Source organism: Nocardioides zhouii (assembly GCF_004137345.1).
GTDB lineage: Bacteria > Actinomycetota > Actinomycetes > Propionibacteriales > Nocardioidaceae > Nocardioides > Nocardioides zhouii.
This window is the reverse complement of sequence record NZ_SDWV01000004.1, coordinates 1-110,167: the sequence shown is the minus strand read 5'-3', so window position 1 is coordinate 110,167 and position 110,167 is coordinate 1. Positions and strand designations below refer to the sequence as shown.

Genomic DNA, 110,167 nt, shown 5'->3' with positions numbered 1-110,167 from the left:
AGCACAAGTACGGCGTCGAGGTCTACGAGGTGTCGTACGCCGAGGAGGCGGGCATCAAGTCCGCCGAGTTCGCGATCCACGCGCCCTACGCCTACGGCACGCTCTCGGTCGAGGCCGGCACCCACCGCCTGGTGCGGATCAGCCCCTTCGACAACCAGGGCCGCCGCCAGACCTCGTTCGCCGCCGTCGAGGTGGTGCCCATGCTCGAGCAGACCGACGAGATCGAGGTCGACGAGAACGAGATCCGCACCGACGTCTTCCGCTCCGGCGGTCCCGGCGGCCAGTCCGTCAACACCACCGACTCGGCGGTCCGGCTGACCCACCTCCCGACCGGCATCGTCGTGTCCTGCCAGAACGAGAAGTCGCAGCTGCAGAACAAGGCGTCCGCGATGGTCGTGCTCAAGGCCAAGCTCCTCGCCCGCAAGAAGGCCGAGGAGGCCGCGCTCAAGAAGGACCTCAAGGGCGACGTGCAGGCCAGCTGGGGCGACCAGATGCGCAACTACGTCCTCAACCCCTACCAGGTCGTCAAGGACCTGCGGACCGGCCACGAGTCCGGTAACCCCAGCGCCGTGTTCGACGGCGACCTCGACGACTTCATGGAGGCCGGCATCCGCTGGCGCCGGGGCGCCGACAAGGTCGACGCCTGACCGGACGTCATGAGAATCCTGGGTTCGAACCGATGATTCTCATGACGTTGGTGCCGGGTCAGTCCCAGGGCAGGCGCAGGATCTCGTAGAGCAGGTCAGCGACGTCCTCGCGGACGTCCATCGGCATCGGCCGGTTGGCCCCGTCGACGGCGATGAGCCCTGCCCGGTCGCCATTGGACGCGAACCAGATGGCGCCCCTGCCGTCCTCGCCACCGACGTCGTACGTCACCACGTGCACGCCGTTGGGCAGGGTCTCGACCTGCATCCCACCCGTCCGGCAGGAGCGGAGCTCATCGAGCATCGCCGCCACTCCTGCCGACGCCGTCGTCTCGCCGTCGTAGCCGGCGACCCGCCACGTGACGCCTCTCGGCGTCCCGCCGGCCGACGCCCTCCCCGTGCCTCCGGCGAGCACCTCGTCGAGGCATGGCACGTTCGGGTCGGGCGAGGCCTCCGCCCGCGACGCGCTCTGCCATCCGGCCAAGGCCCCGTCAAGGTCCACGTCCGGCCAATCCGGCAGCTGTCCCCTAGAAACCGGCTGCGACGTGACCTCTGTCATGCCTGACTGCGTCCAGCCGTCGCGCAGCCCCGCCACGAGCGCCTCGGCCACCTCCTCGGCGGTCGCGTCGTCGGCCACGCCGGTGTCGTTGACCAGCTCGAGCTGGGCACGGTCGGCCCCGATCCGTACGGTCCAGACGTCGCCGAGCCACATGTCGGCGTCCGACACGGGGTCGGGCGGCATCGAGTCGTGGCGCACCTGCACGCCGTCGACGTCGTACGTCGTCGTGGTGGCGCACGTGTTCGGGGCAGGTGTGGAGAGCCCCTCGGCGGACGTGGCGACGCCTGGGTCTGCGTAGCGCGAGAAGACGAGGACGGCCGAGGCTCCGGAGTGGCTGACGAAGCGGGAGTTCCCCCTGCTCGTCGGCTCCGGCACCTGATCCCCGCCCGGTCCACCCAGGTACGAGCACGACGCTGTCGAGAAGCTGCCGCCGCCCCACGGCGAGTAGCGCTCCCACGTCTCCCACTCGCCGATCCACCCGTCGGTGGCCGCGGCGATGGCTGCGGTGTCGAGACGTGCGGAGCGGCCGTTCGACGCCACCCCGTCCTCGGGGGACACGAGCCGCGGCACGGCGAGTCCGCCACCCACGACGACGAGCGCGGCGAGCGCCACGGCACCCACCCGCGTACGTCGTCGCCGGCGGCTGGTCGACATGGCCGCCGCGGCCCCGGGGCCGGGGGAGTGCGCGAGGTCCCGGGTGAGCGCCTCGAAGGCGCGGTCGAGGTTCTGGTCGAGGTCAGACATGGGTGGGAGCTCCGTTCGGCTCGTCGGCGAGGAGGAGGGCCAGGGCGCCGCGACCACGCGACAGGCGGGCCTTGACGGTCCCGACCGGGCAGTGCTCGAGGCGGGCGACCTCGGCGACCGGGAGGTCGGCGAGGTGGTGCAGGACGATCGCCCGGCGCTGCGGCTCGGGGATCTGCTGGAGCGCGCGTACGAGTGCCGTCGTGGTCTCGTCGGGCGGGGGAGCGGTCGACTGCTGGCGGTTGCGGGCGAGCCAGGCCGCCGCGACCCTGCTGCGGCGCCACCTGCTCACCGCGAGCCGGGTGGCCACCTGCCGCACCCACGACGCCGGCTGGTCGTAGGCCGCGACCCGGTCCCAGTGCGACCACGCCTTGACGTACGCCTCCTGGGCGAGCTCCTCGGCCGCGCCGCGGTCACCGGTGAGGGCGTACGTGCAGGCGAGCGTCCGCGGCCAGGTCGCCGTGTAGAACTCGGCGAACTCGTGCTCGGCCCCGTCGGTCATCCACGTCCCCCGTCCCGGTCGGCGCCCCGGAGGCGCCGTCATCCACCCAACACGCACCGGACCGCCCGCGGGTTGCACCGCGGCGCGCGTTTCGAGAACCCGCGCACCCCTCACGTAGCCTCGATGCGTGATTCGCTTCGAGAAGGTGACCAAGGCCTACGCCGGTCACCCGCACCCCGCGCTCGACAACATCTCCGTCGACGTCGAGAAGGGGGAGTTCGTCTTCCTCGTCGGGTCCTCGGGCTCCGGCAAGTCGACCTTCCTGCGCCTCGTGCTGCGCGAGTACCGCCCGACCTCGGGCCGGGTGTACGTCGCCGGCAAGGAGATCAACCGGCTCGCGAGCTGGAAGGTGCCCCGGTTGCGCCGCGACATCGGCACGGTCTTCCAGGACTTCCGGCTGCTCCCCAACAAGACCGTCACGGAGAACGTCGCCTTCGCGCTCCAGGTCATCGGCAAGTCCCGCAAGGAGATCAAGGACCTCGTCCCCGAGACGCTGGAGCTGGTCGGCCTCAGCGGCAAGGGCGACCGGATGCCCGACGAGCTCTCGGGTGGCGAGCAGCAGCGCGTCGCCGTGGCCCGGGCGTTCGTCAACCGGCCGATGATCCTCATCGCCGACGAGCCCACCGGAAACCTCGACCCCACGACGTCGGTCGGCATCATGAAGCTCCTCGACCGGATCAACCGCACCGGGACCACGGTCGTGATGGCGACGCACGACTCGGGCATCGTCGACCAGATGCGCAAGCGCGTCATCGAGCTCGAGAACGGCCACGTCGTACGCGACCAGGCGCAGGGCGTCTACGGCCACCAGGCCTGAGCCCCGCCTCCCCCCACGAACCGACAGATCGAGAGCCTCACCTCCATGCAGCTTCGTTACGTCTACTCCGAGCTCGGCCAGGGCCTGCGACGCAACCTGTCCATGCACCTGGCCGTGGTGCTGACCCTGTTCGTCTCGCTCACGCTCGTCGGCATGGGCGTGCTGTTCCAGCAGCAGGCCACCAAGGCCGCCGAGCAGTGGGGCAACCAGCTCCAGATCACGGTGTTCCTGTGCCGCAACGGCGACAGTAACCCGGTCTGCCCCAGCTCGGTGACCGACGCCCAGAAGACCGAGATCGAGCAGGTCGTCCAGGACAACCCCGAGGTCGCCGACTACCACTTCGAGTCGAGCGAGACGGCCCTCGACAAGGCCAAGGAGCTCTACGGGGAGGAGCTGTTCTCGGGCGACAACCCGGCCATCACGGCCGAGGACATGCCGCAGACGATCTGGATCACGCTCGACGACCCGGAGCAGTTCGAGGGCATCACGAGCGCGGTGAAGGGCCTCGACGGCGTCTCCCGCGTGCAGGACATGCGCAAGGTCATCGCCCCGATCCTGGGCGCGCTCAGCATGCTGCAGTGGGTGGCGCTGGTGACCGCCTCCGTGCTGGTCCTCGCCGCACTGCTGCTGGTGGCCAACACGATCCGGCTCGCGGCGTTCGCGCGGCGCAAGGAGATCGGCATCATGCGGCTGGTCGGCGCGTCCACGCTCTACATCGCGCTGCCCTTCCTCCTCGAGGCGCTGGTGACCGCGGTCATCGGCGTGCTGCTGGCCGGGGGAGCGCTCGCCGCCGTCCAGCAGTTCGGCATCGAGGGCCGGGGCGACGACACGTTGAAGTTCATCCCGTGGATCGGCTGGGACGAGTTCTGGCTCGCTGCCGCAGCGGTCGGGATCCTCGGTCCGCTGCTGACGCTGCTTCCGACACTCGTGCTGACGCGGAAATACCTCAAAGTCTGAGCCGCGGGGGTTACCGTCTGAGCGTTCTCTTCCCCGAACGCTCCATTCACACGAAGGCAATCACGGTGCGTCCCTTCCCCCGTACCGCTCAACGCCGCATGGCCGCAGCACTCGTTGCGGTCCTGGCACTGGGCATGTCCGCCGCGCACGCCGACGACCTCAAGGACCGGCAGCGCGAGGTCGAGCGCCAGATCAAGGGCGCCCACCAGGACCTCGACGAGTCGAGCTCCCAGCTCCGCAAGGCGGCCGCCCGGCTCGCCGCGGCCCACGAGCAGCTGTCGGTCGCCAAGACCCGGCTCGCGACGGCGCGCGGCAAGGTCGAGGTCGCGCAGGAGCGCGACGCCGAGATGCAGGCCGAGCTGGCGCAGGCCGAGCTCGACCTCGCCGAGGCCGAGGCCGAGCTCGCTCGCGGCCAGGTCGACCGCGAGGACCAGCGCGAGCGGGTCGCCAACACCGTCGCCGACATGTACTCCGAGGGCGACCCCGACCTGATCGCCTTCTCCGCGATGCTCGACGCGGTCACGACCGAGGAGCTCACCCGCCGCAACGGCGTACGCGACGTGATCGTGGGCCAGGAGGCGCGGGCGTACGACCAGCTCAAGGCCGCCGAGGTGCTCCTCGAGGTGCAGGAGGACCAGGTTTCCGAGGCGCGCGACGAGGTAGCCGACCAGCGCGAGGCCGCGGCCGAGCACCTCGAGCTGATGCAGGCCCTCGAGACCGAGCAGCAGGACGCCAAGGACTCCGTCGTCGCGCTCGTCGTCGAGCGCCGCGACGCCCGGGTCGACGCCCGCGAGGCCCGCGCGCAGGACCTGGCCAAGCTGCGCAAGCACCAGAAGCAGCAGGACCGCATCGAGGAGATGCTCCGCAAGCGTGCCGCGCGCGCTGTCGCCCGGGCCCGCGCGCTCGCTCGGGCCCAGGCCAGGTCGGCCCCCGGCGGTCCCTCGACCGGACTGCTGGCCATGCCGGTCGACGGCTACGTCACGTCGCCCTTCGGCTACCGATCACACCCCATCTACCACTACTGGGGCCTGCACGACGGCGTCGACTTCGGCGGCGGCTGCGGCACCCCGCTCCGTGCGGCCGCTCCGGGCCGGGTCATCGCGTCGTACTGGAGCGGTGTCTACGGCAACCGGCTGATCGTGGACCACGGAGTCCTCGGCGGCAAGGGCGTCGCCACGATCTACAACCACGCCAGCGGCTACACCGTGGGCGTCGGCGACCAGGTCACCGAAGGACAGGTCCTCGGCTACGAGGGCGACACCGGCTGGTCCACGGGCTGCCACCTCCACTTCACGGTGATGGCCAACGGCCAGGCCGTCGACCCGATGAACTGGTTCTGACGGGCGCACGCATCTCGTTGGACACGCTCTGGGAGAATGAACCCATGGCGAAGGAGCAGGGCCAGAAGATGGTCGCGCAGAACAAGAAGGCGCGCCACGACTACCACATCGAGGACACGTGGGAGGCCGGGCTCGTCCTGGTGGGGACCGAGGTCAAGTCCCTGCGGATGGGCCGTGCGTCGCTGGTCGACGGCTTCGCCGAGATCGACAACGGCGAGGCGTGGCTGCTCGGCGTGCACATCCCGGAGTACAGCCAGGGCACCTGGACCAACCACACCGCGCGCCGGCGCCGCAAGATGCTGCTCAACCGCTCCGAGATCGACAAGATCGAGCGCAAGATCACCGACAAGGGCTACACGATCATCCCGCTTGCGCTCTACTTCAAGGACGGCCGGGCGAAGGTCGAGATCGCCCTCGCCAAGGGCAAGAAGTCCTACGACAAGCGCCACACCCTCGCCGAGCGCGACGCCAACCGCGAGAAGGTCGAGGCGGTGCAGCGCCGGCTCAAGGGGCACCGTGACTGATCCTCGGACCTTCGCCCGAGACCTCGGCCTCCCCGGCCTGCAGGACCTGCACACCCACTTCCTGCCGCCGCGGGTGATGGCCAAGGTGCGCGCCCAGTTCGACTCCGCAGGTCCACTCATCGGTCGCGCGTGGCCGCTGCGCTACCGCGACGAGGACGACGTGCTCGTCGAGACGCTGCGCTCGTTCGGCGTACGCCGCTTCACCGCGCTGCCCTACGCGCACAAGCCCGACATGGCCGAGTTCCTCAACGACTGGGCGGTCGGCTTCGCGGCGCGGGTGCCCGAGGCGGCGGTGTGCGGCACGTTCTTCCCCGAGCCCGGCGTGGCGGCGTACGTCGCCGAGCGATCGGCAACGGTCGAGGTCTGGAAGATCCACGTGCAGGTCGGTGCCTTCACCGTCACCGACCCGCTGCTCGACGAGGCGTGGGGTGTCGTCGCCGACACCGGCACGCCGGTCGTGCTCCACGCGGGCAGCGGCCCGGTCCCCACCGAGCACACCGGCCCGGGACCGGTAGCCGACCTGCTGGCGCGCCACCCGCGGCTGCGGCTGGTGATCGCCCACGCCGGGGCGCCGGAGTACGCCGAGTTCCTCCGGCTCGCCGAGGCCTACGAGCGGGTCGCGCTCGACACGACGATGGCGTTCACGCCCTTCTTCGAGGAGATGGGCGGCGGCGCCTACCCGGCGGAGCTGCTGCCGCGGCTGCGAGACCTCGGGCTGGGCGGCAAGGTGCACCTCGGCAGCGACTTCCCGATTATCCCCTATGCGTACGGCGTCCAGCTCGACGCGCTCGCCGCGTTGGACCTGGGCGACGAGTGGCTGCGCGCGGTGTGCTGGGACAACACGGCCGCCCTGCTCAGTAGCCCGGGAACACCTGACGCAGCTCGTCGAGGGTGACGTTGCCGGTGACGGTGGCGTCGGTCGGCGTGTGGTTCTCGCCGAGTCGGCCACCCACCAGGCGTACGACCGCCTCGAGCGGACCGGCGTACGTCGCCGTCGGGTCGCTCGTGTCGGCCTCGATGGCCACGGAGTCGGTGATTGCGAGCGTGTGCTCGCCGACCGCAAGGCGGGTCGGTGCGTCGACCCGATCGGCCTTGCCGATGAACCCGAGCATGAAGCCCATGCCGTCGGCGTAGTGCTGGAGCAGCAGCTCCGCCGCGGTGCCGGTGAGGGCGGCGTCGGGGTCGGTCGCGACGCGGACGTCCCAGTCGTGCATCACTTGCTCGTTGAGCCGCATGCCCACCGCCGTCGCCACGGGCACCGGGGCCGGCAGGAAGCCGAGGTCGACGCTCGTCCTGGCGCGCTGCTCGGGCGTCAGCGACTCGTAGAGCTCGACCAGGCGCGCGTCGCTCGCGACGAATGCCTCCGCCTGGTCGGCGGGGCTCATCGCGTTCCACCGATCCCACACGGCGGTGTTCTCGGGCCGGTCGGCGTCGTCGCCCAGTGCGGCGACGAGGGTGTGGCGGGCGATCTCCGCGCCGCTGCCCAGGTGCGACAGGACGTCGGCGACCGTCCACTGGTCGGCGCCGCTGGTCGTGGCGAGGTCCTCGGCCGTCAACGTGGCGACGTGCGCCGCGAGCCGGTCGTGGGTGGCGCGGAGCTCGGCGATGGACTGGTCAACGAGGACGGTCATGTCAGTCACAACCGGACCGCGGACCGTTTGTTCCCGCTGCGCTCCCGGAGCCGCGTATGGTGCGCGCTCGATACGTTGTGGCCGTGGAGTCCGGAACCTGGATCGACGTCCTGCTCGTCCTCGCGTTCATCCTCGCCGGTGGTGTCTTCGCCGCGACGGAGATTGCGCTGGTCTCGCTGCGCTCCGGCCAGGTCGAGCGGCTCGACACCCAGGGCGGCCGCGGTCACGCCGTCGCCTCCCTCGCCCGTGACCCCAACCGGTTCCTCTCCGCGGTGCAGATCGGCGTCACGGTCGCCGGCTTCTTCTCCGCAGCATTCGGCGCCTCGACGCTCGCACCGTCCTTCGCGCCGGTCTTCGAGGGCCTCGGCGCTCCGGCGCCCGACACTGTCTCCCTGGTCGTCGTGACCCTGGTGGTCTCGTACCTCTCGCTCGTGCTCGGCGAGCTGGTGCCCAAGCGGCTGGCGCTCCAACGCTCGGTCGGCGTCGCCAAGCTCTTCGCCCCGCCGCTGGGCGGGTTCGCCACTGTGATGAAGCCGGTGATCTGGCTGCTCTCGCTCTCCACCAACCTGCTCGTCCGCCTGCTCGGCGGCAACCCCGACGCCTCCGGCGACGAGGTCGACGAGGAGGAGCTCCGGATGATGATCTCGGGCCACGAGGACATCCCCGCGGGCGAGCGCAAGATCGTCGACGACGTCTTCGAGGCCGGCGACCGCTCGATCAGCGAGGTGATGCGACCCCGCGGCGACGTCGTGTTCCTCAGCGGCGACCTGACCCTCGCGGAGGCCGTCGCCGTCATCGTCGAGCAGCCCTACACTCGCTACCCGGTGACCGGCGAGTCGTTCGACGAGGTGCTCGGCTACCTCCACCTGCGCGACGTCCTCGGCCGCGCCGACGACCACGCGACCACCGTCGCCGCCATCGCCCGCGATCTTCCGGTCCTCCCGCGCACGAACAGGGTGCTGCCCTCGATCGACCAGCTGCGCAGCCTCGGCGCCCACATCGCGCTCGTCGTCGACGAGTACGGCGGCACTGACGGGATCGTCACGCTCGAGGACCTGATGGAGGAGCTCGTCGGCGACATCCACGACGAGTACGACCGCGACGCCGAGATCGCCGCGGCCGCCGACCAGGAGACCGTCGACGCCGGCCTCACCATCGAGGACTTCGGCGAGCGGACCGGCGTCGAGCTCGAGGACGGCCCGTACGAGACGGTCGCCGGTTTCGTGCTGCACCGGCTCGCGCGGATGGCCGACGTCGGCGACAGCGTCCCCGTCGACGACTGGATGCTCGAGGTCGCGGAGGTCGACGGCCACCGCATCACGCGCGTACGACTTCACGCACCGACCCCGGCCGAGGAGCCGGCCGAGCAGTGATGCTGATGGCCGTACGACTGCTGGCACTCGTGCCGCTTGTCGTCGTCTCCGCCTGCGCCGACGGATCGGGCGCAGGGTCGGGTGACGCGCCCGTGCCGCTCACTCCCGACGGCATTGCGGCGGTGGTCGCCGACCACGTCGACCGCGAGCCGAAGCGCGTCGACCCCTGGGACGTGATGACCCGCGAGCTCGAGGTGGACGCGCCCGGCGCGGCCCTGTCGTTCGGCCGCGGTGACTTCCTGGGCGTCGCGGTCGCCCCGACCACCGACAGCCCGCTGGTGTGCGGTGACCGCTCGTTCTTCGACGAGTGCGTCGACGTGGAGCACGACGGGTCCGACCTCGTGCTGGCCTGGCAGGAGCTGGAGCCCGAGGAGGACCCCGGCGTCGTGTACGTCATCGACCGCCGCGACGATGAGGACGTGATCGCCCACTACTCCGGTGCCTCGATCACCGGCGACCCGCGCGAGCTGGACCTCGGTGTGACCGTCGACGAGATGGCCGACATCGTCACCGACGCGCGCCTGACGCTGGGGCGAGCGGAATTAGCGTTCGGCGGATGTCGGTTGTGCTGCGTAGACTGAAGGGCGCAGGCGCTCGACGGTCTGCGTTGAAAATTCAAGAGGGGCTGATCGGTTTCGACTTGGGACGTTAGTTCCAGGGGAAGCGGGTCGAGAAGCCAGCGTCATCTCGTAAACGATCGCTGGAAACCTATAGTTGCCAATTCCAATCGCAACGACTTCGCTCTCGCTGCCTGAGCAGTGATCGAAGGGTCTGACCGGGCGCCCGTCTCCGTCCCGGACCCAGGCCTCATCTAGGAGACTTGCTGATCACTCTCTGTCAGGAGGGGTGATCGGGACTCAATCCTGACTGGGCCTGTCGGCGACGTGTCTGTGCGAGCGCCGGGGCCGAGAAAAGCGACAACACTGACTGCACCCGGAGAAGACCTGGTTCGACGCTCGAGGACCGGGGTTCGATTCCCCGCAGCTCCACGCTCGATCGAGGGCGACGTGTGTCACGGCTTCGCCGTTGACCACGTCGCCTTCGCCATGTGTTGCCTCGCTGCGCTCGGCGGCGGGGGCTTCGCCACCCGCACCCCCTTTGCTCCGATGGTGCGGTCTCTTGAGCTTCGCCACCCGCACCCCTCCGACGGTTGTCAGCCGACCAGTAGCCGGTCGGGCTCGTCGACCTCGAGCTCGGGGCCTTCCTTTTCGTGGCGTCGTCCGGCGAGGTGGAAGATCGCCATCGCGACGGCGGCGACCAGGGCGTACTCGAGACCGAGGAGCACGTTCAGGCGGTCGCGGTCGGCACCGGTGACCATCGAGAAGAAGAAGGCGTTGCCGAACGCGTTGAGCATCGAGTGCCAGACGGCGGCGAGGGTCCACGAACCGCGGCGGTTCCGCAGCAGGAGGAGGACGACCAGCTGGAAGCCGGCGTTGCCCAGGATGCCCACCACCAGTGGCATGTCACCGGTGAGCATGAGCGGGAGGTGCCAGAAGATCCGCAGCGGAGCCAGCACACCGAACGCCCCGAGCAGTCCGAAGCGTCGCAGCAGGACCGGGGCGGCGAACGCCGTCCAGCCGGCCTCCTCGCCGAGCCCGACGAACACCAGCATCGCGAGGAAGGTCACCGGCACCTCGGGCCAGCTGCCGAGCTGTCCGGCTGTCGGCAGCGGCGCTCCCAGCTGGTGGTTCACCAGCACGATCGCGACCTGCAGGAGCGCCGGGGCGCCGAACGCGAGGGCGTACAGCCAGGGTGACGCAGCCCAGCGCCGCAGGGTCCTGCCCCAGGCGAACAGCGCCTCGCGGCCCTGGCAGGACGTGACCAGGAGCGCCGCGATCACCGGACCCAGGGGGAAGTTCTCGGGGTTGGACCCGATGCCCAGGGCGGTGACGATGTACGGCATCCAGCCGAACAGGCAGGCGAGCACGGCGAAGGCGGAGATCGGATGTCTCCGGACGAGCTGGACGGGCGTGGTCATCGGGTCTCCCGGGGTCGTGCGGTTCCGGTCGGAACCAGCAGAGCCACGCTCCCGCGAACCGGGCGCTGCGGGCGTCGGGCTCCGGGCCCGACCTCGAGCGGTACCCGGGTGCCGGCTCCGAGCGCCGTTCTCATCCTCCAGACCGAGGTGGGCCACCGCGGGGCGGACCTAGGGTGACGCTTGTGTCCCTGACCGAGCGCGTCCGCCGAGTCGCTGCCGGTCCGGAGGGGCGTCTCGCGTTCGACGTCCTCCTCGCCGCGGCGTGCCTGGGCGTGGCGCTGGTCGTGAACCTGAGTGGCTCCGAGTCGGTCGCCGCGAACCGCGAGGACGGCCCGCTGACCGTGTCGCTCACCGTGCTGGCGGTCGGCAGCCTGGCGCTGCGCAGGCTCTGGCCGCTGGTGACCCTCCTGCTCACGCTGACGGGTGTTCTCGGTCTGGTGGTCATCGACGGCACCGTCGGAGCGGCGACCCTCGGCCCGATCGTGGCGGCGTACACGGCGACGGCCCACGGCACTGCCCGTACGGGCCAGCGCGCCATGGTGATCGTGGCGGCAGCACTGGTGCTGACGTGGTTCCTCGACCCCGTCGACCTGAGTCCAGAGGGCACTGTCATCAATGCGGCCGCGTTCGGAGCGGTGCTGCTGCTCGGCACCGGGGTCCGGGACCGGCGTGACCGCGCCGTCGTCGACGTCCGCGCCGCCGCGACCCAGGAGCGGCTCCGCATCACCCGCGAGCTGCACGACGTGCTCGGTCACTCGATGAGCGTGATGGTCGTGCAGGCGGGCGCCGCGGGCCGCCTCCTCGACACGGGCGACACCGTCAGGGCCCGCGCCGCCGTGGCCGAGATCGAGCAGACCGGCCGCCGGTCGATGACCGAGATGCGTCACCTGCTGGGCATCCTGAGGGACGAGGAGGAGTCCCCCTCGCCGCGGGCTCCCGCACCGACCCTGTCCGACGTCGAGGCACTGGTCGGCCGGGTCGGCGAGGCCGGACTCCCGGCGGAACTGACGGTGACCGGCGAGCGCGGCGCGGTCTCGCCCGGTATCGACCTCGCGGCGTACCGCATCGTCCAGGAGGCACTCACCAACTGCCTGAAGCACTCGGCGGCCACGCGCGCCGACGTCGGGATCGCCTACGGCGCGGACACGGTCACCGTCGAGGTGACCGACGACGGGCGCGGTCCCGCCCGCGGCGAGACGTCAGGTCACGGTCTTGCCGGGATGCGCGAGCGCGTGGCGATGTACGACGGCGACCTGAGCGTCGGCGCCGGGGCCGAGGGAGGCTTCCGCGTGCACGCGGTGCTGCCGCGCGAGGTCGTCCCGTGATCCGCGTAGTGGTGGCCGACGACCAGGCCCTGGTGCGGTCGGGCTTCGCGATGATCCTCGGCGCCGAGCCCGGCATCGAGGTGGTGGCGGAGGCGTCGGACGGCGCCGGTGCGCTGGCGGCCGCCAGGACGCACCTGCCCGACGTCGTGCTGATGGACATCCGGATGCCGGGGATGGACGGCATCGAGGCGACCCGCCACATCACCTCCAGCCCGATCACCTCGGGCGTGAAGGTGCTGGTGCTGACGACCTTCGCCGCCGACGACTACGTCGTCGCGGCACTCCGCGCAGGAGCCAGCGGCTTCGTCCTGAAGGACACCGAGCCCGACGACCTCGTACGTGCGGTCACGGTCGTGGCCGCAGGCGAGGCGCTGCTGGCTCCCGAAGTGACCCGGCGGATGCTCGACCGGTTCGCGAAGGGGGAGAGGGAAGTGGTCGAGCTGCCTCCGCTCACCCAGCGCGAGCACGAGGTGCTGGTCGCCGTGGCGCTCGGGCTGTCCAACCTCGAGATCGCGGATCGGCTGGTCGTGAGCTATTCGACCGTCAAGACCCACGTGAGCCACCTGCTCACCAAGCTCGACGCGCGCGACCGGGCGCAGCTGGTGATGCTGGCGCACCGGGCGGGGCTGGGCGGCTGAGGCTCGGGTCAGACCGGGATCGCTCGGTCGTCCGGAGTCCCGGTGGGGTGCAGGATCCCGGCCAGCACCTCGACGCCGTCGACCAGCCGCGGGCCCGGACGGGCGAACAGGCCGTCGGCGTCCACGGCCCAGACAGGCACGCCGGGGAAGTGGTGGCGTACGTCCCGGGCGAGCGCCGCGCCGCCCTCGAGGTCGAAGCCGCACGGCGCGCACACGACCACGTCCGGACGCGAGTCGATCGCCTCGTCCCACGTGATCCGGCCCGACTTCGTGCCCGCGACGCCCAGCGACGGCTCGCCGCCGGCCCGGGTGACCATCTCCGGGATCCAGTGCCCCGGCGCGAAGGGCGGGTCGGTCCACTCCAGGACCAGCACCCGCGGCCTCGGTCGACCGGCGACCCGGTCGACGACCGCGGCCAGGCGCGTCTCGAGGGACACGACGACAGCCGCGGCCTCGTCGCCACGGCCCGTCAGCCGCCCGACCTCGACGATCGTGGCCAGCACGTCGTCGAGGGTGTGCGGGTCGAGGGTGGCGACCTCGGCCCGGCAACCGAGGAACGTGAGCGCCTCGTCGACGCTCGCCACGTCCACCGCACACACGGCACACAGGTCCTGGGTGACCACGAGGTCGGCATCGAGCTCGGCCAGCGCGCCCGCGTCGAGGCGGTAGAGGTCCTCGCCCGCAGTCATCGCCGCCGCGACGAAGTCGTCGATCTCCCGCGGCGTGAGCCCCTCGGGCATCGCCGACGTCGACACGACCCGCCGCTCACGTGCGGCGGGCGGATGGTCGCACTCGAAGGTCACGCCCACCACGTCGTCGCCCGCGCCGACGGCGAACAGGACCTCGGTGGCGGACGGGATCAGCGAGACGATGCGCACCCGCGGAGACTAGGCGAACAGGAACCAGCACGTGATGTGAGACTGCCGCGGTGACCCCGATCGACCCTGCCTCCCTCCGCATCGCACCGCTGACCCGCGCGCACGCCGAGGACATGGCGACGTGGTCGTACGACCCGCCGTACGACGTCTACGACATGACGGGTGCCGAGCCCGACGAGCTGCTCGACCCGGCCGCGGGGTTCCACGCGGTCTTCGCCGGCGACGAGCTCGTCGGCTTCCGGTCCTTCGGCCCGGACGGTCGGGTGCCGGGCTGGGACTACGACGACACGGCGCTCGACACGGGCGGCGGCCTGCGCCCCTCGCTCACCGGCCAGGGCCTCGGCCGCGCCGTGATCTCCGCCGGGCTCGAGTTCGGCCGGGCCCGCTTCGCGCCCTCGGCCTTCCGCGTCACGGTCGCCACCTTCAACCTGCGCGCGCTGCGTACGGTCGAGTCCCTCGGGTTCGAGCGGGTCGCGTCCTTCGAGGCAGCCAGGGACGGCAGGCCGTTCGGGGTGCTGGTGCGCCGCGAGGCCGACTGACCCGGTCTCAGTCGGAGAAGACGTTCCAGCAGATCTCGTTGCGGCGGCGTTGGTCCTCCACCACCAGGTCCCGCACCGCCTCGGGCAGACGCTGCCGCTGCCAGTCGCACTCGGCTCCTCGGACAGCGTCCTCCTGACCGGCAGGCGCCGCTGCCACGGCGGCCTTGATGGCGTACGCCGCTGCGCCGAGGTCGTGCTCGGCGACGTGGGCGACCGCGGCCGCCTGACCAGCGGCGTACGCGGCGAACCGGGGCGCTCCCCGGAGGTCGCGGGCAGCCCCCATCGCATGCCCGCCGGTGGCGCGCGCGGCCATCATCGCCAGGTCGCCGCGCACCCAGGCGCGGGCCGCCTCGATCGCCTGGCGCGGTCGAGGGTCGTTCTGGCTCCCGGACTCGAACAGGCCGAGCACGTGGTCGGCGCACTCCGCGGCCCAGAGGGCGAGCAGGTGGTGGTCCTCGACGGTCAGCGATCCGCCGCGGCGAACGGTGACCAGGCGCGGATCGCGCACGCGGGGCAGGATCACGACGGCGAGCCTAGGTGAGAGGCTGCTGGTCATGAGCGCGTGCGTCTTCTGCCAGATCGTCTCCGGCGAGACACCCGGCCACCTCGTGCTCGAGACCGACGACCTCGTCGCGTTCCTCGACACCCGCCCGGTGTTCAAGGGCCACGTCCTGCTGGTGCCGCGCGAGCACGTCGTCACGCTGCCGGACCTCCCGGCCGACCTGGGCGCGCCGTTCATCGAGGCCGCCCAGCGGATCGCGACGGCGGTCGTCGAGGCCCTCGGTGCGCAGGGGTCGTTCGTCGCGATCAACAACACGGTGAGTCAGTCGGTGCCGCACCTGCACCTCCACGTCGTGCCGCGCACCAAGGGCGACGGGCTGCGCGGCTTCTTCTGGCCGCGGACGAAGTACGCCGACGGCGAGGCCGCCGCGTACGCCGAGAAGCTGCGCGAGGCACTGGCCCCCTGACGCAGGGTCAGCCGCGTCCGGTGCCGATCGCGTCGCGCTCGGGGCGGTCCGCGGTGTCGAGGGCGGCGCGGAAGGTCCACGGCTCGTCGCGTCGCCGCAGCGCATTGCCCGTGGCCTTCCCGCCGAGGGCGAACGCCGCGGCTCCGACGGCGATGCCGGCCAGGACGTCGACGGAGAAGTGCCACCCGAGGTAGATCGTCGCGACCATGGTCAGCGCGAGGAACGTCCACGCGGCGACCCGGATCACCACGGGGAGCCGCATCGCCTCGGCGACGAGGCAGATGGTGACCATCACCGCGACGTGCAGCGATGCGAACGCCGCGATGGTCTGGACGGCGTGCGTGTCCCACGGACCGCCGAGGACCTCGATCCGGTCGGCGAGGAGCACGTCGCGCACGGCGCTGTTGGGCGTACGGGGCAGGTCGGTGAACCACTCGGGGGAGGAGTACGTCGGCCCGAGGGACGGCACGGCGTAGTAGAGGGCAGCGCCGAGCAGCCAGTCCAGCGAGATCGCCGTGACGTACCACGCCCCCGCGCTCGAGCGGCGCGTCCACACCAGGGCGATGGCCAGACTGGCCGGGACCAGACCGATCCACACGAGGTAGACCGAGGCCATCGTCCAGTTGGCCCACGTCGTGCCGAGCACGTCGTGCAGCACCTGGGCCGGGTTGTGGCCGAGCCACAGCATCCGGTCGAGGCGCGCGAGCTCCGGGTCGGCCAGCCGGTCGGTGACGAACGGGACGTAGCTCTTGAGGTTGCGGAAGGCGACGTAGGCGACGTACCACGTGACCAGCCCGCTCGCGGTGAACAGGATCTGGTCGCGGTTCCACCGCTCGACCAGCACCGTGCGCAGGGGGACCCGTCCCGCGGCCCCGCTGCGGCGGGCCAGCAGGATCCACCGGGTGACGACGTCGAGCGCGATGGCCGACGCGACGATCACCGGCAGCCGGAACCACGTCGGGAGGGAGGCGCCGTCGGGGTCGCGAAGCGGCAGGTGGTGCGTCCACGCCACCAGTGCCGCCATCATCGCCATCGCAGCCGCCACGAAGGCGGCGGCCCGGAACTCCCCCCGACCCATGCGCACACCGTAGCGACGCTCGGCCCCGGTGGCACCTTCCTGCACGCGACCTCCACCACTGGTCTCGACCGATGCCGGCGTGCCGGCGCAACCAATCGGATCGTCGCCGCGTCTCCTCGATGACGAGGGGACACACCATGCGAGACGCGCTGATCCGACGAACAGTCCGTTGCAGCCTGACCGCTGCGCTCTTGGCCGTCGGGCTCGCGGCCGGGCCGGCGGGTGCCGGGCTCCCGGACGAGGAGGCCCGTACGACGCTGCCGGAGCCGACGACCGCCACGGTCACCGCCGCCCAGCTCGGCCGCGGCTCCACCGTCGCGGTGATCACTACGGCCGGCTTCGACGAACGGCCGAGCGAGCTCACCACGTCGTTGGAGGTGATCACCCCCGACGGCGTCCGGCACCCGGTCTACTCGGTGTCGACCCCCTTCGAGTCCGATGCCTACGTGGGTGACTTCCATCTCGCGGACTGGCGTCCGGAGACGCACACTGCGCTGCTGCGCGTGGTGCGCGGTCACACGGTGCCCGACCGCCTGGTGGCGTACGACGTCACCACCGGCGAGATGCGTACGACCACGATGCCGAGGAGGGGCCTCTCCGCCGGCCTCGACCCCGCCGGCGCGGGCGTCCTGCTCGCGCTCTCCGGTCACGGGCCGCGCGGGCGCCTGGTCGCCCGCGGCTGGGACGGCACCACCACCCGGCTGCCGGGCACCACCGGCGGGGCGCCGATCACCTCGGTCGACGGACGCACCCTCGTGACCGGCGCCGGCGAGCGCCGGACGTGGTGGATCATCGACCTCGCCGGCCGCCGGGGCACCGAGCTGGAGCCGCCCGGAGGGTGCGGCCCGATCCGCTGGCTCGACTCCGACAGCATCGTCGCGAGCTGCTACACCGAGGGTGACGACAGCGGCAACCAGCTGATGGCCGTCCACCTCGACGGGACGTCCACCCGGCTCGGCACCTTCCACCCGTTCGCGCTCACGCGCAGGCTGGACATCCTCGCCGACGGGGACGTGCGCAGGGCCGGAGGGAAGCGGTGGTATGTCACGTGGCGCCGCTGTGGGAGCGGGGTCGTGACCGCGGCGACGAGGTCGGGGGACCGGCGGCGCGTGCCGGGGACGACCGGTCTCGACACCCTCGTGGGCACGCGTGGCGACCGGCTGCTCCTGGCCCGTGGCGGTGACCAGTGCCGTGACGGCCGCGGACCGAAGGTGCTGGAGCTGCTCGACCCGCGCACCGGCACCGCCCAGGTACTGACGCGCCTGGCAGAAGGTGAGTGGTGGCGCTCCGTGATCGGCGCCACCGAGGTGCGGCACTGGGCACCGTGACGACTAGGGTCGACGCCGGACAGATACGCCTGAGCTGAGGAGTCATCGAGATGGGTCGCTTCGACCGCCGCGTCGCCGTCATCACCGGAGCCGCACGCGGCATCGGGTTCGGCATCGCCCGCCGCTTCTCCAGTGAGGGCGCGTCCGTCGCGATCCTCGACCTCGACGAGTCCGCCGCCCAGGAGGCCGCCGGCCGCCTCGAGCTGACCGACGGTGCGCGGGCCATCGGCGTCGGCTGCGACGTCGTGGACTCGGCCGCCGCGGAGGCCGCCGTACAACGCGTCGTGGACGAGCTCGGCGGGATCCACATCCTCGTCAACAACGCCGGCGTCACCCGCGACAACCTGCTCTTCAAGATGACCGAGGAGGACTGGGACATGGTGATGGGCGTCCACCTCAAGGGCGTCTTCAACATGACCAAGTCCGCGCAGTCGCGCTTCGTGGAGCAGAAGTACGGCAAGATCCTCAACCTCTCCAGCGTCTCGGCGCTCGGCAACCGCGGTCAGGCCAACTACTCCGCGGCCAAGATGGGCATCCAGGGCCTCACCCGCACCCTCGGCATCGAGCTCGGTCCCTACGGGATCACCGCCAACGCCATCGCGCCCGGGTTCATCGTCACCGAGATGACCGACGCCACCGCACGCCGGCTCAAGATGGAGCCCGAGGAGCTGCAGCGCCTCAACGCCGAGGCCACGCCCGTACGCCGGGTCGGCCAGCCGGAGGACATCGCGGCCGCAGCGGCCTTCCTGTGCAGCGACGATGCGTCCTTCATCACAGGGCAGACGCTTTACGTTGACGGTGGCCGCAAGCTCGGCTGAGCGTGAAGTCGAGCATTTCGCTCGACTTTGCTGAGATCCACGTCACGCCCCTGACCTGCGGCTTTGCCGTTCAGGGGCGTTGTCGTTTTGCGCGCTCGTGCATCGTCTGCCACGTTGGACGACGGTCGAGAGACCCACAGGACGGTTCGGGCCGGCCTGCTGGTGCGACCGAACAGACACCCGCCCCGGACAACGCCGAGTCCTGCCCGCCCGGAGCGATCCCCCGAGAACATCGAGGGCAGGAGTGGGGGACCCACAGGTTCCACTGCCGGTTCGTGAAGGTCTGCGCGCCGGGTCGACGGCGTTGCCACCATGCGGTGGCGGGGCACTTTCCAGCCCTAGCCCGACAGCTCACCTCACAGGCGTGGGAAAGGAACACCTCCATGCCTGCGACTCCTCGTGGGGCGCGAGCCTGTGCGCTCGCCCTGGCCGGTCTCGGCCTCACTGCATCAACGCTCGCCACCTCGGCACTCGCCGCCCCAGCGGCCACCGCCGCGTCCGGCGACGACGCCCAGCAGATCACCAGCACGACGACCCGGACGGTCGCCCAGCGCGTCAGCGCCCGCGTCCTCAGCGCCAAGGACGTCGCCATGCGCCAGCGCGGCGACGCGTACGCCTATGGTGCCGCTGGCCCCGACCGCTTCGACTGCTCGGGGCTGGTGTTCTACAGCTTCCGCCGCGCAGGCTTCCCGGTGCCGCGTACGTCGGGCGCCCAGGCCGGCTTCACGCGGCGAATCGCGAAGCAGGACATGCGCGCCGGCGACCTGATGTTCTTCTACGGCAGCGGTGGGGTCTACCACGCTGCGATCTTCCTCAAGTGGTCGCACGGCCACGCCGTGATGGTGCACTCGCCGGGCTCCGGCCAGCGCGTCCAGGTCGCCGTGCCGTGGACCTCGAACTGGTCCGGCGGCACGCTGCGCCGGGGGTGAGAGGGCCTGTCTGGTAGGCAGTTCCTGCTGATCTACCCTGTGGCGCGCCTTCCCGGAACAGGGAAGGCGCGCCCCCACACTGCAAGGCAGAATCCCCGCTCGAACGGAGCCCCCGTGCGTCACCGTCGTCACCCCCGCTCGACACACGCAGTCGTCGCCGCGCTCGTCGCGGCCTCGCTCCTCCTCGCCGGTTGCGGCGGCGGGGACGACGAGGAGGCGCCGAGCGAGGCGGCCCCGTCGGAGCCGACCTCGTCCGAGACGAGCGAGCCCCCGGAGCCGACGTACTGGCCCCTGACCGGCCTGGAGCGTACGACCGGCGCACCGAAGCACCCCGTCATCGTGACCAAGGTCGACAACACCTCTTCCAGCTCACCGCAGGTGGGCCTCGGCTCCGCCGACCTGGTCGTGGAGGAGCTCGTCGAGGGCGGCTACACCCGCCTCGCGGCGTTCTACTACTCGAAGGTCCCGGCCAACATCGGCCCGGTGCGGTCGATGCGCGCCAGCGACATCGGCATCGTGCCCGAGGGTGCGACCGTCGTGACCAGCGGTGCGGCCCCGATCACGATCAAGCGCATCAACGGCGCGGGCATCCCGTGGATCACCGAGGGCGCTGCCGGCGTCTACCGCGAGACCTCGCGCTCCGCGCCCTACAACCTCTTCGCCCACCTCGCCGACATCTCCAAGCGGCTCAAGGCCAAGGACGAGCCGCCGGCGTACCTCCCCTGGGGCACCGAGGCCGACCTGCCCAAGGGCGGCAAGGCGAGCACGCTGACGGCCGACTTCGGCGCGCACTCCACGAGCTGGGCGTTCCAGGAGGGCGGCTACGTCAACACCGACTCGTACGCCGCCGAGGGCGACCAGTTCCCCGCCGACTCGGTGCTGGTGCTGCGGGTCGAGATCGGCGATGCGGGCTACCGGGACCCGGCCGGCTACCCCGTGCCGGAGACGAAGTTCGAGGGCAAGGGCTCCGCCCTGCTCTTCCACGGCGGCCGCGTCATCCGCGGCACGTGGACCAAGGACGGGCTCACGGGCGCCATCGAGCTGGCGACCAAGGACGGCGACCTCACCGTGCCCGCCGGGCACGTCTGGGTCGAGCTGGTGCCGGCGGTCAACGGCACGGTCACGTTCGCGAAGTGACGCCGTTCCCGGCCTCGGCGTGGAGCAGCTGACGCAGGCCGTCCATGATGAAGCCGATGGCGGCGTCGACCCGCGCCGCTGCGGCTGCCGGGTCGTCGCTGACGGCCACTGAGCCGCCGGCCGCCGACATGGCGCCGAAGAAGATCCGGGTGAAGGTGTCGAGCATCTCCTCGTCGAGACCCCACTCGTCGCCCGCGAGCACCGAGCGCACGATCTCGTCGACGATGGCGTACGTCGAGCGCTCCTCCTGCTCGCGGAACCGCTCGTGCCCCAGCACGGAGGGCCCGTCCGAGATGACGACCTGGCGGTAGCCCGGCTCCTGGACCGCCTCGAGGAACGCGCGAAGCCCGGCGCGGGCCTTCTCCCACGGGTCGTCGTGGCCCTCGGTCGCGGCCCCGATGCTGGCCGTCGCGCGGGACTCGATCCGTTCGAAGGCGGCCTCGAAGATCGCCTGCTTGCCGCTGAAGTGGTGGTAGAGCGCGCCCTTGGTGACGTCGGCGCCGGCGACGATGGCGTCCAGCGACGTCGCGGAGTAGCCGTGGTCGGTGAAGAGCTTCTCGGCCACGTCGACCAGCGCGCGTTTCGTGGAGTCGGAGTAGCGCTGCCGTCGGGTCTTCACTGGGCCTTCTCCATACCGGGAGCCTAGGCCCGGATCCACCAGGTGACCCGACTCACGGCGAGAGCGTTTGTGCGGGCGGAGGGCGCTGGGCATACTGGAGGTACGTACCTTCGGTATGTCACAGAGGAGACCGCCATGACCTGGAAGTCCCACCACCGCCGCGCCGACGTCCTCCGCGAGGTCGTCCGCACCGTCGACGAGCGCCTCGACGGGCTGCTCCCGCTCGACGTCGACGGCGTCACCGCCACCTTCGGCGACGAGCTCGACCTGATCGGCGCCCTGTCCCTGCGCTGGCACACCCGCCTCGCCGGGCACGTCGAGCGCCGCCTCGCCGACCAGCCGCTCGACCTCGAGGGCGCCGTCGCCCTCGCCTGGCTCGATGCGGCCGAGGACCTGCCCGGGATCCGGGTCGTCCTCGACCACCACGCCGACCAGCCGACGAGCCCGGAGATGGCGAGCGCCCTCACCGTCGCCACCGGCAAGGAGCACGAGATGCTCGCCCTGATGGCGGGCCGCGCCAGCGCTCCGGGCCCCGCCGCCCAGCGGGTCGGCCGGTCGATCGAGCTCGGCGCGCGGGCGTCGTACGTCCCGGGTCGGCGCCGGGCGCGTCCCGGAGACGCGCCGTCGCTGGTCCGTCGCCTGCGGGCCGCGCTGGCGGCCTGATTGCGGGATCGGCCATAGTGGAGGGCATGCAGCTCGCGTCGGGCATGCTGCTGGTGGCGACGCCGGCACTCCAGGACCCCAACTTCGTCGACACCGTCGTGCTGCTGCTCGACGTCAACGACGAGGGCGCGCTGGGGGTCGTGCTCAACCGTCCCTCGCAGGTGCGGGTCGCCGACGTGCTCGAGCCGTGGCGTGAGGTCGTCGCCGAGCCGGAGGTGCTGTTCCGGGGCGGGCCGGTCGGCACGGACGGCGCCCTCGCCGTCGCCCGGCTGCGCGACATCGAGGCGGCGCCCGTCGGCTGGCGGCCGGTCGCCGGGCTGCTCGGCATGGTCGACCTCGACACCCCGATCGAGCTCGTCGACGGTTCGGTCAGCGCGATGCGGGTGTTCGCCGGCTATGCCGGGTGGGGCGCCGACCAGCTCGAGGGCGAGGTCGACGAGGGCAGCTGGTACGTCGTCAGTGCCGAGTCGGGAGACGCGTTCCGGGGCGACACCAGCGGGCTGCGGCGCGACGTGATGCGACGCCAGCCCGGCATGCTCGCCTGGCACGCCACCCGCCCCGTCGATCCCGAGCTGAACTGACTCACGCGTTAGGCTTCCGCGTCATGAGCACCATCGGATTCTCGCCGGGCAGTCAGACGATCGAAGAGCGTCAGACGGTCCCGACCGACGAGGGTGACCACGAGCGGTTCTCCCACTACGTGCCCAAGGACAAGCTCACCGAGGCGATGGTCATGGGCACTCCCGTGATCGCCCTCTGCGGCAAGGTCTGGGTGCCGTCCCGCGCCCCGGAGAAGTTCCCGGTGTGCCCGGACTGCAAGGAAGTCTGGGAGTCCATGAACCCGGGGAAGCCCGGCGGCGGCTCGGACGGCTCGGGTCCCGAGGCGTGACGGGGCGCCCCGACGCGCCCCTGCCTCCCGCGTGGCCCGACCGGGCCGCCTGGGGCACCGCGCCGTCCCTGCGTGCCTGGCAGCAGGCCGCCGTCGACGACTACCGCTCCCGCCAGCCCCGCGACTTCCTCGCGGTGGCGACGCCGGGCGCCGGCAAGACGACGTTCGCCCTGACCGTGGCGGCCGACCTGCTCAGCCGCCGCGTCGTCGACCGGATCACCGTGGTCGCGCCGACCGAGCACCTCAAGACCCAGTGGGCCGAGGCCGCCGCGCGCGCCGGGATCCCGATCGACCCGGCGTACTCCGCAGGCAAGGGCAAGACCTCCGACGACTACGTCGGGATCGCGGTGACCTACGCCGGGGTCGCGGTGAACCCGCTGGCCATGCGGATCCGCACCGAGCGGTTCAAGACGCTGGTCATCCTCGACGAGATCCACCACGCTGGCGACGCGCTGTCGTGGGGCGAGGGCGTGCGCGAGGCGTTCGATCCCGCCACGCGCCGGCTGTCGCTGACGGGCACGCCGTTCCGCTCCGACATCAACCCGATCCCGTTCATCACGTACGCCCCCGGCGAGGACGGCATCCCGACCTCGACGGCCGACTTCACCTACGGCTACGCCCACGCGCTCGCCGACCACGTCGTACGCCCCGTGCTCTTCATGGCCTACTCGGGCGAGATGACCTGGCGCACCCGCGCCGGCGACGAGATCGCCGCGCGGCTGGGTGAGCCGCTCACCAAGGACATGCACGCGCACGCGCTGCGGACCGCCCTCGACCCGCAGGGGGCCTGGATGCCCGCCGTGCTCGAGGCCGCGGACCGGCGCCTCTCGGAGGTACGCCGCCACGTCCCCGACGCCGGCGGCATGGTGATAGCCAGCGACCAGGACACTGCCCGCGCCTATGCCGCGCTGCTCAAGAAGATCAGCGGCGAGGCGCCCACCGTCGTGCTCTCCGACGAGAAGGGCGCGTCGAAGAAGATCGCGACCTTCACCGACTCCGACAAGCGCTGGCTGGTCGCGGTCCGGATGGTGTCCGAGGGCGTCGACGTGCCGCGCCTGGCCGTCGGGGTCTGGGCGACCACCACGTCGACCCCGCTCTTCTTCGCGCAGGCCGTCGGTCGCTTCGTACGCGCACGCTCGCGCGGCGAGACGGCGTCGATCTTCCTGCCGTCGGTGCCGCACCTGCTGGAGTTCGCCTCCGACATGGAGGCCCAGCGCGACCACGTGCTGGGGCGCCGGGTCACCGACGAGGACGACATCTTCGCCGCGGAGAACGACCTGCTCGCGCAGGCCAACGCGGGGGAGGGGGCCGCAGACGAGCTCGAGATGTCGTGGGAGGCGCTGGGCTCGACCGCGTCCTTCGACCACGTGCTCTACGAGGGGGCGCAGTTCGGCCACTCGGGCGAGGTCCTGTCCGGCTCGGACGAGGAGATGGACTTCCTCGGCATCCCCGGCCTGCTCGAGGCCGACCAGGTGCGCGAGCTGCTGCACTCCCGCCAGAGCGAGCGCGCCCGCAAGCAGAAGTCCGCGGGCGGCGGCGACCGCGTCGTCGAGTCGGTCGAGCAGCTCAGCACGCACCAGCAGCTCGGCGTGCTGCGACGCGAGCTCAACGGCCTGGTGGCTGCCTGGCACCACCGCACGGGTCAGGCGCACGGCATCACCCACTCCGCGCTCCGCAAGGAGTGCGGCGGTCCGCCGGCGGCCGTCGCCAACGCCGAGCAGCTCGGCGAGCGGATCACCCGGATCCGCGACTGGGCGATGAAGCAGTCCTCCTGATCTGATGGCACGCCTTGATCTGCGCCGGATCGACCTGACGGACGTGCAGGGCGTCCGATGGGCGCCCGCAGATGCGACGGGTGTGGGTGCGTTGGTGCTCGCCGGCTCGAGCGGGCGAGTCGACTCCGCCCGCGCCGAGCTGCTCGCCCGTCATGGTGTCGTCGCGGAAGCGTTCCGCTGGTTCGGTGGACCGGGCCAGCACGAGGGACCGTGGGAGATACCTCTGGAGTCCTTCGTCCGGCGAATCGACGAGCTGTCTCGGGACTGCGACCGGATCGTGCTGCTGGGCACGTCGTTGGGGTCCGAGGCCGCGCTCCTCACGGGCGCGCTGGATGCTCGGGTGGACACGGTCGTCGCCTTCGCGCCGTCCGACACGGTGTGGGCGGGAGTGCGTAAGGACGGGACCATGACGTCGCACTGGTCCCTCGACGGTGTCCCGCTGCCGTTCGTGCCCTTCGACGACGCGTGGCGCGCGGAGTCCGACCTACCCGCTTTCGAGCTCTACGACGCCAGCCGACGACGCTTCCCGGACCTCGTCCATGCGGCAGCGATTCCGGTGGAGCGGGTCCGGGACGTGGTCCTGGTAGCCGGAGGGGACGACCAGGTGCGGCCGTCGCTGTCCATGGCCGGTCAGATCGTCGACCGGCGCGAGGCCCTGGGGCTCTCGACCACGTTCGTCAGCGACCCTGAGGCAGGACACCGCACGATCCTGCCGGGTGAGCCGGTGGTCGTCGGCGGAGTGCGCATGCGGCGCGGTGGCAACGAGGAAGCCGACAGCCGGCTGGGACGAGCCGCGTGGTCGACGATCGTCGAGATGCTGTAGCCGGGTTGGGGAGCACTTGGGTCCTCCAGTGGCCCTCCCGCCAACCCGACGGTTCCCCAGAGGTGCGAGAAGGACGACCTGACGCGGCTCGTCGCTAGGCTCGTCCCGTGCCTTCGGAGACCTCCCAGACGCTCGACCGCGGTCTCCGCGTGCTGCGGGTGCTCGCCGAGAGCCCCGAGGGGCTGACGGTGACCGAGCTGTCGGGCCGGCTCCAGGTCAACCGCACGGTGGTCCACCGCCTGGTCAGCACCTTGGAACAGCACGGACTCGTGCGGCGCGACGCGCGGTCGCGGCTCTTCGTCGGCCTCGGCGTGCTCCACCTCGCCGGCGCCGTCCAGCCGATCCTGCGCGACCTGGCCATGCCGGTCCTGCGCTCGCTCGCCGAGGCGCTCGGCTCGACCGCGCACCTCACGGTGGCCGACGGCGACGAGGCGCTCGCGCTCGCCGTCGTCGAGCCGACGTGGACCGACTTCCACGTGTCCTACCGGGTCGGTGCCCGGCACCCGTTGACGCAGGGGGCGGCCGGCAAGGCGATCGCGCTGCTCGACGTCGCCGAGCCGGCGTACGCCGTCACGAGCGGGGAGCTGCAGAGCGGCGCGCGTGGCCTGGCCGCGCCCGTACGCGGCGTCGAGGGCCTGCGGGCGAGCGTCGGGATCGTGACGCTCGACGGGGCCATCGACGAGGACGTGGTGGCGCCGCGGGTGATCGCCGCCGCCCGCGAGGTGGGCGAACGCCTCAGGTGAGGACCGCGGCCCTCGCCAGTGGCACGACCCGGTGGGGGATCTGGGTGGCGAGGGCGATGACGGTGGTGGAGCGGTCGATGCCGGGCTCGGTGAGCACCAGGTCGATCACCCGCTGGAGGTCGGCGTTGGAGCGGGCGACGACCCGCGCCCACATGTCGCCGACGCCCGTGATCGTGTACGCCTCGAGCACCTCGGGGATCGCCGCGAGGTGTCGGGCGACGGCGTCGTGGCCGGCCGCGCCGCCGGAGCCCTGCCGGATCTCGAGGGTCAGGAACGCCATCACCGGGAAGCCGATCGCCTCGGGCGACAGGTCGGGACCCCATCCGGTGATGACGCCCGACGTCGCCAGCTTGTCGAGCCGGGCCTGGACGGTGCCCCGGGCGATGCCGAGGCGACGGCTCGCCTCCAGCACGCCGAGCCGCGGCTCGCTGGCGAACAGGTCGATCAGTCTGCTGTCGATTTCGTCCATGCGCGCCTCGATCGCTGTACAAAGTGCTCGATGATTCGTCGTACTGTTGCACACCTTGCCTGCGATTGGGCAGGGTTGGCCCCATGACGACTGACATCGCCTCGACCGGCGGCGCCCTGACCATGGACGAGATGAAGGCCGACCTCTCCCTCGAGCAGCTGCGACAGCTCGTCGGCCTCGTGGAGTACGACGCCGATGCCGACCCGTTCCCGGTGACGGGCTGGGACGCGATCTGCTTCGTCGTCGGCAACGCGACGCAGGCCGCCCACTACTACGCCTCGGCGTGGGGCATGGAGCTCATCGCCTACACCGGCCCCGAGAACGGCACCCGCGACCACAAGTCCTTCGTGCTCAAGTCGGGCTCGATCAAGTTCGTCGTCAGCGGCGCCGTCTCGCCCGACAGCCCGCTGGTCCAGCACCACGCCAGGCACGGCGACGGCGTCGTCGACATCGCCCTCGAGGTGCCCGACGTCGACCAGTGCATCGCCCAGGCCCGCAAGGCCGACGCGACTGTGCTCCGCGAGCCGGAGACCGTCAGCGACGAGCACGGCTCGGTCCGCATCGCCGCCATCGCGACGTACGGCGAGACCCGCCACACGCTCGTGCAGCGCACGGTCGACGGCGTCACCTACGCCGGTCCCTACCTCCCCGGCTACGTCACCGTCCCGCCGCGTTGGGAGAAGCGCGACGGCCAGCCCAAGCGCCTGTTCCAGGCCCTCGACCACATCGTCGGCAACGTCGAGCTCGGCAAGATGGACGAGTGGGTCACCTACTACAACAAGGTGATGGGCTTCGTGAACATGGCCGAGTTCATCGGTGACGACATCGCCACCGACTACTCCGCGCTCATGTCGAAGGTCGTCGCCAACGGCAACCACCGCGTGAAGTTCCCGCTCAACGAGCCGGCGATCGCGAAGAAGAAGTCGCAGATCGACGAGTACCTCGAGTTCTACGACGGCCCCGGCGCCCAGCACCTCGCCGTCGCCACCGGCGACATCCTGGCCAGCGTCGACGCCCTCCGCGCCAACGGCGTCGAGTTCCTCAACACCCCGGACTCCTACTACGAGGACCCGGAGCTGCGCTCCCGCATCGGCGAGGTCCGGGTGCCGATCGAGGAGCTGCAGAAGCGCGGCATCCTCGTCGACCGCGACGAGGACGGCTACCTGCTCCAGATCTTCACCAAGCCCCTCGGCGACCGCCCGACGGTCTTCTTCGAGCTCATCGAGCGCCACGGTTCCCTCGGCTTCGGCAAGGGCAACTTCAAGGCGCTCTTCGAGGCCATCGAGCGCGAGCAGGACGCCCGCGGCAACCTGTGACGAGCAGCGGCGACCGAGGGACGAGGTCGCCGCGTGGGCTCGGCCAGATCGAGTCGCCCCGCGACCGAGCCTGCGAGGTCGCGACCCGGGCGTATCGAGACCCTAGGCTGATCGCATGATGATCCGCCCGGCCGAGCTGGCCGCGATCAAGGCCGGCACCATCGACCTCGCGTTCCGCCGCTGGGCGCGGCCGCGGGTCGTCGTCGGCACCCGGATGCGTACGGCGGTCGGCCTGCTCGAGGTCACCTCGGTCGAGCAGGTCAGCATCGCCGGCCTGCGGGCGGACGACGCTCGACGGGCGGGAGCGCCGTCGCTCACCGCGCTGAAGCAGGCCCTGTCCGCCCGCTCGACCGACCCGGCCTGGCGGATCGGACTGGCGTACGCCGGACCCGACCCCCGCGAGGCGCTGCGCACCGCGGTGCCCGACGCTGACGAGATCGCGACGATCACCGCCCGGCTCGATCGGCTCGACGCGTCGTCGGCGTACGGCCCGTGGACGCGGGAGGCCCTCGACCTGATCGATCTCAACCCGACCGTCCGGGCTCCTGACCTCGCCGCTCAGGTCGGGCGGGAGACCGCGGACTTCAAGAAGGACGTGCGCAAGCTCAAGGAGCTCGGGCTGACCGAGTCGCTGGCGATCGGCTACCTGCTGTCGCCCCGCGGCGAGGCCGTCGTCGACGCCGGTCTGCCGGCGCCGCGCGTACGGGCGCCGCGGGCGACGGGAACCCCGCTCCCGAGGAGCATCGGCGCTCCCGCGACGCGGGCACTGCGTGAGGTCGGGGTCACCACGCTCGAACAGGTGACGGCGTACTCCGCCGCAGGGCTCGCCGCGATCCACGGCGTCGGTCCGATCGCCATCACGCGGCTGCGCGAGGCGATGGCCGAGCAGGGGACCGGCTTCGCCGTCGAGTAGGCCCGGCCCTTGATCAGTGGGCCAGCAGGCCCACGCCGAGCGCGCCCATGATGACGGCGATCGCCGAGTCGAGCACGCGCCAGGCGGCCGGCCGGGCGAAGAGGCCGCGCAGCAGGCGGGCCCCGTAGCCGAGGCCGAAGAACCAGAGCACGCTGGCGATGAGGGTGCCCGCAAGGAACCACCAGCGGTCGGTGCCGAAGCTGTTGGCCACGGTGCCGAGCATGAGGACGGCGTCCAGGTAGAAGTGCGGGTTGAGCCAGGTGAGGGCCAGCGTCAGCAGCACCGCGCGGCCGGTGGTCATGGCTACGCCGTCGCCCGCGTCGAGCTTCGTCGGGCGCCAGGCCCGCATGGCTGCGTGCACGCCGAACGCGATGAGGTAGACCCCGCCGAGCACCTGCGCGACCGGCAGGACCGCCGGCCAGCGCTCGAGGACGACGCCGAGGCCGGCCACGCCGAGGGTGATCGCGACAACGTCCGAGACCAGGCACGTCAGCACGATGGGCAGGACGTGCTCGCCGCGGATCCCCTGACGCAGGAGGAAGGCGTTCTGAGCGCCGACGGCAACGATGAGAGCGAGTCCGGTGAGAAGACCGGTGAGAGCAACCTGGAACATGCTGCCAACGGTAGGACGCGCGCTGCCTACAATCCAGCGAACTATTCTGACGAATCATTAGGATCTCTAACTATGAAAGACATCACTCAGCTGGACCCTGTGGCGCTGCGCACACTGGCGGTCGCGGTGCGGCTCGGCACCTTCGAGGCGGCCGCCCGCGACCTGCACGTGACCCCCTCCGCGGTGAGCCAGCGGATCAAGGCGCTGGAGACGCGGATCGGCCGGGTGCTGCTCCACCGGGTCAAGCCGCTGGAGCCGACCGAGGCCGGCCTGGTGCTCGTACGGCTGGCCACGCAGACCGAGCTCCTGGAGCGCGAGGCGGTCGCCGAGCTGGTGGAGGACGAGGCCGACGCCGGCGGCACGGCGTACACCTCGCTCCCGATCGCGGTGAACGCCGACGCCCTCTACGGCTGGTTCGTCGATGCCCTCGCCGAGGTGCAGAGCCGGCACCGCGTGGTCTTCGAGGTGGTCCGCGAGGACCACACCCGCACGGCCGAGCGGCTCCGCCGCGGCGAGGTGATGGCCGCGATCACGGGCGAGCCCCGGCCGGTGCCCGGCTGTCGCGTCGTCCGGCTGGGTCGGTTGCGGTACGCCGCGGTCGCCACCCGCGACTTCCACGCGCAGCACTTCGCCGACGGGATCGGCTCGGCCACGCTGGCCGAGGCGCCGATCGTGGCGTTCGACCGCAACGACTCCCTCCAGCACGACTTCGTCCGCCGGGTCACGCGGCGCCACCTTGCCCCGCCGGTGACCTACCTGCCGTCCGTACGCGAGTTCGACCGCGCGATCCGCGTCGGGATGGGGTGGGGCCTGCTGCCGGAGTCCGACGTCGCCGCGGAGCTCGAGCGCGGCGAGCTGGTCGAGCTGGTGCCGGGCCGCCGGCCCGAGGTCGCGCTGTACTGGCAGCACTGGCGGCTCGGGTCGTCGCTGGTCGGCGAGCTCACCGACGCCGTCGTGGTGGCGGCCCGGCGCTGGATGGCGACCTGACCAGATCTTCGGTTTGTCTGACAGGTTCCTGCGGGAGTTCTAGGCTGCGAAATCGAGCACCGCGCTCGTCTTGCCCGCACCGATCGAGGACACCCCAGTGACGCGACGTACCAAGGCCGCCCACGCCGCAGCTCTGGCTGCCGGCGCGCTCATGGTCCTGTCCGGATGCGGAGGTTCGGGCACCGCCGCCGAGCCGAAGGCCACGGGAGCCGCGCTCTTGGGGGAGCAGCTGACCGGCATGGTCACCCAGGTCGACAAGATGGGCATCGTCGAGTGGCACGGTCAGATGCTGACCAAGAGCCCCGACAAGGGTGGCAGGCGCATCCTCGACCTCTCCTCCCGCTTCAGCCCGTCCACGGGCTACAGCGAGGTCTCGATGGACACCACGCTCGACGGCAACGCGCAGCAGATCGACTACCTCGTCGTCAACGACCGCACCTACTTCAACAGCGAGGCGTGGGGTCCGGGCTCCAACGACTGCTGGGTCGACATCACCGACGACGAGGACTACAGCTGGGGCCTGCCCCGCGTGCTCGACCCCAAGTGGGCGCTCACCGAGGGTCGTGCGCTCTCCGCCGACGGCGAGGACGTGAACGTGTCCCTCGGCTACAAGGACGTGCTGGCGGGCCTGCCCAAGGGCCTGTTCAAGGTCGTTCCGTCGCTGCCGTACGACACCGAGGCCAAGGCATTCATCGAGCCGCACGGGCACCTGATCGAGGTCGGCGTCGACGTGGCCGGCATGTGGAGCAAGCTCCCCAAGGCCCAGCGCGCATCGCTCGACGCCCGCGTGGGCTGGTGGTCGATGACGATGAAGGAGTCGACCAACGACAAGAGCATCGCCCCGCCGAAGTTCGTCTTCGACCCCAAGGTGACCCCGCCCAGCCAGTGCAGGCGCTAGGCATACTCCTCTAGGTGCCCACCTACGTCGCCTTCCTGCGTGCGATCAACCTCGGTCCGACCCGGAAGTTCCCGAAGGACGCGATCAGGGCCGCGACGGAGGCAGCGGGCGGCCGCGACGTGGAGACCTACATCAACACCGGCAACGTCCGGCTGACACATTCCGCACGGTCCGTCGCCAAGGTGCAGGCGGCGCTGGAGAAGGCGTACGCCGCCGAGGCCGGGTTCGAGGTCCCCACGATCGTCTTCACGACCGGCGACCTGGCCGCGCTCACCGCGCGTGCCGAGGAGCTGCATACCGAGCACGACCCGTCCGGCCAGCACTACGTGACGCTCTACTCGACGGCGCCGACCGCGGCCACCGCGGAGGCCGTCCACGCGCTCGAGCACGCCGGCGAGACGATCGTCGTCGAGGAGTGCGCGGCCTACGTGTTGCTCGACGGCAACATCCACACCTCGAAGGTGCTGGCCTCGAAGCAGTTCAAGGCGCTCGGCGCCGGCACCGCGCGCACCGTCAAGGTGCTGCGTACGGTCACCGAGAAGTGGTGCTGACCCGGCCGGTCAGGCGATCTCGATGCCCGCGCCCGTCATCTCGGTGATGGCGGCCGCAGTCGTGTCCTCGGCGACCCCGGCGCACAACCGGGTGAGCACCCGGGTGGCGAAGCCCTCGCTCGCGCTGTCCAGCGCGGTCGCCCGGACGCAGTGGTCGGTCGCGATGCCGCACACGTCGACGTCCGTGACGTCCCGGGCGCGGAGCCACTCCGCGAGCTGCTCACCCGCCGCCGTACGTCCCTCGAAGCCGGAGTACGCCGCCTCGTGCTCGCCCTTGTAGAACACCTCGTCGAAGGGCTGCGGGTCGAGGTTGGGGTGGAAGCCCGCGCCCTCGGACCCCACCTTGCAGTGCACCGGCCACGACTCGGCGAAGTCGGGCTTGAGCGACCAGTGGTGGCCCGGGTCGACGTGGTGGTCCTTCGTCGCGACCACGACGTCGTACGTCGGCCCGTCCTCGTGGCGTGAGTGCCAGCGGTGCAGCAGCTCCCCGATGTCCGCGGCCACGCGCGCACCGCCGACGACCGGGAGGGACCCGCCCTCGCAGAAGTCGTTCTGGACGTCGACCACGATCAGCGCGCGTGTCATCTGCCGAGGTTAGCGCTCGAAGACGGTCGGGATCACGGGCTCCCCGGCGGACATCATCGTGACGGCGCGCGGCAGCTCGTCGAGCGAGGCGCGGTGGCGGGCGCGGGCCTCCTCGAGCGTGGCCCGGCCGACCGCCTCGCCGGCGCGTACCAGGGGGACGAGGAGGTTCCGATCGTTGCCGTCGTCCGCCGGTTGGTCGCCGATGCCGACGACCTCGGCCTGCGCGGTCCCGGCGGGGGAGCGGCGGCGCAGGGCGTACTTCCGACCGCCGACCGACACCTTGTCCTTCGACCTCTTGGCCACTGACACCAGCTCGCCGTCGCTTCCCTCGCGCGCGACGAGCTTGTAGACGAAGCCGCACGTGGGGTGTCCCGAGCCGGTCACGAGCTGGGTGCCCACGCCGTACGCGTCGACGGGTGCGGCGGCCAGCGCGGCGATGGCGTGCTCGTCGAGGTCGCTGGTGACCACGATCCTGGTCTGCGTGGCGCCGAGCTCGTCGAGCTGGGCCCGCACCTCCCGCGCGACGAGCCCGAGGTCGCCGGAGTCGAGCCGGACGGCGCCCAGCCCGGTGCCGGCGACCTCGACGGCCAGCCGCACCGCCTCGCCGACGTCGTACGTGTCGACCAGCAGCGTGGTGCCGACACCCAGTGTCTGCACCTGGGCCCGGAAGGCGTCGGCCTCGTCGTCGTGGAGCAGCGTGAACGAGTGGGCGGCGGTGCCCGCTGAGGGGACGCCGTACCGCTGGCGCGCCGCGAGGTTGCTGGTCGCGTCGAAGCCGGCGACGTACGCCGCACGTGCGGCGGCCACGGCCGCCTCCTCGTGCGTACGGCGCGAGCCCATCTCGATGCAGGGCCGCTCGCCGGCGGCCAGCGTCATCCGCGACGCCGCCGAGGCGATGGCGGAGTCGTGGTTGTAGATGGAGAGCAGCACGGTCTCCAGCAGGACCGCCTCGGCGAAGGTGCCCTCCACCATCAGCAGCGGCGAGTGCGGGAAGTAGGCCTCGCCCTCGGCGTAGCCCCACACGTCGCCGGTGAAGCGGTAGGAAGCGAGCCAGTCGAGCATGTCGGGGTCGACGACGCCCTCGAGCGATGCGATCGCGGCCGCGTCGAAGCGGAACGACTCGATCGCGTCGAGCGCACGGCCGACGCCGGCCACCACGCCGTACCTGCGACCCTCCGGCAGCCGCCGCGGGAAGAGCTCGAAGACCGACCTGCGGTCCGCCGTGCCGGACTGGCGGGCGGCCTGGACCATGGTGAGCTCGTAGTGGTCGGTCAGGAGCGCGGGTGTGCCGGTCACGACCGACACTGTGCCACGATGGGACCGTGTCAGCCGCCAGTCCCGTTGAGGTCGAGCCGACCCTGACTCCCGACGAGATCACCTTCCTGGCCAAGCCGTGGGTGACGCTCGTGTGGGACGACCCGGTGAACCTCATGTCCTACGTGTCCTACGTCTTCCAGACCTATTTCGGCTACGACAAGAAGAAGGCCGAGAAGCTGATGCTGCAGGTGCACACCGACGGCAAGTCGGCCGTCTCCACCGGCACGCGCGAGGAGATGGAGCGCGACGTGCAGGCCATGCACGAGTACGGCCTGTGGGCGACGATGGAGAAGGCCACCTGAGTGAGCGGCTTCGAGCACCACCGCAAGTCCGGACGCGTCATCGCCACCTTCAGCGGCTTCGAGGCCGACCTCCTGAGGTCGCTGGCCTCGCAGATGATCGAGCTGCTGCGCAACGAGCGCGCGGAGCCGCCGGGTCCGTCAGCCGATCCCTTCGAGGCCCTGATGGTCGAGTTCTCCGGCGCGACGTCGCCGCCGGACGACCCGGTGCTGGCGCGGCTCTTCCCGACGGCGTACCCCGACGACGAGGAGGCGGCCTCGGACTTCCGCCGCTTCACCGAGGGCGGCCTGCGCGACGGCAAGGCGGCGGCGTCGGGGCTGCTCATCGACACCCTCGAGGACGCCGGGCTACCGCCCGAGCTGAACGAGGAGGGGCTGGTGATCGACGTCGAGCTGACCCGCGCGGAGGCGGATTCCTGGATGCGCGCCTTCACCGACATCCGGCTCGCCCTGGCCACCCGGCTCGGGGTCGAGGCAGGCGACGAGGACTACTGGCACTCGCTGCCCGACGACGACCCGCGCGCCCAGGCGCACGACATCTACGAGTGGGTCGGCTACCTCCAGGAGACGGTGATCGAGGCGCTCACCTCGTGAGCCCCGTCCCCGACTTCGTCGTCGCCATCCGGGAGAAGATCGGCAGCGACCACCCGCTCTGGCTGCCCGCCGTCACCGCGGTCGTACGCCGGGGCGACGAGGTGCTGCTCGTGAAGCGGTCGGACAACGGCCGCTGGACGCCGGTCACCGGGATCGTCGACCCGGGGGAGGAGCCAGCTGTCGCTGCGGCGCGCGAGGTGCTCGAGGAGACCGGCGTCCGGGCCCGCGTGGACCGCCTGGCCTCGACGGCCGCCCACCCCGAGATCGTCCACGCCAACGGCGATCGCGCCGCCTACCTCGACCTGACCTTCGCCTGCACCTGGCTCGAGGGCGACGCCCATGTCGCCGACGACGAGTCCAGCGAGGTGCGCTGGTGGCCGCTGGCCTCCCTGCCGCCGATGACCGACCTCATGCTGGGCCGGATCGAGGCGGCGACGAGCGACGAGTGCGAGGCGCGGTTCGTCGCGCCCGAGGGACAGGACGACGTCGCACCGCCGGTCCTGCTCGCGCCGTACGCCCCGGTGCTGGGCGTCGACGCCTGTCCCGCCGGCTGGGTGGGCGTCGTGCTCGACCCTGACCGGCGAGCATCGGTCTTCGTCGCCGCCACCATCACCGAGCTCGTCGGCCTCGTCCGAGAGGCCCATGACATCGCCGTGGTCGCCGTCGACATCCCGATCGGCCTGCCCGACACCAGCGGCCGGCTGGCCGACGCCGAGGCCCGCCGCGTGCTCGTCGGCAAGTCCTCGTCGGTCTTCTCGACCCCCGTACGAGCCGCGCTCGAGGCGCCGTCGTACGAGGCCGGTCGGGCGGCCAACCTGGCCGCGACCGACGGCCGCACCAGCGTCAGCGCCCAGGCGTACGCCTTGCGGGAGAAGGTCCTCCAGGTCGACGACTGGGTGCGCGGCCGGCCCGGCGTCGAGGTGATCGAGGTGCATCCCGAGGTCAGCTTCGCGCGGATGGCCGGCTCCCCGATCCTGGCCCGCAAGAAGGACCCGGACGGCGTACGCGCCCGGCGCGAGGCCCTCGCCGCGCACGGGATCGTGGCGCCGCCGTGGTTCCGCGGAGCCGGGTTCGGCGAGGACGACCTGCTCGACGCCTGCGCGGTCGCCTGGACGGCCGTACGCCACTCGCACGGGGTGTCCGAGTCGTTCCCGGAGGTCCCGGAGGTCTTCTCCGACGGGATCCCCGCGGCGATCTGGGCGTGAGTCGCCGCCGCTCGGCCCAGATGACGCCCGCGCCAGGTGCCGACCAGGCGGTCAGCCCGAGTGGGTGAGCACGCCGTAGCGCTCGCGCGAGGCGAGGGCCCAGCGGGAGGCCGGCACCGAGACGAGCGCGATGGCGAGCATCAGGCCTGCCAGGACCAGCCACCCGGTCTCGCCCATCTGGACGCACAGCAGCGTCACGACCGGTGGCCCGACGACGGCCATCACGCTGAACCCGAGGCCGGCGAAGCCCTGGTACTGCCCCTGGCGTTCGTGAGGGGCGAGGCCCATCTGCAGGCCCCACTGCCCGCCGGAGCCGATCATCTCGCCGACCACGTGGAGCAGGGAGCCGGCGACGAGCACCAGGATGGCGAACGTCGCGTTGCCGCGGTCGGCGAGGGCCACCACGGCGAAGCCGGCGGCGATCCAGATCGCACCACGCACCAGGGCGCGGGCGCCGGCCTCGACCGAGTCGGCGCGCCGTGAGAGGCGGACCTGGAAGAACGCGACGCAGGCCGTGTTGATGATCAGCAGCACGGCGACCATGACCGGGGGAGCGGCCGTGCGCTGGGAGATGTAGAGCGCGAGCCCGAGCTCCATCACGAAGAAGTGGAGCGAGAAGAGACCGGTGATCGCGACGATGACGACGTAGGGCCAGTCGCGCAGCACCGCCATCCGCGGTTCGCCCTCGATGCGGACGTACGCCGGCATGTCGGGTAGCCGCGTGGAGTTCCAGGCGGCGAAGCCGGTGAAGACCGCGTTGATCAGGAAGACGGCGACGTACGCCCAGGACTCGTCGATCACGAGCGCGGCGCCGCCGAAGACCGAGCCGAGGCCGATCGCGGTGTTGGTGACCGCGCGGAGGTACGCCTTGAAGAGCACCCCGCGTCCGCCCGTGGCGAGCTGCGCGATGACGCCCTGCTGCACCGAGCCGGCCGAGCGCTCGAAGAAGGCGAGCAGTGCGAGAAGCAGTGCCAGCTGCCACGGCGTACGCGCGAGCACCGGCAGCGCGCTGGTGAGCGCCGCGCCGACCATGCAGAGCGTCAGCACCCGGCGCGGGCCGCGGGTGTCGCCGAGGTGGCCCGCGGGCACCTGTACGACGATGCCCACGATCGCGGCCACCGACAGTGCGAGGGCGACCTCGGCGGCGGAGAAGCCGACCTGCCGGGTGAAGTAGAGGGCGCTCGTCGTCATGACCGCGCCGGCGCCGAACCGGTTCGCGAAGGACCCCAGCGCGAGGACCTGGAGGTCGCGCTCGAGGGGGATCCCGCGACGCGTGAGCGGCGCCTGCACCTGCGGCAACGACATCGATTCCCCCGTGAACTCTCTCGACGTCAAGGCTATGCGTTGAGACGTGGCCGGGTCACATCGGTTTGCGACCTACGCTTGTCGGCGTGCTGACCCTCGCCCAGGAGACCTACGACGCGATCGTGGCGCACGCCCGGCGTGACCACCCCGACGAGGCGTGCGGTGTCGTCGCCGGCCCCGAGGGCAGCGACCGCGCCGAGCGCTTCATCCCGATGGTCAACGCCGCGGGCAGCCCGACGTTCTACGAGTTCGACTCGACCGAGCTGCTCGCGCTGTACAAGGACATGGACGCCCGCGACGAGGAGCCGGTGGTCGTCTATCACTCCCACACCGCGACCGAGGCCTACCCGAGCCGCACCGATATCGGACTGGCGAGCGAGCCGAACGCCCACTACGTGCTCGTCAGCACGCGCGACGGCGGGAATAGCGACGGCCCGGTGGAGTTCAGGTCCTACAGAATCGTCGACGGCGTCGTGACCGAGGAAGATGTCACGATCACGCCCACCGCAGAGACACCCACGAGAGCGAGCACCGACTGATGGCCATCGAGGTCCGGATCCCCACCATCCTGCGCACCTACACCGGCGGCGCCAAGGCTGTCGAGGCCACGGGCGGCAGCCTGTCCGAGCTCATCGACGACCTCGAGGGCAACCACCCCGGCATCAAGGGTCGCCTCATCGAGAACGGCGACCTGCGCCGCTTCGTCAACGTCTACGTCAACGACGAGGACGTCCGCTTCATCGGCGGCCTCGAGGCTTCGCTGAGCGACGGCGACCAGGTCGTCGTGCTGCCCGCGGTCGCCGGCGGCGCATGACCCGCTACGACAGCCTCCTGGCCTCGGTCGGCGGCACGCCGCTCGTCGGGCTGCCGCGGCTGTCACCGAGCCCGGACGTACGCCTCTGGGCCAAGATGGAGGACCGCAACCCCACCGGCTCGATCAAGGACCGGCCGGCCCTGCGGATGATCGAGCAGGCCGAGAAGGACGGCACGCTGCGTCCCGGCTGCACGATCCTCGAGCCGACCAGCGGCAACACCGGCATCTCGCTGGCCATGGCGGCCAAGCTCAAGGGCTACCGCATCGTGTGCGTGATGCCGGAGAACACCTCGGAGGAGCGCCGTCAGCTGCTGCGGATGTGGGGCGCGGAGATCGTCGCCTCGCCCGCCGCGGGCGGCTCCAACGAGGCCGTACGCGTGGCCAAGCAGATCTCGGTGGAGCACCCCGACTGGGTGATGCTCTACCAGTACGGCAACGAGGCCAACGCCCTCGCGCACCAGGAGACGACCGGCCCCGAGCTGCTCGCCGACCTCCCCTCGATCACGCACTTCGTCGCCGGGCTCGGCACGACCGGCACGCTCATGGGCGTCTCGCGGTTCTTCCGCGAGGCCAAGCCCGACGTACGGATCGTCGCCGCCGAGCCGCGCTACGGCGAGCTCGTGTACGGCCTGCGCAACCTCGACGAGGGCTTCGTGCCCGAACTCTACGACGCCTCGCTCATCGACTCGCGCTTCTCGGTCGGCCCGCGCGACGCCGTACGCCGGGTGCGCGAGCTGCTCGAGCTCGAGGGCATCTTCGCCGGCATCTCCACCGGCGCGATCCTGCACGCCGCCCTCGGGCAGGCGGCGAAGGCAGTCAAGGCGGGGGAGTCGGCCGACATCGCCTTCGTGGTCTGCGACGGCGGCTGGAAGTACCTCTCCACCGGCGCCTACGAGGGCACCGTCGACGAGGCCGAGGACCGGCTCGACGGACAGCTCTGGGCCTAGCCCGAACCTCGCCTGTGGATCGACGCTGCCTGTCGGTGTTGTCGCCTATACTAGAACACATGATCGAGACGCTGGAGCAGGTGGAGGAGAGGGTCGAGGACGACCTCTCGGCCACCGATCTGCTCGCGCTCGCTCGTGACCGTAAGGCCGCCGAGGACCAGGCCGCAGCCGAGCTCCTCGAGGTCGCTGCCCGCTGGGCCGACCTCCACCCGCCCGAGTCGATCCACTCCGCGGCCGCGTTCACCGTTCCCGGCTGCGAGGGCGAGGAGCCGATCGCTGGCGAGGGTTGCCCGCTGGTGGCGGAGTTCTGTGTCGCCGAGCTCGGCGCCGTCCTCGGCATCTCGTCCACGGCGGCGAAGAAGCTCATCGGCCACGCCCTCGAGCTGCGCCACCGCCTGCCGCGGCTGTGGGCCCAGGTGCAGTCCGGCCGGGTCCCGTCGTGGCGGGCCCGACTCGTCGCCGAGACGACCATCCACTCCTCTCCCGCGCTGACGATGGACGCAGCCCGGTGGATCGACGGGCAAGTCGCCGCCGTCGCCGGTCGGATCGGGACCGCCCAGCTCGACCGGCTCGTCGCGGAGACCATCAAGCGGTTCGAGCTCGCTGATCCGGACCCGGCAGCGGATCCGGAGGACGGCTACCTCTCGGTCGATCCGCGCCACGTGACGGTCAACAAGGAGGACGTCCACTACGCCGGGACGCTGCATGTAGAGGCCGACCTCGACATCGCCGACGCCCTCGACCTCGACCAGGCCCTGAGCCACAACGCTGCGGCGCAGAAGGCACTCGGGTCGACCGAGACGTTGGACGTACGCCGCGCGAAGGCTCTCGGCGACCTCGCCCGTACCCAGACGGCACTGGACCTGTTCAGCCAAGGTCACGGAACTGGTCATGGAGAGGACGGTCTGCCGGCCGCCCGGGAGGTCGTCGTCCACGCCCACTTCGATGCATCTGTCGTCGGCGAGCAGACGGTGTTCGGTCCCACCGGCCGGATGGAGAACGGCCAACGCCTGGTCCTCCTCGACCAGGTCACGGGCTGGTGCGGCGACTCCCGGACCAAGGTGACCGTCAAGCCCGTCATCGACCTCAACGTTGAGCTGTCGACACCGGCGTACGAGATCCCCGACCGGATCCGCGAGCAGATCGTTCTCCGCGACCGGACGTGTGTGTTCCCGTGGTGCACCCGACCCGCCCGGCGCTGCGATGTCGACCACGTCGTCGAGTTCGACCACGACGCAGCAGCCGAGGGCAGACCGCAACCCGGCCCGACCGCCACGCACAACCTGGCCGCGCTCTGTCGCTACCACCACCGACTCAAGACCCACTCCGCCTGGACCTACCGCATGGTCGCGCCAGGTGTCTTCGAGTGGACGAGCCCCCACGGCCACCGCTACCGACGCGACCGGACCGGCACCAGTCGGATCGACGAACGCGACCCACCCGAACGACCTTGAACCCGCTCCACCCCCCACCGCACCACCATCGGCGGGGCCACAGGCATGTCACGGCTCGCGCAGCCACGCGCGCCACGGCACGTCCGGACGTTGAAAACTCTGGCGCAGAAGTGCAGGTGGTCGTCAGTGCCGACCATAGGCGCGGAGTGTGCGCAGAGCACGGAGGGTCTCGATCCCACGCCATTCCATGCTGGAGGCGATCCCCGGCGCTGCCCAGGTGATGGGCCAGCCGCCGTCTGCTTGCTGGTCGCGGACTAGGCGATCTAGGTGGCCCTCGATGGCCTTGTCTTCGAACAGTCGCCGCCATGGGCTGTCCGGCGACGGTGCCAGGTGCAGCGGGGTCAGCCCGTAGCCAGGGTCCGCTGGATCGGCCCGGTACCACTCGGAGCGGGTCAGCCAGTCGCGGACGCCTGCGCCAACAGCTTCTGCCCGACCTCGGTCAGGGACGTGGGCGAGGAAGATCAACACCTCGATCAAGGCGTGCGCGTCCTCGTCGAAGCCGGATTCGAGTCGCGCCCAGGTCCAGTCGGTGGCCCGATCCAGCCAAGGATGGGCCACACCCAACTGGTGCAGTCGCCCGCCCAACCCGGCGGTCGGGTTCAACCCGGGGATGTAGGTCCAGTCCGACCAGTGCTCGGCTCGGGGGTAGCGCTCCATGACTGGGAAGGCCAGGGACACCGCCCCATCGGGGGTGGCGACCGTGGCCAACCAGTCGCATGCGTCCCGGACGAGTTCGTCAAGAATGACGCTGCCCCATGCTTCCGCTCCGCCGGCCTGCAGGACCTCTATAAGGATGTCGAGAGCACGCTCGACGTCGATGGGGAGACTTGCTGGGCACCGCTTGTCAGGTTCGAGGCCATGACCGAATCCCCCGTCTGGGTTGCGGTAGGCCCGGACAGCGTCGACTACCCCGGAGAGGTCGTCGCCGTCGAACAACGCTGCGGCGAGGCGGCGCTCGATGAGCCGTCCCTCGCGGTCAAGGAACCCCCGAGCAGCGGCGAGGAGCTCATCGGTCACGGGCGGCAGTCTGGCACGGGCAATCAGCACGTTCGGTCGGACGCTGGGCCGCGCCGGGGCGGGGACGGCCCGGCTCCTACCTCGCCCGCTGCGGGGCACACGAGGCGCGCTGCGCGGTCAGATGCGCTTCTCGCACTCCCGAAGCTTTTCGCCCTGGCACACGTCGAACCCGGCCCAACGCCCCATCACGATGTCCTTGCCCGGGCCGCCGATGAGGCGGTCATTGCCGATGCTCCCGGTGATGGTGTCGTTGCCAGGGCCGCCGTAGATCGTCGCCTTGTAGTTGGCGCACCGCGGCGTGGTCCACGTGCCGAGGCCGCGGTACCGGGAGTCAGCGTAGAGATCGTCTCGGCCCGTCGTGCCCTTGATTGTCGTCCGGCACGCGATGACGCCGATCCTGTTCGCGCGGTTGGTGCCGATGACGTCGGCGCGCTTCGCGGCCACGATGAGGTCATCAAAGCCGCGCACGCGGATCGAATCCGTGACGCCCGCCTGGGTGGCCGTCACCCGGGAACGGCTCAGGTCGGCGCGCACCCGGTCGTGGCTGCCGAGCTCGAGCAGCAGTTGGTTACGCCCGCCGTCGCCCTTGATCCGCGTCGCCCTCCCGCCCAGGGTGTTCGACTCGTAGGAGTCCTTGCCGCCGCCGAGCGCGATGTCGCGGTCGTACGTCGTCGGCGCGTCGACCTTGACGTGCTCGGTGCCACCGGTGCCGCGAAACGTGAACCGCCCACGCTCGGCCGACGTGGTGAAGACGAACCTGTCGAACTGGCCCGTCCAGGTGAGCATCGTGTCAGCCCCGGTCACGGTGCCGCTGGCGTCCATGGTGACGTCGCCGTTGGCGGATCGAACGCCCAGGATGCCGTCCGTACCCACGGACACCGCGCCTGGGGCGGTTTGGATGCCGCTCCAACTGACTTCGCCGAAGGCGAGGTCGATGACGTCGGCGTTGGGCTGGGCTGCCATGCCGGAGGTGACGAGGCCGTAGCCGCTGGAGCGAATGACGTCAGCCTCGGTGTCGGTGCCGTCGACCGTGCCCGCGAAGATCGTGTGCGATCCGCCGTTGGAGGCGGTGAACGTGTCGGCCCCCACGCCGAGGATGGCGACGACGCCGGGAACGGAGGTCACGCCGTCCTGGCCGGTCACGCACACGAGGTCATCGCCGCCGAGCGCGTCGACACGCGTCGCGCCGTTCGTGACGATGACGTCCGCGCCTTCCATGCCGGTGATCTGACCCCCGGGCGTCCCGACGATGGTCGCCGCCCGCCCCTGACACGTCTCGCCCGCTGCAGTGGCCGTGCCCATCGGCGCGAGCAGCGCCGCACCCAGGAGCGCGACGGCGGTCAGTCTGATGTTCCTCATCCATTCCCTTTGATCGCTGGCGAACCCGTATGACGACCCATCGGCCCGAAAGGTTGTCATGACCCGCTGTCGGACGAGGGTTGGCATGCGGCGGCGTCTCGGCCACGCCGTTCCTGACCTCCTGCTCGCAACGCGTCTAGGCTCCCGCCATGCCCCGGGCCGCCCGCGTCCTCGCCCTGTCGGCGGCGTTCGTAGTCACGATGCTGGCGAGCCCCGCGACCGCGGTTCCCGACAACAGCAGCGCACGGAGCGCGGGCCACGAGGCCGAGCGTCACGCCGCCGCCAGGCGCGAGGTTGCGTACTCCGTCATCACCCGCGGCAACGTCACGGCGTCGATGAAGGTGTTCCGGCGCCAGGCTCAGGAGACGTACGACGACCAGCGCGGGTGGCGCGGGGGTGGTGTGGAGTTCCGGCGCGTACGTCGGGGCGGCGACTTCACGCTGGTGCTGGCGTCTGCCCGTGCCGTGCCGACGTTCTCGTCGAGCTGCTCGGCGACCTGGTCGTGCCGGGTCGGTCGGTTCGTGATCATCAACCAGCTGCGCTGGAAGCACGCGTCACCAGCGTGGAACGCCGCCGGGCGGTCGACGCGCGACTACCGGCACCTGGTCGTCAACCACGAGACCGGCCACTGGCTCGGCCTGGACCACGCGGGCTGCGGCGCGCCCGGCGCCAGGGCGCCGGTGATGATGCCGCAGTCCAAGGGCACCGACGGCTGCCGGCTCAACCCCTGGCCGCTGCCCGGCGAGGCCGCCAGGATCAGGAGAGCCGTCAGACCGGGGGAGCGGTGAGACGCAGGTCGAGCGCGACGTCGAACTCGCTGCCCTCGACCGGCGGGAGGTCGAGCAGGTCGAGCGCGAGGTTGGCGATCATCCCGTTGCGCACGGGGGGACGCCTCATCCCGTAGACCGTTCGCCGGGTGCCAGGGTCCTGGTAGGTCGGGTTGATTGCATAGAGGTCGACGCCGCCGTCGACCGCCGCGCCGCGCGACATGAAGACGACGCGGTAGTCGTCCAGCAGGGTCGGGTCGGAGTGGTCGGGGCCGTGCCCGCCGTGATCGCTGGTCAGCAGGATCGTCGTGGTGGCCCGACGGACCGGGTCGGCGTTGACGGCCTTCACGACGCGGCCGACGAGGGCATCGGCCTGGCGCACCGCGCGCAGGTAGGGCCTGGACATCCAGCCGTGGGCGTGCCCGGCGACGTCGGGCGGCGAGAGGTGCAGGAAGCGGAAGTCGCGGTCCCGGGCGAGGTCGGCGATCAGCTTGTCGGCGAGCGCGGAGTTGTCCTCGTCGATCGTGGTGACGTCGATCGCGTCGGGCCACGAGCGCTGCCAGAGGGTGAACTTGGTCTTGGCGGCGAAGAGGGCGGTCGAGCCGCCCGCGGCATCGACGGCGCTGAACACGGACCGTACGTCGCTGCCGGCCGCGGCCTGCACGGTGTTCGGACTCAGGCGGTTGTCGTTCCAGGTGACGCCGTGACCGCCGGTGGCGGCCTCGATGCGGCGCCCGGTGACCATGCCGGTGTGGTTGGGCAGCGTCACGGTCATCTCGCGCTCGGTGCGGGCGTTCATGGTGGAGGCGCCCGACCTCATGAAGCGGTAGAGGTTCGGCAGCTGCGTGCGGCCGAGCTTGCGCACGGCGGCGACGCTCATCCCGTCGATCGAGATCGCGAGGACCGAGTCGGCCTCCCCGCGGATGACCCGACGCTCAGTGCTGTCCGGGGCGTCGCCCGCAGGCACCGCTGCGGGAGCCGGTGCGCCGGCCAGCACGACGCTCGCCGTGGCGATGAGGGAGACGAGGGGGCCGGTCACACGAGATCCACGGAGCACCGGGCGACCCTAACCCGCGCGGGCAGTGTGACCGGGCCGACGCTCCCGATGGCGTGACCGGCGACCGTCCGACGGCCTAGCCTGCTGGTTGTGCCGACCCCCACGCCGCGGATGACCGCCGATGCCCCGATCGGCATCTTCGACTCCGGGTTCGGCGGACTGACGGTTGCCCGGTCGGTCATCGACCAGCTGCCGCACGAGTCGGTGGTCTACCTCGGTGACACGGCGCGCCAGCCCTACGGCCAGAAGCCCATCGGCGAGGTCCGCGAGTACGCCCTCGAGTGCCTGGACCACCTCTACGAGCGAGGCGTCAAGGCGCTGGTCATCGCCTGCAACTCCGCCAGCGCCGCGATGCTGCGCGACGCCCGCGAGCGCTACGACGTCCCCGTCGTCGAGGTGATCCTCCCCGCCGCGCGTCGCGCCGCGGCCGCGACGCGCAACCGGCAGGTCGGCGTCATCTGCACCCGCGCGACCGCCAGCTCGATGGCGTACGAGGACGCGTTCGCCGCTGCCCCCCACCTCGACCTGCACATCCAGGCATGCCCGAGCTTCGTCGACTTCGTGGAGCAGGGGATCACCGGCGGTGACGAGCTGCTCGCCGCGGCCCACGAGTACCTCGACCCGTTGGCGGCCGCAGGCGTCGACACGCTCATCCTCGGCTGCACCCACTACCCGCTGCTCACAGGCGTCATCTCGTACGTCATGGGCGACGAGGTCACCCTGGTCAGCTCGGCGGAGGAGTGCGCCAAGGACGTCTACAAGATGCTCGCCGGCACCGGCCTGATGCGCGAGGGCGGCGAGGCCGACTACACCTTCTCCACCACCGGCAGCCCGGAGGACTTCGCGACGATCGGTCGCCGCTTCCTGGGCTCCGAGCTCCTCGGCGCCAGCCAGTTCGCCGGCGGGCTGAGATGAGGCTCACGATCGTCGGCTGCTCGGGTTCCTACCCGGGCCCCGAGTCCGCCGCCAGCTGCTACCTCCTCGAGGCGGAGCAGGGTGGCCGCACCTGGCGGATCCTGCTCGACCTGGGCAACGGCGCACTGGGCCAGCTCCATCGCTACGCCGACCCGCTCGTCGTGGACGCGGTGTTCCTCAGCCACCTGCACGCCGACCACTGCCTGGACCTCTGCGGCTACTACGTGATGCGCAAGTACCACCCCACCGGCCCGCAGCCGCGGATCCCCGTCTGGGGACCCGACGGCACCGCCGACCGGATGGCGCGTGCCTACGACCTTCCCGTCGACCCGGGCATGCACGAGGAGTTCGACTTCAAGGCCTACGACGGCCGGGTCGAGGTGGGTCCGTTCGTCGTCGAGGCGCGGCAGGTCGTGCACCCGGTCACGGCGTACGCCCTCACGGTGACCGCGGGAGGCCGGACCCTGGTCTACTCCGGTGACACCGGACCCTGTGACGAGCTCGACGAGGTCGCCCAGGGAGCGGACGTACTGCTCGCCGAGGCGTCCTTCCAGACCGTCGACGTCAACCCGCCCGACCTGCACCTCACCGGCGCCGACTGCGGACGTACGGCGGCCCGCGCCGGGGTCGGGCGCCTCGTCCTCACCCACGTGCCGCCGTGGCACGACCCCGCCGTCGCCGAGGCCGAGGCCCGCGGAGAGTGGTCCGGACCGCTCGAGGTGGCCCGCGCCGGGGCGACGTACGAGATCTAGACGAGACCGGCGTCGTGCACGACCATCGCCACTTGCACGCGGTTGTTGCTGTCGAGCTTGGTGAGCAGTCGCGACACGTGTGACTTCACGGTCGGGATCGACAGGTAGAGCTCCGAGGCGATCTCGGAGTTGCTCAGCCCGCGTCCGACGCAGACGGCGACCTCCAGCTCCCGCTCGGTGAGGACCGTCAACCGCTCGGCGGCCGTGGTCGAGCGATCGGTGGAGGCCGAGCTGCGCAGCCGCGAGACGATGCTGCGGGTCGCCGACGGCGACAGCATCGCGTCGCCCGCGGCGACCGTCCGGATGGCCTGGACGATGTCGCCCGGCGGGGTGTCCTTCAGCAGGAAGCCGTCCGCGCCGGCGGCGACCGCCCGCACCACGTGGTCGTCGGCGTCGAAGGTCGTGAGCACGACGACCGACGGGGGAGACGGGCGCTGGTGCAGCGCCACCGTGGCCTCGAGGCCATCCATCACGGGCATCCGGATGTCCATCAGCACGACGTCGGGATCGAGCTCGGTGACGAGGTCGAGGCCGACCTGGCCGTTGGGCGCCTCGCCGACCACGTCGATGTCGCGCTGCCCGCCCAGCATCAGCGCCAGCGCCGACCGCACCAGCGGGTCGTCGTCGACGAGCAGCACCCGGATCACGCTGTCCACGGTAGCCACGCCTCCAGGACGAACGTCGCACCCTCGGTGCGCTGGTCGAGCCGCCCGCCACGCAGCTCGGTGCGCTCGCGCAGTCCCACCAGGCCGAGGCCGGCACCCGGGGCGGCACTCGCGCGCTCGCCGATCGGGTTGGCCAGCACGACCGTGATCCCGGCGCGAGGGCCGCCGGTCGAGCTGATCGCGACCACCGAGCCGGGCGCGTGCTTGCGTACGTTGGTGATGCCCTCCTGGACGATCCGGTAGACGGTGCGGCCGGTGGCGGGAGGCACGGGAGTCGCGGCGTCGACGGTGTCGGACCAGTCGACGTCGAGGCCCAGAGTCCGGGCCTCGTCGACCAGCGCGGCGATGTCTCCGTACGTCGGCTGCGGCCGGGCGGTGGGCGGTCCGGGGTCGTCCTCACGCAGCACGCCCAGCACGTCGCGCAGCTCGTGGAGCGCGTCGTTGGCCTGACCCTGGATCTGGCCCAGGCCCTCACGCAACCGGTCGCCGTCGAGGTCCTCGCGGAACGCGAGCGCCCCTGCCTGCATCGAGACCTGGGTGATGCGGTGGGCCAGCACGTCGTGCATCTCGCGCGCGATGCGCGCCCGTTCGGTGGAGCGGGCCTGCGCCAGCCGCAGGTCCTGCTCCGTCTCGGCGCGCTCGGCGCGGGTCCGGAGGCTCCACATCACCTCGCGCCGGGTGCCGATGTAGAGGCCCCAACCCATCATCCCGGCGTTGACCGCGACGTTGACGAGCGTGGTGACGAGCAGGTCGTTGTCCTCGAAGGGAGCGAGCGTCGTCCAGGTCTGGGCCGCCACGAAGTTCGCGATGCCGACCAGCAGCACCTGGCCTACGTCGCGCCGGGTCGCCACCGACACGGCGGCGAGCGTCGCCGGCCCGGCAGCCAGTCCCGACACCGCGCTCATCGCGGCGATCACCAGCGCGACGCGCACCGGTGCTCGACGGCGGAAGTGGACGAGCACCAGGGCCGCGACGCCGAGCACGACCTCGACGAAGAAGAGGGCCCGGTGCTCGCGCCACTCGACCCCGGCGACCGTCTGCCACACCATCACCGAGAAGGCGACGCAGAGCAGGTCACGCCATGCGTGATCGACCCAGCGCAGCTCTGGCTGGGTCTGCGAGGCGGTGGGGCGGGTCTCCACGCCGGTGAGCCTATCCATCGCGCCTCCTACTTTGGTCTCGCGCGTGGGGACCGATGGACCGATGCGCCGGATGCGCGTGAGCAGCGACGCTGGGATCACCACCACGTGGAGGGAGCTGCGTGGCGTGGGGCTGCGCGCTGGGTCCCGCTTGGGGTAGGGGCCTTCGAGCCGGGTCCGGTAACTCACGGGGGTGACCGGACCCGGCTCTGCCATGTCTGCCGTCGCGTCTAGGGTCGTCCCCATGACTTCTCCCGCCCCGCGTGCCGACGGCCGCGCCGACGACGAGCTCCGCCCGATCACGATCACCCGCCACTGGCTCGACCACGCCGCGGGATCGGTGCTGGTCGAGTTCGGTGGCACCAAGGTGCTCTGCGCCGCGTCCGCCTCGGAGGGCGTGCCGCGCTGGCGCAAGGGCTCCGGCCTCGGCTGGGTGACGGCCGAGTACGCGATGCTCCCGGCCGCCACCAACACCCGCTCGGACCGCGAGTCGGTCAAGGGCCGCATCGGCGGCCGCACGCACGAGATCTCGCGGCTCATCGGCCGCTCGCTGCGAGCGGTCATCGACTACCAGGCGCTCGGCGAGAACACGATCGTCCTCGACTGCGACGTGCTGCAGGCCGACGGCGGCACCCGTACGGCCGCGATCACGGGGGCGTACGTCGCGCTCGCCGACGCGGTCGCGCACCTGCGCGGCAACGGCGCCCTGACCGGCGAGCCGCTGACGGGCTCGGTCGCCGCGGTCAGCGTCGGCATCATCGACGGCATCCCGCGCCTCGACCTGCCCTACGTCGAGGACGTACGCGCCGAGACCGACATGAACGTCGTGATGACCGGCGAGGGGAAGTTCGTCGAGGTGCAGGGCACCGCCGAGGGCGCTGCCTTCGACCGCGCCGAGCTCGATGCACTGCTCGCCCTCGCGGAGAAGGGCTGCGCCGACCTGACGCGCATGCAGCACGAAGCGCTGGCCCGATGAGGATCTTCCTCGCCTCGGCCAACGCCAAGAAGATCGCGGAGATGCAGCGGATCCTCGCCGAGCACGTGCCCGAGATCGAGGTCCTGGGCATCGCTGACGTCGAGGGCTACGTCGAGCCGGTCGAGGACCAGCCGACGTTCGAGGGCAACGCGCTGCTCAAGGCGCGGGCCGGTGTCGCCGCGACCGGGCTGCCGTCGGTCGCCGACGACAGCGGCCTCTGCGTCGACGCGCTCAACGGGATGCCCGGCGTGCTGTCGGCCCGGTGGTCCGGCCGCGAGAAGTCCGATTCCCGCAACAACGAGCTGCTGCTCGAGCAGCTCGACGACGTGCCCGACGAGCGCCGCGGCGCGTACTTCACCTGCGCGATCGCGTGGGTGCGGCCCGACGGGAGCGAGCGCGTGGTCGAGGGCCGGATGGACGGCCGGATCATCCGCGAGCAGCGGGGGAGCGGCGGCTTCGGCTACGACGTGGTCTTCGTCGCCCAGGAGCACGAGGCCGAGGGGCTCACCTCGGCCGAGCTGCCGCCCGGCGAGAAGGACCGGATCTCGCACCGCGGTCGCGCGCTGCGCGAGCTGGCGCCGTACGTCGCCGCCGACCTGTCAGCCGGCTGAGGCGCCCTCACGGGCGGCCACCTGCCGCGAGACCCACATGCCCCACAGTGCCGCGAACAGGAACATGATCAGCGAGTAGACGGCCGCTGGGACGGAGATCTCGACGTCGTCGAGCACCTCGACGGCGACGAAGATCGCCAGCGTGGCGTTGTGCACGCCGACCTCCATCGACGACGCGATGGCTTGCGGGCCCGTGACGCCGAAGGCCTTCGGCACGAAGTAGCCCACGGCCAGGCTGATCGCGCAGAAGAGCGCGGCGATGAGGCCGACGTCGGCGAGGTAGTCGCCGACGTTCTCGAGCTGGTCGAGCAGGATCCCGACCACGAGGATCGCGAGGATCACCGCCGAGCCGATGCGCACCGGCTTGTCCATCCGGCGGGCGAAGTCCGGCGCCCGGTTGTTGACGAGCATCCCGATGCCGACGGGCAGGAGGATCAGGGCGAACACCTTGACGATCTCGACCAGCGGCATCGTCACGTCGTCCTGGCGGTCGTAGTAGGCGATGGCCAGGCCGGTGATCAGCGGCAGCGTGACGACGGCGATCACGGTGTTGATCGCGGTGAGGGTGATGTTGAGCGCCACGTCGCCGCGGAACAGGTGGCTGAACAGGTTGGCCGTCGTCCCACCGGGCGACGCGGCAAGGAGCAGCATGCCGATGCCGAGGAGGGCGGGCAGGTCGAAGAGCACCACGAGCCCGAAGCAGATCGCCGGCAGCAGCACGATCTGGCAGGCGAGCGCGACGGCCACGGCCTTCGGAGTCCGGCCGACTCGCTTGAAGTCGCCGATGGTCAGGTCCAGGCCGAGCCCGAACATGATGATCGCGAGAGCGAGGGGCAGTCCGACAGTCGTCAGCGCGGAGTCCATGCGCGGACCCTAGTGGTGACGGTGGTCACGCAGGAGGGGACTCGCGCGGAAATGTACGTGTACGTGCCGAAGGCGGGAGTCGAACCCGCACGCCCTAGGGCACACGGACCTAAACCGTGCGTGTCTGCCTGTTCCACCACTTCGGCTTCAGCCACGGAGTCTAGAAGAGCAGCGGGCGCGGTATGTCCGAGGTCGAGTACTTGCCTCTGCTGCGCCCCGCGAAGGTGGGCGTCTGGCGGTGACAGCGAGGGCTTGGCGTGCCTCCGTGTTGAACGCGGATCAATCCTCACACGTGTCCGAGACGTTGCCCCTCAGCCCGGGAGCGGAGGGCAACATCGCGGACACGTGTGGCGGACGGCGTACGCCTCAGTCGAGTCCGAGGTCCCGGCGCAGCTTGGCGACGTGGCCGGTGGCCTTCACGTTGTACTGCGCGAGCTCGACCTTCCCGTCCTCGTCGATCACGAAGGTCGAGCGCAGCACGCCCTCGACCTCCTTGCCGTAGAGCTTCTTCGTGCCGTACGCGGCGTACGCCTTGTGCACGGCGAGGTCCTCGTCGGACAGCAGCGTGAGGGTCAGCGAGTCGCGCTCGCGGAACTTCGCGAGCTTGGCGGGCGCGTCCTTGGAGACGCCGAGGACCTCGTAGCCGGCACCGCGCAGCGAGTCGAGCGACTCGGAGAAGTCGCAGGCCTGCGTCGTGCAGCCCGGGGTCATCGCCGCGGGGTAGAAGTAGAGGATCACCTTCTTGCCGCGGAGGCCGGACAGGGTGACCTGCTCGCCGGCATCGTTGGTCAGGCTGAAGTCGGGTGCGGTGTCACCGGGGGTGAGGCGCTCGGTCATGCGATTCCCTTCTCGAACTTCTCCTCGACGCGGCCGAGGTGGTACCACGCCACGCTGGCGGCCCAGACGAGGACGAACAATGCCACGAGGCCGAAGCCGACGTACTCGAGGTCGAGGCTCCCGGCCCAGGCCAGGCCCGGCACCCACTCCGAGGCGAGCTGCACGAGCAGGAGCGCGCCGATCGAGAGGGCCACCGTGACCGACAGGATCGTGACGGTGAAGTTGTAGTAGATCTTCCGGATCGGCTTGAGGAACGCCCACGAGTAGGCCCGTGTCATCAGGATCCCGTCGAGGGAGTCGAACAGGACCATGCCGGCGGCGAACAGCACCGGCAGGGTGAGGATGGCGTACCACGGCAGCGCGAAGGCGGCGGTCCCACCGGCGAGCACCAGCAGCGCGACCTGGGTGGCGGTGTCGAAACCGAGCCCCATCAGCAGGCCGACGGGGTAGAGGTGGCGGGCGCGGGTGACCCGCTGGGTCGTCTTCTTGAAGATCCTCGCCAGGAAGCCGCGGTTGTGCAGGTGGTGCTCGAGGTGCTCCTCGTCGAACGTCCCGGCGCGCAGGTGGCGGTAGGCGTGGAAGATCCCGACGAGCGCGCTGAGGTTCATCAGGCCGATGACGATGAGGAACGTGCCGGCGGTGACCGTGCCCACCGTGCCGAGCGTGCCCTGGAGGGCGGATCCGTCGTCCTGCACCGGGTCGGCAAGGGCGCGTACGCCGATCGCCAGCAGGAGGCTGAGTCCGAACACCACGCTCGAGTGGCCCATCCCGAACCAGAAGCCCGTCGTCGTGGCGGGGGAGCCGTCCCCGACGAGCTTGCGGGTCGTGTTGTCGATCGCCGCGATGTGGTCGGCGTCGAAGGCGTGGCGGGCGCCGAGCAGGAACGCCGCGACGCCCAGGCCGATGCCGAAGACGCCCGCGCTGCCCACGTCGAAGCGCTGCGGGGCCACGACCGCGACGAGCACCCCCCACCCGAGCGCGTTGAGCACGACGACGACCGCCGCCATGCCGGCGATGTGGCGCCGGTCGGTCGCGGAGAAGGAGCGCAGCGGGTTGTTCATGCTCCGATGCTATTGCATGTCGGTTGCAACAAGGACGCCGTCCCGGTCCCGGGGGCGGCGTTGATAGCCTGCGCGGGTGACCCAGGACATGAGCGCGCTCGAGCGCGAGATCGAGGAGACGCGCCAGCGGCTCGCCTCGACCATCGACCAGCTCGCGCACCGCGCCCACCCGAAGACGGTCGTCGGGCGCCAGGTGGCCACGGTGAAGTCGAACTTCGTCGACCTCGACACCGGAGCCCCGCGCACCGACAACATCCTCAAGGTCGCCGGCGCGATCGTCGGGGTCGTCGTCCTGTTCGCGATCGTCCGCAAGGTCGCCGGCTGAGCACCATGACCGGCGGCAGTCCCGAGAAGGCAGCCCCGATCAAGATGCTGCACGACCGGGTCCTGGTCGAGGTCGACCAGGAGTCCGGTGAGCGCCGCTCGAGCGGCGGCATCGTCATCCCGGCGACGGCTGCGATGGGTGCCCGGCGGCTCGCGTGGTCGCGCGTCATCGCGGTCGGCCCGCACGCCCGCGCCGTCGAGGCCGGCGACCGCGTCCTCTTCGACCCCGAGGACAAGGCCGAGGTCGAGGTGCACGGCGAGGTCTACGTCGTCATGCGCGAGCGCGACGTGCACGCCGTTGCCGCCGAGCGCCTCGAGGGCGGCTCCACCGGGCTCTACCTGTGATGCGCCGACCCCCGAAGGAACGTTGATGGCCTACCTCGTCAAGCAGACCGACCGCGCACCCGCCGTCACCGCCGTCGTCCCGGTCGATGAGTCGCTGCCCCGCGCCTGCGTCATCGGCGCCGGCTCGTCGGGCATCGCCGCGGCCAAGGAGCTCTACCTCGCCGGGATCCCGTTCGACTGCTTCGAGCGGGGCCACGACGTCGGCGGCAACTGGGTCTACGCCAACTCCAACGGCCAGTCGGCCTGCTACGAGAGCCTCGAGATCAACACCTCGTGCCCGCGGATGGCGTACTCCGACTTCCCGATGCCCGAGGACTACCCGCCCTACGCCCGGCACGACCAGGTCGCGGCCTACTTCGACGCTACGTCGACCACTTCGGCTTCCGCCACGCCATCACCTTCGACACCACCGTCGAGGAAGTGACCCGCGCGGCCGACGGTCGGTGGGAGGTCCGCGTCACCGGCCCCGACGGCACCGAGACCAGGACGTACGACGCAGTGCTGGTCGCGAACGGCCACCACTGGGACGCCCGCTGGCCGGAGCCGGCCTATCCGGGCGACTTCGCCGGCGAGCTGCTGCACGCCCACGACTACCGCTCCCGCGACCAGCTCGCCGGGCGCGACGTCGTCGTGGTGGGCGCCGGCAACTCCGCGATGGACATCGCCGTCGAGGCGTCCTTCGCGGCCCGTACGACGACGTGGTCGGTGCGCCGCACCGAGTGGGTGCTCCGCAAGTTCTTCCTCGGCAAGCCGAGCGACCAGGTCGCGCTGCCGGGCTGGCTCCCGTGGTGGGTCACCGGCTTCCGCCTGTGGATCGGCGCGACCGCGGCCGGCAGCATGACGAAGTACGGACTGCCCGCGCCCACGCACAAGCCCGGCCAGTCGCACCCCGTGCAGTCCGAGCGGATCCGCGAACGGCTGGAAGCGGGCGCGATGACCGCGCGTCCCGCGATCGAGCGGCTCGACGGCGATCGGGTCGTCTTCGTCGACGGCACCAGTGCGCCGGCGGACCTCATCGTGTGGGCGACGGGCTACCGGATCAGCTTCCCGTTCCTCGACCCCGACCTCGTCTCGGTAGAGGCCAACGACCTGCCGCTCTGGAAGCGCACGGTCCACCCGGACCTGCCCGGTCTCTACTTCCTCGGTCTCCTCCAGCCGATCGGCGCGGTCATGCCGCTCGCCGAGGCGCAGGCGTCGTGGATCGCCGAGACGCTCGCCGGCGGCTACGTGCCGCCGTCCGACGCCGTCGTACGCCGCCAGATGACGGCCGAGCACGAGCGCGACACGAAGCAGTTCTACGCCTCGCCGCGCCACACGCTCGAGGTCGACTTCGACCACTACCTGTGGGACCTCGCGCGTGAGCGCAAGAAAGGACGTGCCCGTGCTGCGTCGTAGAATCGCGAAGGTCGCCCTGCGCGCCGTGCGGTGGCAGGCGGTCGGCGAGGTGCCGCAGCGCAGCGTGCTCGTCGGCGCGCCGCACACCTCCAACTGGGACTGGGTGCTGACACTGCTCCTGGGCTGGACCTACGGCATCGACATCAAGCTCCTGGTCAAGCAGGAGCTCTTCGTCGGACCGCTCGGCTGGCTGCTGCGTCGCACCGGTGCGGTCGAGCTCGACCGCAAGAACCCGGCAGCGACGATCAAGCAGCTGCTCGCCGAGTCCGAGGGCGACGACCCGTGGCTCATCGGCATCGCGGCCGAGGGCACCCGGTCGCGCGGCGAGTACTGGAAGTCGGGCTTCTACCGGATCGCCCAGCAGACCGGCCTGCCGATCACGCTGGCCTTCATCGACGTCCCGTCGCGCAGGGTCGGGTGGGGACCGACGTTCCACCCGACCGGCGACGTCACGGCCGACATGGACGTGGTGCGCGAGTTCTATGCTGACAAGACGGGCTTCAACCCCGAGGACTTCACGCCGCCGCGGCTGCGTGAGGAGGGCCAGGCCCGCCCTCCGTTGGGGTGACCTCGGCTTCCTGCGCCGCTGCGCGAGGGCTAGGTTGACGCCGTCAATCGAAGGGAGCATGACATGGCTTTGCTGCTGTGGATCCTCGCCGTCATCCTCGTGGTGTCCGGCATCGTCTCACTGGTTCGGGGCCAGATGCTGATGGGCATCGTCCTCATCATCGTCGGCCTGCTGGTCGGCCCTGGTGGGGTCAGCCTCTTCACGAAGTAGCACCCAGAGGGAAACACGTACGAGGAGCCGGTCCGGGAGGGCTGGCTCCTCGTCTTCTTCGAGAGGACGACCGCATGGCCGGCGAGGACGTGAGCACCCGCTCCTGCGACGAGGTGAGTGCCCTCCTCGATCGGATGGACGTCGTCGAGCCGCTCGTGAACGCGGTCTGCACCGTCCACCCGGACGCTCTCGAGCAGGCCGACCGGCTCGACCGCGAGGCCGCCGCGGGCCGCGTACGCAGTCCCCTCCACGGGCGGGCCGTGCTCGTGAAGGACAACATCGACACCCACGACCTGGCGACGACGGCGGGCTCGCTCGCCCTCGCGGACGCACCCCCGCCGACCCGGGACGCGACGCTCGTCGCCCGGCTCCGCGAGGCAGGGCTCGTCGTGCTCGGCAAGACCAACCTGTCCGAGTGGGCCAACATCCGTGACGAGAGCTCAGCCTCCGGCTGGAGCGCCCACGGCGGCCTGACCCGCAACCCGTACGCGCTCAACCGCTCGGCCGGCGGCTCGAGCTCCGGCAGCGGTGCGGCAGTCGCAGCGGGACTGGCGGCGTTCGCCGTGGGCACCGAGACCGACGGCTCGATCACCTGCCCGGCCGCCTTCAACGGGTGCGTCGGCATCAAGCCCACCGTCGGCACGGTCCCCACCGAGGGGGTCGTCCCGATCTCCGCCTCCCAGGACTCGCCGGGGCCGATGGCGCGTACGGTCCGCGACGCCGCCGCGCTCCTCACCGTCCTCGCCGCGGACGGACGCGACTACGCCAGGTACGCCGTCGAGGGTCGCCTCGCGGGCAAGCGGATCGGCGTCCCGCGTACGACGTACTGGGGCTACTCGTCGCACGCCGATGCCGCCGCCGATCGGGCGTTGGCGCTCCTCGCCGCCCAGGGTGCCGTCATCGTCGATTCGACCGACCTGCCTCCCCTCGGCGACGAGGTGTGGGAGGACGAGCTGCTCGTCCTCCTGGCCGAGCTCCGTACCGGCCTCGCCGACTACCTCGCCGGTCGTCCCGGCGACGTGCCGCGCACCCTCGAGGACGTGGTCCGGTTCAACCGCGAGCACGCCGGCACCGAGCTCGCCCACTTCGGTCAGTCGCTCTTCGAGAAGGCCCTCGAGGGGCCGATGGCCGGGGACCCGCGCCACCTCGCTGCCCGGGCACGTGGTGTCGCCGCCACCCGGGACGGCGGCATCGAGGCGGTGCTCCGCGAGCACGACCTCGACGCGCTGGTCACGCCGTCCTACGCACCCGCGCACCCCATCGACCTGGTCAACCCCGAGTCGTTTCCCGGCTCCTGCTCCGGGCCGGCGGCCGTCGCGGGCTACCCGCTCGTGACGGTGCCGACCGAGCTGGCGGCTGGACTTCCGGTCGCGGTCTCGTTCTGGGGGACTGCCGGTTCGGAGGGGACGCTCATCGAGATCGCGCACGGCTACGAGGTGGCGCGCGACGCATCGACCGGCCCGCTGCCCGAGCCGACGATGGCGCCGTTCGTCTGACTCAGTGGGACCAGACCCGCACCCAGTCCACCTTCGCGCGCTGGCCCATGGTGGAAGGCGTGAGCTTCTCCAGCTCGTAGTCGGACGTCAGCATGGACAGCAGCAGGTACTCCGGAGCCTGGGAGACGATCTCGGTCTGGCGCCAGAACTCGCGCCCGTCGACGCGGAAGACGTACGCGTCCGCGGTCCACTCGACGCTGAACACGTGGTACGAGCTCGACCACGTCTCGGCCCGCTTCTTCAGCCGGTTGGCGTAGGGGAACTTGCTACCGATCTTGTGGTGCAGGTTGTCCGCGTCGTACCAGTGCAGGAACGCGGCGATGTGCGAGTCCTTCTTCGTGCGACCGAAGAACTCCACCACGTCGATCTCGGTGCCCCGGGACGGGTCGCCGGGCGTGTACCAGTTCGCGGGCTGCAGCCAGAACGAGGCGTGCATGCCCTTGTCGAGGTGCATCTTCATCCGCGCCGCGGCATAGCCGTAGGTGAAGTCGAACTTGTCGCGCGTGGCGAGCTGGGTGTTCAGCATGTACGGGTGCGAGCCTGAGCGTCCGTTGAGGCTCCACGTGCAGGCCGTGCCGGCGCGGGCGGGGTCCGGGGCGACACCCATCTGGAGGACGCCGTCGCTGACGGTGCGTGCGCGGGGCGACAGGCGCGAGCACATCCGCATGTACGCCGGTGCCAGCGTCGGCTGGTCCGACCACTTCGAGAAGTCGATCCTCCTGCCGGAGAACTCGTCCTTGAAGACAGTCGTGAAGGCGCGTCCGCGCACCGCGTCGGTCACCTCGACCACCGCGCCACTGCGCGACAGGGCGGCCGCGCGGTAGAGGCTCGTGGTGTCGGGCAGGGTGAAGATCGTCGAGCCGCTCCGGTGCTGACGGCCGCGCCCCACCGTCTGCCAGCCCGACCCGCTGTCGCGCTGCAGCGTCACCGTCTGTCCGGTCCGGGTGTTCGCGAAGGTGGCCAGTGCCTGGGTCTTCCCGGACGAGGTCGCCGGACGCTTGCTGGGCTGGGAGATGGTCGGGCGCAGGTCGAGCACGCCCGTGGCTGTCGGGTCGGCGGCCTCCGACCACGCCTCTGCGGGAGGGACGGACACGGAGGCTGCCGGCAGCAGCGTCGCCGCGCCCGCGAGGGCGACCACCAGGTGGCGCGTCGGGAATCGCACGGGTGTTACCTCTCGACATGACTTCAGGGAGCCCGAGAGGGCACATCCGTCTGTGCTGCGGTCAGGTTAGTCGACCGGACGGCGCAGAAGAGGCCCTTCCCGGATCTCTCCGCGAAGGGCCTCTGCGACTGTTCTGTACGCCATGAGGGACTTGAACCCCCAACCCGCTGATTAAGAGTCAGCTGCTCTACCAATTGAGCTAATGGCGCCCGGTGAAGCGAGTGGAACTTTATCAGCGGGTGACCGTGCACCGAAAATCGAGGGTCACGCCAGGTCCGCGAGGACCGCCTGCGCGGCGTTGTGGCCACCCAGTCCGGAGACCGCGCCGCCGCGGCGGGCGCCGGATCCGCAGAGCAGGACGACGTCGTGCTCGGTCTGCACGCCCCACTGCTGGGCGGGGGTCTCGAGCCGCGACCGGTTGGGTGCCCACGGCCACTCCAGGTCTCCGTGGAAGATGTGGCCGCCCGGCATCGCGAGGTCCTTCTCGACGTCCTGCGGGATCTTCGCCTCGATGCACAGCCGGCCGTCGGCGTCCCGGGCGATGCAGTCCTCGATCGGCTCGGCCAGCACGGCGTCGAGCGACGCGAGCGCCCGACGGGTGGCGACGTCGCGCGCCTCCGGGTCGGCGTCGAACAGGCCGGCGGGGGTGTGCAGGCCGAAGTAGGTCAGCGTGTGCGCGGAGCCGGCCCGGTCGCCCAGGATCGAGGGGTCGCTGAGGCTGTGGCAGTAGACCTCGCCCGGCATCGGGTCGGGCACCGCCCCGCCGACAGCGGCGTCGTACGCCCTCTCGAGCTGGGTGTAGTCCTCGGCGAGGTGCAGGGTCCCGGCGAAGGCGACGGCAGGGTCGGCGCCGGACCGCAGGGCGGGCAGCCGGTCGAGGAGGAAGTTGATCTTGAGCTGCGAGCCGACCGGCTTGGTCTCTGCGTCCTCGCCCTCGCCGAGGAGGATCCGGAGCACCCACGGCGCGACGCCCGACAGCACCCGGCGACCGGTCGCGGACCGCTGGTGGCCGCCCTCGTGCCAGACCACCTCGGCGCCGTCCGGTCCGGGGTGGATCGCGCTGACGCCCGCGCCGGTGACGATCTCGGCGCCGGCCTCGACCGCGGCCTTGGCGAGCGCGTCGGTGACGGCGCCCATCCCGCCGATCGGCACGCGCCACTCGCCGGTGCCGTTGCCGATCAGGTGGTAGAGGAAGCACCGGTTCTGGATGAGCGACCTGTCGTCCATCGACGCGAACGTGCCGATCAGGGCGTCGGTGGCGACGACCCCGCGGACGGTGTCGTCGGAGAAGCGTGACGTGATGGCCCGACCCAGCGGCTGTGCGACCACGTCGGTCCACGTGCGCTCGTCGACCATCGCCCGGATCTCCCGCTCGAGGGGGAGGGGCTGCATGAGGGTCGGTGCGACGACCTCGGCGACCTTGCCCACCTCGGCGTAGAACTCCTGCCAGGCGGCGTACTCCTCGTCGCCGCCGGTGAGCTCGCGGAACGACGCGCGCGTCGCCTCGCCCTCCGGGCGCTCGACGAGCAGGCCGCCGGAGCGCTCGCCGCGCGTCCAGGGGGTGTACGACGCCGTGGTGCGCGAGGCGAGCCGGACGTCGAGTCCCAGGTCGGCCATCAGCCGCTCCGGCATCAGGCTGACCAGGTAGGAGTAGCGCGAGAGCCGGGCCGCGTGCCCGGAGAAGGGCTCGACGGAGACGGCCGCGCCGCCGGTGTGGTCGAGCCGCTCGAGCACCAGGACGGAGAGGCCCGCGCGGGCGAGGTAGGCGGCGCTGACGAGGCCGTTGTGGCCGCCGCCGACCACGACGACGTCATAGGACTGGGAGCCGGGATTCACCGAGACAACGTAGTCCCTCGCCGAGGACCTTCGCCGCTCCCCACCGGGTCCAAGGACTCTTCGCGGCGGTGCCGCCTCGGCGGACAGTGGACGTACAAGACCAGTGGAGGAGACCGTCATGACCGAGCAGCAGCCCAACGGGCGACCCGTCGTCGTCGGAGTGGGGACGACGGAGGTGGACACTGCCCTCGCGTACGCCGCCGAGGAGGCGGTCCGCGCCGGGTGCGGCCTGCACCTCGTGCACGCCGTCCACATGATGCCCACCGGCCCTCGCGGCACCCTCGTGCCGCAGGAGGACCTGGACCTCTGGGGTCGCGAGACCCTGGACCGCGCCGTCAAGATCGCGGAGGACCTCGTGGCCGGAGCGGTGCCGGTGACCCACGAGCTGTGCCACGGCACGCCCGTTGACGTGCTGACCGACGTGGCCCGCACAGCACGCACGGTCGTGCTCGAGCACCGCCACCTCTCCCGCGTGTCCCGCGTCGTCAACCGGACCGTCGCCGGCGGTGTCGCCGCCCACGTGCGCGTCCCGGTCGTGGCGGTGCCGAGCGGCTGGACCCGGTCCGCGGGTACGCCGGTCGTCGTGGCCGGTGTCGACGTGCCCGAGCGCTCGGAGGAGGTGCTGGCCGCGGCCGTGGCCGAGTCCCGCGCCCGGGCTGCAACCCTCACCGTCGTGCACTCGTGGGCGATGCCCGTCCACTACGACGGTGTCCCCGTGGAGCCTGCCGAGCACGCGCGCTGGACCGACCGGTCGAAGGCCGAGGTGCGCGCGGCGCTCGACCGGCTGGGCGACGAGTCCGTGGCGATCGACGCCGAGGTCGTCGTCCACCCCGGCCGTGCGGTCGAGGCGATCCTGGAGGCGGCGCAGGGCGCGGACCTGCTGGTGATCGGTCGTCACGACCCGCTCGTGCCCTACGGCTCGCACATCGGTCCGGTCGCGCGCGCAGTGCTGCGCGAAGCCACCTGCCCGGTGCTGCTCGCGAGCCCGCACCCGCACCGGGTGGCGTACCGCCCGTAGTGTCGTTCGGATGTGGGAGACCGTGAGGGAGCGGATCGACAGGCGCCTCGGCGACCCGATCTGGTGGAACGACGTGCTGCAGCTCGCCAAGACCGTGCTGGCCGCCGTCGCCGCGTGGGTGATCGCGTCGAGCGTGCTCGACCTGCCGCAGCCGTTCCTGGCGCCGTGGGCGGCGCTGCTGGTGGTGCACGCCACCGTCTACCGGACGTTCTCCAAGGGCACCCAGCAGGTGGCGGCGACCGTGGTCGCGGTGCTGCTGGCCACGGCCGTGGGGGAGACGCTCGGGCTCACCACGCAGGCGATCGCACTGCTGCTGGTGGTCGCCCTCGTGCTGGGGTCGGTCCCGTGGCTGGGCGCCGAGGCGACCACGATCGCCACCACCGGCCTGGTCGTGCTCACGACGGGCTTCGACGACGACGTGATGCTCCTCTCGCGGCTCTACGACACGGCGATCGGCGTCGGAGTCGGCCTGCTGGTCAACGTGATCGTGTGGCCCCCGCTGCGACGGCGTACGGCCGCCAAGGCGCTCGACCGCATCGACGACGGGATCGGCGCGCTGCTGGTCGACATGGCGGCGGGTCTGCGTGACGCGGCTCCCGACGAGGACGTCGCCGCGTGGATCGACCGGACCCGCGACCTCGACGAGGACCTCGACCAGGCATGGGCCCTCGTGCGCCAGGCGCAGGAGAGCGCCCGGATGAACCCGCGCCGGTCGGCGAAGCAGATGAAGGACCCGAAGCAGTGGCACGGGCTCCTGCGACGCTTGGAGCAGGCCGTCGCCGAGACCCGCAGCCTGGCCCGCACCCTCGGCAGCCAGCAGGCGCACCGCAAGACGTGGGGCGAGGCGTTCGCGGTCCCGTGGATCTCGATGCTCGGTGACGCCGGGCAGGGCGCTAGCGACGCCGACCCGGCCGCGCTGCTCGACGTACGCCGCCGCCTCGAGGTCTTCAGCGAGGAGATGCGGGCCACAGAGCGGTCGCCCGAGTGGCCGATCTACGGCGCGCTGATCATCAACCTGCGCAACATCATCGACGCGATGGACGTCGTCGCCGAGGCCAACCCGATCGGGGGCAATCGGCTGCCGCTGCGACTGCCCACGCGCCGCTCCGCTTGACCTTGACCTTGGGGCAGGCCGGATGGTCGGCTCGCCGGCGACAACGGGTCCCGGTCACGAGAGGACGACGATGCTGACGATCGGCGAGTTCGCGCGGGAGACCGGGCTGACGGCGAAGGCCCTGCGGCTGTACGGCGAGCTGGGGCTGCTGGCCCCGGCGGACGTCGACGACCGCACGGGCTACCGCCGCTACGCGCCCGACCAGGTCGACCGCGCCCGTCTCGTCGCGCGCCTGAGGTCGGCTGGGGTCCCGCTGCGCAGGATCACCACGATCGTCGAGCTGGACAGCCGGGAGGCCGCCGCGGCCGAGCTGCTGTCCTACTGGCGCCAGGTCGAGGCCGACACCGCCTCGGCCCGCGACGTCGTCGCCACCCTCGTGTCGCAGATGAGAGGACACGACACCACCATGGAATCGATCGACGACACCACCGCCACGGCCGAGCCCCGCTCGGCCCACCGGGCCGGGCAGGGCGCGCGCTCCACCCAGCTCGACGAGGTCTACCCGCACGTCCACCGCTGGGCCACCCAGATCAGGGGACAGCGCCTGTTCGCGGTCGCGGACGGCGTCGGCGTCGGGGACGACGCGGGCGTCTCGGCGGCCGCGCTCGACGTGCTCGCCGAGCTCGACGACGCCGACCCGTCGCCCGACCCGCTCGAGGCGCTCGACGCGGCCGTGGGCCGGGCAGCGGAGGCCGTGACGTCGCGCGCTTCGGCGAAGGGCGGCACCACCCTGACCGCCCTGCTGCTCGTCGGCGAGCGCGCCCTGATCGCCCACGTCGGCGACTCGCGTGCGTACGCCGTGCGGGACGGCGGCCTGGAACGGCTGACCCGCGACCACACGGTCGTCCAGTCGCTCATCGACGAGGGCCGGCTCACCGACGACGAGGCGCGTACGGACCCCGACCGCAACCTGCTCAACCGCGCCCTCGCCCCGGGAGCGGCCGCCGCCCCCGACCTCGCGGTGCGTCCGGCGCGGCCGGGAGACCGGTTCGTGCTGACCACCGACGGCGTCCACGCCGTGCTCGAGCCGCGCCACCTCGCGGAGCTGCTCGTCGCGCCGGGCGCTCCCGACGACGTCGCCGCTGCGGTCGAGGCCGCCGTGCTGGCCGCCGGCGCGCCCGACAACTACGGCGTGGTCGTGGTCGACGTCTGAGCGACGCAGCCCGGAGATGCCTCGAGGCCCTGACCGTGTCCGGTCAGGGCCTCGAGCGTCTGGGGTGAGTAACGGGACTTGAACCCGCGACATCCGCCACCACAAGGCGGCGCTCTACCAGCTGAGCTATACCCACCATGTCTGCTCGCCCGACATGGTTTCCCAGTGGGCGAGGACGACGTGAAGTGTAGGGCAATCAGGCGCCGGGACTGGAATCTGGGTCCGCAGCGAGCCCGAGGCCGGTCAGCTGCCCGCCGTAGCGGGCCGCGATCTCCTTGGCGGTGGCGCTGTCCGGGCCGGGCTGGGGCACGAAGACGGCTTCGCGGTAGTAGCGCAGCTCCTCGATGCTCTCCTGGATGTCGGCCAGGGCGCGGTGGTTGCCGCGCTTGGTCGGTGCGGCGAAGTAGGCACGGGGGAACCACCGCCGCGACAGCTCCTTGATCGAGGAGACGTCGACGATGCGGTAGTGGAGGAACCCCTCGAGGGCCTGCATGTCGCGGGCGAGGAAGGCGCGGTCGGTGGCCACGGTGTTGCCCGCGAGCGGGGGCCGGCTGCCGTCGGAGCAGTGCTCCTTGATGTAGGCCAGCACCTGCTCCTCGGCGTCCGCGAGCGTCGTACCCGCGTCGAGCTCCTCGAGCAGGCCGGACTTCTCGTGCATGCTCCGCACGAAGTCGACCATCTGGTCGAGCGACTCCTGCGACGGCTTGATGATCACGTCGATGCCCTCGCCGAGGACGTTGAGCTCGAAGTCCGTGACGAGCGCCGCGACCTCGATCAGCGCGTCTGCGCCCAGGTCGAGGCCGGTCATCTCACAGTCGATCCACACCAGTCTGTCGCTCACGATCGGCCACCCTACCCATGCGGTGCGACGCTCTCTCAGGCGCGATTCAGGCTCACCTCCTAACCTTCGGGATGTGAAGGACTGGTTCGGCCTCGTCGCGCGCCTGCTGACCGGTGGCGTGTGGATCGTCGCCGGCGCGCTCAAGCTGCCCCACCCCGCCGACAGCGTGCGCGCCGTGCGGGCGTACGAGCTCCTACCGGAGGCGGTCGTCCCCGCTGTCGGGCACCTGCTGCCCGTCGTCGAGGTCGTGATCGGGCTGTGCCTGGTCCTCGGCGTCCTGGTGCGTGGCACGTCCGTCGTGTCGGCGCTGCTCTTCGTCGCGTTCATCATCGGCATCTCCAGTGCCTGGGCGCGCGGGCTGTCGATCGACTGCGGCTGCTTCGGCGGTGGGGGCCAGATCCCGGATGCTGCCGCGAAGTACCCGGGCGAGATCGCGCGGGATGTGGGCCTGCTGGCGCTCAGCCTCTGGCTGGTCGTACGCCCCCGTTCGCGGCTGGCGCTCGACTCGGTGCTGTTCCCCTCCGACCCGCCCCCTGACCAGTTCGACGACCAGTTCGACGACCATGACGACCGATCCGAAGGAAGCCGCGATGGCGCAGAAGAAGAGCTCGCACAGGACCGCCGAGGAGAAGGCCGCGACGCAGGCCAAGCGTGACGCCCGGCGGTCCCGGACCGAGCGGGCCAAGGCCCAGGCGGAGGAGCGCCGCAAGGCCGCGCAGCGCAAGCAGCAGCTGACCCGCGCCGGACTGGTCGCGGGCGTGCTCGTGCTGATCGTCGGCGGCTACTTCCTCGTCACCAACCTGGGCTCGGACAAGCCCGACACCGCGCCTGCGGGAGCGAGCGGCAACTACGGCCTGGTCATCGGCGACGCCGACGCACCCAAGGAGGTCGTCGTCTACGAGGACTTCCTCTGCCCGTTCTGCGGCCAGCTCGAGCAGACGGTGCGCGACCAGCTCGACGCAGCCGTCGAGGCCGGCGAGGTCAATGTCGAGTACCGGCCCCTGCCGTTCCTCGAGGGCATCGACGACTACTCGCCCGAGTCGGCCAACGCGTTCGCCGTCGTGCTCGACGCGGCCGGTCCCGACGTCGCCAAGACGTTCCACGACCTGCTCTTCGACAACCAGCCGTCGGAGAAGGGCCCGTTCCCCAACAGCGACGACCTGGTCGACCTCGCCGTCGAGGCCGGCGCGACGGAGGGCGACGTACGCCCCGGGATCGAGGACATGGCCTTCGAGGGCTGGGTCGACGCGGCCGCGGATGCGGCGTCCAAGGCCAAGGTGAACTCGACCCCCACCGTCCTCATCAACGGCAAGAAGGCCACCGGCACGACCATCGAAGAGATCGCGGCGCAGATGGTCAGCTGACCGGGATTTGGCCCGCCTCGAGGCTGCCCGCGACACTGCCGGGCGTGAGCCTCCAGTCCTTCATCGCCGGTGTGCCCAAGGCCGAGCTGCACGTGCACCACGTCGGGTCGGCGTCGCCGCGGATCGTCTCAGAGCTCGCGGCGCGCCACCCGGACGCGGGCGTGCCGAGCGACCTCGAGGGGCTCAGGGAGTTCTTCACGTTCCGGGACTTCGCGCACTTCATCGACGTCTACCTCGCCGTCGTCGACCTGATCCGTACGCCCGAGGACATCCGGCTGCTGACCTACGAGGTGGCGCGCGAGATGGCCGAGGCACAGAACCTGCGCTACGCCGAGCTCACCTGCACGCCGTACACATCGGTCCTGCGCGGCATCGCGATCGAGGCCTACACGGAGGCGATCGAGGACGCGTGCGTCGCGGCCGAGCGCGACTTCGGCCTGGTGCTGCGCTGGATCTACGACATCCCCGGTGAGTCCGGGATCCCGGCGGCCGACGCGACCCTGGAGTACGCGCTCCAGCACCGCCCGGACGCCCTCGTCGGGTTCGGGCTGGGAGGGCCGGAGATCGGCGTGCCGCGCGCGCAGTTCGAGCCGCACTTCGACGCGGCTCGCGCCGCCGGGCTGCACTCGGTGCCGCACGCCGGCGAGACGACCGGCCCGGAGACGGTGTGGGACTCGGTGCGGCTGCTCGGCGCCGAGCGCATCGGCCACGGCTGCTCCGCCGCCGAGGACCCTGCGCTCCTCGCCCACCTCGCCGAGACCGGCGTGGTGCTCGAGGTCTGCCCCACCTCCAACATCGCGACCCGGGCCGTGGACCGGATCGAGGACCACCCGCTGCGGGCCTTCGTCGACGCAGGCGTGACCGTGACGATCAACTCCGACGACCCGCCGATGTTCGCCACCACGCTCAACCACGACTACGAGGTGGCCGCCGGCCTGCTCGACCTCGACGAGCGCGGGGTGGCCGACCTGGCCCGTGCTGCGGTCGACGCGTCGTACGCGCCGGAGGAGGTGAAGGCCCGGATCGGGACCGAGATCGACGCCCATCTCGATGCCCATCTCGACTCGTCGCGGCGTGTCGCGGGGGACACGCCGTAGGCAGTCGAATCACCCCCTTTCGGGGGCTTGTGGCACGCGTCACATCCGGGATAGAACTTGTCCTGTCGGAAGGACTTCGGTCCGGAAGACACCGAAACCCCGGCAACTCATACTTGCCGGGGTTTCACCTATTTCGGGCTCGTCGGCGCAGCGACCGCGAAATGTGATTCGGCCCCGCAACCTCATACGTGGCGGGGCCTGCGTCCATCCTGAGGGTTCGCGGGGCGTACGCCCGGGAGGCGGCTCCGCGTGTCGCGGAGCTCGTGGCGCCCCCGGCAGGATTCGAACCTGCGACCTAGAGATTAGAAGGCTCTTGCTCTATCCAGCTGAGCTACGGGGGCCGGCGGCAGCCAGTATCCCAGCGCGCAGGGACGTGTGACGATCCGGCTGTCCGGACGACCGGATCGTCACACGTCGTGCAGAGCTGGTCAGGCGGAGGCCGTCACCGGCTCCTTGCCGGACAGGGTGGTGTCGGTGCCGGGCTCCTCGCGCCACGCCGTCCGCCCGCGCGGAGCGTTGTACGTCGGGAGGTCGAGGATGCCCTCGCGCTTGGCCACGATCGTCGGGATCAGCGCCTGGCCGGCGACGTTGACGGCCGTGCGGCCCATGTCGAGGATCGGGTCGATCGCGAGCAGCAGGCCAACGCCCTCGAGGGGCAGGCCGAGCGTCGAGAGGGTCAGCGTCAGCATCACCGTCGCGCCGGTGACGCCGGCGGTGGCCGCCGAGCCGATCACGGAGACGAAGGCGATCAGCACGTAGTCGGTGACCGAGAGCTCGAGGCCGAAGAACTGCGCGACGAAGATCGCCGAGATCGCCGGGTAGATCGAGGCGCAGCCGTCCATCTTCGTCGTCGCGCCGAGCGGCACGGCGAAGGAGGCGTACGCCCGCGGGACGCCGAGGTTGCGCTCGGTGACCGACTCGGTGACCGGCATCGTGCCGACAGACGAGCGCGAGACGAACGCCAGCGAGATCGCGGGCCAGGCGCCGGAGACGAACTGCTTCACCGACAGGCCGTTGAGCGCGAGGAGCGCCGGGTAGACGCCGAGCAGCACGATCAGCAGGCCGGCGTAGATCGCGATCGTGAAGGTGCCGAGCGAGCTGAGCGCGTCCCAGCCATAGCTGGCGACGGCGTTGCCGAGCAGGCCGACGGTGGCGATCGGGGCGAGCAGGATGATCCACCACAGCACCTTCTGCACGACGGCGAGCGCCGAGCGTACGAAGCCCAGGAACGGGTCCGCCGCCTCGCCGACTTGAGCGTGGCGATGCCGACGGCGATCGCGACGACGAGGATCTGCAGCACGTTGAACGACATGCCGACGGTGCCGTCGCCGTTGTCGTACCCCTCGAGGCCCAGCACGTTGGCGGGGACGAGCCCGGTGAGGAAGTCGAGCCACGAGCCGGTCGAGGACGGGGCCGAGGCCGCGTCGGTGGTGACGCTGGTGTGCTCGCCGGGCTGGAGGACCAGGCCGAGCACGATGCCGATGGACACCGCGATCAGGGCGGTGATCGCGAACCAGGCGAGGGTCTTCCACGCCAGCCGGGCCGCGCCGGTGACGTCGCGCAGGTTGGCGATCGAGGCGACGATCGCGAGGAAGACCAGCGGAGGTACCACGGCGCGCAGCAGCGTCACGAAGGTGCCGCCGACGGTGCTGAGGGTCTCGGTGAGCCAGTTGGGGTCGACCTCGCCGGTCGTGGCATCCACGCCGTCGGCGCCGATGCTGCGGGCGGCGAGGCCGAGGACGACGCCGAGGACGAGTCCGGTCAGGACCTGGACGCCGAACGAGGGGAGCCGGAAGCGGGTGGGCTTCTCGGTCTCGGTAACTGTAGTAACCATAGTGAAAAAATGACCTTTGAGAACGGCGTCGCGTCAAAGCGGCGGCCGGAGGACGGTGGGTCAGTCGACGGCGCGGGAGAGCGGACAGAGCGCGCTCGCGGTGCGGGCCAGGTCGACGGCACGACGCTGGGTCAGCAGGTCGCCGACGGTCGCGGGGACGATCACGGTGGCACTCACGCAGGCTCCAACCGACACACGGTGTCCCCGATTCCGTGCTTCGTCTCACACGTCAGGGGACGCCTGACTAGGGTGCTCCGCATGTCTCGTCGTTTCGGATCGCGCCTCCTGACCGCCGTCGTCCCTGCCGTCCTCCTGCTGCCCACCGCTGCCCACGCGGAGAAGGTGGTCACCGAGGACGCAGAGGGTGACGTGGTGAGACTCGTCGACGTCGATGAGGGCGAGACCGTGCCGGCGCCGGACTATGCCGGTGTCGACCTCGTGCGGACGTCCGTCGCCCACAGTGCCCGTCGGTTGAGCGTCAGCGCACACTTCCGGGGGCTGGAGCGTGACCCCTTCCAGATCACGGTGATCCGGGTGAAGACCCCGCAGAAGAGCTACGAGATCATCGTGGAGCGCCTCGGCGGGAAACCGATCGCCTCCTTCGAAGGCGGCCGCAAGGCTCCCGAGTGCCGGGGGTTGAAGGCCAAGATCGACCTCGGCGCCGATGTGGTGACGGCGGCGCTGCCCACCGCCTGCCTCGGCGCTCCGCGCTGGGTGCAGGTCGGCGTGGGAGCCGTCGGCGGGTCGGAGGACCCGGCATCGCCGGACGGGTTCACGGTCTACGCCGACGACGCGCACCGCGTCGGTGAGATCCGCGACAACATCGCCCTGGGCCCCCGGGTCCGTCGCGGCTGACTCACCGCGCGAGCAGCGCCAGCACCTCGTAGTGCGTCGTGTGCGGGAACATGTCGAGCACCCGCGCCTCGACCGGTCGCAGCGACGGCATGAGGGCCAGGTCGCGGGCGAGCGACTCGGCGTTGCAGGACGAGTAGACGACGTGGCGCACGTCCGACGCCTCGAGCCAGCCCGCGAGATCCGGACCGATCCCGCGCCGCGGTGGGTTCACCACGACGAGGTCGGGAGCGTACGGCTGCTCGCGTGCCCACTCCGTGGCGTCGGCGGCGACGAAGGACGCACCGGCGACCTGCGCGGCGAGTGCTGACCGGATGGCCTCGGCGGACACCTCCACCCCGACCACTTCCCGACCGGGCTCTGCGAGGTGCAGTGCGAAGCCGCCGACGCCGCAGTAGAGGTCCCAGGCGGTCCGTACGTCCGGCAGCGCGTCGACCCAGGTGCGCGCCTGGTCGTACAGCGCCTCGGCGATCGCGGTGTTGGTCTGGAAGAACGACTGCGGGCCCAGACACAGGCTCACCCCGGTCGCCAGCCGCATCGTCATCGTCGACTCGAGGGTGAGCACGATCTCCCGCTCGCCCTCGAGCACCGCCTTGTGCTCGGGCTGGACGTTGATCGTCACCACCCGCAGGTCCGGCACCGCGGTCCTGAGGTCGGGCAGCCGGGACCTGACCCGCGCCTCCAGCGCCGTCGAGCGCATCACGAGCCGCAGCATCAGCTCGCCGTCCGGTGACTCGGTCAGCAGGACGTGCTTGAGCTCGCCGCTCCGCGTCGCGACGTCGTACGGCGTCAGGCCGGCGTCGCGGATCCAGTCGGCGATGCGGCCGAGGGCCGCCGTGATCGCGGGGGAGTGCAGGCCGCAGTCGCGCAGGTCGACGCCGGCGAGGTCCCGGTCGAGGATGCCCAAGGTCGGGGACCCGACCGTCCCGCCGACTGCCATCTTGGCCTTGTTGCGGAAGCCGGACTCGGCCCCGGCGACCGTCGGCAGCCAGACGGGGGAGTCGACGAGGGACCGCGCGTGCGCCTCCTTGTCGGAGAGCTGACGCGCGCGTGGGACCTCGAGCAGGCTGCACGAGCGGCAGCGGAAGGCGTCGTAGTGGTGGCAGTCCAACTCAGCGGTGCCGACCCATCCACTCCTCGACGTCGGCCGACGTACGGGGGAGGGATGCGGAGAGGTTCCGGCTGCCGTCGGCGGTGACGAGGATGTCGTCCTCGATCCGGATGCCGATGCCGCGCAGCTCCTCGGGGACGAGCAGGTCGTCCTCCTGGAAGTAGAGGCCGGGCTCGACGGTCAGCACCATGCCCTCGGCGAGGTCGCCCTTGGGGTAGATGTCGACCGACGTACGTCCGCAGTCGTGGACGTCCATGCCGAGCATGTGCGACGTGCCGTGGAGGGTCCAGCGGGCGTACACCTTCGACTCCGGGTCGAGCGCCTCCTGCGCCGAGACCGGCAGCAGCTTCAGGTCCTCGAGGCCGTGGGCCAGGACCGCCATCGCGGCGTTGTGGGCGGCGAGGAACGCAGCGCCCGGGCGTACGGCCTCGATGCCGGCCTGCTGCGCGGCGAGGACCAGGTCGTAGAGCTCGCGCTGCAGCGGCGTGAAGGTGCCGTCGACCGGCAGCGTCCGCGTGACGTCGGCGGTGTAGAGGTTGTGGCCCTCCACGCCCATGTCGAGCAGCACCAGCTTGCCCGGCTCGATCGACCCGGTGTTGTCGATCCAGTGCAGCGTCGTGGCGTGCGAGCCGCCGGCGCAGATCGAGTCGTAGCCGATGTCGTTGCCCATCGCCCGGGCCCGACGGAAGAACGTGCCCTCGATCCAGCGCTCGCCGAACTCGAGCACGCGGTCCCAGTCGCGCACCGAGTCCTCGAAGCCGAGGGCGGTGATGTCGCACGCCTCCTGCAGCTCGCCGACCTCCCAGTCGTCCTTGATCAGTCGCAGCTCGTCGGCCACCCGGCCGAGGTCCTCGTCAGTCGTCACATCGCGGCTCTTGCGGCCCATCGATGACTCGGAGTCGAAGGACGGCAGGTCCTTCACGTGGCGCACCTCGATGCCGAGGGAGTCGGAGATCTCCTGCGCGGACGGCCGGCGCCCGGCCCACAGCTCGCCGTACTGGCGGTCGCGGAAGAACTCGTCGGTGTCGCGCTCGGACCGGGGGCGGGCGTAGAGCACCGACTCGCCGTCGTCGATGACGAGGACGGCGTCGGAGGTCTGGTTGCCGGAGAAGTAGGTGTGGGCCGTGTCGGGGCGGAACCGGTAGTCGGTGTCGTTGGACCGCACCTTGTATGTGCCCGCCGGGAGCACCAGCCGCTCGCCGGGGAAGGCCTCCGCGAGCCTGGTGCGACGCGCGGCGGCGAGGTCGGCGACCGGGTGCCGCGGCACGTCCAGGGCGCGGTCACCCCAGCCCTCGCGCATGAACGCCGCGTAGGCGGCGGGCACGGCCGGGTCGTGCGACTCGGTCTTCGGCTGGTCGCCACTGGCGGTGCTGGTGGCAGGGTTCTCGGCTGGGTTCTCGGCTGGGATCTCGGCAGTCGGCTCGCTCACGCGGCCACTCTAACCGCCCCGGCTCCGCGCGCGAGGGGGTGCGAGGGGTCGCCCGTTGGGGTGCGGCGAAGCCGGTCGGACGACCCTGCTCCGTTAGGGTCGAGCCATGCATCGAGGTCGTCGCGACAGCGTCGCGTTCACCGTCGTGGTGGGCATCCTCGTCCTGCTCGGCGGCCTCGCGATGGCGCTCGTCATCGGCCTCTCGGGCGCGCCCGGGTCCCTCGCGCTGGCCGCGCTGCTGGCCGCCGTGCCCGTGGGCCCGCTCGTCGGGTGCTTCATGTGGCTGGACCGCTACGAGCCCGAGCCGCGCAACCTGCTCGCCGCCGGCCTGCTGTGGGGGGCGTTCGTCGCCACCGCGGCCGCCCTGGTCTTCCAGGGCATCGGCCTCGTCGGCGGCGCCAGCGAGCGCGACAGCTTGGCCGTCGTCGCCCCGCTGACGGAGGAGGCCACCAAGGGCGCCTTCCTCCTCCTGCTGCTGTGGTGGCGTCGCGCCGAGCTCGACGGCGTCCTCGACGGCATCGTGTACGCCGGCATGGTCGGCATCGGCTTCGCCTTCACCGAGAACATCCTCTACCTCGCGGCGGCGTACAACGGCACGGACGGCCTCGGCCCCGGCGGCACGACCGCCCTCACCGGCACGTTCATCCTGCGCTGCCTGATCAGTCCCTTCGCGCACCCGCTGTTCACGGTGTTCACCGGCATCGGTGTCGGCCTCGCGATCTCCTCGCGCCGCACGTGGATGCGGGTCCTGGCGCCCCTGGCCGGCTTCGCGGTGGCCGCCCTCCTGCACGCACTGTGGAACGCCTCGACCCTCGCCGGGACGGGGCACTTCTTCGTCGTGTACGGCACGTTGATGCTCCCGGCACTCGTGGGCGTCGCGGCCTTCGCGATCTACCGTCGACGCTCCGAGCGACCCCTGCTGGTCGCGGCCCTGCAGGACGCGGCGGACCGGGGGCTGCTGCCCGCCACCGACATCCCGTGGCTGGTCGACCTGCGCGCGCGCCGCCACGCGCGCCGCTGGGCGAAGTCGCAGGGCGGCTCCCAGGCCGAGCGCGGCATGCGTGAGTACCAGGCCACGGCGATCGAGCTCGGCTACCTGCACCACCGCTACCTGCGCGGCACCGCGCCCAGCGACTTCTCGGTGCGCGGCCAGGAGCACGTCGAGGAGCTGCGCCGGGTGCGCCCCTACATCTCCTTCCCCGGACAGGTGGTCCCGACCCGATGACCGAGCACGACGGCGACCGGCCCGAGGCGGCCGACGCACCGGACGCTCCGGACGAGTCCTCGATGCCGATGGTGCACGCCCTCGTGCGGGTGCGTGGTGCCCTCCAGGACACCCGGCTGCCGCTCGAGCTGCCCGGCGCCGAGGAGCAGCGCGCCTCCCGCGCCGAGATGATCGACCAGCTCGAGGACTACGTCATCCCGCGGCTGATGACCCTCGACGCGCCGCTCCTCGCGGTCGTCGGCGGTTCGACCGGCGCCGGCAAGTCGACCCTCGTGAACTCGATCGTCGGCACGCGGGTCACCACGCCCGGCGTGCTCCGGCCGACGACGCGCTCGCCGGTGTTGGTGCACCACCCCGACGACGCGCACTGGTTCGGCCAGGACCGGCTCCTGCCGGACCTCGAGCGCGTCCAGCGGCAGACCAACGACCCGGCGGCCCTCCAGCTGGTGTCCTCGCCCGCGATGACTCCCGGTCTGGCGATCCTCGACGCGCCCGACATCGACTCGGTGGAGGAGCGCAACCGCGTGCTCGCCGCGCAGCTCCTCGCCGCCGCCGACCTGTGGCTCTTCGTCACCTCGGCAGCCAGGTACGCCGACCAGGTGCCGTGGGACTTCCTGCGCAAGGCCGCCGAGCGCTCGGCCGCCGTCGCGATCGTGCTCGACCGGACGCCGCCCGACGCCGTCGACACCATCACGACCCACCTCGCCCGGATGCTCGCCAGCCGCGGCCTCAAGGACTCCCCGCTCTTCACCGTCGAGGAGGGCGAGGTCTCCGAGATGGGGCTGCTGCGCTCCTCCGCCGTGATCGAGATCCGGCAGTGGCTGCAGGCACTGGCCGACGACCAGGAGGCGCGGGCCGCGGTCGTCCAGCAGACCATCGACGGCGCCGTACGCACCCTGGCGCGGCACACCCACATCGTGGCCGACGCGGCCACCGAGCAGGCCGACGCCGTACGCCGGCTGCGCGAGGACGCCAACGCCGCGTACGACCGGGCCGAGGTCGCCGTCGCGGAGGCCTCGGCCGACGGCACGCTGCTGCGCGGCGAGGTGCTGGCGCGGTGGCAGGAGTTCGTCGGCACGGGCGAGCTGCTCAAGTCCCTCGAGACCCGGGTGGGCTGGCTGCGCGACCGCGTCGTCAACGCCGTGAAGGGCAAGCCCCAGCAGGCCGAGCGGGTCACCGTCGCCGTCGAGTCCGGCCTCGAGACGCTCATCCTCGAGCACGCCGAGGCCGCCGCCGAGCGCGCGGAGGCGTCGTGGCGCGGCACCGCGGCCGGCCAGATCCTGCTGCGCGACGCGGGCGAGGACCTCGGTCGCGCCTCGCGCGACTTCCGGCGCCGGGCCGAGCGCGTCGTACGCGACTGGCAGTCCGACGTGCTCGAGATGGTCCGCACCGAGGGCGCCGACAAGCGCTCGACGGCGCGTTTCCTCGCCTTCGGGGTCAACGGCCTGTCGGTCGCTCTGATGGTGGTCGTCTTCGCCCACACCGCCGGAGTCACCGGTGCCGAGGCCGGCATCGCCGGCGGGTCCGCGGTGCTAGGCCAGAAGCTCCTGGAGGCCGTCTTCGGCGACCAGGCCGTCCGCTCGCTGGCCGAGCGTGCCAAGCGTCGCCTCGAGGCCTCGGTCAGCGACCTGCTCGACTCCGAGCGGCGCCGCTACACCGACCTGCTCGACAGCCTGCAGATCTCGCCGGAGGCGCCCGAGCGGCTGCGCAAGGCGGCCCGGAAGGTCGACGACCTGCGCTTCGCTGCGACACGGCCTTCGGCGGTCGCGGAGTCGGTGTCCGAGTCGGGTGACACCGCCCCCTAGGGTTGGTGTGCCACCTGCACCACCGGATCGTGAGGGAGTCATGACGTCGTTGCTCGAAGGGGCCAAGAAGCTGGTCGCCAGGAGCTCTGACATCGGCGCCCGCGTCGACGGACTGGAGCGCGCCGCCGCTGGTGCGCGTGGCCGGGTCGACGATGTCGTCGTCGACCACGCCGCTGCGGTCGCCGCCCGTGCCGCCGGTCGCCTCAAGCTCTCCGCCGACCACACCGTCGTCGCCCTCGCCGGTGCGACGGGCTCCGGGAAGTCCTCCACCTTCAACGCGCTCGCCGGGCTCGAGCTCGCATCCGTCGGCGTACGCCGGCCCACCACGTCGTGGGCCACGGCGTGCGTCTGGGGCAAGGAAGGGGCCGAGGAGCTCCTCGAGTGGCTCGGCATCCCGGCCCGCCACCAGGTCACCCGCGACTCGATGCTCTCGTCGGCCGACGAGGACGTCGAGATGCGCGGCGTCGTGCTGCTCGACCTGCCCGACCACGACTCCACCGAGGTGTCCCACCACCTCGAGGTCGACCGGCTGGTGCAGCTCGCCGACATGCTGATCTGGGTGCTCGACCCGCAGAAGTACGCCGACGCGGCTATCCACGACCGCTTCCTCAAGCCGCTCGCGGGCCACCGCGACGTGATGCTCGTGGTCCTCAACCACATCGACACCGTCCCGGAGAACCGTCGCGCCAGCATGGTGGACGACGTACGCCGCCTGCTGGAGGCCGACGGCCTCGCCGGCGTGCCGGTCCTGCCGATCAGCGCGCGCCACGGCTGGGGCGTCGACGAGCTGCGCGGCCTGGTCGTCAAGCGTGTCGCGGAGAAGAAGGTGACCCGCTCGCGCCTCGCGGCCGACGTGAGGGCCGCCGCCGAGCGCCTCCAGGAAGCGGCCGGCAGCGGGAAGGCACCGACCCTGTCGAAGGAGCGCGTCGCCGCGCTCGACGACGCCTTCGCCGACGCCGCGGGCGTGCCGACCGTCGTCAAGGCGGTCGCCGACTCCACGCGGCTGCGCGCGAACCGCGCCACGGGCTGGCCGGTCACCGCGTGGTTCTCCCGTCTCAAGCCCGACCCGCTCAAGCGGCTGCACCTCAACCTGGGCGCCGCCGGCAAGGAGCTCACCGGGGCGTCGCGCACCTCGGTGCCGAAGGCCACCGGTGTGCAGCGGGCGCGCGTCGACACCGAGGTCCGCGCCCTCGCCGACCAGGTCGGCGAGGGGATGGCGCCGTCATGGGCCCACGCCGTACGAGCCGCGTCGGTGTCCCGGCTGCCCGACCTGGGCGACCGGCTCGACCGGGCCGTGGCGTCCACCGACCTCGGCGCCGACAAGATCCCCGTGTGGGCGGGCCTGGTGAAGATCCTCCAGTACGTCCTCATCCTCTCTGCGCTCGTCGGTGCGGGCTGGCTGGCGCTGCTGGCCTTCGGCTCGTACGCCCGCCTGCCCGAGCCGCCGACGCCCGAGGTGGGGAACTTCCCGCTCCCGACCCTCCTGCTGCTCGGCGGCGTGGGTCTCGGCCTGCTCCTCGCGCTGGTGTGCCGCTGGCTGGTGTCGCTGACCGCGAAGGCCCGCGCCCGCAAGGCCGACAAGCGGCTCCGCGACGCCATCTCGGCGGTCTCCGAGGAGATGGTGGTCGCGCCGATCCAGGCCGAGCTGGTCTCCTACGCCGAGGTCCGCGACGGACTCACCGCCGCGCTGCGCTGACCCGCTCGGGTTCTCCGGCTGGCCACTGGCCGTCCACAGGCACGCCTGATCCGGCGTCGTCCACAGCCCGCGACCGGCGCGGGCTGCTCCTGTCGGTCGCGGTGCCCAGCCTTGGGTGATCGCGGCGGAACCACCGCCGCCGACACAGGAGACATGTCGATGTACGACACCCAGATCACCCTGGCCGGCTGGATCGGCGGCGAGGTCACGCTCCGCGAGGTCGCCGAGGGCCGCGCCGTCGCGTCCTTCCGCGTCGCCTGCACGCCGACCCGCTACCGCGACGGCGAGTGGGTCAAGGGCAGCACGTCCTGGCACACCGTCAAGGTGTGGAACCGACTCGCCCGCCACGTCGCGGCGTCCCTCCAGAGCGGCGACCCGGTGGTGGTCCACGGCCGCCTCGTCGCCGACTCCTGGGAGCGCGACGGCAAGCCGCAGACCTCGTGGGAGGTGGTCGCCACCTCGGTCGGGCACGACCTGGCCCACGGCACGACGGCCTTCAGCAAGCCGGCGCCGGTCGAGGCCGTCCCGGAGATGGCAGGCCCCCAGGCCGCGTGAGGCACTCGCCGGACGTGTGACGATCCGGTCGTCCGGACAACCGGATCGTCACACGTCCCGACGGCCGGGTCGGGCGCGACTGCGATTGTCGGCGAGAGCGCCGTTCACCGTAGGCTCGCCCGCATGGCTGAGTACGTCTTCACACTGCGCAATGTGCGCAAGGCCCACGGTGACAAGGTCGTCCTCGACAACGTCACCCTCTCGTTCCTCCACGGCGCCAAGATCGGCGTCGTCGGACCCAACGGCACGGGCAAGTCCTCGCTCCTCAAGATCATGGCGCAGCTCGACCACGCCAACAACGGCGACGCGATCCTCGACCCCGGCGCCACGGTCGGGATGCTGCAGCAGGAGCCCCCGCTGAGCGAGGGCAAGACGGTCCTCGAGAACGTCGAGGAGGCCGTCGGCGAGATCAAGGGGAAGATGAAGCGCCTCGAGGAGGCGTACATGGAGATGGGCGAGCCCGACGCCGACCAGGACGCGCTCATGGAGGAGACCGGCAACCTCCAGACCGAGCTCGACGACGCCAACGCGTGGGACCTCGACAGCCGCCTCGACCAGGCCATGGACGCGCTGCGGTGCCCGCCGCCCGACGTGCTCGTCGACAACCTCTCCGGTGGTGAGCGCCGCCGGGTCGCGCTGTGCAAGCTGCTCCTCCAGCAGCCCAGCCTGCTGCTCCTCGACGAGCCCACCAACCACCTCGACGCCGAGTCGGTCCAGTGGCTCGAGGGTCACCTCGCCAGCTATCCCGGCGCCGTTCTGGCCGTGACCCACGACCGCTACTTCCTTGACAACGTCGCCCAGTGGATCCTCGAGCTCGACCGTGGCAAGGCCCACCCCTACGAGGGCAACTACACGACCTACCTCGAGACCAAGCAGAGCCGCCTCAAGATCGAGGGCCAGAAGGACGCCAAGCGCGCCAAGGTCCTCGAGCGCGAGCTCGAGTGGGTGCGCTCCAACGCCAAGGCCCGCCAGACCAAGAGCAAGTCGCGCCTCGCGCGCTACGAGGAGATGGCGGCCGAGGCCGACCGGATGCGCAAGATCGACACCTCCGAGATCAACATCCCGGCGGGACCGCGCCTCGGCGACATCGTGCTCGAGGCCGACGGGCTCGGCAAGGGCTTCGAGGGTCGCACCCTCATGCACGACGTCTCCTTCAAGCTGCCCCGCGCGGGCATCGTCGGCGTCATCGGCCCCAACGGCGTCGGCAAGACCACCCTCTTCCGGATGATCACGGGGGAGGAGAAGCCCGACGAGGGCGACCTCAAGGTCGGCCAGACCGTGAAGATCTCCTACGTCGACCAGAGCCGCGGCGGCATCGACCCCAACAAGAACGTCTGGGAGGTCGTCTCGGACGGCCTGGACTTCATCAAGGTCGCCAACTTCGAGATGAACTCGCGCGCCTACGTCGCGTCGTTCGGCTTCAAGGGCCCCGACCAGCAGAAGAAGGCCGGCGTGCTGTCCGGTGGAGAGCGCAACCGGCTCAACCTCGCACTGACGCTCAAGATGGGCGGCAACATGCTGCTCCTCGACGAGCCCACCAACGACCTCGACGTGGAGACGCTCTCCTCCCTCGAGGACGCCCTGCTCGACTTCCCCGGTTGCGCCGTGGTCACCTCGCACGACCGGTGGTTCCTCGACCGCGTCGCGACCCACATCCTCGCCTGGGAGGGCGACGCGGAGGACCCGGCGAACTGGTTCTGGTTCGAGGGCAACTACGCGGCGTACGAGGAGAACAAGATCGAGCGGCTCGGCATCGAGGCCGCGCGTCCCCACCGGGTCACGCACCGCCGCCTGACGCGCGACTGAGACGGGCAGCTAGCGGATCTCGGACTCCGGGTGGCGGGTGACGAGGTGGTCGGCGACCGCGTCGAACACCCGTCCCACGGCCGCGAAGTCGCCCTCGGACACCAGGTCGACGATGTTGCGGCGCACGCTCTCGACGTGGCAGGGCGCGGCCTTCTCGAGGAGCTCGAAGCCCTGCTGCGTCATCGTCGCCACGACGCCGCGACCGTCCTCCGGGGTCGTGCCGCGGGTGATGTAGCCGACGGCTTCCATCCTCGCCACGGTGTGCGTCACCCGGCTGCGTGAGTGGGCCATCGCGTCGGCCAGTTGCGCCATCCGCATCGCTCGGCCCGGGCGCTCGGAGAGCCGCACCAGCACCTCGTACTCGGTGAGCGACATGGCGAACTCACGGCGCAGGTCGTCGTCGAGGCGCTCCATCAGGAGCGTGATGCCCATCATCAGGGCACGCCACGAGTGCTGCTGGGCATCGTCGAGCCAGCGCGCCTCCCCGGTCACGGTCATGGCTCCACCCTAAGGGGCGAGACGGGCGATCCCGCTCAGCCCACGCGCTCCAGGATCATCGCCATGCCCTGGCCGCCGCCGACGCACATCGTGATCAGGCCGGTCGACTTGTCGTGCCAGTCGAGGCTGTTGAGCATCGTGTTCTGCAGCCGCGCGCCGGTCATGCCGAAGGGGTGGCCCACCGCGATCGCCCCACCGTTGACGTTGAGCCGGTCGAGGTCGATGCCGAGGTCCTGGTAGGACGGCACGACCTGCGCGGCGAAGGCCTCGTTGATCTCGACGAGGTCGATGTCGCCGATGCTCATCCCCGCGTGCTTGAGGGCGTTCTTCGTCGCCTCGACAGGACCGAGGCCCATGATCTCGGGGGAGAGGCCCGAGACGCCGGTCGAGACGATCCGGGCGAGCGGCGTGAGGCCGAGCTCGGCGGCCTTGGTGTCGGACATGATCACCACGGCCGCGGCGCCGTCGTTGAGGGCGCAGCAGTTGCCGGCCGTGACGACACCGTCAGGGCGGAACACCGGGTCCAGGCCGGCGAGGGCGTCGTACGTCACTCCCGCCCGCGGGCCGTCGTCGGCGCTGACGACCGTGCCGTCGGGCGTCGTGACGGGGGTGATCTCGCGCGCCCAGAAGCCGTCGGCGATCGCCTTCTCGGCGAGGCTCTGCGAGCGGACCGCGAACTCGTCGAGCTCCTTGCGGTCCAGGCCGCGCAGGCGGGCAACGTTCTCGGCCGTCTGGCCCATCGCGATGTAGATGTCGGGAACGAGGCCGTCCTCGCGGGGGTCGTGCCAGTCCTGGCCACCCTTGGCGTAGTCGTCGGTGCGGGCGCCGGCGTCCTCGAAGAGCGGGTTGCGCGTGCCGGGGATGTGGTCGGAGGTGCCCTTGGCGAAGCGCGACACCGTCTCGACGCCGGCCGAGACGAAGATGTCGCCCTCGCCGGCCTTGATCGCGTGGAAGGCCATGCGGGTCGTCTGCACCGACGACGAGCAGTAGCGGGTGACGGTCGCGCCCGGCACCTCGAGCCCGAGCAGCGTCGTGACCACGCGCGCCATGTTGTTGCCCGACTCGCCGCCCGGGAGGCCGCAGCCGAGGAGCAGGTCCTCGATCGTGGTCGGGTCGAGATCAGGGATCTTGTCCAGCGCGGCCTGTACGACGAGGGCCGTCAGGTCGTCGGGGCGGAAGTCCTTCAGCGAGCCCTTGTTGGCGCGGCCGATGGGGGAGCGCGCTGCGGAAACGATCACTGCCTCGGGCATGGAGAACTCCGGTTACTCGTGGGTCACGGTCTCCCCGCACCCTAGTCCGGGCCTACGGCTCGGGAGGGCCCAGCCCGGCGAGGAGCTGCTCGACGCTCTCGGCGACGAACCTGCGGCGGCGACGGACCGGCAGCATCAGGGACGCGAGCAGCACGCCGTCGAGCGCCGCGACCAGCGTCTCGGCCGACGCACCACCGTCCTTGCCGGCCCCGCTCATCACCGCACGCACCATCGCGACCAGGTCCTCGCGCCACAGGGTGAATCGCGCTGCCAGGCGGGGATCCCGCGTGGCAGCAACCGTCAGCTCCAGTCGCGCGGCCAGCAGGTCCGGCTGGTCGAGCCACCGGGCGAAGAGCCGTGACACCTCCGCTACCGCCCGCTCGTGGTCGCCCGGGCAGTCGGCGAGCCGGGCGCCCAGCGCCTCGACGTCGGCGGCGAGCTGGTCGGCGACGAAGTCGCCCAGGGCGCCCAGCAGTGCATCACGCGTACGGAAGTACGCCGACGAGCTGCCCTCGGACAGGCCCGCCTCCCGGTCGACGGCGCGGTGCGTCAGACCACGGTTGCCCTGCTCGGCCAGCACGGTCGTGGCCGCAGCCAGGATCTCGCGCCGGCGCGGGCTGAGCTCCTCGCTCGCTGGGCTCACGGGCTCCTCCTCGACGGTGACGCAGGACACTACCGGGCGGGCTTGCCTCCACCGCGCTCCGGAGTATTCTTCTACATACGTAAAAGTTCTACACCTGTAGAAAGGAACCCAGTCATGCAGCTCCTCGATCCCACCGCCGTCATCGTCCTCCTGACGGTCGTCGTCCTCGCCGCCGTCGCCGCCATCGCATTGGCCGCCTTCACGGTCCCCGCCGCCCTCCGCGCGACCCGGCGCGACCGCCGGGACCGCCGCGAGTCCATCCCGGCCTACTACGGTCGCCTGCACTTCGCCCACTGACCGTTCGGCTCGCGCCCCGGCGTCGCCCGTCTGCGACGCTCCACGGACTGATCGTCTGCGACGATCGGGGCGTGCGTCATCTCTACAAGTGCCCGCTCCGGTGGGCCGACCTCGACCTTCTCGGCCACGTCAACAACGTCACGTACGTCGACTACCTCCAGGAGGCGCGCGTCGACATGTTCCGCACGCACGCCCCGGACAGTCGCGCCGACGACCTGGCCGAGGGAGTGGTCGTGGTGCGCCACGAGGTCACGTACGTCTCCTCGCTCACCTTCGGCTTCGAGCCGGTGGCCATCGAGTGCTGGGTCACCGAGGTCCGCGCCGCCAGCTTCACCATGGCCTACGAGATCTTCGCCGAGGACGAGGACGGCGAGCGCACCGTCTACCTGCGTGCGCGGACCGTGCTGACGCCGTACGTCTTCGCGACCGAGCGCCCGCGCCGCCTCCACGACGAGGAGAAGACGTCGCTGTCCCGGCTGCTGGAGCCCGACGAGCCCGTCCGCTCCCCGCCCGCCGTCGAGGTCGTCGACGTTCCCGGCGGGCGCTACCCCGTCCAGGTGCGCTTCAGCGACGTCGACGTCTACGGCCACGTCAACAACGTGAAGTACTTCGAGTACTTCCAAGAGGCCCGGATCCAGCTGATGGTCGCCCAGGGTCGCGAGCTCGGCGACGGCTACCACCTCGTCGTGGCTCAGACCGACGTCGACTACAAGCGGCCGATCCTGTTCCGGCCCGAGCCGTACGACTGCCGCACGTGGGTCTCGCGGGTCGGCAGCACGTCCGTGGTCTTCGAGTCCGTCGTGCTCGACGGCGACCAGCTGCTCGCGCGCGCCAGGGTCGTCGGTGTGTGCCTCGACAACGAGACCGGTCGTCCGGCGCCGGTCCCCGACGCGTTCCGGGAGCTCGCCGCGGGCTGAGCCCGACCGATCTACTCGAGCGTGTTGACCATGAACTGCGCGGCGTGGGTGACGTAGTCCCAGAAGCGGGCGTCCTGCTCGGGGGTGAGGTCGGCCGCGTCGAGCCCGGCGCGGAAGTGGGTCAGCCAGTGCTGCGCGGCGCCCGGCGTGACCTCGAAGGGCGCGTGGCGCATCCGCAGGCGCGGGTGCCCACGGGTGTCGCCGTACGTCGTCGGTCCACCCCAGTACTGCATGAGGAACAGCGTGAAGCGCTCCTCGGCGGGACCGAGGTCCTCCTCGGGATACATCGGGCGCAGCACCTCGTCGCCCGCCACGCCCTCGTAGAAGCGGTGGACGATCGTGCGGATCGTCTCCTCGCCGCCGATCTCGTCGTAGAACGTGGTGGTCACGCCACCATTGTCCCGGTCGGGGGGCTACGCCTCCTCGGTGGGCTCGGCAGAGGCCGCCGACGGAGCGCTCTCCTGCCACATGACGCGCTGGGCGACGGCGAGGTCGATGCCGTCGTGCTCGAAGCGCGCCTTGACCCGCTCGCGCATGGCCCGCGCCACGGCCCACTGCTCCATGGGGGCGGTCTTGAGGGTGACGCGTACGACGATCCCGTCGACGCCGAGCGACTCCACGCCCCACACCTCGGGCTCCTCGATGATCAGGCCCGTGAACTCCTCGTCGTCCCACAGGTCGTGGGCGACCTCCTCGAGCGCGCGACGTACGCGCACGAGGTCCTCCTTGTAGCCGACGGTCACGTCGAGCACGGTGCGTGCCCAGTTCTGGCTCATGTTGCCGACGCGGAGGATCTCGCCGTTACGGACGTACCAGACCGTCCCGTTGACGTCCCGCAGCCGCGTGACGCGCAGGCTCACGGCCTCGACGGTGCCGGAGGCCTCGCCGAGGTCGACGACGTCGCCGACGCCGTACTGGTCCTCGAAGATCATGAAGATGCCGGACAGGAAGTCCTTCACCAGGGCCTGGGAGCCGAAGCCGAGCGCCACGCCGATGATGCCCGCACTGGCGATCAGCGGGGCGATGTCGTAGCCGAGCTCGGAGATGGCCATCAGGGCGATGACGGTGATGATGACGCCGCTGACGATGCTCTTGAGCAGGGAACCCATCGTGGCCGCGCGCTGGACGCGGCGGGTGTAGCCCGCGTCCTCGGTCAGGTTGAGCGCGGCGCCCATCCGACCGCCGGTGATGGCGCGGCTGAGCCGGTTGGGCAGAACGCCGACCTCGGCGCGCTTGACGATGCGGTCGATGACGCGGTGGAGCAGCCACCGGACGAGGAGTCCGATGATGATCAGTCCCACGAGGGCGCTCGGCTTGCCGACGATCCAGTCGGTCACCGTGGCCAGCCGGCTGTTGCCGGTCTGCTCGAGGACCCAGGTGCACAGCTGCTCGCTGCTCGAGCAGGTCATGAGGGGGTTGGTCTCTCTCCCGGAGACCTCGGTCACGTTGATGATCGGGGTGGTGAGGGGGTGAGGCATGCCCGCCAGTATGGCGATAGCCTGTGCACCGTGACCACGCACCTCAGCCGTCCACGCTCGACCCGTCGAGGTGTCCGCTCCCTCGTCCTGACCAGTGCTCCCGTGCTGGCCCTCCTCGCCGCTCCGGCCCACGCCGACGTGCCCGAGGGCTGGGGCGACCAGACTGAGCACAACAGCCTGGACGCGCTGCACGCGCTGGGCCTCTACCTCGGCGCACCACTGCTGCTGTTCGTGCTCATCGCCCTCGCGATCTACGTGCCGGTGATGGCCCGCGGCGAGAAGCTCCTCCCCGACCACGCGGGACGCGGTGGCAACGAGCTGCCCGCGGGCCAGTGGATCGGCGGACCCCGTCAGGGCGTCGCCGAGCTCCCGGGCCCGGACGGCGACGACTCCCAGGCCGGTGGCGCACGTGGCAGCTGGTGAGCTGAGCGAGGCCGACCGGCTCTCCCTCGACCGGACCATCCGCCTCGCCGAGCAGTCCTGCCGCTTCGAGTTCTCGGTGTACGTCGGCCCCGCCGACGGCGACGACACGCGAGCCTGGGCCACGCGGCTGCACAAGCGCCTCGTGGTCCCCTCGCGCAGCGTGCTCGTCTTCGTCGATCCCGCCCGGCGGGTCACCGAGGTCGTGACGGGTGGCGACGTACGCCGTCACCTCACCGACGCCGAGGTCGAGCTGGCCGTGCTGGCCATGTCGTCGGAGTTCGGCGCCGGCAACCTGCTTGCCGGCCTGCAGCGGGGCATCGCGATGCTCGCCGACCACGCCCGGCCGCAGAACACCCTCCACGCCTGACCGGGCACTTCCTCGCGCTGAAACGCGCCGACCGGGCACCTCCTCCGCGAGGAAGTGCCCGGTCAGCGTGATGTAGCGCGAGGAAGTGCCCGGTCAGCTCGCGTCGTACGCCCGGGCCTGCAGTGCGCGGGCGATCTCGGCGCGTGCCTCGCCGATGTAGCGCTGGGCCTGCTTGGGCGCGTTGTTGTCGGCGAGCCACTCGTCGACCCGCGCGAGCGTGCCCGCTGAGCCGAGTGCGATCGGGAAGCAGTACTCGAGCACCGTCGAGGCCTTGTGGAACCCGAGGGTGTCCACGAGGGTCTCGGCGGCCGTGAGGAACTTGTCGAGGTAGGGCTCGAGGACGTCCTCCTGACCGAAGCGGAAGATCGCGAACGCGATCTCGCGCGAGGTCTCGTTGGGCGTGGCCGGGTCGACGATCGCGTCCCAGCCGGCCTGCTTGGCCTCGGCGGTCGGCTGTGAAGCCCGGGCCGCGGCGGCCTGCTCCTGCCCGGAGATCGTCTTGTCGACCTCCAGCTCGGCGTCGATCTCGGCGTCACCGAAGCGACCGGCCCTGGCGAGCGCGGTGGTGAGCACCCACCGCATGTCCTGGTCGATCGCGAGGCCGTCGACGGTGAAGGACCCGTCGAGCAGACCGATGAGGTCGTCGAGGTTCGCGTCGTGGTGGGCCGCACCGGCGTACGAGCGGGCGAAGGTGAGCTGGTGGTCGCTGCCCGGCTCCGCGGCGAGGAACAGCTCGCGCATGCCGGACTCCCACGTGGCGCGCAGGTCGGCGCGGTGGGCCGGGTCGGAGTAGAAGTTGACCGCGAGCGCCGTCGACGACGGGAGCCGGGTGACCGCCCAGGCGTCCGTCTCCTCGCCGATGTTGGCCAGCACCAGCTCCGTCCAGTCGCGGGTGCGCATCTCGCCGTCGCGGGTCATGTCCCAGGCTGCGCCCCAGACGAGGGCGCGCGGCAGCGAGTCCTCGAAGGTGGAGAGCGAGGAGATCGCTGTCGCCAGCGACCGCTCGTCGAGCCGGATCTTGGCGTAGGCGTGGTCCTGGTCGTTGAGCAGCAGGAGCGCCGGCTGCTTCACGCCGACCAGTTCGGGAACCAGGGTGCTGGCTCCCTCGACGTCGATCTCGAGGTAGTCCCGCCGCACCAGGTGGCCGTCAGCGTTCTCGTCGTACAGGCCGATCCCGAGGCGGTGGCGACGCAGCGTCGGCCAGTCCTCGTGGGCCGTCTGGGTCACCGCGAACGACGCGTAGCTGCCCTCGTCGTCGAGCTCGAAGGACGGTGCGAGCGTGTTGACGCCCGCGGTCTGGAGCCACTCCTGGGCCCACCCCTCGAGCTCGCGGCCGGAGGATTTCTCGAGGGTGGCGAGCAGGTCCTTGAACTCCGGGTTCCCGTACTCCCACTCCTTGAAGTAGGCGCGCAGGCCCTCGAGGAACGGGTCGATGCCCACCCACGCGACGAGCTGCTTGAGCACCGAGGCGCCCTTGGCGTACGTGATCATGTCGAAGTTGACCTCGACCGCGTGCAGGTCGACGTTGTCGGCAGCGATCGGGTGCGTGGACGGCAGCTGGTCGGCGCGGTAGCCGGTCTGCTTGCGGGCGTTGGCGAAGCCGGTCCAGGCGTCGTCGAACTCGGTGGCGTTGGCCTCGCACCAGTAGCAGGCCCACTCGGCGAACGACTCGTTGAGCCAGAGGTCGTCCCACCACTTCATGGTCACGAGGTCGCCGAACCACATGTGCGCCATCTCGTGGGTGATCACCGAGGCGCGGAACTCGAAGAACGAGCGCGCCTGGCGGCTGCGGGGCAGGTACTCGTCGCGCAGCGTCACGCAGCCGGCGTTCTCCATCGCGCCGGCGTTGTACTCCGGGACGTAGAGCTGGTCGTACTTCCCGAAGGGGTAGGGGTAGTCGAACTGCTCCTCGAACCACGCGAAGCTCTGCTTGGTCAGCTCGACCAGCGCCGCGGTGTCCAGGTGCTCCTTGATCGACTGGCGGCAGTAGTGGCCCAGCGGGATCGTGCCGAACTTGCCCTCGTACGTGTCGAACTCGCCGTGGTACTCACCGGCAACGATCGCGGTGATGTAGGTCGACATCCGCTTCGTGGTCGGGAAGCTCCACACCGAGGAGCCGTCACCTGCCTCGGCCGGCTCGGGGGTCGCGGCGTTGGAGACGACCACCCAGTGCGAGGGGGCGGTGACGATGAAGGTGAAGACCGCCTTGAGGTCGGGCTGCTCGAACGTGGTGAACACGCGGCGCGCGTCGGGCACCTCGAACTGGCTGTAGAGGTAGACCCGGTCGTCGGCGGGGTCGACGAAGCGGTGCAGGCCCTCGCCGGTGTTGGAGTAGGCGCAGTCGGCGGTGACGACGAGCGTGTTGGTCGCCTCGAGGTCGTCGAGCGTGATGCGGCTGTCGGCATACGCCGTCGCGGGGTCGAGGGACCGGCCGTTGAGCGTGATCTCGCGGACGTGCGGCGCGACGAGGTCGGCGAAGGTGCTCGACCCCGGCTCGCGGCAGGTGAACTCGAGGGTGGTGACGGAGCCGAACGTGCCCTGGTCGGGGCTGGTCGCGCTCATCAGGTCGAGGTCGACGGTGTACGACATGACGTCCAGGAGGGAGGCGCGGGTGGCGGCCTCGTCCCGGGTGAGGTTGGTTCCAGGCATGCGCGCATCCTGCCACCGGGTCGATGGAATACCAGAGGCGGAGCGGCACTTGTGCCAGTCATGGCTACTGCTGACTTCTGGTTCGACCCCCTCTGCCCGTTCGCCTGGATCACCTCGCGCTGGATCCGCGAGGTCGAGCAGGTCCGCGACATCGAGGTGCAGTGGCACGTGATGTCGCTGGCGTACCTGAACAAGGACAAGGACATCCCCGACGGCTACCGCGAGATGCTCGCCGGCAAGGAGAAGCCCGTCCGCGTGGCGATCCGGATCGCCGAGGACTTCGACAACGCCCGGCTCGGCGAGTGGTACACCGCGATCGGCACCCGCCGCCACAACAACGGCGAGGAGCTCGACCGCGACATGGTCGCGGCGTCGCTGGCCGACGTGGGCCTGCCGGCCGACATCATCGAGGCGTGGGACGACGCGTCCCTCGACGACGCCGTAGCCAAGAGTCACCACGAGGGCATGGACGCCGTCGGCGACGACGTCGGCACGCCGACCATCCACATCAACGGCTCGGCCTTCTTCGGCCCCGTGATGTCGAAGATCCCGCGCGGCGAAGAGGCCGGCGAGATCTGGGACGGCGCCGTGGCCCTCGCGAAGTTCCCCTACTTCTACGAGCTCAAGCGCTCGCGCACGGGCGATCTCGACTTCAGCTGACTGTACGCCTGAGCCCGGGCGCGACCCGCGGAAATCGGGTCGCGCCGGGTCACTAGGCTCATCCCCATGACTCGTGTCCTGTCCGCCGTCGCCTGGCCGTACGCCAACGGCCCGCGCCACATCGGCCACGTGGCCGGTTTCGGTGTGCCCTCCGACGTGTTCAGCCGCTACATGCGGATGGCGGGCCACGACGTGCTCATGGTGTCCGGCACCGACGAGCACGGCACGCCGATCCTCGTCACCGCCGACCAGCAGGGCGTGAGCGCCAAGGACCTGGCCGACAAGAACAACGCGGTCATCGTCAACGACCTCGCCGACCTCGGCCTGTCGTACGACCTCTTCACCCGCACCACGACGGGCAACCACTATGGCGTGGTGCAGGAGATGTTCCGCACCGTGCTGGCCAACGGCTACATGGTCGAGCAGACCACGCAGGCGGCCATCAGCCCCTCGACGGGACGTACGCTGCCCGACCGCTACATCGAGGGCACCTGCCCGATCTGCGGCTACGGCGACGCGCGCGGCGACCAGTGCGACAACTGCGGCAACCAGCTCGACGCCACCGACCTGATCAACCCCCGGTCGAAGATCAACGGCGAGACGCCGAGCTTCGTCGACACCCAGCACTTCCTGCTCGACCTGCCCGCGCTGGCCGACGCGCTGGGGGAGTGGCTCGACGAACGCGAGTCGAGCGGCACGTGGCGTCCCAACGTCATCAAGTTCAGCCAGAACATCCTCAAGGAGATCCGGCCGCGCGCGATGACCCGCGACATCGACTGGGGCATCCCGATCCCCGGCTGGGAGGACCAGCCGACGAAGCGCCTGTACGTCTGGTTCGACGCCGTCATCGGCTATCTCTCGGCCTCCATCGAGTGGGCCCGGCGCTCCGCCGAGAAGGATGGGGGGAGCGCCGACGCCTGGCGCGCCTGGTGGAACGACCCCGACGCCCTGTCGTACTACTTCATGGGCAAGGACAACATCGTCTTCCACTCCCAGATCTGGCCCGCGGAGCTCCTGGCGTACAACGGCCAGGGCTCGCGCGGCGGGGAGCCGGGGACGTACGGCCTGCTGAACCTGCCCACTGAGGTGGTCTCCTCGGAGTACCTCACGATGGGCGACCAGCAGTTCTCGACGTCGCGCGGCCACGTGCTCTACGTCGGCGACTTCCTCGCCCGCTACGGCCCCGACGCGCTGCGCTACTTCATCTGCGCGGCCGGACCGGAGACGTCCGACGCCGCGTTCACCTGGGCCGACTTCGTGACCCGCAACAACTCCGAGCTGGTGGCCGGCTGGGGCAACCTGGTCAACCGCACAGCGACGATGGTCGCGAAGAGCTTCGGCGAGATCCCGCCCTGCGGCGAGCTCCAGGAGGTCGACGAGGCCGTCCTCGCCGCCGTACGCACCGGGTTCGAGACGGTCGGCGGGATGCTGGGCCACCACCGGCTGCGGGCCGCGACCGCCGAGGCGATGCGCATCGTCGGCGACGTGAACAAGTACCTCACGGTGACCGAGCCCTACAAGATGAAGGACGAGTCGCAGCGCGAGCGCCTCGCGACCGTGCTCCACGTGGCCGTCCAGTGCGTCAGCGACTGCAACACGCTGCTCGCGCCCTTCCTCCCGCACGCCGCCAACAAGGTGCACCTGGTGCTGGGTGGCGAGGGCGAGCTCGTGCCGATGCCGCGCATCGAGCAGGTCGACGAGCTCGACCCCGACAACGGCGCCGGGCTGGTCTCCTACCCGGTCATCACGGGCGACTACTCGACGACGCCGCGGTGGGAGTCGCGGCCGGTGACGGTCGGGGCACAGGTCGAGAAGCCGACGCCGGTCTTCACCAAGCTCGACCCCTCGGTGGTCGACGAGGAGCTGGCCCGCGTCAGCGGCTGACCGACGCGACGGATGGGCGTACGCCGCTGGCTAGGCTGGCGCGCATGCCTGCCGAGAATGCTGCCGAGATGTACCTGCCCCACTTCGTGGTGAAGCAGAAGCTCACCCTGATGATCAACCGATACGAGGTCTCCGAGTCCGATGCGGCCGGCAACCCGACCCGGCTGATGGCCCTGGCCGAGCAGAAGCGGATGGCCTTCAAGGAGCAGGTCACCTTCTACTCCGACGCTGCCAAGACGCGGGCGGTCTTCGGCTTCAAGGCCCGCCGCAAGCTCGACCTCAACGCCGGCTACGACGTCACCGACGAGAGCGGCGGACCGCTCGGGTTCTTCCGCAAGGACTTCGGCGCCTCGCTGCTGCGCTCGACCTTCCACATCGAGGGCCCCGGCTATGCCGGCACCGGCCGTGAGCGCAACCAGGTCGTCGGGTTGCTGCGGCGCTTCACCGACCTGGACTTCATCCCGATCCACTTCGACTTCCTCGACGCGGAGGGCAACGCGCTCTTCTCCGTCGAGCGCAAGATGTCGATCGGCGACCGCTACCGGGTGACCGTCCCGGACGAGCGGGTCGACTTCCGGGTCGCCGCGGCGGTCGCGGTCGCCCTCGACGCGCTCATGTCGCGCTGAGGCGTGCCGTGATGTACCCCGAGGTGCGCGCGGCCGTCGCGGCCGACGCCGGGCCCGACATCACAGCGGCCGGCTTCGACATCGCGGGCCACCGCGAGGAGGTCCGCCTCGCCAACCTGCGGCAGCCGCGGGAGGACGTCGCCTCGGTCACCGAGGTCGATGCGGACGGCGTGCCGTGCCGGCTCTACACGCCCGCGGACGCGCTGCCCGGACTGGTGGTGCACGCCCACGGCGGCGGCTTCGTGCTCAACGACATCGACGTCCACGACGGCATCACCCGTCGCTTCGCCAACCGGGTCAGGCGACCCGTGCTGAGCGTCGAGTACCGCCGACCGCCCGAGCACCCCTTCCCCGCCGCGCCCGACGACCTCGACACGGTCGTCGGCTGGCTGCGCCGCGAGGGCCCGCCCGGACCGTACGCCGCGCACGGCGACTCCGCCGGCGCCAACCTCGCGCTCGTGGCTGCCCTGCGCAACCCGGGGTTCTTCGCCGTGATTGCCCTCGTCTACCCCTTCCTCGACCCCCGCGGCACCTTCCCGTCCTGGCAGCAGGCGGGGGACACGGGCTTCGATCCCGCCGAGGCCCGCTGGTACTGGGAGCAGTACGCCCGCACCGAGGCCGACTTCGACGACCCAGACCTCGCACCCCTCCTGTCCGACCGTTTGCACACCCTGCCGCCCACCTTCGTCGCCACGGCGGAGCACGACCCGCTGCGCGACGAGGGCGAGGAGCTCGCCCGGCTGCTCGCCGAGGCCGGCGTGGAGACCGTCGGCATCCGCTGCCTCGGCCAGGTGCACGGCTTCTGGCGCCACGCCCACTTCACGGCGTCCGAGCCGCTCGTACGCCAGGTCGCGGGCTACCTCGACCAGCACCTGTCCGCGGGCTGACGGCCGATGCGGGCCGGGATCGTCCTGCACTTCCACCCCGGCTTGGCCTGTGTCACGGGCACGGTCCTGGAAGCAATCGTGGCGGAGGGCGCCTACCGCAGCCAGTGGGTGAGGGGCACCTCCAACTGCGGACTGACCGCACACACGGGGGGCCATCGGTGGGTGTGGGAGGCCCGTCTCTTCGGCAGGCGGTACGACGACGCCGATCCCGCGGACCGACCGGTCTACGGCGCGTGGAACCGGCGTCGGGACCCCTACGGCGCCGCACCGCGGTTCGGATGGGCGTACCTGCTGCTGCGTCCCGCTGCAATCGAGCGGTCGACCTTCTGCTGGCCCGACAGCGTGTACGACCCGCACGCGACGGGCAGGCCCGAGCGGCTGCCGGAGCTGTGCGCTCTTGCGGACGCAGGGCTGCTCGACCCGGCACAGCTGCCGGAAACCGCGGCCGGCCTGCCGCTCGACGATCCGTTGAACGACTACGTCGAGGCCCACGTGCACGGCGGCGTCGACCTCGCCCGCGACGTGCAGGCGATCGTGCTGGATCCGAGCAACCTGTCGGACCACCGCGACACCTTGGGTGCGCTCGCCGACCTCGGCGTGGCAGTGGAGACGCATCCGGGCTATCGCGTCACCACAGGTCAGATCGACGAGACGTACCGCAGCAAGGTCCCGGTCGCACTCGCCCGCGAGCTGGGCGGCGAGATCACGCCAGCCGGCCTCGCGGTCGCTCAGCGCACTGGCGCGCACGACCCGCGGGCAGTCAAGTGGTTGTGGCACTGCCTGGCCCGATTCGGCCGGCAGGACATCGACTAGGTAGCGAGGGTGAAGTCACTGGCGACCCGGAGTTCGTAGGGCGAGTACTCGATCGCGCCGGCGGGGCCGCCAGCAAGCGGTGGGGCGGTGGAGCGAAGGATGCGGAGGTGCTCGGTCACTCCGTGGACCTCGTGTCGTGCGTCCGGGGGGAGATCGGGGACCCACGAGGTCCAGCCAGGGCTCTCCTTGGCGTAGTTGCAGCGCTCGCACAGTCCTTGGCCGTTGCCGGCCGTCGTGCGGCCGTGCTCCTTCGCCGGCTGGACGTGGTCGTGGTGCCGGATCAGGGCATTGCACCCCGGAGTGCGGCAGATGCCGCCGTCGCGGAGTTCGATGAACTCGGCCAGAAGCCCGTCGAAGCGGCGGCTGGCCGATTCCATCGCGATCAGGCCTCGGTCGGACGGGGTGACGAACAACCGACGCAGGGTGGCCTTCGCTGCCTGGCTGGCGCGGCGGACCAGGTCGGTGCACAACGCGGCGGGCAGGAACCCGAGGCCGGTGATGAGGCCGGGCTCGGTGCCGTCGCCGAAGAGGGACTCGACGCCGATGACGAGGTTGACCCGCACGGCTGGCGCGTCGGACGCCGGGTCGAGGCCGGTGATGCGGGTGGCGAGGGTGTCCGCGCGGACCTGGCCTCCGGTACGCGGGTCACCCTCGGCGCGGGCCGTCGTTGCCGCGGCGTCGAGGGCCGCGCGGACGGCGGCGAGGACCTCGAGCGGCAGGATGGCGGTGAGCTGGCAGGTGCCGTCGTCGAGCTGACGGCTGGTGACGCGACGGTCGGCGCGGGCGCGACGGTAGCGGCGAGTCTCGGTCTCGGACGCGATCCTGAGGCACGAGCGGCGGACCGTCTCACGCAGGCGTACGTCGCCGAGGCCCGGCAGGCGAGGCTCGACGTCCTCATCGACCTGGCGGCGCTGATCGGGGGTGAGGTGGGCAACCTCGCGGGCGACGGCGTAGGCCCGGTCCTCGGTCAGCTCACCACGCGCAAGGGCGGCCAGGGTGTGCGGCAGGTCGTCGCGCAGGCGGCGTGAGAGCAACACCCGCTGCTCGCCTGTGTGCGGACTGGCCAGCGTCGCGAGCCCGACCTCAGCGCCGATCGACATCGCCCGCGGCGGCGTCCGTCGACCATCAACCCGTGCGTCCTCGGTGTCGGCGGCGTCCGCGAAGGTGGCCGTGACCGCGACCTGCGCCGTCGCAACAGCGGACTTGACCCGCTGCAGGGCCTCGAGCTGGTCGAGGTGGTCACTCGGCAGGCCCGTCGGAGTCAGGCCGGAGAGGAGGTCCGCCAACGCGTGCAGGTCGTCTGCCTGCCACGTGCTGGCTGTCTGCGGCTTCATCCGGACCTCCTTTGTCCGAGTACGAACACATGTTCGAGTATTGCAGGTGAGGACCCCGCCGTCAAGCACGCGAGGAGGACCGGTTGTTCATGATGGCCGCATGACCTGGAGGGCGAGGTCCACGTCGTTGGCGGAGAGACGATCGGCGCCCGACCGCATCGCCCGGCGTACGTCCTCGGCGGAGGCGGCGTCGTTGGCGTGGACCTCGAGACCGAGACCGTGCAGGCGTTGGCTGATGCTCGGGGTCAGGTCGCCCGCATAGACGTGGGCGACGTCGAACCCGGACGTGGCCGCCGTCCCTACGACGTGGTGCTCGAAGACCGGGTCCGGCATCCACTCGGGCTGCCGGGACGAGAACAGCCCGGTGCGGGCCGACGGCTCGAGCCGCTTCAGCCGGGCGAGCAGGGGCAGGTTCCACCCCGTGAACTCCACGCGGTCCAGCGCGTGCGCGGCCCGCACCGCGTGGAGCACGGCCTCGAGGAACGCCACCCCGTATCCCTTCAGCTCGAGCTCGAAGCCGACGCCGTCGAGGGCCAGTACCTCCTCCAGCGTCGGGACCCGCTCGCCGGCGAACCCGGGGGAGAACCAGCCGCCAGCATCGAGACCGGCGATCGTGGCGCCATCGGTCTCGAAGACCGCGCCCGTGCCGTCCGTGGTGCGGTCGAGGGTCGAGTCGTGGACGACCACGAGCTGCCCGTCGGCGGAGGCCTGGACGTCGAACTCGATGGCGTCCGCCCCGGCTTCGATGGCCGCGCGGAACGCCGACAGGGTGTTCTCAGGCGCGACCGCGGACGCACCCCGATGGGCGACGAGCAACATGTGGCCACTCCAGCACAGATGTCGGTGCCCTGCCGTCGGTCCACTCTGGAACACTTTCCCCATGCGCGTTCACCTGGGCTCCGACCACGCCGGACTCGAGCTGAAGGACCACCTCCTCCACTGGCTCGTCGACCACGGCTACGAGGCGGTCGACCACGGCCCGTTCGTCTACGACGCCGTCGACGACTACCCCGTCTTCTGTCTCCGCGCCGGTGAGGCCGTGGCCGCCGAGCAGGCCGACGGTCTCGACTCGCTCGGCGTCGTCATCGGCGGCTCGGGCAACGGCGAGCAGATCGCGGCCAACAAGGTGACCGGCATCCGCTGCGCGCTGGCCTGGTCGGAGGAGACGGCGTCCCTCGCCCGCGAGCACAACGACGCCAACGTCGTCTCGGTCGGCGGCCGGATGCACTCGGTGGACGACATGACCCGCTTCGTGGAGGTCTTCCTCACCACGCCGTTCTCCGGCGACGAGCGCCACGTCCGGCGGATCGGCCAGCTCTCGGTCTACGACGAGACCCGCGAGCTCCCACCGCTGCCCGACTCGGCGTTGCGCGGCCCGGACGCGACCGTCACGGATGCCTGAGGGCCACACCCTCCGCCGACTCGCCGACGACCTGGTCGCGGCGTTCGCCGGGCGCGTCGTCCGCGTCTCCTCGCCCCAGGGACGCTTCGCCACCGAGGCGGCCGAGCTCGACGGCACGACGCTCCTCGGCGCCGACTCGGCCGGCAAGCACCTGTTCGTCGAGCTCGACCACGAGCGCTTCGTCCACGTCCACCTCGGCCTGATCGGGGCGTTCGACGTGCACGCATCGGTGGACCGGGTCGAGCCGCCGCGCGGTGCCGTACGTCTCCGGCTGGTCGCTGCCGACCACCTCGGGACGGCGTACGCCGACCTGCGCGGCGCCATCCTGTGCGACCTGGTCGGCGGGGCCCGACGCGACGAGATCCTGGGCCGGCTCGGTCCCGACCCGCTGCGCCGCGACGCCGATCCCGACCTCGCGTGGCGCCGGATCTCGCGGAGCCCCCGCTCGATCGGCGACCTTCTGATGGACCAGAAGGTGCTGGCCGGGGTCGGCAACGTCTACCGCGCCGAGGTGCTCTTCCGGCACCGCATCCATCCGCTGCGCCCCGGCGACACCCTGCGCGTGGGCCAGTGGCGGGCCATGTGGGCCGATCTGGTCGAGCTCATGTCGGAGGGTGTGCGCACCGGTCGCATCGACACGGTCCGGCCCGAGCACCTGCCCGAGGCGATGGGCCGGGCGCCGCGGACCGACGACCACGGCGGCGAGGTGTACGTCTACCGCCGTACGTCGATGCCGTGCCACGTCTGCGGGGCGACGGTCCGGACCGGGCAGCTGGTCGGACGCAACATCTTCTGGTGTCCGCGATGTCAGCCCGCGTTCCGCTCCCGAGCCGTACAGTCAGCGACCAGGAAGCCTGGCGCATCGGGAGGAGCTCGGGCATGACTGCTCCTTGGCTCGAGGCGAGCCTCAACCGGGTCGTGCCGCGCGGGTCACGGATCCTGGTGGCGCTGGTCGTCGCGACGCTTGCCATCGGTGCGTCGATCTGGCTCTTCCCGGTCGACGCGCCCCTGGTCACGCTCCTCGTGCCGCTGGTCGTCTCGAGCCTGATGCTGAGTCCACGACAGCTGCCGTGGTTCGTCGTGTTCGTGCTCGCCGTGCTCGCCGCCGTCATCCCTGTGCAGGACATCAGTGTCCGCATCGTGCTGACGGTGATCATCATCTTCGGGCTCGGGTTCCTGGTCCTGCTGTCCTCGTTCCGGCGCTCGCGCCTCGGCGTCGCGGGCATCCAGGGCGAGCAGATGTTCGTCGACCTGCGCGACCGGATCCTGCGCCAGGGCGGCATCCCCGCGCTCCCCGACGAGTGGTACGCCGCCGCCGAGCTCCGCTCCGCCGGCGGCACTCCGTTCGCGGGTGACTTCGTCGTCACCTCGCGCGTCGGTCAGCGCCTCGACGTCGCCGTCGTCGACGTCTCGGGCAAGGGCCAGGGCGCCGGCACGCGGGCCCTGCTGCTCTCCGGGGCGATCGGCGGGCTGCTGAGCGCGCTGCCCCCGAGTGAGTTCCTCGCCGGCGCCAACACCTTCCTGCTCCAGCAGGACTGGGACGAGGGCTTTGCCACCGCCATCCACCTGTCCCTCGACCTCAGCACCGGCCGCTACGACCTGCGCAGCGCCGGCCACCCGCCCGCCGCCGTACGCCACGCGGGCTCGGGGAGGTGGGAGGTCGTCGAGACCGAGGGGCCGATCCTCGGCCTCATCGAGGGCGCCACCTTCGAGGCCAGCTCCGGGGTGATGCGGAAGGGCGACGCCCTCCTGCTCTACACCGACGGCATGGTCGAGACCCGCAACCGCGACATCGCCTCGGGGATCGACAAGATGCTCGGGCAGGCCGAACGCCTGCTCCGCGGCGAGTTCGAGGGCGGCGCGACGCGACTGATCGACTCGCTCGGCTCGCGCAACGACGACCGCGCGCTGCTCCTGGTCCACCGCCGCTGAACGCCGGCGCTGAACGCCGGCGCCAAACAACGTGCGCACCTGTGGCACCATGACTCCCGCACAGGCGTCGTACGGGCCCCGTACGAGCAACGTCGGTGACGCGCGGATGTAGCTCAATGGTAGAGCCCCAGTCTTCCAAACTGGCTACGCGGGTTCGATTCCCGTCATCCGCTCCAAGCAGGCCCTCGGGTCGCCGACCAGGCGGCCCACAGGCCGGTTTGGCGGGGCGTAGCGTAGTGGCTAGCGCGCCTGCTTTGGGAGCAGGAGACCGCAGGTTCGAGTCCTGTCGCCCCGACCCCGAGACCGTGATTCGGCCTGCGCCCGCACCGCCGATAGACTCGTGTGGTTTGTGGCCGCGTCTTCCCCTCACGCGCGCGTGCCGCACGCCCAGGACGCAGCACCACCCATACCCGATGCACCAGGAGACATTTGTGAAGAGCGCCGTCGAGAACTTGAGCCCGACCCGGGCCAAGCTGACCGTCGAGGTGCCCTTCGAGGAGCTCAAGCCGAGCCTCGACGCGGCGTACCAGAAGATCGCGAAGCAGATCAACGTCCCGGGGTTCCGCCGGGGCAAGGTCCCGCCGGCGGTCATCGACCGCCAGGTCGGTCGCGGTCCGGTCCTCGACGAGGCCATCAACGCCGTCGTCCCGCAGCAGTACATGGCCGCGCTCCAGGAGCACGACCTGGAGCCGCTGGCCCAGCCCGACATCGAGGTGACGAAGTTCGAGGACAACGAGTCCCTCGAGTTCACCGCCGAGGTCGACATCAAGCCCGTGTTCGAGCTGCCCTCGTACGACGGCCTCGAGGCCAGCGTCGAGGACATCGAGATCAGCGACGCCGACGTCGACGAGCAGGTCGAGGCGCTCCGCGAGCGCTTCGGCACCCTCGTCCCGGTCGAGCGCGCGGCCGCCGACGGCGACTTCGTGACCATCGACCTCCTCGCGGCCGCCGACGGCGAGGCCGTCGAGGGTGGCGAGGTCACCGGCATGTCCTACAAGGTCGGCCGCGGCGGGATGATCGACGGCCTCGACGAGGCCCTGGCCGGTCTGTCCGCCGGCGACGACGCCACCTTCGACTCCGAGCTCGTGGGCGGCGACCTCGTCGGCCAGGCCGTCCAGGTCACCGTCAAGGTGACGGCCGTCCAGGAGCAGCAGCTTCCCGAGTACGACGACGAGTTCGCGCAGCTCGCCTCCGAGTTCGACACCGCGGAGGAGCTCACCACCGACGTGCGCGAGCGCCTCGGCCGGGGCAAGCGCCTCGAGCAGGCCGCCGCCGCGCGCGACGCCGTCCTCGAGGCCCTCCTCGAGAAGGTCGAGATCCCGCTGCCCGAGGTGATGGTGACCGACGAGCTGAACGCCCGTCGCCAGAACGTCGAGCAGCAGCTCGGCTTCGCCGGCATCACCATGGAGAAGTACCTCGAGGACGAGGGCCAGACCGCCGAGGAGTTCGAGGCCGACCTCGAGCGCCGGGTCCGTGACGCCGTCGCCGCGCAGTTCATCCTCGACAAGATCGCCAAGAAGGAGGAGTACGGCATCGACCAGGCCGAGCTCTCCGAGCACCTCGTGCGGCGCGCCCAGCAGTCCGGTCAGGACCCGCAGGAGTTCGCGAACCACATGTTCGAGCACAACCACATCCCCGACCTCGTGCAGGAGATCCTGCGCGGCAAGGCGCTCGCGACGATCGTGGAGTCCGCGACCGTCACGGACGCCTCGGGCAACGTGGTCGAGCTGAAGAACCTGCGTCCCGACGGCACCATCGGTGAGCCCGTCGAGGCCACGGACGAGGCCGACGAGGCAGCGGACGAGGCGACCGACGAGGCGACCGACGAGGACGCCGAGAAGGCCTGATCTCCTCGCTCCTGCGGAACCTGTCGACCGGCGTCCACCCTCGGGTGGGCGCCGGTCGTCGCCGTTCCGGGCCGGTCAGGCCGGGTTGGTGCGGGCGAGCACGTCGAGCGCGTAGCGGGCGATCGCCGCGCGCTGTCGCGACCAGTGGTCCATCGCGGTGCGGCGCTCGTCCGTGAGCTCCCCGGCAGCCGCCAGCTGCTCCGCCTCGGCCAGCAGCTCCAGCGGCAGGCTGGGCAGGCCGTTGAAGAGCATGAGGCTCACGGCGTGCCCGCGGCGCAGCACCGCGTCCGGCACGTCCAGGCCCTCGGCCGCCAGCCCGGCGGCGTACGCCGTCAGGCAGGCCTCGGCGAGCTCGGGCAGGTCGTCGGCGTCACGTCGGCCGATCTGGATATCGCCGACCACGAGCTGGGAGAGGTCGAAGCCGACCGGCTGCAGACGCCAGAAGCCGTAGTCGATGAGGGTGAAGCCCTCGCCGGAGGTGCGACGCAGCAGGTTGTTGGGGCAGGCGTCGCCGTGCGCGGCGCGGTGCGGCATCGCCGCGAACTCCTCCGCCAGGGGGTCGAGGTGGTTCGCGACAGCCGTGAGCTCGGCGCGCATGCTGCTGAAGTGCGGCGCGACCAGCTCGTGCTGCCACGTCGCGTCGTCGAAGAGTCCCGGCAGCACGGTCTGTGCGATCCGACCCTGCACGAAGTACTGGATGTGCCAGGGCAGCGGATCGATGTCGGCCACCTCCGCGACCCGGGCGCCGCCGGACAGCCGACCGAGCAGGCCGGCCGCTTCGACGTACGTCGTCCGGTCCCACGGCTCGGTGCTGTGCTCGACGACCTCCAGCCAGAGCACGGCAGTCTCGTCGGGCCGGTCGTCGACCCTGAGCGCGCGGGGCACGGAGAGGCCGGCCGGCAGCCGGTCGGCGAGGTCGGAGCCGTAGAGCAGGACCTCGGCGCGCCAGGGCACGGCGCTGCGTGCCCAGTCGCCCATCTCGGGTGGCACGAAGGCGAACGCGGGGGAGTGGCGCCAGTGGTGCACCCGCTTGACGAAGAACGTGAAGTCACGCGGGCCGTCGCCCGCATCGGCCCGCCCGCGGACCCAGGTGCGGGCACCGGTGAGGATGGAGGGGATGTCGTAGTCGACGGTCTGGGCGACCGAGTCGAGCAGATCGACCGACGGCACCTCCCACAGGTCGGCCACCATCGCCGCCAGGTCCGCGTCGTCGACGTCGTCGTCACCGAGGAGCGCACGGTCGTGCACCCCGGGGGTCGACGGCGTGAAAGTTGCTTTCATGGTGAGAAAAGGTAAGATGCTTTCATGTCTGACGTCAAGGGCGGCCGGTTGCCGGCAGTCGACCCGCACCTGCCGATGCTGATGGGCCTGATCTTCACCCACCTGCGCGCCCGCCTCGCCGTCGACGCGCCCGAGCTCCGGGCCTCGCAGCTGCGGGTGCTCGAGTGGCTGCCGCCCGAGGGCCTGACGATCAGCGAGCTGGCCGTCTGCGTCGAGATGACCACGCAGGGGTGCGGGCAGTTCGTGCGGCAGCTCGCCGGGCTCGGCATGGTGGAGGTCACGGTCGCCGACCACGACGCCCGGGCGAGGCGCGTACGCATCACGTCTCGCGGGCTCGACGCCGTGGCCCGGGCGAGGCTCGTGCTGGATGCGTGCGACGCGGAGTGGGCCGATCGGGTCGGGGCCGAGCGCTACCGCGTGTTCCGCGAGGTGCTGGCCGAGGTCGCGCTCGGCTGAATCCGCTGTGGGCGAACAGGGCGGGTTGTCGCGTGGAACTGTCCGACCTTCCGGCTAATGTCGCCAGCGTGAACCAGAACTCCAACCCAGTCCTCTCGCCCGAGATGAACGGCGCCGGTGGGATGTATGGCCTCGACGACCACATCTACCAGCGACTCCTCCGCGAGCGCATCGTCTTCCTCGGCTCCGAGGTGCGCGACCAGAACGCCAACGCGATCTGCGCCCAGCTCCTGCTGCTCTCCGCGGAGGACCCGGAGGCCGACATCTTCCTCCACATCAACAGCCCCGGCGGCTCCGTCGACGCCGGCATGGCGATCTACGACACGATGAACTACATCCCCAACGACGTGGCCACGGTCGGCATGGGCCTGGCCGCCTCGATGGGGCAGTTCCTACTCTGCGCCGGCACCAAGGGCAAGCGCTACGCCCTGCCCCACGCGCGCATCATGATGCACCAGCCCTCCTCGGGCATGGGCGGTTCGGCCTCCGACATCAAGATCCAGGCCCAGCAGTCGCTCCACATCAAGAAGGTGCTGCTCGACCTGATCGCCGAGCACACCGGCCAGACCGTCGAGCAGGTCGTCGCCGACGCCGACCGCGACCGGTGGTTCACGGCCGAGCAGGCCGTCGAGTACGGCCTGGTCGACAAGGTCGTCACCAATGCCCGCGAGGCCGCCGACGAGGGTCGCCCGGCCCGCCAATCCAGTTCCACGCAGAAGGACTGAACATGAACTACTACATCCCCCAGTGGGAGGAGCGGACCTCCTACGGGTTCCGCCGCATCGATCCCTTCGCCAAGCTCTTCGAGGACCGCATCATCTACCTCGGCACCCCGATCAGCGATGACGTCGCCAACGCCGTCATCGCCCAGCTCATGTGCCTGGAGACGATGAACCCCGACAGCGACATCAGCATCTACATCAACAGCCCCGGTGGCTCGTTCACGGCGCTGACCGCGATCTACGACACGATGAACTTCATCAAGCCCGACGTGCAGACCGTGTGCATCGGCCAGGCCGCGTCCGCGGCCGCGATCCTGCTGGGGGCCGGCGCGAAGGGCAAGCGGATGGCGCTGCCCAACAGCCGCATCCTGATCCACCAGCCCTACACCGAGGGCACGTTCGGCCAGACCTCCGACATCGAGATCCAGGCCAACGAGATCCTCCGGATGCGCGAGCTCCTCGAGCGGATGATCGCCGACTCGAGCGGCAAGGACATCGAGCAGGTCAGCAAGGACATCGAGCGCGACAAGATCCTGACCGCCGCCCAGGCCGTGGAGTACGGCCTGATCGACGCCGTGATCGAGTCCCGCAAGGCCACGCCCGCGCTCGTCTGAGCGCGATCCGGCCAACGGAAAACATGACCCGCGACATCTCGTGTCCGGCCCCCGCCGGGGGCCGACACGGGGTACCGTCGTCGGGCCCATTGCAAGACAGCACAGCGCAAGGTGTTGATTGCCGGAACCCTTTTCCGGCAAGACTGGAGGACACGACTCGTGGCACGTATCGGTGACGGCGGCGACCTGCTGAAGTGCAACTTCTGTGGCAAGAGCCAGAAGCAGGTCAAGAAGCTCATCGCGGGACCCAACGTCTACATCTGCGACGAGTGCATCGAGCTCTGCAACGAGATCATCGAGGAGGAGCTCGCCGAGGGTTCGGAGGTCAGCCTCGAGGAGCTGCCCAAGCCCAAGGAGATCTTCGAGTTCCTCAACTCCTACGTCATCGGCCAGGAGCACGCGAAGAAGTCCCTCGCCGTGGCGGTCTACAACCACTACAAGCGCGTCCAGGGCGGCCTGCAGCCGGTCAGCGGCAAGGCCAAGGACGACGTCGTCGAGGTCGCCAAGTCCAACATCCTCGTCATCGGCCCGACGGGCTGCGGCAAGACGTACCTCGCCCAGACCCTCGCCCGGATGCTCAACGTCCCCTTCGCGATCGCCGACGCCACGGCGTTGACCGAGGCCGGATACGTCGGCGAGGACGTCGAGAACATCCTCCTCAAGCTGATCCAGGCCGCCGACTACGACGTCAAGAAGGCCGAGACCGGCATCATCTACATCGACGAGATCGACAAGGTGGCCCGCAAGTCGGAGAACCCCTCGATCACGCGCGACGTCTCCGGTGAGGGCGTCCAGCAGGCACTGCTCAAGATGCTGGAGGGCACGACCGCGTCGGTGCCCCCGCAGGGCGGTCGCAAGCACCCGCACCAGGAGTTCATCCAGATCGACACCACCAACATCCTCTTCATCGTGGGTGGCGCCTTCGCCGGTCTCGAGCAGATCGTCGAGCAGCGCGTCGGCAAGAAGTCCCTCGGCTTCACCGCCGAGGTCCGCGGCGCCGCCGAGCGCAACGCCGACGACCTGCTCGCGCAGGTGCGTCCCGAGGACCTCACCAAGTTCGGCCTGATCCCCGAGTTCATCGGCCGCCTGCCCCTCATCGCGAGCGTCAACAAGCTCGACCGCGAGGCCCTCGTCCAGATCCTGACCGAGCCGCGCAACGCGCTGGTCAAGCAGTACCAGAAGCTCTTCGACCTCGACGGCGTCGAGCTCGAGTTCACCGACGAGGCCATCGACTCGATCGCCGACGCGGCTCTCGAGCGCGGCACCGGTGCCCGCGGACTGCGCGCGATCATCGAGGAGGTCCTCCTCTACGTGATGTACGACGTGCCGTCGCGTGGCGACATCGCGAAGGTCATCGTGACCCGCGAGGTCGTCGAGGACGAGGTCGAGCCGACTTTCATCCTGCGCGAGTCCGAGGGCCGGAAGAAGAAGTCTGCCTGAGCCTGATCCGCTCGCCTGGCCCATCGTGACCATGCCGGTCTAGTCATTTCGGACTATTCCGGGCTATCGGCGGTGATCAGGCGTCATGACCCGTCCACACTGACGTCTCGTCTGCATGTGGGAAGGGGACCCCGTGGGGGTTGATCCGAAGCGGCCGCTCGTCGGTTTCGCTCTCGTGGCCGTGCTCTGCGCCGTCCTGATGACCGTGTCGGTCGGCAAGGGCTGGAGCTTCGACTTCCTGCAGCCGGGCAAGCCCATCGCGTCGTCCGTGGGTGGTCATGTCGAGCGGGCGCCTGCCCCGTCGCCCGACGTGGCCGCACCTGTCGAGGTGGGCTTCCCGGTCCAGCTGAGCACCGCGCCGCTCGGGATCACCCCCGCGGCGCCCGCGAAGAAGCAGGCGGCGACGCCTGCCCCCGCATCCTCCGGCGTGACCGAGGACGACTCGTCCGACTCCTCCGACGAGGGCACGAGCAGCACCACCACCCAGGTCGAGCACGAGACCGAGGTCGCGCCCGCGCCCAAGGCCGACCGCAAGGCCGAGAAGTCCGCCGCCCGCGCGGAGCGCAGGCTTGCCCGGCTCGAGGCCAAGGCCCAGCGCCAGCTCCAGAAGGCCGAGAGGCGGGTCGAGAAGGCGGCGGACAAGGCCCAGCGCCACGCCGAGAAGGCCGCGGAGAAGGCGGCTCGCGACGCGGCCAAGGCCGCCGAACGGGCCACCCGCGACGCCGAGAAGGCCCTCCGCGACGCGGAGAAGGACGCCGCGAAGTCACTCCGCGACGCGGAGAAGGCCGCCCGCTAGGTCTCGCCCCCGCCACCGCTCCGAGCGGTGGCCCAGCCACGTTCGCTGGCGCGAAAGGTGGGTGGACCACCGCTCAGACGGTGATCAGTCCTCGGTCGGGGCGAGCTCGGCGCTGACCCGCAGCTCGGTGGCGGAGTCGTCCGCCACGAACTCGAGGTCACCGACGATGGTGCCGACCGCGCGCAGGTCGTTCTCCGCCTGCCGGGCGGCGTTGACGAGTGACTCCGGCCCGGTGATCACCACGCGGGAGAGCGGGGCGCGCATCTTGGCCTTGGCCTGCGACTTGGCGCCCCGGATGCCGGTGAGCGCGGCCGCGACCGCGTCGAGCACCAGCGGCTGGGCGGCGGCGGCGGAGCCGAGGTCGGCGGCGGTCGGCCACGGGGCGTGGTGGATCGAGCCGTCCTGCCACCACGACCAGACCTCCTCGGTGGCGTACGGGAGGAAGGGCGCGAGCAGCCGGAGCTGGACGTGCAGCGCGATCGCGAGCGTGGCGCGGGCCGATTCGGTCGCGGGACCGCCGTCGGAGTCGTACGCACGCTCCTTGACCAGCTCGAGGTAGTCGTCGCAGAACTCCCAGAAGAACTTCTCGGTGACCTCGAGCGCGGTCGTGTAGTCGTAGTCGTCGAACGCCTCCGTGGCCCTGCGGACCACGACCTCGAGCCGGCCCAGCAGGGCGCAGTCGACCGGCGCGCTGACGGCGCTGGGCGTGAGCGCGGTGGCGCCGACGTTGCCGAGGACGAACTTCGAGGCGTTGAGCACCTTCATCGCGAGCCGGCGCCCGACCTTCATCTGCGACTCGTCGAACGGCGAGTCCGCACCGGGGCGGCCGATGGCGGCGCGCCAGCGGACGGCGTCGGCGCCGTACTTGTCGAGGATGTCGGTCGGGACGACGACGTTGCCCTTGGACTTCGACATCTTCTTGCGGTCGGGGTCGACGATGAAGCCCGAGATCATCGCGTGCGACCACGGGACGACCTGGTTCTCGAAGTCGGCGCGGACGACGCGCGAGAACAGCCAGGTGCGGATGATGTCGTGCGCCTGGGTGGCGAGGTCGTAGGGGAAGACCCGCGAGAACAGGTCGTCGTCGACGCCCCACATACCGGCGATGTGCGGCGTCAGCGACGAGGTGGCCCAGGTGTCCATCACGTCGGGGTCGCCGACAAAGCCGCCGGGCTTCCCGCGCTGGTCCTCGGTGTAGCCGTGCGGCGCCTGGGTCGACGGGTCGACCGGCAGCTGGTCCTCGCTCGGCATGAGCGGGTGGTCGTGGTCGGGCTCGCCGTCGCTGGTGACGGGGTACCAGACCGGGAACGGGATGCCGAAGAAGCGCTGCCGCGAGACGAGCCAGTCGCCGTTGAGGCCGCCGACCCAGTTGTCGTAGCGGTGCTTCATGTGGGCGGGGATCCAGGTGATCTCCTCGCCGCGGACCAGCATCTCCTTGCGCAGCGCGGCGTCGCGCCCGCCGTTGGTGATGTACCACTGGCGCGTCGCGACGATCTCGAGCGGCTTGTCGCCCTTCTCGTAGAAGTTCGCCATCCGCTGCGTGGCCTTCGGCTCGCCGTCGAGGTCGCCCGACTCGCGGAGCAGGGCGACCATCGCCTCGCGGGCGCTGAAGGTCGTCTTGCCCGCCATCTCGGCGTACGCCGTCGACGCGGCGTCGCTGCCCAGCCACTCGGGCACCTCGCGGGTGAGGCGGCCGTCGCGGCCGACCACGGTGCGGACCGGGAGGTCGAGCTCGCGCCACCACATCACGTCCGTGAGGTCACCGAACGTGCAGCACATCGCGATGCCGGCGCCCTTGTCGGGCTCGGCGGCGTGGTGGGCCAGGACCGGGATCTCGACACCGAAGACCGGCGAGGAGACCGTGGTCCCGAAAAGGCCCTGGTAGCGCTCGTCGTCGGGGTGCGCGATCAGCGCGACGACGCTCGGGATCAGCTCCGGGCGCGTCGTCTCGATGTGGAGGGGAGAGCCATCGGGGCGGTGGAAGGCGACGCGGTGGTAGTGACCGGGGTAGTCGCGCGCCTCGAGCTCGGCCTGCGCGACGGCCGTCTGGAACGTGACGTCCCAGAGGGTCGGCGCCTCGGAGAGGTAGGCCTCGCCGCGGGCGTAGTTGCGCAGGAACGCGCGCTGGCTGACCGTACGGGAGTGGTCGCCGATCGTGGTGTACGTCGGGTTCCACTGGACCGAGAGGCCGAGCTGGCGCCACAGCGCCTCGAAGGCCTTCTCGTCCTCGACCACCAGCTGCTCGCACAGCTCGATGAAGTTGGGCCGGCTGATCGGGACCTGCTTCTTGGCGTCCGCCCCCTTCAACTGGCTGAGGTCGGGAGGCGTGAAGTCGGGCTCGTACGCCAGGGTCGGGTCGCAGCGGACGCCGAAGTAGTTCTGGACGCGGCGCTCGGTCGGCAGGCCGTTGTCGTCCCAGCCGATCGGGTAGAAGACGGCCTTGCCCTGCATCCGCTGGTAGCGCGCGATCAGGTCGGTGTGGCTGTAGGAGTAGACGTGCCCGACGTGCAGCGACCCGCTGACGGTGGGCGGGGGAGTGTCGATGGAGTAGACGTTCTCGCGCGGCTGGGTGCGGTCGAAGGCGTACGTGTCGTTCTCGGCCCAGGTGCGCGACCACTTCTCCTCGAGCCCCTCCAGCGCCGGACGCTCCGGTACGACGACGGCACGCGGATCGGTGCTCGTCGTCTCCGGGGCATGGGTGCTGGGGTTCTCAGTCATGTCCTGAGTCTATGGACGGGCCTCCTGCCTGCGAAAACGACCAGTGGGAATTGGGTTGGCAAGGTGGCGCGGTGCGCGTCTAGCGTGGCGTGATGGATCTCGAGTTCTTCGACGCCCCGCAGCCCTTCCTCGACGTGGCCGGCGATCTGCTCGCCTCGGACCCCGTCCTGGGCAGCGTGATTTCGAGCGTGACCCAGCGGACCGCTCGCGAGCTGGCCGACGGCCGGGACTCCTGGGCGGAAGCCGACGCCCCGTTCGACCGGTGGTGGCTCGCCGTACGGGACGGGTCGGGCGCCGTGGTGAGCGCGGCGATGCGGACCGCGCCCTTCAAGCCCTACCCGACCTTCGCGATGCCGATGTCCGACGACGCCGCCCGTGCCCTCGCGACCGCGCTGCACGAGCGGGGGGAGTTCCTCGGCGGCGCCAACGGCGCGCTGCCGGGTGCCGAGGTGCTCGCCCGGGCGACCGCCGAGCTGGCCGGCGGGGAGATGGTCTCGGACAAGGCGACCCGACTCTGGGAGGCTACGGCGGTTGACGTCCCGCGCGCCCCCGAGGGCACGCTCCGACCGGCCACCGAGGCCGACGCCGAGCTGGTGCTCGCGTGGTTCACGGCCTTCCACGAGGAGGCCGACGAGCAGGCCGGCCGCGAGCCCGACCCGACGTCGGGCGAGCACAACACGCTCGACAGCATCCTCGTCAGGATCCGCGAGGGGGTCGAGTGGCTCTGGGAGCTGCCGGACGGCACCGTCGCGCACCTCACCGGATCCGGGCTGCCGTCGTACGGCGTCGCGCGGATCGGCCCGGTCTACACGCCTCGGGAGTTCCGCGGCCGCGGCATCGCGTCGTACGTCGTCGGCGAGCTGACCCGGCGCGGCCTCGAGGCGGGCCACCGGATGTGCCTGTTCACCGACCGTGCCAACCCGACGTCGAACAAGATCTACGCCGAGCTCGGCTACGAGCTGGTCGTCGACATGGCCGAGCACCTCGTCACCGTCCCGCCGACGCCCTAGTCTCGGCGGATGCGGCCCCTGTTCCGACGCAGCGTCCTGCTGACCCTGTCCCTCCTCGTCACGGCCGCGGCGCTGCCGGCCGGCGCCGTCCCCGAGGCGGACCGGCGGGCCCCGGTGCACGCCGTCGGCGGGTGCGAGCTGTTCCCGGCCGACAACCCGTGGAACCGGCGCATCGACGATCTCCCCGTGTGGAAGGACTCGCGCGCGGTCGTCGCGAAGCAGGCCGCCGGGCACGACCTCCACCTCGACCTCGGGACCACCGAGGACTACTACGGCATCCCGGTCAACGTCGTCGACGAGGACCAGCCGCTCCTACCGCTGCTGTTCGGTGTCGACGGCGAGGACTACCGCGACGAGAGCGACCGCGGCCCGGTCTTCGTGCCGGCCGGTGCCGCCATCGAGGGCGGCAGCGCGCGGGACCCCGATCCCGCCGAGGGCGACCGTCACGTCCTGGCGGTCCGTCGCGGGACCTGCGACCTCATCGAGCTGTACGCCGCCGAGCGGGTGCGCGACTCGTCCGGCATGGTCGTCGCCTGGCGGGCCGCGGCTGCCGCGCGCTGGGACCTCTCGTCCAACCGGCTGCGGCCGGCGACGTGGACGTCCGCCGACGCGGCCGGCATGCCGATCCTGCCCGGCCTCCTCTCCTACGACGAGGCCGCGTCGGGCCGGATCACCCACGCCCTGCGCTTCACGCTGCCGAGCGCGCGCCACGCGTACACGTGGCCGGCCCGCCACTGCGGCCCGAGCGGCAACACCGCGCGGGACCTGCCGGCGTACGGACTGCGCTTCCGGCTGCGGAAGTCGTTCCCGACGGCGGCCTACACCGGGGCGGCGCGCGCGATCGTCGTCGCGATGAAGCGCTACGGCCTCGTCTACGCCGACCAGGGCTCGTCGATGTACGTCACGGGCACCGCCGACCCGCGCTGGGCCGACGCCCTCGACCAGTTCCGCGAGCACCCCGTCGACGGCACGGCGCTGCAGGTGGTGGAGCCCTGGCGGCGGATCGTCCGCTGCTGACACGGGCCCCTAGACTCGGCGCGAGATGACTGAGCTGCCCCCGGACCCCGCCGAACCCGCACGCCTCGCCCAGACCTTCGCCGAGGTCGAGGACGCCCTGCTCTCCCGCTGGCCGGAGACGAAGCTCGAGCCGAGCCTCGACCGGATCCAGGCCTTCACGGAGCTGCTCGGCGATCCGCAGCGGTCGTTCCGATCGGTGCATGTGACGGGCACCAACGGCAAGACCAGCACGAGCCGGATGATCGAGACGCTGCTGCGCGCGCTGGACCTGCGTACGGGTCGGTTCACCTCGCCGCACCTCGAGAAGATGAGCGAGCGGATCAGCATCGACGGCGAGCCGCTCGACGACGAGGGCTTCGTCCGCGCCTTCAACGACGTCGCGCCCTACACGCACCTGGTCGACGCCGAGCAGGAGCACCCGCTGAGCTTCTTCGAGACGATCGTCGGGATGGCGTACGCCTCCTTCGCCGAGGCCCCGGTCGACGTCGCCGTCGTCGAGGTCGGGATGGGTGGTGCCTGGGACGCGACGAACGTGATCGACGCCGACGTCGCCGTCGTGCTCCCGATCGCGGTCGACCACGAGAAGTACCTCGGCGACGACCCCGCCACGATCGCGGTCGAGAAGGCCGGGATCATCAAGCCCGGCTCCGTCGCCGTGCTGGCCGAGCAGACCCCCGAGGTCGCCGCCGTGCTGATGGCGCGGGTCGCCGAGGTCGGCGCCAGCGTCGCGCGCGAGGGCGTGGAGTTCGGCGTCGCCGCCCGTACGCCCGCGGTCGGCGGGCAGATGCTCTCGCTGCAAGGCGTGCACGCGAGGTACGACGACGTGTTCCTCCCGCTCTACGGCGCCCACCAGGCCCAGAACGCCGCCGTCGCCCTCGCCGCGGTCGAGTCGTTCGGCAGCGGCGCACTCGACGACGACCTGGTCCGAGCGGCGTTCGCCGAGGTGACCTCGCCGGGACGGCTCGAGATCATCCGCCGCAGCCCGACCATCGTGCTCGACGCCGCCCACAACCCGCACGGCGCGGAGGCGCTCGCCGCCGCGCTCGAGGACTCCTTCGCCTTCAGCCCGCTGGTCGGGGTGATGGGCGTGATGTCCGACAAGGACCACGAGGGCCTGCTGAACGTCCTCGAGCCGCACCTCACCTACCTCGTCTGCACCCAGAACTCGAGCTCGCGCTCGATGTCCGCGGCCACCCTCGCCCGTACGGCCACCGAGATCTTCGGGGAGGACCGGGTCAGCGTCGTGCCCGACCTCGCCGAGGCGATCGACCGTGCGGCCACGCTGGCCGAGGCGGGAGAGGCCATCGAGGTGTCGATCGGCGCCGGCGCGGTGCTGGTGACCGGTTCGGTCGTGACCGTCGGCGAGGCCCGGGCGATGCTCAAGGGCCGTCGATGAGTAGCCCTGTGTCAACGTCAGGCGGCCTCGAGGTGGTTGAGGACTGCTTGCAGCGCGTTGTGTTGGGTGGG

General features: G+C 71.1%; 114 protein-coding genes, 6 tRNA genes, 1 other RNA gene and 2 pseudogenes (1 of these 123 cut by a window edge). 81 read left to right on the top strand and 42 right to left on the bottom strand.

Annotated elements, in window-relative coordinates:
• A protein-coding gene (gene prfB, locus EUA94_RS05245; RefSeq protein ID WP_129425410.1) for a peptide chain release factor 2 crosses the window boundary here: on the top strand, positions 1–647 show its 3' portion. It extends 469 nt beyond the left edge of the window; the window shows 647 of its 1,116 coding nt (coding positions 470–1,116); its start codon lies off the left edge, out of view; the stop codon is at positions 645–647.
• Between the two features lie 58 nt (positions 648–705).
• Here prfB and EUA94_RS05240 read toward each other — a convergent pair whose 3' ends face one another.
• Both EUA94_RS05240 and EUA94_RS05235 read right to left on the bottom strand, forming a co-directional pair.
• Positions 706–1,947 carry a hypothetical protein gene (locus EUA94_RS05240; protein WP_129425408.1) on the bottom strand — a complete coding sequence of 414 codons (1,242 nt, stop codon included), beginning with the start codon at positions 1,945–1,947 and terminating at the stop codon, positions 706–708.
• Positions 1,940–2,446: a SigE family RNA polymerase sigma factor gene (locus EUA94_RS05235; RefSeq protein ID WP_129425406.1), complete on the bottom strand. Its 507-nt coding sequence runs from the start codon at positions 2,444–2,446 to the stop codon at positions 1,940–1,942. The genes EUA94_RS05240 and EUA94_RS05235 overlap by 8 nt, the downstream gene beginning before the upstream one ends.
• Before the next feature lie 127 nt (positions 2,447–2,573).
• Here EUA94_RS05235 and ftsE point away from each other — a divergent pair, with 127 nt between their 5' ends.
• The 5 genes from ftsE to EUA94_RS05210 all read left to right on the top strand — a co-directional run bounded on the left by ftsE (position 2,574) and on the right by EUA94_RS05210 (position 6,979).
• Entirely contained in the window at positions 2,574–3,263 is a 690-nt protein-coding gene (gene ftsE, locus EUA94_RS05230; protein ID WP_129425404.1) for a cell division ATP-binding protein FtsE, read from the top strand.
• A gap of 45 nt (positions 3,264–3,308) precedes the next feature.
• Positions 3,309–4,220 carry a permease-like cell division protein FtsX gene (gene ftsX, locus EUA94_RS05225; protein WP_129425402.1) on the top strand — a complete coding sequence of 304 codons (912 nt, stop codon included), beginning with the start codon at positions 3,309–3,311 and terminating at the stop codon, positions 4,218–4,220.
• Between the two features lie 98 nt (positions 4,221–4,318).
• Positions 4,319–5,560, top strand: coding sequence for a peptidoglycan DD-metalloendopeptidase family protein (locus EUA94_RS05220; RefSeq protein WP_129425400.1), 1,242 nt, complete (start codon positions 4,319–4,321; stop codon positions 5,558–5,560).
• A gap of 44 nt (positions 5,561–5,604) precedes the next feature.
• Positions 5,605–6,084 carry an SsrA-binding protein SmpB gene (gene smpB, locus EUA94_RS05215; protein WP_129425398.1) on the top strand — a complete coding sequence of 160 codons (480 nt, stop codon included), beginning with the start codon at positions 5,605–5,607 and terminating at the stop codon, positions 6,082–6,084.
• A complete protein-coding gene (locus tag EUA94_RS05210) occupies positions 6,077–6,979 on the top strand; it encodes an amidohydrolase family protein (protein WP_242494685.1) in 903 nt (300 codons plus the stop codon). Before smpB ends, EUA94_RS05210 begins: the two co-directional genes overlap by 8 nt.
• Here the strand turns inward: EUA94_RS05210 and EUA94_RS05205 are convergent.
• A complete protein-coding gene (locus tag EUA94_RS05205) occupies positions 6,939–7,715 on the bottom strand; it encodes a maleylpyruvate isomerase family mycothiol-dependent enzyme (RefSeq protein WP_129425396.1) in 777 nt (258 codons plus the stop codon). The two genes, EUA94_RS05210 and EUA94_RS05205, sit on opposite strands and share 41 nt — an antisense overlap.
• A gap of 83 nt (positions 7,716–7,798) precedes the next feature.
• Between EUA94_RS05205 and EUA94_RS05200 the strand changes: the two genes are divergently transcribed.
• The 3 genes from EUA94_RS05200 to ssrA all read left to right on the top strand — a co-directional run bounded on the left by EUA94_RS05200 (position 7,799) and on the right by ssrA (position 10,080).
• Positions 7,799–9,088 (top strand): hemolysin family protein, encoded by a 1,290-nt coding sequence (locus EUA94_RS05200; protein ID WP_129425394.1) that lies wholly within the window; start codon positions 7,799–7,801, stop codon positions 9,086–9,088.
• Positions 9,089–9,093: 5 nt separating this feature from the next.
• Positions 9,094–9,669: a hypothetical protein gene (locus EUA94_RS05195; RefSeq protein WP_129425392.1), complete on the top strand. Its 576-nt coding sequence runs from the start codon at positions 9,094–9,096 to the stop codon at positions 9,667–9,669.
• A 40-nt stretch (positions 9,670–9,709) separates the two neighbouring features.
• Positions 9,710–10,080, top strand: a transfer-messenger RNA (tmRNA) gene (gene ssrA / locus EUA94_RS05190).
• Positions 10,081–10,241: 161 nt separating this feature from the next.
• Here the strand turns inward: ssrA and EUA94_RS05185 are convergent.
• Positions 10,242–11,066, bottom strand: a complete 825-nt coding sequence (locus EUA94_RS05185; protein WP_129425390.1) for a CPBP family glutamic-type intramembrane protease — start codon at positions 11,064–11,066, stop codon at positions 10,242–10,244.
• 182 nt (positions 11,067–11,248) lie between these two features.
• Between EUA94_RS05185 and EUA94_RS05180 the strand changes: the two genes are divergently transcribed.
• Both EUA94_RS05180 and EUA94_RS05175 read left to right on the top strand, forming a co-directional pair.
• Positions 11,249–12,391, top strand: coding sequence for a sensor histidine kinase (locus tag EUA94_RS05180; protein ID WP_129425388.1), 1,143 nt, complete (start codon positions 11,249–11,251; stop codon positions 12,389–12,391).
• Complete coding sequence (locus EUA94_RS05175; protein ID WP_129425386.1) at positions 12,388–13,029, top strand: response regulator transcription factor; 642 nt, start codon at positions 12,388–12,390, stop codon at positions 13,027–13,029. The genes EUA94_RS05180 and EUA94_RS05175 overlap by 4 nt, the downstream gene beginning before the upstream one ends.
• 8 nt (positions 13,030–13,037) lie before the next feature.
• On the opposite strand, the gene EUA94_RS05170 is transcribed toward EUA94_RS05175, so the two are convergent.
• Positions 13,038–13,907 (bottom strand): cobalamin-binding protein, encoded by an 870-nt coding sequence (locus EUA94_RS05170; protein ID WP_129425384.1) that lies wholly within the window; start codon positions 13,905–13,907, stop codon positions 13,038–13,040.
• Positions 13,908–13,957: 50 nt separating this feature from the next.
• On the opposite strand from EUA94_RS05170, the gene EUA94_RS05165 reads away from it, so the two are divergent.
• A complete protein-coding gene (locus tag EUA94_RS05165; RefSeq protein WP_129425382.1) occupies positions 13,958–14,446 on the top strand; it encodes a GNAT family N-acetyltransferase in 489 nt (162 codons plus the stop codon).
• Positions 14,447–14,453: 7 nt separating this feature from the next.
• Here the strand turns inward: EUA94_RS05165 and EUA94_RS05160 are convergent, their stop codons facing one another.
• The gene (locus tag EUA94_RS05160) at positions 14,454–14,969 is read right to left on the bottom strand and encodes a putative immunity protein (protein ID WP_129425380.1); all 516 of its coding nucleotides are present in this window, start codon (positions 14,967–14,969) and stop codon (positions 14,454–14,456) included.
• A gap of 31 nt (positions 14,970–15,000) precedes the next feature.
• Between EUA94_RS05160 and EUA94_RS05155 the strand changes: the two genes are divergently transcribed.
• Positions 15,001–15,414, top strand: coding sequence for an HIT family protein (locus EUA94_RS05155; protein ID WP_129425378.1), 414 nt, complete (start codon positions 15,001–15,003; stop codon positions 15,412–15,414).
• Positions 15,415–15,421: 7 nt separating this feature from the next.
• On the opposite strand, the gene EUA94_RS05150 is transcribed toward EUA94_RS05155, so the two are convergent.
• Positions 15,422–16,492 carry a phosphatase PAP2 family protein gene (locus EUA94_RS05150; RefSeq protein WP_129425376.1) on the bottom strand — a complete coding sequence of 357 codons (1,071 nt, stop codon included), beginning with the start codon at positions 16,490–16,492 and terminating at the stop codon, positions 15,422–15,424.
• A 137-nt stretch (positions 16,493–16,629) separates the two neighbouring features.
• Between EUA94_RS05150 and EUA94_RS05145 the strand changes: the two genes are divergently transcribed.
• The 4 genes from EUA94_RS05145 (at position 16,630) to EUA94_RS05130 (ending at position 20,704) form a co-directional block, all read left to right on the top strand.
• Complete coding sequence (locus tag EUA94_RS05145; RefSeq protein ID WP_129425374.1) at positions 16,630–17,820, top strand: hypothetical protein; 1,191 nt, start codon at positions 16,630–16,632, stop codon at positions 17,818–17,820.
• A gap of 50 nt (positions 17,821–17,870) precedes the next feature.
• Positions 17,871–18,638, top strand: coding sequence for an SDR family NAD(P)-dependent oxidoreductase (locus tag EUA94_RS05140; protein WP_129425372.1), 768 nt, complete (start codon positions 17,871–17,873; stop codon positions 18,636–18,638).
• Positions 18,639–19,021: 383 nt separating this feature from the next.
• Entirely contained in the window at positions 19,022–19,567 is a 546-nt protein-coding gene (locus EUA94_RS05135; RefSeq protein WP_129425370.1) for a C40 family peptidase, read from the top strand.
• Positions 19,568–19,681: 114 nt separating this feature from the next.
• Positions 19,682–20,704, top strand: coding sequence for a DUF3048 domain-containing protein (locus EUA94_RS05130; protein WP_129425368.1), 1,023 nt, complete (start codon positions 19,682–19,684; stop codon positions 20,702–20,704).
• Here the strand turns inward: EUA94_RS05130 and EUA94_RS05125 are convergent.
• The gene (locus EUA94_RS05125; RefSeq protein ID WP_242494684.1) at positions 20,688–21,323 is read right to left on the bottom strand and encodes a TetR/AcrR family transcriptional regulator; all 636 of its coding nucleotides are present in this window, start codon (positions 21,321–21,323) and stop codon (positions 20,688–20,690) included. The genes EUA94_RS05130 and EUA94_RS05125 overlap by 17 nt on opposite strands.
• 135 nt (positions 21,324–21,458) lie before the next feature.
• On the opposite strand from EUA94_RS05125, the gene EUA94_RS05120 reads away from it, so the two are divergent.
• From EUA94_RS05120 to EUA94_RS05095, 6 genes are all read left to right on the top strand, one after another.
• On the top strand, positions 21,459–21,986 hold the full coding sequence (locus EUA94_RS05120) for a hypothetical protein (RefSeq protein ID WP_129425364.1): 528 nt from the start codon (positions 21,459–21,461) through the stop codon (positions 21,984–21,986).
• A gap of 26 nt (positions 21,987–22,012) precedes the next feature.
• A complete protein-coding gene (locus tag EUA94_RS05115) occupies positions 22,013–22,567 on the top strand; it encodes a YqgE/AlgH family protein (RefSeq protein WP_129425362.1) in 555 nt (184 codons plus the stop codon).
• Positions 22,568–22,590: 23 nt separating this feature from the next.
• Entirely contained in the window at positions 22,591–22,875 is a 285-nt protein-coding gene (locus tag EUA94_RS05110; RefSeq protein ID WP_129425360.1) for a DUF3039 domain-containing protein, read from the top strand.
• Positions 22,872–24,650, top strand: a complete 1,779-nt coding sequence (locus EUA94_RS05105; protein WP_129425358.1) for a DEAD/DEAH box helicase — start codon at positions 22,872–22,874, stop codon at positions 24,648–24,650. Before EUA94_RS05110 ends, EUA94_RS05105 begins: the two co-directional genes overlap by 4 nt.
• A gap of 4 nt (positions 24,651–24,654) precedes the next feature.
• Complete coding sequence (locus EUA94_RS05100; RefSeq protein ID WP_129425356.1) at positions 24,655–25,473, top strand: acyl-CoA thioester hydrolase/BAAT C-terminal domain-containing protein; 819 nt, start codon at positions 24,655–24,657, stop codon at positions 25,471–25,473.
• Positions 25,474–25,580: 107 nt separating this feature from the next.
• On the top strand, positions 25,581–26,216 hold the full coding sequence (locus tag EUA94_RS05095) for an IclR family transcriptional regulator (RefSeq protein ID WP_129425354.1): 636 nt from the start codon (positions 25,581–25,583) through the stop codon (positions 26,214–26,216).
• Here the strand turns inward: EUA94_RS05095 and EUA94_RS05090 are convergent.
• Entirely contained in the window at positions 26,209–26,685 is a 477-nt protein-coding gene (locus tag EUA94_RS05090; RefSeq protein WP_129425352.1) for an Lrp/AsnC family transcriptional regulator, read from the bottom strand. The genes EUA94_RS05095 and EUA94_RS05090 overlap by 8 nt on opposite strands.
• Before the next feature lie 83 nt (positions 26,686–26,768).
• Between EUA94_RS05090 and hppD the strand changes: the two genes are divergently transcribed.
• The gene (gene hppD / locus EUA94_RS05085) at positions 26,769–28,001 is read left to right on the top strand and encodes a 4-hydroxyphenylpyruvate dioxygenase (protein ID WP_129425350.1); all 1,233 of its coding nucleotides are present in this window, start codon (positions 26,769–26,771) and stop codon (positions 27,999–28,001) included.
• A gap of 115 nt (positions 28,002–28,116) precedes the next feature.
• Complete coding sequence (locus tag EUA94_RS05080) at positions 28,117–28,914, top strand: hypothetical protein (RefSeq protein ID WP_129425348.1); 798 nt, start codon at positions 28,117–28,119, stop codon at positions 28,912–28,914.
• 13 nt (positions 28,915–28,927) lie between these two features.
• On the opposite strand, the gene EUA94_RS05075 is transcribed toward EUA94_RS05080, so the two are convergent.
• Positions 28,928–29,527 carry a LysE/ArgO family amino acid transporter gene (locus EUA94_RS05075; RefSeq protein ID WP_129425346.1) on the bottom strand — a complete coding sequence of 200 codons (600 nt, stop codon included), beginning with the start codon at positions 29,525–29,527 and terminating at the stop codon, positions 28,928–28,930.
• 72 nt (positions 29,528–29,599) lie between these two features.
• Between EUA94_RS05075 and EUA94_RS05070 the strand changes: the two genes are divergently transcribed.
• From EUA94_RS05070 to EUA94_RS05060, 3 genes are all read left to right on the top strand, one after another.
• Positions 29,600–30,514, top strand: coding sequence for a LysR family transcriptional regulator ArgP (locus EUA94_RS05070; protein WP_129425344.1), 915 nt, complete (start codon positions 29,600–29,602; stop codon positions 30,512–30,514).
• Positions 30,515–30,611: 97 nt separating this feature from the next.
• Positions 30,612–31,412, top strand: coding sequence for a hypothetical protein (locus tag EUA94_RS05065; RefSeq protein ID WP_129425342.1), 801 nt, complete (start codon positions 30,612–30,614; stop codon positions 31,410–31,412).
• 14 nt (positions 31,413–31,426) lie between these two features.
• Positions 31,427–31,963 carry a DUF1697 domain-containing protein gene (locus tag EUA94_RS05060; RefSeq protein ID WP_129425340.1) on the top strand — a complete coding sequence of 179 codons (537 nt, stop codon included), beginning with the start codon at positions 31,427–31,429 and terminating at the stop codon, positions 31,961–31,963.
• 9 nt (positions 31,964–31,972) lie between these two features.
• On the opposite strand, the gene EUA94_RS05055 is transcribed toward EUA94_RS05060, so the two are convergent.
• Together EUA94_RS05055 and EUA94_RS05050 are read right to left on the bottom strand one after the other, a co-directional pair.
• A complete protein-coding gene (locus EUA94_RS05055) occupies positions 31,973–32,548 on the bottom strand; it encodes an isochorismatase family protein (RefSeq protein WP_129425338.1) in 576 nt (191 codons plus the stop codon).
• Positions 32,549–32,557: 9 nt separating this feature from the next.
• Complete coding sequence (locus EUA94_RS05050; protein ID WP_207210408.1) at positions 32,558–33,844, bottom strand: nicotinate phosphoribosyltransferase; 1,287 nt, start codon at positions 33,842–33,844, stop codon at positions 32,558–32,560.
• Between the two features lie 26 nt (positions 33,845–33,870).
• On the opposite strand from EUA94_RS05050, the gene clpS reads away from it, so the two are divergent.
• The 3 genes from clpS to EUA94_RS05035 are packed head-to-tail and all read left to right on the top strand — an operon-like array spanning position 33,871 to position 35,963.
• The gene (gene clpS, locus EUA94_RS05045) at positions 33,871–34,167 is read left to right on the top strand and encodes an ATP-dependent Clp protease adapter ClpS (protein WP_129425334.1); all 297 of its coding nucleotides are present in this window, start codon (positions 33,871–33,873) and stop codon (positions 34,165–34,167) included.
• On the top strand, positions 34,168–34,758 hold the full coding sequence (locus EUA94_RS05040; protein WP_129425332.1) for a DUF2017 domain-containing protein: 591 nt from the start codon (positions 34,168–34,170) through the stop codon (positions 34,756–34,758).
• Complete coding sequence (locus tag EUA94_RS05035) at positions 34,755–35,963, top strand: DUF429 domain-containing protein (protein ID WP_129425330.1); 1,209 nt, start codon at positions 34,755–34,757, stop codon at positions 35,961–35,963. Before EUA94_RS05040 ends, EUA94_RS05035 begins: the two co-directional genes overlap by 4 nt.
• A 51-nt stretch (positions 35,964–36,014) precedes the next feature.
• Here EUA94_RS05035 and EUA94_RS05030 read toward each other — a convergent pair whose 3' ends face one another.
• Complete coding sequence (locus EUA94_RS05030; RefSeq protein WP_129425328.1) at positions 36,015–37,268, bottom strand: MFS transporter; 1,254 nt, start codon at positions 37,266–37,268, stop codon at positions 36,015–36,017.
• A gap of 86 nt (positions 37,269–37,354) precedes the next feature.
• Between EUA94_RS05030 and EUA94_RS05025 the strand changes: the two genes are divergently transcribed.
• From EUA94_RS05025 to EUA94_RS05010, 4 genes are read left to right on the top strand one after another with little or no spacing between them, the layout of a single operon-like run.
• Positions 37,355–37,807, top strand: coding sequence for a M67 family metallopeptidase (locus EUA94_RS05025; RefSeq protein WP_129425326.1), 453 nt, complete (start codon positions 37,355–37,357; stop codon positions 37,805–37,807).
• Positions 37,807–38,082, top strand: coding sequence for a MoaD/ThiS family protein (locus EUA94_RS05020; protein ID WP_129425324.1), 276 nt, complete (start codon positions 37,807–37,809; stop codon positions 38,080–38,082). Before EUA94_RS05025 ends, EUA94_RS05020 begins: the two co-directional genes overlap by 1 nt.
• Positions 38,079–39,029 carry a PLP-dependent cysteine synthase family protein gene (locus EUA94_RS05015; RefSeq protein ID WP_129425322.1) on the top strand — a complete coding sequence of 317 codons (951 nt, stop codon included), beginning with the start codon at positions 38,079–38,081 and terminating at the stop codon, positions 39,027–39,029. Before EUA94_RS05020 ends, EUA94_RS05015 begins: the two co-directional genes overlap by 4 nt.
• A gap of 59 nt (positions 39,030–39,088) precedes the next feature.
• Positions 39,089–40,483: an HNH endonuclease signature motif containing protein gene (locus tag EUA94_RS05010; protein ID WP_129425320.1), complete on the top strand. Its 1,395-nt coding sequence runs from the start codon at positions 39,089–39,091 to the stop codon at positions 40,481–40,483.
• A 123-nt stretch (positions 40,484–40,606) separates the two neighbouring features.
• On the opposite strand, the gene EUA94_RS05005 is transcribed toward EUA94_RS05010, so the two are convergent.
• Both EUA94_RS05005 and EUA94_RS05000 read right to left on the bottom strand, forming a co-directional pair.
• Positions 40,607–41,500 carry a hypothetical protein gene (locus EUA94_RS05005; RefSeq protein WP_129425318.1) on the bottom strand — a complete coding sequence of 298 codons (894 nt, stop codon included), beginning with the start codon at positions 41,498–41,500 and terminating at the stop codon, positions 40,607–40,609.
• Between the two features lie 117 nt (positions 41,501–41,617).
• On the bottom strand, positions 41,618–42,859 hold the full coding sequence (locus EUA94_RS05000; protein WP_129425316.1) for a hypothetical protein: 1,242 nt from the start codon (positions 42,857–42,859) through the stop codon (positions 41,618–41,620).
• Positions 42,860–43,008: 149 nt separating this feature from the next.
• Here EUA94_RS05000 and EUA94_RS04995 point away from each other — a divergent pair, with 149 nt between their 5' ends.
• Entirely contained in the window at positions 43,009–43,647 is a 639-nt protein-coding gene (locus tag EUA94_RS04995) for a DUF3152 domain-containing protein (protein WP_129425314.1), read from the top strand.
• Here EUA94_RS04995 and EUA94_RS04990 read toward each other — a convergent pair.
• Positions 43,628–44,665, bottom strand: coding sequence for an alkaline phosphatase family protein (locus tag EUA94_RS04990; protein ID WP_129425312.1), 1,038 nt, complete (start codon positions 44,663–44,665; stop codon positions 43,628–43,630). The two genes, EUA94_RS04995 and EUA94_RS04990, sit on opposite strands and share 20 nt — an antisense overlap.
• Positions 44,666–44,794: 129 nt before the next feature.
• Here EUA94_RS04990 and murI point away from each other — a divergent pair, with 129 nt between their 5' ends.
• Both murI and EUA94_RS04980 read left to right on the top strand, forming a co-directional pair.
• Positions 44,795–45,598: a glutamate racemase gene (gene murI, locus EUA94_RS04985; protein WP_129425688.1), complete on the top strand. Its 804-nt coding sequence runs from the start codon at positions 44,795–44,797 to the stop codon at positions 45,596–45,598.
• Complete coding sequence (locus tag EUA94_RS04980) at positions 45,595–46,350, top strand: MBL fold metallo-hydrolase (protein WP_129425310.1); 756 nt, start codon at positions 45,595–45,597, stop codon at positions 46,348–46,350. Before murI ends, EUA94_RS04980 begins: the two co-directional genes overlap by 4 nt.
• On the opposite strand, the gene EUA94_RS04975 is transcribed toward EUA94_RS04980, so the two are convergent.
• Both EUA94_RS04975 and EUA94_RS04970 read right to left on the bottom strand, forming a co-directional pair.
• Positions 46,347–47,006: a response regulator gene (locus EUA94_RS04975; RefSeq protein WP_129425308.1), complete on the bottom strand. Its 660-nt coding sequence runs from the start codon at positions 47,004–47,006 to the stop codon at positions 46,347–46,349. The two genes, EUA94_RS04980 and EUA94_RS04975, sit on opposite strands and share 4 nt — an antisense overlap.
• Positions 46,994–48,157, bottom strand: a complete 1,164-nt coding sequence (locus EUA94_RS04970) for a sensor histidine kinase (RefSeq protein ID WP_242494683.1) — start codon at positions 48,155–48,157, stop codon at positions 46,994–46,996. The genes EUA94_RS04975 and EUA94_RS04970 overlap by 13 nt, the downstream gene beginning before the upstream one ends.
• A gap of 211 nt (positions 48,158–48,368) precedes the next feature.
• On the opposite strand from EUA94_RS04970, the gene rph reads away from it, so the two are divergent.
• A complete protein-coding gene (gene rph, locus EUA94_RS04965; RefSeq protein ID WP_422879883.1) occupies positions 48,369–49,130 on the top strand; it encodes a ribonuclease PH in 762 nt (253 codons plus the stop codon).
• A complete protein-coding gene (gene rdgB, locus EUA94_RS04960) occupies positions 49,127–49,741 on the top strand; it encodes an RdgB/HAM1 family non-canonical purine NTP pyrophosphatase (RefSeq protein ID WP_129425302.1) in 615 nt (204 codons plus the stop codon). The genes rph and rdgB overlap by 4 nt, the downstream gene beginning before the upstream one ends.
• Here rdgB and EUA94_RS04955 read toward each other — a convergent pair.
• The 4 genes from EUA94_RS04955 to EUA94_RS04940 form a co-directional block, all read right to left on the bottom strand.
• Positions 49,730–50,605, bottom strand: a complete 876-nt coding sequence (locus EUA94_RS04955) for a bile acid:sodium symporter family protein (protein ID WP_129425300.1) — start codon at positions 50,603–50,605, stop codon at positions 49,730–49,732. The two genes, rdgB and EUA94_RS04955, sit on opposite strands and share 12 nt — an antisense overlap.
• Positions 50,606–50,669: 64 nt before the next feature.
• Positions 50,670–50,751, bottom strand: a tRNA-Leu gene (locus EUA94_RS04950).
• Between the two features lie 220 nt (positions 50,752–50,971).
• A complete protein-coding gene (bcp, locus tag EUA94_RS04945) occupies positions 50,972–51,442 on the bottom strand; it encodes a thioredoxin-dependent thiol peroxidase (RefSeq protein ID WP_129425298.1) in 471 nt (156 codons plus the stop codon).
• A complete protein-coding gene (locus tag EUA94_RS04940; RefSeq protein ID WP_207210407.1) occupies positions 51,439–52,503 on the bottom strand; it encodes a HoxN/HupN/NixA family nickel/cobalt transporter in 1,065 nt (354 codons plus the stop codon). Before EUA94_RS04940 ends, bcp begins: the two co-directional genes overlap by 4 nt.
• 76 nt (positions 52,504–52,579) lie before the next feature.
• Between EUA94_RS04940 and EUA94_RS04935 the strand changes: the two genes are divergently transcribed.
• The 6 genes and pseudogenes from EUA94_RS04935 (at position 52,580) to EUA94_RS04915 (ending at position 56,841) form a co-directional block, all read left to right on the top strand.
• Entirely contained in the window at positions 52,580–52,828 is a 249-nt protein-coding gene (locus EUA94_RS04935; protein WP_129425296.1) for a DUF3618 domain-containing protein, read from the top strand.
• A gap of 5 nt (positions 52,829–52,833) precedes the next feature.
• Entirely contained in the window at positions 52,834–53,172 is a 339-nt protein-coding gene (locus tag EUA94_RS04930; protein WP_129425294.1) for a GroES family chaperonin, read from the top strand.
• 25 nt (positions 53,173–53,197) lie between these two features.
• Positions 53,198–54,567: pseudogene (locus EUA94_RS04925) on the top strand (flavin-containing monooxygenase).
• The gene (locus EUA94_RS04920) at positions 54,530–55,135 is read left to right on the top strand and encodes a 1-acyl-sn-glycerol-3-phosphate acyltransferase (protein WP_129425292.1); all 606 of its coding nucleotides are present in this window, start codon (positions 54,530–54,532) and stop codon (positions 55,133–55,135) included. Before EUA94_RS04925 ends, EUA94_RS04920 begins: the two are co-directional and overlap by 38 nt.
• Positions 55,136–55,198: 63 nt before the next feature.
• Positions 55,199–55,345, top strand: a complete 147-nt coding sequence (locus tag EUA94_RS22055; protein ID WP_165356806.1) for a GPGG-motif small membrane protein — start codon at positions 55,199–55,201, stop codon at positions 55,343–55,345.
• Between the two features lie 74 nt (positions 55,346–55,419).
• A complete protein-coding gene (locus EUA94_RS04915; protein WP_129425290.1) occupies positions 55,420–56,841 on the top strand; it encodes an amidase family protein in 1,422 nt (473 codons plus the stop codon).
• 1 nt (position 56,842) lies between these two features.
• On the opposite strand, the gene EUA94_RS04910 is transcribed toward EUA94_RS04915, so the two are convergent.
• The 3 genes from EUA94_RS04910 to EUA94_RS04900 form a co-directional block, all read right to left on the bottom strand.
• Positions 56,843–58,003 carry a glycoside hydrolase family 16 protein gene (locus EUA94_RS04910; protein ID WP_129425288.1) on the bottom strand — a complete coding sequence of 387 codons (1,161 nt, stop codon included), beginning with the start codon at positions 58,001–58,003 and terminating at the stop codon, positions 56,843–56,845.
• Positions 58,004–58,139: 136 nt separating this feature from the next.
• Positions 58,140–58,212, bottom strand: a tRNA-Lys gene (locus EUA94_RS04905).
• A 55-nt stretch (positions 58,213–58,267) separates the two neighbouring features.
• Positions 58,268–59,839 carry a phytoene desaturase family protein gene (locus EUA94_RS04900; protein WP_242494681.1) on the bottom strand — a complete coding sequence of 524 codons (1,572 nt, stop codon included), beginning with the start codon at positions 59,837–59,839 and terminating at the stop codon, positions 58,268–58,270.
• Between the two features lie 118 nt (positions 59,840–59,957).
• Here EUA94_RS04900 and EUA94_RS04895 point away from each other — a divergent pair, with 118 nt between their 5' ends.
• The 3 genes from EUA94_RS04895 (at position 59,958) to EUA94_RS04885 (ending at position 63,124) form a co-directional block, all read left to right on the top strand.
• A complete protein-coding gene (locus EUA94_RS04895) occupies positions 59,958–60,857 on the top strand; it encodes a universal stress protein (protein WP_129425284.1) in 900 nt (299 codons plus the stop codon).
• Positions 60,858–60,867: 10 nt separating this feature from the next.
• Complete coding sequence (locus EUA94_RS04890; protein WP_129425282.1) at positions 60,868–61,971, top strand: FUSC family protein; 1,104 nt, start codon at positions 60,868–60,870, stop codon at positions 61,969–61,971.
• 70 nt (positions 61,972–62,041) lie between these two features.
• Entirely contained in the window at positions 62,042–63,124 is a 1,083-nt protein-coding gene (locus EUA94_RS04885) for a MerR family transcriptional regulator (RefSeq protein WP_129425280.1), read from the top strand.
• Positions 63,125–63,184: 60 nt separating this feature from the next.
• Here EUA94_RS04885 and EUA94_RS04880 read toward each other — a convergent pair.
• Positions 63,185–63,260: transfer RNA gene (locus tag EUA94_RS04880), tRNA-His, on the bottom strand.
• A 60-nt stretch (positions 63,261–63,320) separates the two neighbouring features.
• Complete coding sequence (gene orn / locus EUA94_RS04875; protein WP_129425278.1) at positions 63,321–63,965, bottom strand: oligoribonuclease; 645 nt, start codon at positions 63,963–63,965, stop codon at positions 63,321–63,323.
• A 73-nt stretch (positions 63,966–64,038) separates the two neighbouring features.
• On the opposite strand from orn, the gene EUA94_RS04870 reads away from it, so the two are divergent.
• The 3 genes from EUA94_RS04870 to EUA94_RS04860 are packed head-to-tail and all read left to right on the top strand — an operon-like array spanning position 64,039 to position 66,426.
• The gene (locus tag EUA94_RS04870) at positions 64,039–64,620 is read left to right on the top strand and encodes a MauE/DoxX family redox-associated membrane protein (RefSeq protein ID WP_129425276.1); all 582 of its coding nucleotides are present in this window, start codon (positions 64,039–64,041) and stop codon (positions 64,618–64,620) included.
• The gene (locus tag EUA94_RS04865; RefSeq protein ID WP_129425274.1) at positions 64,556–65,329 is read left to right on the top strand and encodes a DsbA family protein; all 774 of its coding nucleotides are present in this window, start codon (positions 64,556–64,558) and stop codon (positions 65,327–65,329) included. The genes EUA94_RS04870 and EUA94_RS04865 overlap by 65 nt, the downstream gene beginning before the upstream one ends.
• A 44-nt stretch (positions 65,330–65,373) precedes the next feature.
• Positions 65,374–66,426 (top strand): adenosine deaminase, encoded by a 1,053-nt coding sequence (locus EUA94_RS04860; protein WP_129425272.1) that lies wholly within the window; start codon positions 65,374–65,376, stop codon positions 66,424–66,426.
• Positions 66,427–66,690: 264 nt separating this feature from the next.
• On the opposite strand, the gene EUA94_RS04855 is transcribed toward EUA94_RS04860, so the two are convergent.
• The 3 genes and pseudogenes from EUA94_RS04855 to EUA94_RS23040 all read right to left on the bottom strand — a co-directional run bounded on the left by EUA94_RS04855 (position 66,691) and on the right by EUA94_RS23040 (position 68,437).
• Positions 66,691–66,767, bottom strand: a tRNA-Arg gene (locus tag EUA94_RS04855).
• 87 nt (positions 66,768–66,854) lie between these two features.
• Positions 66,855–68,260 (bottom strand): annotated as a pseudogene (locus tag EUA94_RS04850) (dicarboxylate/amino acid:cation symporter).
• Positions 68,261–68,320: 60 nt separating this feature from the next.
• The gene (locus tag EUA94_RS23040; protein WP_340640853.1) at positions 68,321–68,437 is read right to left on the bottom strand and encodes a putative leader peptide; all 117 of its coding nucleotides are present in this window, start codon (positions 68,435–68,437) and stop codon (positions 68,321–68,323) included.
• Between the two features lie 81 nt (positions 68,438–68,518).
• On the opposite strand from EUA94_RS23040, the gene EUA94_RS04845 reads away from it, so the two are divergent.
• The gene (locus EUA94_RS04845) at positions 68,519–69,115 is read left to right on the top strand and encodes a hypothetical protein (RefSeq protein ID WP_129425270.1); all 597 of its coding nucleotides are present in this window, start codon (positions 68,519–68,521) and stop codon (positions 69,113–69,115) included.
• 1 nt (position 69,116) lies between these two features.
• On the opposite strand, the gene rlmC is transcribed toward EUA94_RS04845, so the two are convergent.
• Positions 69,117–70,223, bottom strand: a complete 1,107-nt coding sequence (gene rlmC / locus EUA94_RS04840; RefSeq protein WP_129425268.1) for a 23S rRNA (uracil(747)-C(5))-methyltransferase RlmC — start codon at positions 70,221–70,223, stop codon at positions 69,117–69,119.
• A gap of 1 nt (position 70,224) precedes the next feature.
• Complete coding sequence (locus EUA94_RS04835) at positions 70,225–71,652, bottom strand: aminopeptidase P family protein (protein WP_242494680.1); 1,428 nt, start codon at positions 71,650–71,652, stop codon at positions 70,225–70,227.
• Between the two features lie 106 nt (positions 71,653–71,758).
• On the opposite strand from EUA94_RS04835, the gene EUA94_RS04830 reads away from it, so the two are divergent.
• The 5 genes from EUA94_RS04830 (at position 71,759) to ettA (ending at position 78,739) form a co-directional block, all read left to right on the top strand.
• Positions 71,759–72,877, top strand: a complete 1,119-nt coding sequence (locus EUA94_RS04830; RefSeq protein ID WP_129425266.1) for a PrsW family intramembrane metalloprotease — start codon at positions 71,759–71,761, stop codon at positions 72,875–72,877.
• On the top strand, positions 72,874–74,682 hold the full coding sequence (locus EUA94_RS04825) for a dynamin family protein (RefSeq protein ID WP_242494679.1): 1,809 nt from the start codon (positions 72,874–72,876) through the stop codon (positions 74,680–74,682). Before EUA94_RS04830 ends, EUA94_RS04825 begins: the two co-directional genes overlap by 4 nt.
• A 40-nt stretch (positions 74,683–74,722) precedes the next feature.
• Positions 74,723–76,378 carry a YfjP family GTPase gene (locus EUA94_RS04820; RefSeq protein ID WP_129425264.1) on the top strand — a complete coding sequence of 552 codons (1,656 nt, stop codon included), beginning with the start codon at positions 74,723–74,725 and terminating at the stop codon, positions 76,376–76,378.
• 153 nt (positions 76,379–76,531) lie between these two features.
• Positions 76,532–76,933 carry a single-stranded DNA-binding protein gene (locus tag EUA94_RS04815; RefSeq protein ID WP_129425262.1) on the top strand — a complete coding sequence of 134 codons (402 nt, stop codon included), beginning with the start codon at positions 76,532–76,534 and terminating at the stop codon, positions 76,931–76,933.
• Positions 76,934–77,056: 123 nt separating this feature from the next.
• Positions 77,057–78,739, top strand: a complete 1,683-nt coding sequence (gene ettA / locus EUA94_RS04810) for an energy-dependent translational throttle protein EttA (protein ID WP_129425260.1) — start codon at positions 77,057–77,059, stop codon at positions 78,737–78,739.
• Positions 78,740–78,748: 9 nt separating this feature from the next.
• On the opposite strand, the gene EUA94_RS04805 is transcribed toward ettA, so the two are convergent.
• From EUA94_RS04805 to EUA94_RS04795, 3 genes are read right to left on the bottom strand one after another with little or no spacing between them, the layout of a single operon-like run.
• Positions 78,749–79,237 (bottom strand): MarR family winged helix-turn-helix transcriptional regulator, encoded by a 489-nt coding sequence (locus EUA94_RS04805; protein ID WP_207210405.1) that lies wholly within the window; start codon positions 79,235–79,237, stop codon positions 78,749–78,751.
• Between the two features lie 35 nt (positions 79,238–79,272).
• Positions 79,273–80,487, bottom strand: a complete 1,215-nt coding sequence (locus EUA94_RS04800; RefSeq protein ID WP_129425258.1) for an acetyl-CoA C-acetyltransferase — start codon at positions 80,485–80,487, stop codon at positions 79,273–79,275.
• Between the two features lie 52 nt (positions 80,488–80,539).
• Positions 80,540–81,130: a TetR/AcrR family transcriptional regulator gene (locus EUA94_RS04795; protein ID WP_165356805.1), complete on the bottom strand. Its 591-nt coding sequence runs from the start codon at positions 81,128–81,130 to the stop codon at positions 80,540–80,542.
• A 114-nt stretch (positions 81,131–81,244) separates the two neighbouring features.
• On the opposite strand from EUA94_RS04795, the gene EUA94_RS22050 reads away from it, so the two are divergent.
• Complete coding sequence (locus EUA94_RS22050; protein ID WP_165356804.1) at positions 81,245–81,427, top strand: hypothetical protein; 183 nt, start codon at positions 81,245–81,247, stop codon at positions 81,425–81,427.
• A gap of 71 nt (positions 81,428–81,498) precedes the next feature.
• Positions 81,499–82,344 (top strand): acyl-CoA thioesterase, encoded by an 846-nt coding sequence (locus EUA94_RS04790; protein WP_129425254.1) that lies wholly within the window; start codon positions 81,499–81,501, stop codon positions 82,342–82,344.
• A gap of 11 nt (positions 82,345–82,355) precedes the next feature.
• On the opposite strand, the gene EUA94_RS04785 is transcribed toward EUA94_RS04790, so the two are convergent.
• Positions 82,356–82,733, bottom strand: coding sequence for a globin (locus EUA94_RS04785; RefSeq protein WP_129425252.1), 378 nt, complete (start codon positions 82,731–82,733; stop codon positions 82,356–82,358).
• 24 nt (positions 82,734–82,757) lie between these two features.
• Positions 82,758–83,822 carry a mechanosensitive ion channel family protein gene (locus tag EUA94_RS04780; RefSeq protein WP_242494678.1) on the bottom strand — a complete coding sequence of 355 codons (1,065 nt, stop codon included), beginning with the start codon at positions 83,820–83,822 and terminating at the stop codon, positions 82,758–82,760.
• A gap of 30 nt (positions 83,823–83,852) precedes the next feature.
• Here EUA94_RS04780 and EUA94_RS04775 point away from each other — a divergent pair, with 30 nt between their 5' ends.
• A complete protein-coding gene (locus tag EUA94_RS04775) occupies positions 83,853–84,245 on the top strand; it encodes a hypothetical protein (RefSeq protein ID WP_129425250.1) in 393 nt (130 codons plus the stop codon).
• Positions 84,232–84,612: a DUF5130 family protein gene (locus tag EUA94_RS04770; RefSeq protein WP_165356803.1), complete on the top strand. Its 381-nt coding sequence runs from the start codon at positions 84,232–84,234 to the stop codon at positions 84,610–84,612. The genes EUA94_RS04775 and EUA94_RS04770 overlap by 14 nt, the downstream gene beginning before the upstream one ends.
• 93 nt (positions 84,613–84,705) lie before the next feature.
• Here EUA94_RS04770 and pepN read toward each other — a convergent pair whose 3' ends face one another.
• Positions 84,706–87,261 carry an aminopeptidase N gene (gene pepN, locus EUA94_RS04765; RefSeq protein WP_129425247.1) on the bottom strand — a complete coding sequence of 852 codons (2,556 nt, stop codon included), beginning with the start codon at positions 87,259–87,261 and terminating at the stop codon, positions 84,706–84,708.
• 60 nt (positions 87,262–87,321) lie between these two features.
• Here pepN and EUA94_RS04760 point away from each other — a divergent pair, with 60 nt between their 5' ends.
• The 5 genes from EUA94_RS04760 to EUA94_RS04740 all read left to right on the top strand — a co-directional run bounded on the left by EUA94_RS04760 (position 87,322) and on the right by EUA94_RS04740 (position 92,131).
• On the top strand, positions 87,322–87,921 hold the full coding sequence (locus EUA94_RS04760) for a mycothiol-dependent nitroreductase Rv2466c family protein (RefSeq protein WP_129425245.1): 600 nt from the start codon (positions 87,322–87,324) through the stop codon (positions 87,919–87,921).
• A gap of 66 nt (positions 87,922–87,987) precedes the next feature.
• Positions 87,988–89,805, top strand: a complete 1,818-nt coding sequence (gene metG, locus EUA94_RS04755) for a methionine--tRNA ligase (protein ID WP_129425243.1) — start codon at positions 87,988–87,990, stop codon at positions 89,803–89,805.
• A 44-nt stretch (positions 89,806–89,849) separates the two neighbouring features.
• Positions 89,850–90,431 carry an LURP-one-related family protein gene (locus tag EUA94_RS04750; RefSeq protein ID WP_242494677.1) on the top strand — a complete coding sequence of 194 codons (582 nt, stop codon included), beginning with the start codon at positions 89,850–89,852 and terminating at the stop codon, positions 90,429–90,431.
• 11 nt (positions 90,432–90,442) lie between these two features.
• Entirely contained in the window at positions 90,443–91,318 is an 876-nt protein-coding gene (locus EUA94_RS04745) for an alpha/beta hydrolase (RefSeq protein ID WP_165356802.1), read from the top strand.
• 6 nt (positions 91,319–91,324) lie between these two features.
• On the top strand, positions 91,325–92,131 hold the full coding sequence (locus tag EUA94_RS04740) for a DUF3626 domain-containing protein (protein WP_129425239.1): 807 nt from the start codon (positions 91,325–91,327) through the stop codon (positions 92,129–92,131).
• Here the strand turns inward: EUA94_RS04740 and EUA94_RS04735 are convergent.
• Both EUA94_RS04735 and EUA94_RS04730 read right to left on the bottom strand, forming a co-directional pair.
• On the bottom strand, positions 92,128–93,465 hold the full coding sequence (locus EUA94_RS04735) for an HNH endonuclease (protein WP_129425237.1): 1,338 nt from the start codon (positions 93,463–93,465) through the stop codon (positions 92,128–92,130). The genes EUA94_RS04740 and EUA94_RS04735 overlap by 4 nt on opposite strands.
• Before the next feature lie 87 nt (positions 93,466–93,552).
• Positions 93,553–94,284, bottom strand: a complete 732-nt coding sequence (locus tag EUA94_RS04730; RefSeq protein WP_165356801.1) for a glycerophosphodiester phosphodiesterase — start codon at positions 94,282–94,284, stop codon at positions 93,553–93,555.
• A 61-nt stretch (positions 94,285–94,345) separates the two neighbouring features.
• Here EUA94_RS04730 and EUA94_RS04725 point away from each other — a divergent pair, with 61 nt between their 5' ends.
• From EUA94_RS04725 to tig, 6 genes are all read left to right on the top strand, one after another.
• Complete coding sequence (locus EUA94_RS04725; protein WP_129425233.1) at positions 94,346–94,867, top strand: ribose-5-phosphate isomerase; 522 nt, start codon at positions 94,346–94,348, stop codon at positions 94,865–94,867.
• Positions 94,860–95,750 carry an Fpg/Nei family DNA glycosylase gene (locus EUA94_RS04720; protein WP_129425231.1) on the top strand — a complete coding sequence of 297 codons (891 nt, stop codon included), beginning with the start codon at positions 94,860–94,862 and terminating at the stop codon, positions 95,748–95,750. The genes EUA94_RS04725 and EUA94_RS04720 overlap by 8 nt, the downstream gene beginning before the upstream one ends.
• A complete protein-coding gene (locus tag EUA94_RS04715) occupies positions 95,747–96,799 on the top strand; it encodes a PP2C family protein-serine/threonine phosphatase (protein ID WP_129425229.1) in 1,053 nt (350 codons plus the stop codon). Before EUA94_RS04720 ends, EUA94_RS04715 begins: the two co-directional genes overlap by 4 nt.
• 102 nt (positions 96,800–96,901) lie before the next feature.
• Positions 96,902–96,975: transfer RNA gene (locus EUA94_RS04710), tRNA-Gly, on the top strand.
• A gap of 46 nt (positions 96,976–97,021) precedes the next feature.
• Positions 97,022–97,094 (top strand) — tRNA-Pro (locus EUA94_RS04705).
• 136 nt (positions 97,095–97,230) lie between these two features.
• Positions 97,231–98,646 carry a trigger factor gene (gene tig, locus EUA94_RS04700; RefSeq protein ID WP_165356800.1) on the top strand — a complete coding sequence of 472 codons (1,416 nt, stop codon included), beginning with the start codon at positions 97,231–97,233 and terminating at the stop codon, positions 98,644–98,646.
• Between the two features lie 75 nt (positions 98,647–98,721).
• On the opposite strand, the gene EUA94_RS04695 is transcribed toward tig, so the two are convergent.
• Positions 98,722–99,927 carry a phosphotransferase gene (locus tag EUA94_RS04695; RefSeq protein ID WP_129425225.1) on the bottom strand — a complete coding sequence of 402 codons (1,206 nt, stop codon included), beginning with the start codon at positions 99,925–99,927 and terminating at the stop codon, positions 98,722–98,724.
• 24 nt (positions 99,928–99,951) lie between these two features.
• Between EUA94_RS04695 and EUA94_RS04690 the strand changes: the two genes are divergently transcribed.
• The 5 genes from EUA94_RS04690 to EUA94_RS04670 all read left to right on the top strand — a co-directional run bounded on the left by EUA94_RS04690 (position 99,952) and on the right by EUA94_RS04670 (position 103,955).
• Entirely contained in the window at positions 99,952–100,383 is a 432-nt protein-coding gene (locus tag EUA94_RS04690; RefSeq protein ID WP_129425223.1) for a MarR family winged helix-turn-helix transcriptional regulator, read from the top strand.
• 104 nt (positions 100,384–100,487) lie between these two features.
• The gene (locus EUA94_RS04685) at positions 100,488–101,108 is read left to right on the top strand and encodes an ATP-dependent Clp protease proteolytic subunit (protein ID WP_129425675.1); all 621 of its coding nucleotides are present in this window, start codon (positions 100,488–100,490) and stop codon (positions 101,106–101,108) included.
• Positions 101,109–101,110: 2 nt separating this feature from the next.
• A complete protein-coding gene (locus EUA94_RS04680; RefSeq protein WP_091196598.1) occupies positions 101,111–101,719 on the top strand; it encodes an ATP-dependent Clp protease proteolytic subunit in 609 nt (202 codons plus the stop codon).
• A gap of 159 nt (positions 101,720–101,878) precedes the next feature.
• Entirely contained in the window at positions 101,879–103,159 is a 1,281-nt protein-coding gene (gene clpX / locus EUA94_RS04675; protein WP_129425221.1) for an ATP-dependent Clp protease ATP-binding subunit ClpX, read from the top strand.
• A gap of 133 nt (positions 103,160–103,292) precedes the next feature.
• On the top strand, positions 103,293–103,955 hold the full coding sequence (locus EUA94_RS04670; RefSeq protein ID WP_129425219.1) for a hypothetical protein: 663 nt from the start codon (positions 103,293–103,295) through the stop codon (positions 103,953–103,955).
• Positions 103,956–104,039: 84 nt separating this feature from the next.
• Here EUA94_RS04670 and valS read toward each other — a convergent pair whose 3' ends face one another.
• On the bottom strand, positions 104,040–106,673 hold the full coding sequence (valS, locus tag EUA94_RS04665; RefSeq protein ID WP_129425217.1) for a valine--tRNA ligase: 2,634 nt from the start codon (positions 106,671–106,673) through the stop codon (positions 104,040–104,042).
• Between the two features lie 92 nt (positions 106,674–106,765).
• Between valS and EUA94_RS04660 the strand changes: the two genes are divergently transcribed.
• Genes EUA94_RS04660 through EUA94_RS04650 form a run of 3 tightly spaced genes read left to right on the top strand, consistent with a single transcriptional unit; the run spans position 106,766 to position 110,096 of the window.
• Positions 106,766–107,683 (top strand): GNAT family N-acetyltransferase, encoded by a 918-nt coding sequence (locus EUA94_RS04660; protein ID WP_129425216.1) that lies wholly within the window; start codon positions 106,766–106,768, stop codon positions 107,681–107,683.
• Between the two features lie 9 nt (positions 107,684–107,692).
• The gene (locus EUA94_RS04655) at positions 107,693–108,700 is read left to right on the top strand and encodes a hypothetical protein (RefSeq protein WP_129425214.1); all 1,008 of its coding nucleotides are present in this window, start codon (positions 107,693–107,695) and stop codon (positions 108,698–108,700) included.
• A gap of 25 nt (positions 108,701–108,725) precedes the next feature.
• Entirely contained in the window at positions 108,726–110,096 is a 1,371-nt protein-coding gene (locus tag EUA94_RS04650) for a bifunctional folylpolyglutamate synthase/dihydrofolate synthase (RefSeq protein WP_129425212.1), read from the top strand.
• Positions 110,097–110,167: the final 71 nt, after the last annotated feature.

Excerpts from the sequence above, each read along its gene's own strand:
- EUA94_RS04955 (WP_129425300.1), bottom strand. The coding sequence starts at position 50,605 with ATGGACTCCGCGCTGACGACTGTCGGACTGCCCCTCGCTCTCGCGATC.
- EUA94_RS04690 (WP_129425223.1), top strand. The coding sequence starts at position 99,952 with ATGTCTGACGTCAAGGGCGGCCGGTTGCCGGCAGTCGACCCGCACCTG.
- EUA94_RS04825 (WP_242494679.1), top strand. The coding sequence starts at position 72,874 with ATGACCGAGCACGACGGCGACCGGCCCGAGGCGGCCGACGCACCGGAC.
- EUA94_RS05195 (WP_129425392.1), top strand. The coding sequence starts at position 9,094 with ATGGCCGTACGACTGCTGGCACTCGTGCCGCTTGTCGTCGTCTCCGCC.
- EUA94_RS04740 (WP_129425239.1), top strand. The coding sequence starts at position 91,325 with ATGCGGGCCGGGATCGTCCTGCACTTCCACCCCGGCTTGGCCTGTGTC.
- EUA94_RS04730 (WP_165356801.1), bottom strand. The coding sequence starts at position 94,284 with ATGTTGCTCGTCGCCCATCGGGGTGCGTCCGCGGTCGCGCCTGAGAAC.
- EUA94_RS05015 (WP_129425322.1), top strand. The coding sequence starts at position 38,079 with ATGACCCGCTACGACAGCCTCCTGGCCTCGGTCGGCGGCACGCCGCTC.
- EUA94_RS04820 (WP_129425264.1), top strand. The coding sequence starts at position 74,723 with ATGACGTCGTTGCTCGAAGGGGCCAAGAAGCTGGTCGCCAGGAGCTCT.
- EUA94_RS04660 (WP_129425216.1), top strand. The coding sequence starts at position 106,766 with ATGGATCTCGAGTTCTTCGACGCCCCGCAGCCCTTCCTCGACGTGGCC.
- metG (WP_129425243.1), top strand. The coding sequence starts at position 87,988 with ATGACTCGTGTCCTGTCCGCCGTCGCCTGGCCGTACGCCAACGGCCCG.
- smpB (WP_129425398.1), top strand. The coding sequence starts at position 5,605 with ATGGCGAAGGAGCAGGGCCAGAAGATGGTCGCGCAGAACAAGAAGGCG.
- EUA94_RS04750 (WP_242494677.1), top strand. The coding sequence starts at position 89,850 with ATGCCTGCCGAGAATGCTGCCGAGATGTACCTGCCCCACTTCGTGGTG.
- EUA94_RS04780 (WP_242494678.1), bottom strand. The coding sequence starts at position 83,822 with ATGCCTCACCCCCTCACCACCCCGATCATCAACGTGACCGAGGTCTCC.
- EUA94_RS04715 (WP_129425229.1), top strand. The coding sequence starts at position 95,747 with ATGACTGCTCCTTGGCTCGAGGCGAGCCTCAACCGGGTCGTGCCGCGC.
- pepN (WP_129425247.1), bottom strand. The coding sequence starts at position 87,261 with ATGCCTGGAACCAACCTCACCCGGGACGAGGCCGCCACCCGCGCCTCC.
- EUA94_RS05120 (WP_129425364.1), top strand. The coding sequence starts at position 21,459 with ATGACCTGGAAGTCCCACCACCGCCGCGCCGACGTCCTCCGCGAGGTC.
- EUA94_RS04890 (WP_129425282.1), top strand. The coding sequence starts at position 60,868 with ATGTGGGAGACCGTGAGGGAGCGGATCGACAGGCGCCTCGGCGACCCG.
- EUA94_RS05150 (WP_129425376.1), bottom strand. The coding sequence starts at position 16,492 with ATGGGTCGGGGGGAGTTCCGGGCCGCCGCCTTCGTGGCGGCTGCGATG.
- EUA94_RS04735 (WP_129425237.1), bottom strand. The coding sequence starts at position 93,465 with ATGAAGCCGCAGACAGCCAGCACGTGGCAGGCAGACGACCTGCACGCG.
- EUA94_RS04995 (WP_129425314.1), top strand. The coding sequence starts at position 43,009 with ATGCCCCGGGCCGCCCGCGTCCTCGCCCTGTCGGCGGCGTTCGTAGTC.
- EUA94_RS05140 (WP_129425372.1), top strand. The coding sequence starts at position 17,871 with ATGGGTCGCTTCGACCGCCGCGTCGCCGTCATCACCGGAGCCGCACGC.
- EUA94_RS05080 (WP_129425348.1), top strand. The coding sequence starts at position 28,117 with ATGATGATCCGCCCGGCCGAGCTGGCCGCGATCAAGGCCGGCACCATC.
- EUA94_RS05010 (WP_129425320.1), top strand. The coding sequence starts at position 39,089 with ATGATCGAGACGCTGGAGCAGGTGGAGGAGAGGGTCGAGGACGACCTC.
- bcp (WP_129425298.1), bottom strand. The coding sequence starts at position 51,442 with ATGACCGAGCGCCTCACCCCCGGTGACACCGCACCCGACTTCAGCCTG.
- EUA94_RS05090 (WP_129425352.1), bottom strand. The coding sequence starts at position 26,685 with ATGGACGAAATCGACAGCAGACTGATCGACCTGTTCGCCAGCGAGCCG.
- EUA94_RS04885 (WP_129425280.1), top strand. The coding sequence starts at position 62,042 with ATGCTGACGATCGGCGAGTTCGCGCGGGAGACCGGGCTGACGGCGAAG.
- EUA94_RS04650 (WP_129425212.1), top strand. The coding sequence starts at position 108,726 with ATGACTGAGCTGCCCCCGGACCCCGCCGAACCCGCACGCCTCGCCCAG.
- EUA94_RS05240 (WP_129425408.1), bottom strand. The coding sequence starts at position 1,947 with ATGTCTGACCTCGACCAGAACCTCGACCGCGCCTTCGAGGCGCTCACC.
- EUA94_RS05100 (WP_129425356.1), top strand. The coding sequence starts at position 24,655 with ATGGCACGCCTTGATCTGCGCCGGATCGACCTGACGGACGTGCAGGGC.
- EUA94_RS05110 (WP_129425360.1), top strand. The coding sequence starts at position 22,591 with ATGAGCACCATCGGATTCTCGCCGGGCAGTCAGACGATCGAAGAGCGT.
- ftsX (WP_129425402.1), top strand. The coding sequence starts at position 3,309 with ATGCAGCTTCGTTACGTCTACTCCGAGCTCGGCCAGGGCCTGCGACGC.
- EUA94_RS05030 (WP_129425328.1), bottom strand. The coding sequence starts at position 37,268 with ATGTCGTTGCCGCAGGTGCAGGCGCCGCTCACGCGTCGCGGGATCCCC.
- EUA94_RS04845 (WP_129425270.1), top strand. The coding sequence starts at position 68,519 with ATGTCTCGTCGTTTCGGATCGCGCCTCCTGACCGCCGTCGTCCCTGCC.
- EUA94_RS04930 (WP_129425294.1), top strand. The coding sequence starts at position 52,834 with ATGACCGGCGGCAGTCCCGAGAAGGCAGCCCCGATCAAGATGCTGCAC.
- EUA94_RS05020 (WP_129425324.1), top strand. The coding sequence starts at position 37,807 with ATGGCCATCGAGGTCCGGATCCCCACCATCCTGCGCACCTACACCGGC.
- EUA94_RS04760 (WP_129425245.1), top strand. The coding sequence starts at position 87,322 with ATGGCTACTGCTGACTTCTGGTTCGACCCCCTCTGCCCGTTCGCCTGG.
- EUA94_RS05220 (WP_129425400.1), top strand. The coding sequence starts at position 4,319 with ATGGCCGCAGCACTCGTTGCGGTCCTGGCACTGGGCATGTCCGCCGCG.
- EUA94_RS05075 (WP_129425346.1), bottom strand. The coding sequence starts at position 29,527 with ATGTTCCAGGTTGCTCTCACCGGTCTTCTCACCGGACTCGCTCTCATC.
- EUA94_RS04745 (WP_165356802.1), top strand. The coding sequence starts at position 90,443 with ATGTACCCCGAGGTGCGCGCGGCCGTCGCGGCCGACGCCGGGCCCGAC.
- EUA94_RS04915 (WP_129425290.1), top strand. The coding sequence starts at position 55,420 with ATGGCCGGCGAGGACGTGAGCACCCGCTCCTGCGACGAGGTGAGTGCC.
- EUA94_RS04940 (WP_207210407.1), bottom strand. The coding sequence starts at position 52,503 with ATGAACAACCCGCTGCGCTCCTTCTCCGCGACCGACCGGCGCCACATC.
- EUA94_RS04895 (WP_129425284.1), top strand. The coding sequence starts at position 59,958 with ATGACCGAGCAGCAGCCCAACGGGCGACCCGTCGTCGTCGGAGTGGGG.
- EUA94_RS05000 (WP_129425316.1), bottom strand. The coding sequence starts at position 42,859 with ATGAGGAACATCAGACTGACCGCCGTCGCGCTCCTGGGTGCGGCGCTG.
- EUA94_RS04805 (WP_207210405.1), bottom strand. The coding sequence starts at position 79,237 with ATGACCGTGACCGGGGAGGCGCGCTGGCTCGACGATGCCCAGCAGCAC.
- EUA94_RS04720 (WP_129425231.1), top strand. The coding sequence starts at position 94,860 with ATGCCTGAGGGCCACACCCTCCGCCGACTCGCCGACGACCTGGTCGCG.
- EUA94_RS04815 (WP_129425262.1), top strand. The coding sequence starts at position 76,532 with ATGTCGATGTACGACACCCAGATCACCCTGGCCGGCTGGATCGGCGGC.
- EUA94_RS05185 (WP_129425390.1), bottom strand. The coding sequence starts at position 11,066 with ATGACCACGCCCGTCCAGCTCGTCCGGAGACATCCGATCTCCGCCTTC.
- EUA94_RS05145 (WP_129425374.1), top strand. The coding sequence starts at position 16,630 with ATGCGAGACGCGCTGATCCGACGAACAGTCCGTTGCAGCCTGACCGCT.
- EUA94_RS05055 (WP_129425338.1), bottom strand. The coding sequence starts at position 32,548 with ATGACACGCGCGCTGATCGTGGTCGACGTCCAGAACGACTTCTGCGAG.
- EUA94_RS05205 (WP_129425396.1), bottom strand. The coding sequence starts at position 7,715 with ATGACCGTCCTCGTTGACCAGTCCATCGCCGAGCTCCGCGCCACCCAC.
- EUA94_RS04980 (WP_129425310.1), top strand. The coding sequence starts at position 45,595 with ATGAGGCTCACGATCGTCGGCTGCTCGGGTTCCTACCCGGGCCCCGAG.
- EUA94_RS04655 (WP_129425214.1), top strand. The coding sequence starts at position 107,693 with ATGCGGCCCCTGTTCCGACGCAGCGTCCTGCTGACCCTGTCCCTCCTC.
- rdgB (WP_129425302.1), top strand. The coding sequence starts at position 49,127 with ATGAGGATCTTCCTCGCCTCGGCCAACGCCAAGAAGATCGCGGAGATG.
- hppD (WP_129425350.1), top strand. The coding sequence starts at position 26,769 with ATGACGACTGACATCGCCTCGACCGGCGGCGCCCTGACCATGGACGAG.
- EUA94_RS05235 (WP_129425406.1), bottom strand. The coding sequence starts at position 2,446 with ATGACCGACGGGGCCGAGCACGAGTTCGCCGAGTTCTACACGGCGACC.
- EUA94_RS05070 (WP_129425344.1), top strand. The coding sequence starts at position 29,600 with ATGAAAGACATCACTCAGCTGGACCCTGTGGCGCTGCGCACACTGGCG.
- EUA94_RS22050 (WP_165356804.1), top strand. The coding sequence starts at position 81,245 with ATGCAGCTCCTCGATCCCACCGCCGTCATCGTCCTCCTGACGGTCGTC.
- EUA94_RS04685 (WP_129425675.1), top strand. The coding sequence starts at position 100,488 with ATGAACGGCGCCGGTGGGATGTATGGCCTCGACGACCACATCTACCAG.
- EUA94_RS04865 (WP_129425274.1), top strand. The coding sequence starts at position 64,556 with ATGGCGCAGAAGAAGAGCTCGCACAGGACCGCCGAGGAGAAGGCCGCG.
- murI (WP_129425688.1), top strand. The coding sequence starts at position 44,795 with ATGACCGCCGATGCCCCGATCGGCATCTTCGACTCCGGGTTCGGCGGA.
- EUA94_RS22055 (WP_165356806.1), top strand. The coding sequence starts at position 55,199 with ATGGCTTTGCTGCTGTGGATCCTCGCCGTCATCCTCGTGGTGTCCGGC.
- EUA94_RS05135 (WP_129425370.1), top strand. The coding sequence starts at position 19,022 with ATGCCTGCGACTCCTCGTGGGGCGCGAGCCTGTGCGCTCGCCCTGGCC.
- EUA94_RS04725 (WP_129425233.1), top strand. The coding sequence starts at position 94,346 with ATGCGCGTTCACCTGGGCTCCGACCACGCCGGACTCGAGCTGAAGGAC.
- EUA94_RS04695 (WP_129425225.1), bottom strand. The coding sequence starts at position 99,927 with ATGAAAGCAACTTTCACGCCGTCGACCCCCGGGGTGCACGACCGTGCG.
- valS (WP_129425217.1), bottom strand. The coding sequence starts at position 106,673 with ATGACTGAGAACCCCAGCACCCATGCCCCGGAGACGACGAGCACCGAT.
- EUA94_RS05115 (WP_129425362.1), top strand. The coding sequence starts at position 22,013 with ATGCAGCTCGCGTCGGGCATGCTGCTGGTGGCGACGCCGGCACTCCAG.
- ettA (WP_129425260.1), top strand. The coding sequence starts at position 77,057 with ATGGCTGAGTACGTCTTCACACTGCGCAATGTGCGCAAGGCCCACGGT.
- EUA94_RS04830 (WP_129425266.1), top strand. The coding sequence starts at position 71,759 with ATGCATCGAGGTCGTCGCGACAGCGTCGCGTTCACCGTCGTGGTGGGC.
- rph (WP_422879883.1), top strand. The coding sequence starts at position 48,369 with ATGTCTGCCGTCGCGTCTAGGGTCGTCCCCATGACTTCTCCCGCCCCG.
- EUA94_RS04800 (WP_129425258.1), bottom strand. The coding sequence starts at position 80,487 with ATGCCCGAGGCAGTGATCGTTTCCGCAGCGCGCTCCCCCATCGGCCGC.
- EUA94_RS05155 (WP_129425378.1), top strand. The coding sequence starts at position 15,001 with ATGAGCGCGTGCGTCTTCTGCCAGATCGTCTCCGGCGAGACACCCGGC.
- EUA94_RS04680 (WP_091196598.1), top strand. The coding sequence starts at position 101,111 with ATGAACTACTACATCCCCCAGTGGGAGGAGCGGACCTCCTACGGGTTC.